The 115,343-nt window shown below is 40.6% G+C and carries 108 protein-coding genes, 4 pseudogenes and 2 other annotated features (1 of these 114 only partly in view); of the genes and pseudogenes, 15 read left to right on the forward strand and 97 right to left on the reverse strand.

What is annotated here, in order from left to right:
* Positions 1-10 precede the first annotated feature (10 nt).
* From MK409_RS03165 to glmU, 4 genes are read right to left on the reverse strand one after another with little or no spacing between them, the layout of a single operon-like run.
* On the reverse strand, positions 11-703 hold the full coding sequence (locus tag MK409_RS03165; protein ID WP_268705312.1) for a 5'-methylthioadenosine/adenosylhomocysteine nucleosidase: 693 nt from the start codon (positions 701-703) through the stop codon (positions 11-13).
* Positions 704-718: 15 nt separating this feature from the next.
* Positions 719-1,030, reverse strand: a complete 312-nt coding sequence (gene macP, locus MK409_RS03170; protein WP_000517868.1) for a cell wall synthase accessory phosphoprotein MacP — start codon at positions 1,028-1,030, stop codon at positions 719-721.
* 11 nt (positions 1,031-1,041) lie between these two features.
* Entirely contained in the window at positions 1,042-1,587 is a 546-nt protein-coding gene (locus tag MK409_RS03175) for an NUDIX hydrolase (RefSeq protein ID WP_061416773.1), read from the reverse strand.
* A 9-nt stretch (positions 1,588-1,596) separates the two neighbouring features.
* The gene (gene glmU / locus MK409_RS03180; protein ID WP_268705313.1) at positions 1,597-2,976 is read right to left on the reverse strand and encodes a bifunctional UDP-N-acetylglucosamine diphosphorylase/glucosamine-1-phosphate N-acetyltransferase GlmU; all 1,380 of its coding nucleotides are present in this window, start codon (positions 2,974-2,976) and stop codon (positions 1,597-1,599) included.
* A 155-nt stretch (positions 2,977-3,131) separates the two neighbouring features.
* Here glmU and MK409_RS03185 point away from each other — a divergent pair, with 155 nt between their 5' ends.
* From MK409_RS03185 to lysS, 5 genes are all read left to right on the forward strand, one after another.
* A complete protein-coding gene (locus MK409_RS03185) occupies positions 3,132-3,932 on the forward strand; it encodes a glycoside hydrolase family 25 protein (RefSeq protein ID WP_268705314.1) in 801 nt (266 codons plus the stop codon).
* Positions 3,933-4,036: 104 nt separating this feature from the next.
* Positions 4,037-4,879: a DUF368 domain-containing protein gene (locus tag MK409_RS03190; protein ID WP_268705315.1), complete on the forward strand. Its 843-nt coding sequence runs from the start codon at positions 4,037-4,039 to the stop codon at positions 4,877-4,879.
* The gene (locus tag MK409_RS03195) at positions 4,879-5,361 is read left to right on the forward strand and encodes an aminoacyl-tRNA deacylase (protein ID WP_268705316.1); all 483 of its coding nucleotides are present in this window, start codon (positions 4,879-4,881) and stop codon (positions 5,359-5,361) included. The genes MK409_RS03190 and MK409_RS03195 overlap by 1 nt, the downstream gene beginning before the upstream one ends.
* Positions 5,361-5,984, forward strand: a complete 624-nt coding sequence (locus MK409_RS03200) for a histidine phosphatase family protein (RefSeq protein WP_268705317.1) — start codon at positions 5,361-5,363, stop codon at positions 5,982-5,984. Before MK409_RS03195 ends, MK409_RS03200 begins: the two co-directional genes overlap by 1 nt.
* 138 nt (positions 5,985-6,122) lie before the next feature.
* Positions 6,123-7,613 (forward strand): lysine--tRNA ligase, encoded by a 1,491-nt coding sequence (gene lysS / locus MK409_RS03205; RefSeq protein WP_268705318.1) that lies wholly within the window; start codon positions 6,123-6,125, stop codon positions 7,611-7,613.
* 74 nt (positions 7,614-7,687) lie between these two features.
* Here the strand turns inward: lysS and MK409_RS03210 are convergent.
* The 5 genes and pseudogenes from MK409_RS03210 to MK409_RS03230 form a co-directional block, all read right to left on the reverse strand.
* A pseudogene (locus MK409_RS03210) lies at positions 7,688-8,526 on the reverse strand (amino acid ABC transporter substrate-binding protein).
* A gap of 15 nt (positions 8,527-8,541) precedes the next feature.
* The gene (locus tag MK409_RS03215) at positions 8,542-9,171 is read right to left on the reverse strand and encodes an amino acid ABC transporter ATP-binding protein (RefSeq protein WP_268705319.1); all 630 of its coding nucleotides are present in this window, start codon (positions 9,169-9,171) and stop codon (positions 8,542-8,544) included.
* A 10-nt stretch (positions 9,172-9,181) separates the two neighbouring features.
* On the reverse strand, positions 9,182-9,823 hold the full coding sequence (locus MK409_RS03220) for an amino acid ABC transporter permease (protein ID WP_268705320.1): 642 nt from the start codon (positions 9,821-9,823) through the stop codon (positions 9,182-9,184).
* Positions 9,824-9,961: 138 nt separating this feature from the next.
* Entirely contained in the window at positions 9,962-11,191 is a 1,230-nt protein-coding gene (locus MK409_RS03225) for a tetratricopeptide repeat protein (RefSeq protein WP_268705321.1), read from the reverse strand.
* Entirely contained in the window at positions 11,181-12,347 is a 1,167-nt protein-coding gene (locus MK409_RS03230; protein WP_268705322.1) for an AI-2E family transporter, read from the reverse strand. Before MK409_RS03230 ends, MK409_RS03225 begins: the two co-directional genes overlap by 11 nt.
* Before the next feature lie 144 nt (positions 12,348-12,491).
* Between MK409_RS03230 and MK409_RS03235 the strand changes: the two genes are divergently transcribed.
* Positions 12,492-13,505, forward strand: a complete 1,014-nt coding sequence (locus MK409_RS03235; RefSeq protein ID WP_268705323.1) for a lactonase family protein — start codon at positions 12,492-12,494, stop codon at positions 13,503-13,505.
* Between the two features lie 34 nt (positions 13,506-13,539).
* Here the strand turns inward: MK409_RS03235 and MK409_RS03240 are convergent, their stop codons facing one another.
* From MK409_RS03240 to MK409_RS03290, 11 genes are all read right to left on the reverse strand, one after another.
* Positions 13,540-13,959 carry a F0F1 ATP synthase subunit epsilon gene (locus MK409_RS03240; RefSeq protein ID WP_000068035.1) on the reverse strand — a complete coding sequence of 140 codons (420 nt, stop codon included), beginning with the start codon at positions 13,957-13,959 and terminating at the stop codon, positions 13,540-13,542.
* 10 nt (positions 13,960-13,969) lie between these two features.
* Positions 13,970-15,376, reverse strand: coding sequence for a F0F1 ATP synthase subunit beta (gene atpD / locus MK409_RS03245; RefSeq protein WP_096407408.1), 1,407 nt, complete (start codon positions 15,374-15,376; stop codon positions 13,970-13,972).
* A gap of 192 nt (positions 15,377-15,568) precedes the next feature.
* A complete protein-coding gene (locus MK409_RS03250; protein WP_000301235.1) occupies positions 15,569-16,447 on the reverse strand; it encodes a F0F1 ATP synthase subunit gamma in 879 nt (292 codons plus the stop codon).
* 15 nt (positions 16,448-16,462) lie between these two features.
* The gene (gene atpA, locus MK409_RS03255) at positions 16,463-17,968 is read right to left on the reverse strand and encodes a F0F1 ATP synthase subunit alpha (RefSeq protein ID WP_268705324.1); all 1,506 of its coding nucleotides are present in this window, start codon (positions 17,966-17,968) and stop codon (positions 16,463-16,465) included.
* 14 nt (positions 17,969-17,982) lie between these two features.
* A complete protein-coding gene (locus MK409_RS03260) occupies positions 17,983-18,519 on the reverse strand; it encodes a F0F1 ATP synthase subunit delta (protein WP_268705325.1) in 537 nt (178 codons plus the stop codon).
* Complete coding sequence (atpF, locus tag MK409_RS03265; RefSeq protein WP_000366311.1) at positions 18,519-19,013, reverse strand: F0F1 ATP synthase subunit B; 495 nt, start codon at positions 19,011-19,013, stop codon at positions 18,519-18,521. Before atpF ends, MK409_RS03260 begins: the two co-directional genes overlap by 1 nt.
* A gap of 18 nt (positions 19,014-19,031) precedes the next feature.
* Positions 19,032-19,748 carry a F0F1 ATP synthase subunit A gene (atpB, locus tag MK409_RS03270; protein WP_268705326.1) on the reverse strand — a complete coding sequence of 239 codons (717 nt, stop codon included), beginning with the start codon at positions 19,746-19,748 and terminating at the stop codon, positions 19,032-19,034.
* 32 nt (positions 19,749-19,780) lie between these two features.
* Positions 19,781-19,981 (reverse strand): F0F1 ATP synthase subunit C, encoded by a 201-nt coding sequence (locus MK409_RS03275; RefSeq protein ID WP_061409186.1) that lies wholly within the window; start codon positions 19,979-19,981, stop codon positions 19,781-19,783.
* A 231-nt stretch (positions 19,982-20,212) separates the two neighbouring features.
* Entirely contained in the window at positions 20,213-20,524 is a 312-nt protein-coding gene (locus MK409_RS03280) for a CHY zinc finger protein (RefSeq protein WP_268705327.1), read from the reverse strand.
* A 14-nt stretch (positions 20,525-20,538) separates the two neighbouring features.
* A complete protein-coding gene (locus MK409_RS03285; protein ID WP_268705328.1) occupies positions 20,539-21,825 on the reverse strand; it encodes a peptidase U32 family protein in 1,287 nt (428 codons plus the stop codon).
* Between the two features lie 136 nt (positions 21,826-21,961).
* Positions 21,962-22,660, reverse strand: coding sequence for a GntR family transcriptional regulator (locus MK409_RS03290; RefSeq protein WP_247925475.1), 699 nt, complete (start codon positions 22,658-22,660; stop codon positions 21,962-21,964).
* Positions 22,661-22,800: 140 nt separating this feature from the next.
* Here MK409_RS03290 and guaA point away from each other — a divergent pair, with 140 nt between their 5' ends.
* Positions 22,801-24,363, forward strand: a complete 1,563-nt coding sequence (guaA, locus tag MK409_RS03295; protein ID WP_247925476.1) for a glutamine-hydrolyzing GMP synthase — start codon at positions 22,801-22,803, stop codon at positions 24,361-24,363.
* 123 nt (positions 24,364-24,486) lie between these two features.
* On the opposite strand, the pseudogene MK409_RS03300 reads toward guaA, so the two are convergent.
* Positions 24,487-25,423 (reverse strand): annotated as a pseudogene (locus tag MK409_RS03300) (IS30 family transposase).
* A 196-nt stretch (positions 25,424-25,619) separates the two neighbouring features.
* Here MK409_RS03300 and MK409_RS03305 point away from each other — a divergent pair.
* Genes MK409_RS03305 through MK409_RS03315 form a run of 3 tightly spaced genes read left to right on the forward strand, consistent with a single transcriptional unit; the run spans position 25,620 to position 28,101 of the window.
* On the forward strand, positions 25,620-25,799 hold the full coding sequence (locus MK409_RS03305) for a helix-turn-helix domain-containing protein (protein WP_247925477.1): 180 nt from the start codon (positions 25,620-25,622) through the stop codon (positions 25,797-25,799).
* Positions 25,789-26,448: a hypothetical protein gene (locus MK409_RS03310; RefSeq protein ID WP_247925478.1), complete on the forward strand. Its 660-nt coding sequence runs from the start codon at positions 25,789-25,791 to the stop codon at positions 26,446-26,448. The genes MK409_RS03305 and MK409_RS03310 overlap by 11 nt, the downstream gene beginning before the upstream one ends.
* A complete protein-coding gene (locus tag MK409_RS03315) occupies positions 26,449-28,101 on the forward strand; it encodes a hypothetical protein (RefSeq protein WP_247925479.1) in 1,653 nt (550 codons plus the stop codon). It begins immediately after the preceding gene.
* Positions 28,102-28,708: 607 nt separating this feature from the next.
* Here MK409_RS03315 and MK409_RS03320 read toward each other — a convergent pair.
* From MK409_RS03320 to MK409_RS03345, 6 genes are all read right to left on the reverse strand, one after another.
* Complete coding sequence (locus tag MK409_RS03320) at positions 28,709-30,430, reverse strand: Ig-like domain-containing protein (RefSeq protein WP_247925480.1); 1,722 nt, start codon at positions 30,428-30,430, stop codon at positions 28,709-28,711.
* A gap of 289 nt (positions 30,431-30,719) precedes the next feature.
* On the reverse strand, positions 30,720-32,291 hold the full coding sequence (gene ffh, locus MK409_RS03325; RefSeq protein ID WP_268705329.1) for a signal recognition particle protein: 1,572 nt from the start codon (positions 32,289-32,291) through the stop codon (positions 30,720-30,722).
* A gap of 17 nt (positions 32,292-32,308) precedes the next feature.
* Positions 32,309-32,524: a hypothetical protein gene (locus MK409_RS03330; RefSeq protein WP_000535219.1), complete on the reverse strand. Its 216-nt coding sequence runs from the start codon at positions 32,522-32,524 to the stop codon at positions 32,309-32,311.
* 2 nt (positions 32,525-32,526) lie between these two features.
* Positions 32,527-32,859: a putative DNA-binding protein gene (locus MK409_RS03335; protein WP_061409159.1), complete on the reverse strand. Its 333-nt coding sequence runs from the start codon at positions 32,857-32,859 to the stop codon at positions 32,527-32,529.
* A gap of 141 nt (positions 32,860-33,000) precedes the next feature.
* Positions 33,001-34,197, reverse strand: a complete 1,197-nt coding sequence (gene tuf, locus MK409_RS03340; protein WP_061409157.1) for an elongation factor Tu — start codon at positions 34,195-34,197, stop codon at positions 33,001-33,003.
* 238 nt (positions 34,198-34,435) lie between these two features.
* Positions 34,436-35,545: an AI-2E family transporter gene (locus MK409_RS03345; protein ID WP_000489820.1), complete on the reverse strand. Its 1,110-nt coding sequence runs from the start codon at positions 35,543-35,545 to the stop codon at positions 34,436-34,438.
* Between the two features lie 104 nt (positions 35,546-35,649).
* Between MK409_RS03345 and pbp3 the strand changes: the two genes are divergently transcribed.
* Positions 35,650-36,891, forward strand: coding sequence for a D-alanyl-D-alanine carboxypeptidase PBP3 (pbp3, locus tag MK409_RS03350; RefSeq protein ID WP_268705330.1), 1,242 nt, complete (start codon positions 35,650-35,652; stop codon positions 36,889-36,891).
* A gap of 41 nt (positions 36,892-36,932) precedes the next feature.
* Here pbp3 and sdbB read toward each other — a convergent pair whose 3' ends face one another.
* The 9 genes from sdbB to MK409_RS03395 all read right to left on the reverse strand — a co-directional run bounded on the left by sdbB (position 36,933) and on the right by MK409_RS03395 (position 48,233).
* Positions 36,933-37,478: a thiol-disulfide oxidoreductase-associated lipoprotein SdbB gene (sdbB, locus tag MK409_RS03355; RefSeq protein ID WP_125418020.1), complete on the reverse strand. Its 546-nt coding sequence runs from the start codon at positions 37,476-37,478 to the stop codon at positions 36,933-36,935.
* Positions 37,479-37,490: 12 nt separating this feature from the next.
* On the reverse strand, positions 37,491-38,198 hold the full coding sequence (gene ccdA2, locus MK409_RS03360) for a thiol-disulfide oxidoreductase-associated membrane protein CcdA2 (protein ID WP_268705331.1): 708 nt from the start codon (positions 38,196-38,198) through the stop codon (positions 37,491-37,493).
* Positions 38,199-38,324: 126 nt separating this feature from the next.
* A complete protein-coding gene (locus tag MK409_RS03365; RefSeq protein WP_000631560.1) occupies positions 38,325-39,185 on the reverse strand; it encodes a methionyl aminopeptidase in 861 nt (286 codons plus the stop codon).
* Positions 39,186-39,200: 15 nt separating this feature from the next.
* Positions 39,201-40,478, reverse strand: a complete 1,278-nt coding sequence (gene spxR, locus MK409_RS03370; RefSeq protein ID WP_268705332.1) for a CBS-HotDog domain-containing transcription factor SpxR — start codon at positions 40,476-40,478, stop codon at positions 39,201-39,203.
* A complete protein-coding gene (locus MK409_RS03375) occupies positions 40,471-40,998 on the reverse strand; it encodes a GNAT family N-acetyltransferase (RefSeq protein WP_268705333.1) in 528 nt (175 codons plus the stop codon). The genes spxR and MK409_RS03375 overlap by 8 nt, the downstream gene beginning before the upstream one ends.
* A 39-nt stretch (positions 40,999-41,037) precedes the next feature.
* On the reverse strand, positions 41,038-42,297 hold the full coding sequence (locus MK409_RS03380; RefSeq protein WP_268705334.1) for a UDP-N-acetylglucosamine 1-carboxyvinyltransferase: 1,260 nt from the start codon (positions 42,295-42,297) through the stop codon (positions 41,038-41,040).
* Between the two features lie 173 nt (positions 42,298-42,470).
* Positions 42,471-43,976 (reverse strand): pyruvate kinase, encoded by a 1,506-nt coding sequence (pyk, locus tag MK409_RS03385; protein WP_268705335.1) that lies wholly within the window; start codon positions 43,974-43,976, stop codon positions 42,471-42,473.
* Positions 43,977-44,043: 67 nt separating this feature from the next.
* Positions 44,044-45,051: a 6-phosphofructokinase gene (gene pfkA, locus MK409_RS03390; RefSeq protein ID WP_096407467.1), complete on the reverse strand. Its 1,008-nt coding sequence runs from the start codon at positions 45,049-45,051 to the stop codon at positions 44,044-44,046.
* 80 nt (positions 45,052-45,131) lie between these two features.
* Entirely contained in the window at positions 45,132-48,233 is a 3,102-nt protein-coding gene (locus MK409_RS03395; RefSeq protein WP_268705336.1) for a DNA polymerase III subunit alpha, read from the reverse strand.
* A 410-nt stretch (positions 48,234-48,643) separates the two neighbouring features.
* Here MK409_RS03395 and MK409_RS03400 point away from each other — a divergent pair, with 410 nt between their 5' ends.
* Both MK409_RS03400 and MK409_RS03405 read left to right on the forward strand, forming a co-directional pair.
* Entirely contained in the window at positions 48,644-50,926 is a 2,283-nt protein-coding gene (locus tag MK409_RS03400; protein WP_268705337.1) for a Xaa-Pro dipeptidyl-peptidase, read from the forward strand.
* 521 nt (positions 50,927-51,447) lie between these two features.
* Positions 51,448-51,918, forward strand: a complete 471-nt coding sequence (locus tag MK409_RS03405; RefSeq protein ID WP_268705338.1) for an arginine repressor — start codon at positions 51,448-51,450, stop codon at positions 51,916-51,918.
* A gap of 34 nt (positions 51,919-51,952) precedes the next feature.
* Here the strand turns inward: MK409_RS03405 and MK409_RS03410 are convergent, their stop codons facing one another.
* The 33 genes from MK409_RS03410 to ybeY form a co-directional block, all read right to left on the reverse strand.
* Positions 51,953-52,117: a hypothetical protein gene (locus tag MK409_RS03410; RefSeq protein ID WP_000502575.1), complete on the reverse strand. Its 165-nt coding sequence runs from the start codon at positions 52,115-52,117 to the stop codon at positions 51,953-51,955.
* Between the two features lie 9 nt (positions 52,118-52,126).
* Entirely contained in the window at positions 52,127-53,437 is a 1,311-nt protein-coding gene (obgE, locus tag MK409_RS03415) for a GTPase ObgE (protein ID WP_268705339.1), read from the reverse strand.
* 70 nt (positions 53,438-53,507) lie between these two features.
* Complete coding sequence (locus MK409_RS03420) at positions 53,508-53,642, reverse strand: DUF4044 domain-containing protein (RefSeq protein WP_000863864.1); 135 nt, start codon at positions 53,640-53,642, stop codon at positions 53,508-53,510.
* Between the two features lie 30 nt (positions 53,643-53,672).
* Positions 53,673-53,864, reverse strand: a complete 192-nt coding sequence (locus MK409_RS03425) for a PspC domain-containing protein (protein WP_162284807.1) — start codon at positions 53,862-53,864, stop codon at positions 53,673-53,675.
* A 27-nt stretch (positions 53,865-53,891) separates the two neighbouring features.
* A complete protein-coding gene (locus MK409_RS03430; RefSeq protein WP_268705340.1) occupies positions 53,892-55,208 on the reverse strand; it encodes a glycosyltransferase family 4 protein in 1,317 nt (438 codons plus the stop codon).
* Between the two features lie 8 nt (positions 55,209-55,216).
* Positions 55,217-56,260 (reverse strand): glycosyltransferase family 4 protein, encoded by a 1,044-nt coding sequence (locus MK409_RS03435; RefSeq protein WP_268705341.1) that lies wholly within the window; start codon positions 56,258-56,260, stop codon positions 55,217-55,219.
* A 113-nt stretch (positions 56,261-56,373) separates the two neighbouring features.
* Positions 56,374-56,703 (reverse strand): metal-sulfur cluster assembly factor, encoded by a 330-nt coding sequence (locus MK409_RS03440; protein WP_000331930.1) that lies wholly within the window; start codon positions 56,701-56,703, stop codon positions 56,374-56,376.
* A 14-nt stretch (positions 56,704-56,717) separates the two neighbouring features.
* Positions 56,718-57,827, reverse strand: a complete 1,110-nt coding sequence (gene rpoD, locus MK409_RS03445) for an RNA polymerase sigma factor RpoD (protein ID WP_268705342.1) — start codon at positions 57,825-57,827, stop codon at positions 56,718-56,720.
* A 2-nt stretch (positions 57,828-57,829) separates the two neighbouring features.
* Positions 57,830-59,590 (reverse strand): DNA primase, encoded by a 1,761-nt coding sequence (gene dnaG, locus MK409_RS03450; RefSeq protein ID WP_268705624.1) that lies wholly within the window; start codon positions 59,588-59,590, stop codon positions 57,830-57,832.
* Positions 59,591-59,786: 196 nt separating this feature from the next.
* Complete coding sequence (locus tag MK409_RS03455; protein ID WP_268705343.1) at positions 59,787-60,545, reverse strand: ABC transporter ATP-binding protein; 759 nt, start codon at positions 60,543-60,545, stop codon at positions 59,787-59,789.
* Positions 60,542-61,408, reverse strand: coding sequence for an ABC transporter permease (locus tag MK409_RS03460; protein WP_268705344.1), 867 nt, complete (start codon positions 61,406-61,408; stop codon positions 60,542-60,544). Before MK409_RS03460 ends, MK409_RS03455 begins: the two co-directional genes overlap by 4 nt.
* A 65-nt stretch (positions 61,409-61,473) precedes the next feature.
* Positions 61,474-62,469: a tryptophan ABC transporter substrate-binding protein gene (gene trpX, locus MK409_RS03465; RefSeq protein WP_000792183.1), complete on the reverse strand. Its 996-nt coding sequence runs from the start codon at positions 62,467-62,469 to the stop codon at positions 61,474-61,476.
* A gap of 118 nt (positions 62,470-62,587) precedes the next feature.
* Positions 62,588-62,803 (reverse strand) — a binding site (T-box leader).
* Between the two features lie 96 nt (positions 62,804-62,899).
* On the reverse strand, positions 62,900-65,596 hold the full coding sequence (ppc, locus tag MK409_RS03470; protein WP_268705345.1) for a phosphoenolpyruvate carboxylase: 2,697 nt from the start codon (positions 65,594-65,596) through the stop codon (positions 62,900-62,902).
* Positions 65,597-65,619: 23 nt separating this feature from the next.
* Positions 65,620-66,843: a cell division peptidoglycan polymerase FtsW gene (gene ftsW, locus MK409_RS03475; protein ID WP_268705346.1), complete on the reverse strand. Its 1,224-nt coding sequence runs from the start codon at positions 66,841-66,843 to the stop codon at positions 65,620-65,622.
* A 188-nt stretch (positions 66,844-67,031) separates the two neighbouring features.
* The gene (gene prsA / locus MK409_RS03480) at positions 67,032-67,973 is read right to left on the reverse strand and encodes a peptidylprolyl isomerase PrsA (protein ID WP_268705347.1); all 942 of its coding nucleotides are present in this window, start codon (positions 67,971-67,973) and stop codon (positions 67,032-67,034) included.
* Positions 67,974-68,163: 190 nt separating this feature from the next.
* Positions 68,164-70,014 carry an LPXTG cell wall anchor domain-containing protein gene (locus MK409_RS03485; RefSeq protein WP_185756260.1) on the reverse strand — a complete coding sequence of 617 codons (1,851 nt, stop codon included), beginning with the start codon at positions 70,012-70,014 and terminating at the stop codon, positions 68,164-68,166.
* Positions 70,015-70,318: 304 nt separating this feature from the next.
* Positions 70,319-70,594, reverse strand: coding sequence for a hypothetical protein (locus MK409_RS08995; RefSeq protein ID WP_376738648.1), 276 nt, complete (start codon positions 70,592-70,594; stop codon positions 70,319-70,321).
* Between the two features lie 21 nt (positions 70,595-70,615).
* The gene (locus MK409_RS09000; protein WP_376738647.1) at positions 70,616-70,942 is read right to left on the reverse strand and encodes a recombinase family protein; all 327 of its coding nucleotides are present in this window, start codon (positions 70,940-70,942) and stop codon (positions 70,616-70,618) included.
* Positions 70,943-70,989: 47 nt separating this feature from the next.
* Positions 70,990-71,703, reverse strand: a complete 714-nt coding sequence (locus MK409_RS03495) for an O-methyltransferase (protein ID WP_125390994.1) — start codon at positions 71,701-71,703, stop codon at positions 70,990-70,992.
* Between the two features lies 1 nt (position 71,704).
* A complete protein-coding gene (pepF, locus tag MK409_RS03500) occupies positions 71,705-73,507 on the reverse strand; it encodes an oligoendopeptidase F (RefSeq protein WP_268705348.1) in 1,803 nt (600 codons plus the stop codon).
* An 18-nt stretch (positions 73,508-73,525) separates the two neighbouring features.
* Entirely contained in the window at positions 73,526-74,482 is a 957-nt protein-coding gene (locus tag MK409_RS03505) for a competence protein CoiA (RefSeq protein WP_268705349.1), read from the reverse strand.
* 76 nt (positions 74,483-74,558) lie between these two features.
* Complete coding sequence (locus MK409_RS03510) at positions 74,559-75,707, reverse strand: hypothetical protein (protein ID WP_268705350.1); 1,149 nt, start codon at positions 75,705-75,707, stop codon at positions 74,559-74,561.
* A gap of 177 nt (positions 75,708-75,884) precedes the next feature.
* Positions 75,885-76,745, reverse strand: a complete 861-nt coding sequence (gene tehB / locus MK409_RS03515; RefSeq protein WP_268705351.1) for an SAM-dependent methyltransferase TehB — start codon at positions 76,743-76,745, stop codon at positions 75,885-75,887.
* 14 nt (positions 76,746-76,759) lie between these two features.
* Positions 76,760-77,227: an SsrA-binding protein SmpB gene (gene smpB, locus MK409_RS03520; protein ID WP_001051743.1), complete on the reverse strand. Its 468-nt coding sequence runs from the start codon at positions 77,225-77,227 to the stop codon at positions 76,760-76,762.
* The gene (gene rnr / locus MK409_RS03525; protein WP_268705352.1) at positions 77,190-79,544 is read right to left on the reverse strand and encodes a ribonuclease R; all 2,355 of its coding nucleotides are present in this window, start codon (positions 79,542-79,544) and stop codon (positions 77,190-77,192) included. Before rnr ends, smpB begins: the two co-directional genes overlap by 38 nt.
* 94 nt (positions 79,545-79,638) lie before the next feature.
* The gene (gene secG, locus MK409_RS03530) at positions 79,639-79,872 is read right to left on the reverse strand and encodes a preprotein translocase subunit SecG (protein WP_000282514.1); all 234 of its coding nucleotides are present in this window, start codon (positions 79,870-79,872) and stop codon (positions 79,639-79,641) included.
* Positions 79,873-79,911: 39 nt separating this feature from the next.
* Positions 79,912-80,061 (reverse strand): 50S ribosomal protein L33, encoded by a 150-nt coding sequence (rpmG, locus tag MK409_RS03535; protein ID WP_007519517.1) that lies wholly within the window; start codon positions 80,059-80,061, stop codon positions 79,912-79,914.
* The gene (locus MK409_RS03540) at positions 80,052-81,260 is read right to left on the reverse strand and encodes a multidrug efflux MFS transporter (RefSeq protein WP_268705353.1); all 1,209 of its coding nucleotides are present in this window, start codon (positions 81,258-81,260) and stop codon (positions 80,052-80,054) included. The genes rpmG and MK409_RS03540 overlap by 10 nt, the downstream gene beginning before the upstream one ends.
* Positions 81,247-81,852 carry a dephospho-CoA kinase gene (coaE, locus tag MK409_RS03545; RefSeq protein WP_268705354.1) on the reverse strand — a complete coding sequence of 202 codons (606 nt, stop codon included), beginning with the start codon at positions 81,850-81,852 and terminating at the stop codon, positions 81,247-81,249. Before coaE ends, MK409_RS03540 begins: the two co-directional genes overlap by 14 nt.
* The gene (mutM, locus tag MK409_RS03550) at positions 81,852-82,676 is read right to left on the reverse strand and encodes a DNA-formamidopyrimidine glycosylase (RefSeq protein WP_268705355.1); all 825 of its coding nucleotides are present in this window, start codon (positions 82,674-82,676) and stop codon (positions 81,852-81,854) included. Before mutM ends, coaE begins: the two co-directional genes overlap by 1 nt.
* A gap of 48 nt (positions 82,677-82,724) precedes the next feature.
* Positions 82,725-83,624: a GTPase Era gene (gene era / locus MK409_RS03555; protein WP_000143280.1), complete on the reverse strand. Its 900-nt coding sequence runs from the start codon at positions 83,622-83,624 to the stop codon at positions 82,725-82,727.
* A gap of 16 nt (positions 83,625-83,640) precedes the next feature.
* Entirely contained in the window at positions 83,641-84,036 is a 396-nt protein-coding gene (locus MK409_RS03560) for a diacylglycerol kinase family protein (RefSeq protein WP_268705356.1), read from the reverse strand.
* Positions 84,017-84,514: an rRNA maturation RNase YbeY gene (gene ybeY, locus MK409_RS03565; RefSeq protein ID WP_000275172.1), complete on the reverse strand. Its 498-nt coding sequence runs from the start codon at positions 84,512-84,514 to the stop codon at positions 84,017-84,019. The genes MK409_RS03560 and ybeY overlap by 20 nt, the downstream gene beginning before the upstream one ends.
* A 104-nt stretch (positions 84,515-84,618) precedes the next feature.
* On the opposite strand from ybeY, the gene pavA reads away from it, so the two are divergent.
* Positions 84,619-86,274: an Rqc2 family fibronectin-binding protein PavA gene (gene pavA, locus MK409_RS03570; RefSeq protein ID WP_247940795.1), complete on the forward strand. Its 1,656-nt coding sequence runs from the start codon at positions 84,619-84,621 to the stop codon at positions 86,272-86,274.
* Between the two features lie 199 nt (positions 86,275-86,473).
* Here pavA and MK409_RS03575 read toward each other — a convergent pair.
* The 9 genes and pseudogenes from MK409_RS03575 to MK409_RS03615 all read right to left on the reverse strand — a co-directional run bounded on the left by MK409_RS03575 (position 86,474) and on the right by MK409_RS03615 (position 95,029).
* Positions 86,474-87,195, reverse strand: a pseudogene (locus MK409_RS03575) (NAD-dependent protein deacylase).
* A gap of 144 nt (positions 87,196-87,339) precedes the next feature.
* Positions 87,340-88,050 (reverse strand): purine-nucleoside phosphorylase, encoded by a 711-nt coding sequence (gene deoD / locus MK409_RS03580; protein ID WP_268705357.1) that lies wholly within the window; start codon positions 88,048-88,050, stop codon positions 87,340-87,342.
* 783 nt (positions 88,051-88,833) lie between these two features.
* Positions 88,834-89,643 carry a purine-nucleoside phosphorylase gene (locus MK409_RS03585; protein ID WP_268705358.1) on the reverse strand — a complete coding sequence of 270 codons (810 nt, stop codon included), beginning with the start codon at positions 89,641-89,643 and terminating at the stop codon, positions 88,834-88,836.
* Positions 89,644-90,199: pseudogene (locus MK409_RS03590) on the reverse strand (DUF1697 domain-containing protein); the annotation flags it as partial.
* Position 90,200: 1 nt separating this feature from the next.
* The gene (locus tag MK409_RS03595) at positions 90,201-91,412 is read right to left on the reverse strand and encodes a phosphopentomutase (RefSeq protein WP_138100443.1); all 1,212 of its coding nucleotides are present in this window, start codon (positions 91,410-91,412) and stop codon (positions 90,201-90,203) included.
* Between the two features lie 23 nt (positions 91,413-91,435).
* The gene (gene rpiA, locus MK409_RS03600; RefSeq protein ID WP_049505712.1) at positions 91,436-92,119 is read right to left on the reverse strand and encodes a ribose-5-phosphate isomerase RpiA; all 684 of its coding nucleotides are present in this window, start codon (positions 92,117-92,119) and stop codon (positions 91,436-91,438) included.
* 105 nt (positions 92,120-92,224) lie between these two features.
* A complete protein-coding gene (locus tag MK409_RS03605) occupies positions 92,225-93,154 on the reverse strand; it encodes a peptidase U32 family protein (RefSeq protein ID WP_268705360.1) in 930 nt (309 codons plus the stop codon).
* A gap of 125 nt (positions 93,155-93,279) precedes the next feature.
* On the reverse strand, positions 93,280-93,960 hold the full coding sequence (locus tag MK409_RS03610; RefSeq protein WP_268705361.1) for an ABC transporter ATP-binding protein: 681 nt from the start codon (positions 93,958-93,960) through the stop codon (positions 93,280-93,282).
* A gap of 13 nt (positions 93,961-93,973) precedes the next feature.
* Positions 93,974-95,029 (reverse strand): ABC transporter permease, encoded by a 1,056-nt coding sequence (locus MK409_RS03615; RefSeq protein ID WP_268705362.1) that lies wholly within the window; start codon positions 95,027-95,029, stop codon positions 93,974-93,976.
* A 384-nt stretch (positions 95,030-95,413) separates the two neighbouring features.
* Here MK409_RS03615 and MK409_RS03620 point away from each other — a divergent pair, with 384 nt between their 5' ends.
* Positions 95,414-95,698: a DUF3270 domain-containing protein gene (locus MK409_RS03620; RefSeq protein ID WP_001276161.1), complete on the forward strand. Its 285-nt coding sequence runs from the start codon at positions 95,414-95,416 to the stop codon at positions 95,696-95,698.
* Positions 95,699-95,762: 64 nt separating this feature from the next.
* Here the strand turns inward: MK409_RS03620 and MK409_RS03625 are convergent, their stop codons facing one another.
* The 19 genes from MK409_RS03625 to MK409_RS03715 form a co-directional block, all read right to left on the reverse strand.
* The gene (locus MK409_RS03625; protein WP_268705363.1) at positions 95,763-97,100 is read right to left on the reverse strand and encodes a sensor histidine kinase; all 1,338 of its coding nucleotides are present in this window, start codon (positions 97,098-97,100) and stop codon (positions 95,763-95,765) included.
* Positions 97,090-97,764, reverse strand: coding sequence for a two-component system response regulator CiaR (gene ciaR / locus MK409_RS03630; protein WP_000590630.1), 675 nt, complete (start codon positions 97,762-97,764; stop codon positions 97,090-97,092). Before ciaR ends, MK409_RS03625 begins: the two co-directional genes overlap by 11 nt.
* A gap of 110 nt (positions 97,765-97,874) precedes the next feature.
* Positions 97,875-100,421: a M1 family metallopeptidase gene (locus MK409_RS03635; RefSeq protein ID WP_268705364.1), complete on the reverse strand. Its 2,547-nt coding sequence runs from the start codon at positions 100,419-100,421 to the stop codon at positions 97,875-97,877.
* Positions 100,422-100,541: 120 nt separating this feature from the next.
* Positions 100,542-100,982, reverse strand: coding sequence for an ASCH domain-containing protein (locus tag MK409_RS03640; RefSeq protein WP_268705365.1), 441 nt, complete (start codon positions 100,980-100,982; stop codon positions 100,542-100,544).
* Positions 100,979-101,827 carry a putative PEP-binding protein gene (locus MK409_RS03645; protein WP_268705366.1) on the reverse strand — a complete coding sequence of 283 codons (849 nt, stop codon included), beginning with the start codon at positions 101,825-101,827 and terminating at the stop codon, positions 100,979-100,981. Before MK409_RS03645 ends, MK409_RS03640 begins: the two co-directional genes overlap by 4 nt.
* Positions 101,805-102,305, reverse strand: a complete 501-nt coding sequence (locus MK409_RS03650; RefSeq protein ID WP_268705367.1) for an NUDIX hydrolase — start codon at positions 102,303-102,305, stop codon at positions 101,805-101,807. The genes MK409_RS03645 and MK409_RS03650 overlap by 23 nt, the downstream gene beginning before the upstream one ends.
* 10 nt (positions 102,306-102,315) lie before the next feature.
* Positions 102,316-103,014: a 3-oxoacyl-ACP reductase gene (locus MK409_RS03655; RefSeq protein ID WP_268705368.1), complete on the reverse strand. Its 699-nt coding sequence runs from the start codon at positions 103,012-103,014 to the stop codon at positions 102,316-102,318.
* On the reverse strand, positions 103,007-103,243 hold the full coding sequence (locus tag MK409_RS03660; RefSeq protein WP_033684947.1) for a DUF2829 domain-containing protein: 237 nt from the start codon (positions 103,241-103,243) through the stop codon (positions 103,007-103,009). The genes MK409_RS03655 and MK409_RS03660 overlap by 8 nt, the downstream gene beginning before the upstream one ends.
* A 91-nt stretch (positions 103,244-103,334) precedes the next feature.
* On the reverse strand, positions 103,335-104,378 hold the full coding sequence (locus MK409_RS03665) for a DNA/RNA non-specific endonuclease (protein ID WP_268705369.1): 1,044 nt from the start codon (positions 104,376-104,378) through the stop codon (positions 103,335-103,337).
* Positions 104,379-104,545: 167 nt separating this feature from the next.
* Positions 104,546-106,798 (reverse strand): glucosaminidase domain-containing protein, encoded by a 2,253-nt coding sequence (locus tag MK409_RS03670; RefSeq protein ID WP_268705370.1) that lies wholly within the window; start codon positions 106,796-106,798, stop codon positions 104,546-104,548.
* 110 nt (positions 106,799-106,908) lie between these two features.
* The gene (locus tag MK409_RS03675; protein ID WP_268705371.1) at positions 106,909-107,895 is read right to left on the reverse strand and encodes a dihydroorotate dehydrogenase; all 987 of its coding nucleotides are present in this window, start codon (positions 107,893-107,895) and stop codon (positions 106,909-106,911) included.
* Complete coding sequence (locus MK409_RS03680) at positions 107,858-108,658, reverse strand: dihydroorotate dehydrogenase electron transfer subunit (protein ID WP_268705372.1); 801 nt, start codon at positions 108,656-108,658, stop codon at positions 107,858-107,860. Before MK409_RS03680 ends, MK409_RS03675 begins: the two co-directional genes overlap by 38 nt.
* Before the next feature lie 247 nt (positions 108,659-108,905).
* Positions 108,906-109,286, reverse strand: a complete 381-nt coding sequence (locus MK409_RS03685) for a VOC family protein (protein WP_000157141.1) — start codon at positions 109,284-109,286, stop codon at positions 108,906-108,908.
* A 97-nt stretch (positions 109,287-109,383) separates the two neighbouring features.
* Entirely contained in the window at positions 109,384-112,023 is a 2,640-nt protein-coding gene (locus MK409_RS03690; protein ID WP_268705373.1) for a J domain-containing protein, read from the reverse strand.
* 13 nt (positions 112,024-112,036) lie between these two features.
* Positions 112,037-113,701 carry a molecular chaperone HscC gene (locus MK409_RS03695; protein ID WP_268705374.1) on the reverse strand — a complete coding sequence of 555 codons (1,665 nt, stop codon included), beginning with the start codon at positions 113,699-113,701 and terminating at the stop codon, positions 112,037-112,039.
* 174 nt (positions 113,702-113,875) lie between these two features.
* Complete coding sequence (gene rplT / locus MK409_RS03700) at positions 113,876-114,235, reverse strand: 50S ribosomal protein L20 (RefSeq protein WP_000124834.1); 360 nt, start codon at positions 114,233-114,235, stop codon at positions 113,876-113,878.
* A gap of 51 nt (positions 114,236-114,286) precedes the next feature.
* On the reverse strand, positions 114,287-114,487 hold the full coding sequence (gene rpmI, locus MK409_RS03705) for a 50S ribosomal protein L35 (RefSeq protein ID WP_001125942.1): 201 nt from the start codon (positions 114,485-114,487) through the stop codon (positions 114,287-114,289).
* Between the two features lie 32 nt (positions 114,488-114,519).
* Positions 114,520-115,050, reverse strand: a complete 531-nt coding sequence (infC, locus tag MK409_RS03710; RefSeq protein ID WP_000848184.1) for a translation initiation factor IF-3 — start codon at positions 115,048-115,050, stop codon at positions 114,520-114,522.
* A 15-nt stretch (positions 115,051-115,065) separates the two neighbouring features.
* Positions 115,066-115,197, reverse strand: a sequence feature (ribosomal protein L20 leader region).
* Positions 115,198-115,269: 72 nt separating this feature from the next.
* Positions 115,270-115,343, reverse strand: the 3' end of a protein-coding gene (locus tag MK409_RS03715) for a DNA internalization-related competence protein ComEC/Rec2 (protein ID WP_268705375.1). It continues 2,167 nt past the right edge of the window; 74 of the gene's 2,241 nt are visible here — the last part of the coding sequence; the start codon falls outside the window, past its right edge — the gene reads right to left on this strand; it ends in the stop codon at positions 115,270-115,272.

Genomic DNA, 115,343 nt, shown 5'->3' on the forward strand with positions numbered 1-115,343 from the left:
AAATTTCCGCTTAATCCAAAGCCTTTAAAAAGGCTAGTAAGACTTGGGCAGAACGACGTCCAGCTTCAATGATAAACTCATCGAATGAGATAGAGGCCTCGTGATTGGCATTGTCACTCATAGCTCGAATGACTAGGAAAGGTAAGCCAAGAGCCTGAGCTGCCTGAGCAATGGCTGCACCCTCCATCTCAACAGCTAGAACATCTGGAAAGTGGGATTTGATACTAGCAATCTTATCATCTCCAGCTATAAAACTGTCTCCTGTAGCAATCAAGCCTAGGTGCCAGGTCTGTTCTAACTGAGATAAGTTTTCTTTAATCCTAGCGATAAATTTCTTATCTGATTCAAAGTAAAGAGGTTGACCAGCCATTTGGCCATAAGCATAGCCAAAGGCAGTCACATCCACATCATGGTATGCTAGTCTATCTGCAATCACGACATCACCAACAGCAATCCCTTCGGCAAGAGCACCTGCTGATCCTGTATTGATGATAGCTTCTACCTGAAAATGGTCAGCTAGAATAGCTACACTCGTAGCCGACATGACCTTCCCAATCCCACTCTGAACTAGGACAACTTCTGTCTTGCCAATAGTGCCAGTATAGTAGGTGTTTCCCAAGACCTGAACTTCTTGAGCTTTGTCCAAATTCTGAGTCAAATATAGGAGCTCTTCTGGCATGGCAGCAATGATTCCAATTTTCATTTCATGTCCTTTCAATTACAAGAGTTTCATCGCCAAAATTAATAAAATCAAGAGTAGGATGACTGCAAATAAGATGCGATTGAGTTTCGAATTAAAAACATTTCTCTTCGTGTTCTCAATACGACGGCTCTTATGAATCGTTGGTTCTACTTCAATTGTAAGTGTATCTTGACTAAAACCGTGGTCTCTAGAACGTGAATAACCAAAATGTTGTGATGCAGTAGGCAGGATTTTGGTTTCCTCATCATCTTGAAGAGGTGGTCCTGAGATTTTCTCACCACGATTGGCACGTTCAATCATTTCATCTGTTAATAAAGGTTTTCCCATGGGTTGCTCCTCTATTTCTTTTGTAGTTCCCAGTACTGGATTGCCATGATAGTCTTGGCATCACAGATATGACCTGACTGGATCAGGTTCTTGGCTTCCTCTAGACTTACTTCTAGGACTTCCAAGGTTTCATCATCATCTTGTGGGCGAGGATTTTCCACCTTGACCAAATCACTAGCGAGGTAGAGTTTTAGTTTTTCATTACAAAATCCAATCGCAGAATAGAAGTCGTACAACAGTTCTAACTTAGCCGTGTAGGCAACTTCTTCTTCCAATTCACGAAGGGCCGCTGCCATTGGATCCGCATTTTCACCAGTTTCCAGTTTTCCTGCGGGAATCTCATAAGAAACAGCCTCAATGGCCTTTCGATATTGCTTAACGAGTACAATTTTATCCTCAGCTGTCACAGCTAGTACACAAACAGCTCCATTGTGAAAAATCAAATCACGTTGGGCAGTACCTTTGCCTTCTGGCAGTTCTACCTGATCTTGCACCAGTTTAAAGATAGGGCCTTGATAGATTTCTTTTCGACTAAGCGTTTTTTCTTCAAATTCCATAATCGACTCCTACTGGTTCTTAGGATGATGAGGCAAGCGCCTTGCGTACTCATCCTTGTTAACTTGTCGTCCACGTCCAACTGCGATAGCATCCGCAGGTACATTCTTGGTAATGGTTGAACCAGCTCCAACAAGAGAATTATCTCCAAGTTCTACAGGGGCGATGATGGTTGAATTTGATCCAACAAAGACATTGTTGCCAATCACGGTCTTATATTTGTTTTTACCGTCATAGTTTACTGTAATCGTACCAGCACCAAAGTTAACATGGCTGCCTACTTCACAGTTTCCGATATAGGTTAAATGACCTGCCTTGGTATTTTCACCGATTGAAGAACCTTTGACTTCTACGAAGTTTCCAATATGAACCTGAGAAGCTAGGCTTGAACCTGGTCGGATATGGGCATAAGGACCTACAGTCACGCCATCTGAAACTGCACTTTCCACTATCATGGAATTCGTAATCACAGCCCCAGCTCCAATATTACTATCCACAATATAAGTTCCATTTGTTAAAATAGTCTCCGCACCAATCTTCGTTTGACCTTTCAAGGTAACGTTGGCTTCGATTTGGACCTCAGGAGCAATCTCAACATCAATGTCGATGTAGGTTGCTTCTGGATTGACAAAGCTAACGCCGTTAACCATGTGCTTTTGATTGATACGGCGTCGCATCACTGCTTCTGCAGTCGCAAGAGCTACACGGTCATTTACCCCGAGACTTTCATCAAAATCCTTGAGAGTATAGGCCCCAACCTTCTCACCCGCATTACGGAAGATGCCAATCACATCAGTAATATAGTACTCACCTTGGGCATTGTTGGTGTTGATGTTTTTAAGAGCTTCAAAAAGACGTTCATTGTCAAATACATAAGTTCCTGTATTGATTTCCTTGATTTGTTTTTCAAAATCAGTCGCATCCTTCTGCTCAACAATACGAAGAACTTCTGCATTATCGTTACGGACAATTCGACCGTATCCAAAAGGATTTGCCGCTTCAGCTGTCAAGATCGTCGCAACATTTTTGTGATTGATATGGAAATCCAAGAGATTTTTCAAGCTTTCACCCGTAATCAGAGGCGTATCCCCAGCGATAACCAAAGTATGACCAGAGCAATTTTTCAAAATTGGCTCTGCCATCATGACAGCATGCCCAGTTCCTAGTTGTTCTGATTGGGTAACAAAGTCTGTCTGACCAGCCAATACTTGCTCAACTAGCTCAGCCTTGTGACCCACTACAGTAACTGTTTTTTCAGGTTGAATAGCACCAACACTACGAAAAACATGTTCCAACATCGAAATTCCAGCTACTTTGTGAAGTACCTTTGGAAGATCTGATTTCATGCGAGTACCTTTACCCGCTGCTAAAATAATGGCATAATTTGACATAATCTTCTCTTTTCTCTAGAAATTCCCTTATATTATACCATAATTTAGTTTCTTAGGAGTAAACAAACAGAGAAATAGGGAAAAGACGCCCATATATTCACTTTTTCCGATGTTTTCTTTGATTTTTTTATCTATTTACGTTAAACTAAATAGATATGAGAAAAAAGATTAATCCAGCTATTATTTTTACTATATTTACTATATTTATAGCTATTTTGATCCTCAATAAACCAACTTATGAAGACCATCCTGTCAAGTCAAAACCCAATGCAGTCCAGGTTGAAAATCAGGCCTTGCATAATCTTGACAAACCTATTATTGATGTTTCTGGTTGGCAAAGACCTGAGGAAATCAACTACGATACCTTATCTCAAAATATTTCAGGTGTTATTGTTCGCGTCCACAATGGGGCTCAACATACTGAAAAAAATGATGCGGCTTATGCCAATGGTATCGATAAAGCCTATAAAAGTCATATTACAGAATTTCAAAAGCGTAATGTCCCAGTTGGAGTCTATGCCTATCTAGCTAGCCCCAGCAAGGAAGAAATGGAAAAAGCCGCTGAAGTTTTCTATAATGCTGCTTCACCTTACAACCCTAGTTACTATTGGTTGGACGTGGAAGAAAAAACAATGTCTGATATGAACGAAGGGGTTGAAGCCTTTCGTGCTAAACTGGAATCTTTAGGTGCTAAAAATATCGGCATCTATATTGGAGTTTACTTCATGCAAGAACACAGTATCAATACAGATAAATTCACTGCTATTTGGATTCCTTCTTACGGGACAGACTCTGGTTACTTTGAAACAACACCCAATACCAGTTTAGACTATGACCTCCATCAATACACTTCAAAAGGAAGCATTGCTGGATTTGAACATCATTTAGATATTAACCTGATTTCTACTTTGAAGGAAAAAGAAGAAACCTTTAGAAAGCTATTTTTAAGACCATAAAACAAGTGAAAATCGTAACTTTTTCACTTGTTTTTTCATTTTTTTGCTGTCTGTGTTATAATTGTTAGAATAGAGAAGAATTTTATGAAATTGAGGATTATATTATGTTTTCATGGATTACACGAGTTATTAAAGGAATTGTCATTGCCCTTGGATTTATCTTGCCCGGAATTTCTGGAGGAGTTCTGGCCGCAATTTTGGGTATCTACGAGCGAATGATTTCTTTTCTGGCTCATCCTTTTAAGGATTTTAAAGAGAATGTCCTATACTTTATCCCAGTAGCAATCGGGATGTTACTCGGAATTGGGCTATTTTCATATCCAATCGAGTATTTGTTAGAAAATTACCAAGTCTATGTTTTATGGAGCTTTGCTGGGGCTATCATTGGTACAGTTCCTAGCCTCCTTAAAGAGTCTACTCGAGAGTCTGATCGTGATAAGATTGACCTAGTCTGGTTCTGGACTACCTTTATCCTTTCAGGAGTCGGGCTCTACGCGCTAAACTTTGTTGTTGGTTCACTTAGTGCCAGTTTCGCTAGCTTCATCCTAGCGGGAGCTCTGTTGGCACTTGGTATCTTGGTGCCTGGTTTAAGTCCGTCAAATCTACTCTTGATTTTGGGACTGTACGCTCCAATGCTCACTGGTTTTAAGAGCTTTGATTTATTTGGAACCTTCCTTCCTATCGGAATTGGTGCAGGTGCAACCCTCGTTATCTTTTCAAAATTGATGGACCATGCCTTGAACAACTACCACTCCCGTGTTTATCACTTTATCATCGGCATTGTTCTTTCAAGTACTCTTTTAATTTTGATTCCAAATGCTGGAAATGCTGAAAGTATCCAATACTCTGGACTTTCCATTGTGAGCTATGTTCTCGTTGCCTTCTTCTTTGCGCTTGGTATCTGGCTTGGTATCTGGATGAGTCAGTTGGAGGATAAGTATAAATAATGGCAAAAAAAGTCAAGATTAAAAAAACCTTGGTCGAACAAATCTTGACCAAGGCAGGTATTGACCATACTGGTATTCAAATCAATGCGCTTGAAGGAGAACTTCCTCCTGAATACTTCAGAAACCAAATCTTTAAAACCTTGGCTCTTATGGGAGACAAGACAGGACCAATTATTGGAATTGTTCCCATAACAGAACACCTCGCCGAGAAAAAACTAGCAAAAGTTTCTGGCAATAAAAAAGTGAGCATGATTCCACAAAAAGACCTAGAAAAAACGACAGGCTATATTCATGGGGCTAATAACCCCGTCGGCATTCGCCAAAAACACAATTATCCTATTTTTATTGATCAGACTGCTTTGGATTTGGAAAAAATGATCGTCTCTGCTGGAGAAGTCGGGCATAGTATCATCATCCGACCTCAAGACTTAACCAGCTTTGTAAAAGCAGACTTTGCTGATATCTTGGAGGAAAACAACTGATGAAACTCTATTTTGTCCGTCATGGTCGGACTGTCTGGAATCTTGAAGGACGTTTTCAAGGTGCTAGCGGCGACTCTCCCCTTCTTTCAGAGTCCATTGACATCCTAAAACAACTGGGCCAGTATCTCAAGGAAATACCTTTTGATAAGATTTATTCTAGTGATTTACCCAGAGCAGTTAAATCTGCTGAAATTATCCAAAGTCAACTCCAGCCCCCTTGTCCTTTAAAGAGCATTCCTGACCTACGTGAATGGCAACTTGGCAAACTAGAGGGATTAAAAATTGCTACGCTCAATGCCATTTACCCACAACAAATCAAGGCCTTTCGCTCTAATCTAGCTCAGTTTGATACGAAGATGTTTGAAGCTGAGTCCCTCTACAGTACTACTCAGCGAACCATTCAGTTTATCAAATCTCTGAAAGAAAGTCCGGATGAAAGAATTTTGATTGTCGGGCATGGGGCCAATCTCACTGCTAGCCTTCGTACACTTTTAGGCTATAAAGAAACTCACCTCCGCAAAGATGGAGGCTTGGCCAATGCTAGTCTGACAATTTTGGACACTGAGGATTTTGAAACCTTCGCTCTGGAAAGATGGAATGACACTTCCTATCAAAGAAAATAATGGAACTTGATCTTAATGGTCAAGTTCTTTTTAGTTTTCAAAGAATATCCGTGAATTTCTCTGCTATTTATGATAAAATGGGAGTATCGCAAAAAATGACTCATCGTATCAAATTTTGAGTAAAATTAGGAGGAACCCATGTCTACAGAACATATGGAAGAACTAAATGACCAGCAGATCGTTCGCCGTGAAAAAATGGCTGCGCTCCGTGAACAAGGAATCGATCCCTTCGGAAAACGTTTTGAACGTACTGCTAACTCTCAAGAACTAAAAGACAAATTTGCAGAACTTGATAAAGAACAATTACATGAATTAAATGAAACTGCTACTATCGCTGGACGCTTAGTAACTAAACGTGGTAAAGGAAAAGTTGGCTTTGCCCATCTTCAAGACCGAGAAGGTCAAATCCAAATCTACGTTCGTAAAGATGAAGTCGGTGAAGAAAACTACGAAATCTTCAAAAAGGCTGACCTTGGTGACTTCCTTGGTGTCGAAGGTGAAGTCATGCGTACAGATATGGGAGAACTTTCTATCAAGGCAACTCACATCACACACTTGTCTAAAGCACTTCGCCCTCTTCCTGAGAAATTCCACGGTTTGACTGACGTTGAAACAATTTATCGTAAACGTTACCTTGACTTGATTTCTAACCGTGAAAGCTTTGAACGCTTTGTCACTCGTTCAAAAATCATCTCTGAAATCCGTCGTTATCTAGACCAAAAAGGTTTCCTTGAAGTGGAAACACCTGTTCTTCATAATGAAGCTGGTGGTGCTGCTGCTCGTCCATTTATCACACACCACAATGCACAGAACATTGACATGGTGCTTCGTATCGCGACGGAACTTCACTTAAAACGTCTTATCGTTGGTGGTATGGAACGTGTCTATGAAATTGGCCGTATCTTCCGTAACGAAGGAATGGACGCCACTCACAACCCTGAGTTCACTTCCATTGAAGTCTACCAAGCTTATGCGGACTTCCAAGATATCATGGACTTGACGGAAGGTATTATCCAACACGTTGCTAAATCAGTTAAGGGTGATGGTCCAGTAAACTATCAAGGAACTGAAATCAAAATCAACGAACCATTCAAACGCGTTCACATGGTGGATGCTATCAAGGAAATTACTGGTGTTGATTTCTGGCAAGACATGACTTTCGAGGAAGCTAAAGCTATCGCTACTGAGAAGAAAGTTCCAGTTGAGAAACACTACACTGAAGTTGGTCACGTTATCAATGCCTTCTTTGAAGAATTTGTTGAAGAAACCTTGATCCAACCAACCTTTGTCTACGGTCATCCAGTAGCTGTCTCTCCACTCGCGAAGAAAAATCCTGAGGACGAACGCTTTACTGACCGTTTTGAGCTCTTTATCATGACTAAGGAGTACGGTAATGCCTTTACTGAGTTGAACGACCCGATCGACCAGCTTAGCCGTTTCGAAGCCCAAGCTAAAGCTAAAGAGCTTGGTGATGATGAAGCAACAGGTATCGACTACGACTACATTGAAGCCCTTGAATACGGTATGCCACCAACAGGTGGTTTGGGTATCGGTATCGACCGTCTCTGCATGCTCCTCACGGATACAACTACTATCCGTGATGTATTGCTCTTCCCAACAATGAAATAAACTCTTATCCTCTGGTACTTTCCAGAGGATTTTTCGATGTAAAAAGAGACTGAGGAAAAACTCAATCTCTTTTCTTATTCTTGATTTTTAACTTGACTGGTAGCTACATCTTCCCCAAACCATTTTTGGCTGATTTCCTGGAATTTTCCTTCTTGGTATAGTGATACAAAGGCTTGATTTAGAGCAGCTAGCAAAGTTTTATCAGCAGGTCTAACACCCACTGCAAAAGCTTCACTTTCAAATCCTGCTGAAAAGACATTGTAGTCATTTAATATTCCTTCAGACTGAAGGTAGTAATTGGCATAAACACGGTCAATCAATAAGGCATCAATCCGATCATTTTTCAAATCAATTAAGGCTTCATTGAAACTTTGGTATTGATTTGCCTTCTGGTCTTTCACTCGATTCTTGAGTAATTCTGGTTGGCCTTCAAAATTCAAATAGCCAGAAGAACCAGCCTGGACCCTAAAACTTTGTCAGTCATATCCTTAATTGAGTGGATATTTTGAGACTTTTTAGAGACCAAAACTTGTTGATTTTCCATGTAAGGAATGGTAAAAGCAATCTTCTCTTTCCGTTCATCTGTAGCTGTATAGCCATTCCAGATGGCATCAATAGTACCGTTTTGTAGTTCGGTTTCTTTCATATCCCAGTCGATGGGTTGAAATTTAATCTGAATTCCTAGCTTTTCAGAAACAGCTTGAGCTAAGTCAATATCAAAACCTGCATACTGGCCATTCTTTTCCTCAAATCCCATGGGAACAAAGGTATTGTCAAAGCCAATGGTAATGCTTCCCTGCTTTTGATAATTGGCCCAATTATCCTGATTTGGATCACTTGCCTTCTGAGTACAAGCCGTCAGGAAGAAACTAAAGAACAGTGCAATTACAAGGGCAATTTTCTTTCTCTTCATAGGCACCTCCTACTCCTACTTTGGATCAACCTTAAGGATCTGATCAGCAATGTTTTCAGCAAACTGAAGATCGTGGGTTACAACAATCTGGGTCATGCCACGCTCTTTATTTTGAAGGATAAGTTTTTCCACCTCTAACCGTAACTCTGGGTCTAAAGCTGATGTAGGCTCATCATATCCGATAACTTCTGGGTTTATCATCATGGCACGCGCTAAGGCGACACGCTGCTTTTGTCCACCAGATAAGGAAAACGGAAAGGCTTCAGCATGACCTGATAACCCAAGTTGTTCTAACAAACCACGCGCCTTCTTCTCAGCAACTTCCTTCTCCATATTCATTGTTTTTATAGGAGACAGAGTTAAGTTATCTAAAACTGACAAATGCGGAAAGAGTTGAAAATCTTGGAAAACAAATCCCAGAAGATTGCGCTTTTCTAGTTCGTCTATAGCTAGCGATTCGCCGTTATAGTAGATTTCCCCAGAATCGATGGTTTCCAATCCAGCTAGCATACGTAACAAGGTGGTCTTTCCGCCTCCTGATGGACCTACGATTGCAAGGATTTGCTTTTCAGGAATTGATAGGCTAAAATTGGTTAAGATTTGTTTGCCACCAAAGGCCTTGTTGATGTTTCGTAATTCTAACATAGCAATCCTCCTATCTGTAATAACTGTACTTCTTCTCAAGTTTTTTCGCTACAATGGTAACAAGACCAATCATGATCAAATATATCGCTCCAGCCAAAAACATAGGAACTAGACTAGCATCCCGATTGGCTGCTGTTCGACTAGCCAAGATCAAATCTGAAATCCCCAAGGCATAGACCAAAGAGGTATCCTTGACTAAACTCATAATCTCATTAAAGACACTCGGTAAGACGATTTTTGTCACTTGAGGAAGGATAATATAGCGAACCGTAGCAAAGGGGCTAAATTTTAACACTTTTGCAGCCTCGTACTGTCCTTTCGGAATGGTTTCAATCCCACCACGAAAGATTTCAGCAAAGTAGGCTGCATAGTTTAATACAAAAGCGATCACAGCAGCAGGAAGACGATCCAAACGTATCCCAATGCTAGGGAGAACATAGTAAATAAAGATTAATTGCAAGAGCAAGGGAGTTCCTCGCATCACCCATATATAGAGATTAATCAGATAATGGAGGGGTTTCCAATGGATTTGCAAGGCAAAAGCGATGATAATCCCTAAAGGAATTGAAAAGATTAAGACCAGAGCAAAGACTTGAAGAGTCATACTTGCACCGTTCAATAAACTTGGTAATATCTCAAACATATAAGACATACTGCACCTCCTAAAAATTATTGTTCCTATTATAGCATAAATAAACAATTTAGCAAGGATTTTTGTAAAAAAATTCTATTTGTTTCAAAAAAACGTATCTGTCAAATTGACGGATACGTTTTTTTAGAGAGATAACTTTTAAAGTGTTTCTAAGAGTTCTTGCATCTGAACATCATCTGGAATCAGTTTTAAATATGCTTCAGCTTGCACTTTGGCTTCTTCAAAATACCCCAATTCACGCAGGAGATAAGTATACTGCTCCAGAAATTCAGGATTATCCTTGAGATCAAGCGATAGTTCCTGATAAAGCTCATAAGCCTTATCTAAATCCTCGATTTCCTGGTAAGAACGGGCAATCATCCACTTAGTAAGGAGATTTTCAGGTTCTTGACTTTGGAGAGCAATAATATCCTCAAATCGCTCTTGTTCCATATAAATGGTTGCGAGTCGAAGGAAAATCTCCTCAAGATCTTCTGCATCTTCTTTTGCAGTAAGGAGAAAGTCCTCCGCTGCCTTAGCATCATGCAATTCATAAGAAAACTGAGAAGCCTCTAACAAGAGCCGAGTTTCAAATGGATTTTTCTCCAAACCCTGTTTAACGATACGAAAGGCTTCTTCCACCTGATGTTCCTTGTGCAAGGCTTGACTATAACCATACTCATATCCTTCAAAATCAGGTGAAATGGTATCAATCTGCTTAAAGCAAAGAACAGATTTTTGATACTCTTCTTGGTCAAAGTAAAGACTAGCCAGTTCAAAAGCAGCTTGATCATCGTATTCTAGTTCTAAGGCTTTTTCTAGGAATTCAGTTGCAGCTTCAAACTTGCCTAACTGAGCATATGCATAGCCTATTCGTTGGTAGGTTGATACGCCCGTTTGTTCGTAAATATAGCGGTTGTCCAACTGAGCGTAGCCTTGAATGGCTTCCTGATAGTTTCCTAACTCACTATCCAACTCAGCCAAACCAAAAACTAATAAGGCATCATCTGAGTAATTTAAGGCTTCCAGTAACTTTTCGCGTGCTACATCCGTCAAACCTTCCAGCTGATAGAGATCTGCTTTCAATACCAAAGCCGATACATACCAATCACTATCTGGTGTGATATCTTCCAGATAGGCAAAGGCTTCCTCAACATTTCCATCCTCGCTAGCAATGGTTGCCAGGTTCAGATTCACTTCTGGAAATTCTGTCACAATTTTTAGATAGATTTCCTTGGCCTGAGGATAAAAGCCAATTCCCTCAAGATAATTTGCTAGTTCGTAGAGAACTTCGGTCGAATCAGTTTCAAGTGCTTTGCGAAAATACTGATCTGCTTTGTTTAGATCTTGTTCATCCAAAGCCTGGAGCATGCGTTGACTATTGTTCACTCTTGCTTTCCTCCCCTTCTTCTTCATACAAACCGCTGACCTTTTTGTACCAGTTAAAGACAGCAGAAATAACTACCTTAGCGGAGGCATAGACAGGGATTCCCAGCAAGACTCCCCAAATACCAAACATAGAACCTGAAGTTAGGAGAACAAAGAGGACATTGATGGGATGAATATTGAGCTGACTCCCTAGAATAAGAGGTGAAACGAAGCGTCCTTCAATCGTTTGTTCTACGATAAAGACAATCACAACTTTCAATAGCATGACAGGTCCTGCTATTAAGCCCAAAACCAGAGCAGGTAACATCGCTAGAAAACTACCCAAGTAAGGTACTAGATTGAGGATACCAGCCGTAATACCAAGAGTCACAGCATATCTGAGACCAATAATCTTAAAGAAGATAATAAACATAATTGCCACAATAATAGCAACTGTAACCTGCCCTCTAACATAGTTTGACAACTGTTTATTAACATCTGACAAAACTTGTCCGACAGGTTCTTTTAACTTGTTTGGGATGAATTTAGTCAGGTAATCTCGCAAGCCTTTCCCATCTCTCAAAAGATAAAAGAGCATGAAGGGTACGATAATAACCGCAACAATGACCTGGGAAACGCTACTGATAAAGGCGCTAACCCAGTTAACAGCTTGAGAAGAGATTTTGCTGGCCCACATGGTCGCCTCACTAGAAACATTGGAAAGAACCTGCTCCAACTGTGGTCTAAAATCATCTGGCAAGCGTTTGGTTACAAGGTCATTGATCACCTTATCAGCATCTTCCAGGTATGTCGGCACATTCTTCGCAAAATTTAAGACTTGACGTTGCAGATTAGGAATTGCGACTGCCAGACCCCAAATGATAAAAATTCCAATAATGACAAAAACAATACTGATTGCAAGCACACGATTGATTTTGTGTTTCTCCATCCAGTCAACAATCGGATTGAGGAGGTAATAAAGTAAACCAGATAAAATAACTGGCAACATGACAACCCCTAAAAAGTCTAAAACGGGTAAAAAAATAAAACTAATCTTACTTAGAATGAAAATGTTTAACCCCAGTAACAAGGTTACTAAAAATACAGTGATAGCTTTGTTATCTAAAACCCACTTGAAGAACCAAGATAGGCTAAAATGTTTCTCTTTATGTTCCATAAATACATCCTTTCTGTCATTCTCTCATTATACCATTTTTAATCTAAAATAACTCTTTTTTAAAGTGCTTACATAAATAAGACTGATGCATCATGGCAGTTATTTTGTGGTATAATGAACTTATCATTATTAAGAGGTGTGGACATGAAAGAAACTGTTTATTTTGGAACTTATACTCGTCGCTTATCTAAAGGGATTTATAAGGCAGATTTTGATACAGAAACAGGCCAGCTTGCAAACCTTGAACTTTTTGCTGCTGAACCCAGTCCGACCTACCTTGCCTTTGACCAGAAACAATACTTATACACCGTAGGAAGTCAGGATGGCTTAGGTGGCATCGCTGCTTACAAGACCGATGGCACTTTGTTAAACCATGTAGTTGAAGATGGCGCTCCTCATTGTTATGTGGCAGTGGATGAAAAGCGTAGTCTCGTGTACGGTGCCAACTACCATAAAGGTCAGGTTCTAGTTTATAAACGTCAAGCGGATGGTAGCCTCATCCAAACGGATCTAGATCAGCATAGTGGACAAGGTCCTCATGAAAACCAAACTTCCCCACATGTACACTTTACGGATCTAACACCTGACCAGTATCTCGTCACCTGTGATCTAGGTACAGATGAAGTAACGACCTACGATGTTACTCTAGAAGGCAAACTAAGTAAACTAAATACTTATCAAAGCCAGCCTGGAGCAGGTGCTCGTCACATCGTTTTTCATCACCACTATAAGATTGCCTATCTCATCTGCGAACTGAATAGCACCATAGAGGTCTTGATTTATGATGGTGTTGGTGAGTTTGAACGCATGCAAGTTATTTCGACCTTGCCGGACGGGTATACGGGCTTTAACGGTACTGCTGCTATACGTCTTTCAAAAGATGGTAACTACCTCTATGCTTCCAACCGAGGCCATGATTCCATTGCAGTCTATACAATCCTAGCTGATGGTAGTTTGGAATTATTAGAGATTGTTCCAAGTCACGGTAAAACACCACGTGATTTTGATATCACACCTGATCAGGAATTTTTGATTGCTGTTCACCAAGATTCTGATAATACAACGGTCTTTAAGCGCAATCCTGAAAGTGGTCGTCTTGCAGAGCTTTCTAACGACTTCCATGTCCCAGAAGCAGTTTGCATCAGTTTTTCTAACTAAGAAAAAAAATGAACTTGAGTTTCAAGTTCATTTTTTATAGTTTATTTCTAACATTAATACGGTTAATGGCACGTTGAAGAGCAATCTTAGCACGTCGTTCTTGGTCTATTAAATGCTTTTCATGGGCTTCTTCGATTTCTCGTTCGGCGCGAAGTTTGGCACGTTCCGCACGACTGATATCAATATCACGAGCACGCTCTGCTGAGTCGGCTACAATGGTAATGATGTCATTGGCAATCTCGATAATCCCCCCGTTCACTGCAATCCAGTTTACATGAGTATCATCATCGATTCGCTTTACCTTTACTTCATCAACCGCTAAAACCGCAATCATATTTTCATGTCGTGGCAAGATCCCCATCTCACCATCCAGAGTTCGAACCGATACAAAGCTGGCATGGTGATCATAGACGAGGCCATCTGGTGTCACGATCTGGACAGTTAACTGAGCCATAGGTCACCTCTTAAAATCCCATTTTCTCTGCCTTAGCAATGACGTCTTCGATTGAACCGACACCACGGAAGGCATCTTCTGGTAGCTGGTCATATTTCCCTTCAAGGATTTCCTTAAAGCCACGAACCGTTTCCGCTACTGGTACATACGAACCAGGTTGGCCAGTAAATTGCTCCGCAACGTTGAAGTTTTGTGACAAGAAGAACTGGATGCGGCGGGCACGCGCAACCAAGGTTTTTTCTTCATCAGAGAGTTCATCCATACCAAGGATAGCAATGATATCTTGCAATTCATGGTAACGTTGAAGAACACGTTTAACTTCCGCAGCTACAGCATAGTGCTCCTCACCAACAATCTCAGGTGCCAAGGCACGAGAGCTTGAAGCAAGTGGGTCAACGGCTGGGTAAATCCCCAACTGTACCAACTTACGTTCCAAGTTAGTCGTTGAATCCAAGTGAGCGAAGGCTGTTGCTGGCGCTGGGTCAGTATAGTCATCCGCAGGCACATAGATGGCTTGGATAGAGGTTACAGAACCCTTCTTGGTTGATGTGATACGTTCTTGCAATTGACCCATCTCCGTTGCAAGTGTTGGTTGGTAACCAACGGCTGATGGCATCCGACCCAAAAGGGCAGATACTTCTGAACCAGCCTGAGTGAAACGGAAAATATTGTCAATAAAGAGAAGCACATCTTGGCCTTCTACATCACGGAAGTATTCGGCGATGGTCAAACCAGTAAGGGCAACACGCATACGGGCTCCTGGTGGTTCATTCATCTGACCAAATACCATGGCTGTTTTCTCGATAACGCCTGATTCTTTCATTTCCCAGTAAAGGTCGTTCCCTTCACGAGTACGTTCCCCAACACCGGTAAATACTGAAATACCACCATGTTCTTGGGCAATGTTGTGAATCAATTCTTGGATCAAGACGGTTTTACCAACTCCGGCACCACCAAAGAGTCCAACTTTCCCACCTTTAAGGTAAGGGGCAAGAAGGTCGATAACCTTAATCCCAGTTTCGAGAATTTCAGAAGAGGTAGACAACTCATCAAAAGTTGGAGCTTTTTTATGAATTGGCTGACGCTCAGCGTCTTCAGCAAAAGGAGCATCCAAGTCAATGGTATCTCCCAAAACATTGAAGACACGTCCCAAAGTTTCTTTACCTACTGGAACCGAGATTGGACGACCTGTGTCCAAAACTTCCATTCCACGAGTCAAACCATCTGTTGATTCCATGGCGATCGTACGGACCATACCATCTCCCAACTCCAAGGCTACTTCAAGGACGATTTTTGTTTTTCTTTCGTCATTCTTGTAGACGACAAGTGCATTATTAATCTCAGGAAGTGGTTCCCCTGCTGCAAACAAGACGTCTACAACGGGTCCGATAACCTGAGCAATTTTACCTGAACTCATCTCCTTCTCCTATTCTATATAAGATACTGTCGGTTCCTAGCTCAACTAGGTCCTAATACTCTTCGAAAATCAAATTCAAACCACGTCAGCGTCGCCTTACCGTACTCAAGTACAGCCTACAGCTAGCTTCCTAGTTTGCTCTTTGATCTTCATTGAGTATAAGTTCATTTTCATACGAGCTGGACTAAAGCCTTATTCTAAGGCGCTAGCACCTGCTACAATTTCTGTAATTTCTTGTGTAATCGCCGCCTGTCTGGCACGGTTATACTGGATTGTCAAATCATTGATAACTTTCTTGGCATTATCAGTCGCTGTCTGCATAGCTGTCATACCTGCGGCATTTTCAGCTGTCTTGGCATCGATAATAGCCCCGTAAATCATACTTTCAGCATACTGTGGCAACAATTGCTCCAAAATTTCTTCTCGGCTTGTTTCCAACTCAAATGTCAAGCTATACTCCTCGTCTGCTTCGTTCGGATCGAGGTCTACAATCGGAAGCATTTGCTCCACACGCATTTGACTTGTGAGCGTATTAACGTGGTGATTGTAGCAGACATAGAGTTCGTCAAAAAGTTCATTTTGATACATTTCAATCGTTTTTGAAATAATTTTTCGAACTTCATCAAAACTTGGTTGGTCGGCCAAGCCCCGCAATTCATAGATTGGTTGAATGCCACGAGCCTTAAAGAAATCAGCCCCCATACCACCAATACAGATAACTTCAAAGTCATCACCATTTGGATGATATTCTTCTTTCAGCTCCATCACAGCTTTAAGGATGGAGGCATTATAACCTCCAACCAAGCCACGGTCTGAAGTAATAACGATATAGCCTGTTTTCTTAACTGGACGACTAATGAGCATTGGATTGGTAGAGCCACCAGATCCGTTACCATGTAGAATATCCGTCAAAAGCTTACGAACCTTCTGAGCATAAACTTGAAAATTGCGTGCTGCTTCTTCAGAGCGACCTAACTTAGCAGCCGATACCATTTGCATGGCATTAGTGATTTGACTAGTATTCTTGGTTGAGGCGATTTTTGTTTTAATATCATTTAGAGATACTGCCATCTGACACCTCTATTCTTATTGGAAGCTGGATTGATTGAGAAACTCGGTAATCGCAGCATCCAAGACTGCTTCTTCTGGCAAGTCTTTTGTTTCACGAATGGTTTCCAAAATTTCTGGATGTTGTGCATCAAAGAAGATATGGAACTCTTCCTCAAAGCGAACAATGTCATTCACTGGAACTGTATCCAAGAATCCGTGTGTCAAAGCATACAGGATTGTCACTTGTTTCTCAACAGGCAAAGGCTTGTGAACAGGTTGTTTCAATACTTCTACCGTACGACGACCACGATTCAACTTAGCTTGAGTAGCCGCATCCAAGTCAGAACCAAACTTAGTGAAGGCTTCCAACTCACGGTATGAAGCAAGGTCGATACGAAGAGTACCAGCAACCTTCTTCATGGCTTTAATCTGAGCAGAACCACCTACACGAGATACAGATGAACCCGCATCAATAGCTGGGCGAATACCTGCGTTAAAGAGTCCATCTCCAAGGAAGATTTGTCCATCTGTGATTGAAATCACGTTGGTTGCGATATAGGCTGAGATATCTCCTGCTTGCGTCTCAATAAATGGTAGGGCTGTGATTGATCCACCACCAAGCTCGTCAGAAACTTTAGCTGAGCGCTCAAGCAAACGGCTGTGTAGGTAGAAAACATCCCCTGGGAAGGCTTCACGACCTGGTGGACGACGAAGCAAGAGAGAAAGTTCACGGTAAGCTACCGCTTGTTTTGAAAGATCATCATATACAATCAAAACATGCTTGCCTTGGTACATAAACTCTTCCGCCATAGCAACACCAGCATAAGGAGCTAGGAAGAGCAATGGAGAGGGTTGTGAAGCAGAAGCTGTCACAACGATTGTGTAGTCCAAGGCACCGTACTGACGTAGTGTTTCTACTTGCGTACGAACGGTTGATTCTTTTTGACCAATGGCTACATAGATACAAATCATATCTTGACCTTTTTGGTTCAAGATGGTATCGATTGCAATGGTGGTTTTCCCTGTCTGACGGTCACCGATGATCAGCTCACGCTGACCACGACCAATCGGTACAAGGGCGTCAATAGCTTTCAAACCTGTTTGCAATGGTTCTGATACAGACTTACGCTCCATAACACCAGGAGCTGGTGCTTCTACTGGACGAGTCTTGTTCGTGTGGATTTCTCCGAGACCATCAACGGGACGACCAAGTGGGTCCACAACACGTCCAATCAAGTTATCACCGACAGGAACTTCCATGATTTTACCCGTGCGACGGATAGTGTCTCCTTCACGGATATCCGTGAAGTCACCGAGAATGATGATCCCAACGTCTGTTGATTCCAAGTTTTGCGCCATACCATAAGAGCCGTTTTCAAAAATCAAGAGCTCTCCGCTCATGGCATTTTCAAGGCCGTGGGCACGCGCAATACCGTCCCCAATATAGGTTACAACACCAGTTTCAGTCACATCAAAATTGGGTTTGAAATTTTCAATTTGTTGCTTAATTAAAGCGCTGATTTCTTGTGCGTTAATTGCCAAAAGAACACCACTTTCTATTTCAAATTTTCTTTAACAACACGAAGTTGCTGTTTAATACTCACATCAATTGTCTTGTGATTGGCAAAAATGACAAAACCACCAATGAGACTTTCATCGATTTGTTCTTTGATAGTCCGAACTTTCAGAGACATTTTTTTCTCAATCAAAGGAAGCAATCGCGCCTTCTGGTCATCTGTTAATGGATGAGCGGAGGCAATCGTTACTTCAAATCGATTCGTTTCTTTTTCAAGTCGACTCAAACAATCTACAATTACTTCATAAAATAAATTTGCTCTGTGATTGTATAACAGGACCTGAATAAAGTTTTGCATTAATGGTGACACTGAGTCTTGGAAGAAACGAACGGTTTTTTCCTTATCTGACTCATCTACTGCCACTTGAGCTAAAAAAGAAGGCAAGTCTGTTTCTTCTGCGACTTGCTTGATTTGAGCTAAGTCAGAAAAGATACGGTCTTCTTCTCCCTTTTCAATCACCAATTGGACAAAAGGCATGCTGTATTTTTCAATTACCTTTATTGTCTTTTTGTCCATTAAGCTTCTCCTAGCTGATCGATGTACTGATCAATGAGTTCTTTATGGGCTTGTCCGTCAAGGTTTTGTGAGATGATTTTACCAGCGAGACTAATCGTCAAATCTGCTACCTCACCCTTAACGCTTTGTAAAGCTTCCGCTTTATTTTGAGCAATTTCTTGGTTAGCTTTTTCTTTCAAGCGTCCTGCTTCCAGTTTCGCCTCAGCCAAGATGTCAGCTCTACTTTTCTCAGCTGTTTCCTTTGCATTCTCGATAATTGTCTTAGCTTCCGAACGGCTACCTGCCAACTCAGCTTCACGTTTGCTAGCGAGTTCTTCGGCCTTCTTACGGGCAGCTTCTGCTCCGTCAATATCTGAAGAAATTTTTTCAGCACGTTCATCTAAAATATTGGTAAGATTTCCCCAGGCATATTTTTTCACTAAAAAAATTAATAAAAGGAAGGAACCAGCGATAAGAATAAAGTCACCAATAATGGTACTAATAGTTAAATCCATCTTCTAATCCTCCTCTACTTACTCTTCCCCAGCATTTATCTTCTTACCAATGTACATCGATGACAACATGGTAAAGACATAGGCTTGAATACATGAAATGAAAATCGAAAAGGCTGTCCATAACATGTTTGCGATAAAGGCCAAAGGATACCAATAAAAGGCATTTTGTGCTAAGGCTAGTAACAAGCCTGCCAAGACTTCACCGGCAAAAATATTTCCGTATATCCGAATTGCCAAAGAGGCAAAATTGGTGAACTCTTCTAAAAGGTTCATCGGAGTCATAAAGCCAGGTGTAACAAATGCTCTCAAATATTCTTTAACGCCTCTACGACGAACTCCTTCTACATGGGCAATCAAGGTGATTAATAATGAGAGGGATAAGTCGTATCCAAGGTTAGCTGTTGGGGAAGTCCACAAGTTGTAACCGTTTGTTGTTTGTACTTTTGCCATTAAACCAATATTATTGGCTACCAAGATAAACAAAAATAGAGAAAACAGGAACAAGGAATAATCCTTCATATAAGTTTCCCCAATGTTTCCCTTGGAAAAGCTAATCACAAAATCATAAATCATCTCAAGAGCATTTTGTTTACCCTTTGGACGGATTGTCATTTTACGACTAGTCCAGTAAACAAAAGCAAAGACCATCAAAACAGTTACAAGAGACATGGCAAGTAGGGTCAAATCAAAGGATATAGGTCCAATATTTAAGGTTGGATTCACACTTTCTTCCATGGTTTGACACCTCTTTTTCTAAATAGAGTGGTCTATTTGATAACGAATGACATCGCCAAGGTTACAAAGAAGGTACCTTCAACAAAAGCAACCCCAAGAATCAACAGACTACGTAATTGATCGATAATTTCAGGTTGGCGTGCAGCAGATTTGAAAAGACTACTCATAATCATTCCTTCAGCGATTGAGACACCAAAGCAGGCAAAACAAAGACCCAAAAATGTTAAATTCATAATGAATTCTCCTTTTTATTTAAATTTACTTCCTTAGTTTAGTCCTAAAATTTGTTTTTGTCAACTTTTTACTAACATTGAAAGCGTTTAAGATAATTAATTTCTAATTTTACTATTTTTAATACTATTATATGGAAAAGTTTTCTTTTTAAGGTGAGAAATTCCGTATTTTTTCTAATTTTTCTGAAACATAATGAAAGACCCAAGCTTAAAGCATGGATCTATTTTTGTCTATTTAAAATAAAATGAATGATGTAGTTTGCAAGCTGGATTAAATGGACATGAGCAGAATGGACAAGCTATCTGCTTTTGATATTCTTGAAATGTCATAATCCTCTTACAAGCTCCACATAAAATTGGTTTATCCTTAGAAAGTTTTAGGGGATAGGGAGAAAATACATGTTTCTCCATCGCATTGTGACACTGATAGCATGCGTAGTATTTCTTGCATTCATAACACTGGAGTGAAACAATATCCTTTTCACTATGATAATGAACACATCTGCTTTCATCATCTACCAATAAACCTTGAGCTTGAATCATTCCCTTTTCCTTATCTAGGCACGAACTGTAACACTTGTCCCGTCTTCCTTATAGAGGTTGATGAGCCCTTCTTTCAGAGCACGAACCATGTCACCTGCTTGTACAGGTTGTGGAACCTTGATTGTCAAGAGTTCCATTGGATTTGGAGCACGATCGATTTTATTTCCCTTTGCATCGTGAAGATCCTCAATATAGGTTTCAAAATGTCGGAAACCTGGTCCGTAAAACTCAACTTGGTCGCCTTCATTGATTACATTCCGTTGACGAATGGTTACCGTTTGAGTCGCATCATCATACGCAACCACTTCAGCGACAAACTTGTATTCAGGGATTTTACGACGTGCGCCAAATAACTGTTCATTTTCAGACGGCGTACCGTAGTAGAAACCTGTTGCCAATTCACGCTGGGCAACCTTCCACATCTCATCCACCAAGTCCTGTTTGATGGCTTCAAATTTCTCAGGACTTTCGAGATAAGCATCTACAGCCGCCTTGTAACAGTTGGTCACCGTTGAAACATAGTGAATTGATTTCATCCGGCCTTCAATCTTTAGACTGTCTACACCATTTTCAATCATATCTGGGATATGGTCAATCATAGACATGTCAACGGCTGACATCGAAAATTCTTCTGGGATTTCACCCTTAAGACTCTTACGTTCTTGACCAAAAGGCATGTCATAGAGATCATATTTCCAACGGCAAGACTGAGAACAGCCCCCGCGGTTAGCATCACGCATACTCATGTGGTTTGAAAGCGTACAGCGACCTGAGTAAGAAATACACATGGCTCCATGGACAAAAGCCTCAATCTCAACATCTGTACGTTTGCGAATCTCTGCCAATTCTTCCATTGAAACTTCACGAGCCAAAACCACACGAGTTAGACCAAGTTCTTTCCAGAACTCTAGAGTTTCATAGTTGGTTGCACTGGCTTGAGTTGAAAGATGGATTTCAAGTCCTGGTGCTTCGGTTGCTGCAATCATAATCAAGGCCGGATCTGACACGATAACTGCCGCAATTCCGATGTCACGCAACTTACGGAACCATTCGCCTGCACCAGCTTCATTTCCTTCGTGCATAACCATGTTAGCAGCCACATAGACCTTGGCACCGTACTTAGCAGCGAACTGAACACCTTCTTCCATCTGCTCAAAGGTAAAGTTTCCAGCACGGCTACGAAGACCATAGGCCTGTCCACCGATGAAGACTGCGTCCGCACCATATTGAACAGCTACTTTCAGCTTCTCTAAAGTCCCTGCAGGTGATAAAACCTCAGGACGTTTTAATGTTTTTGTCATTTTTTCTCCTATTTGCAATATAAAAGTTTGACGTTTTTCCTTCTCATTTTATAGTAAATAATGAATAAAATCAAGCCTAGGCAGATTGTTTTGACAATTCTAATCTTCTTAAAAACGAAAAACTAGTCTTCTAAGACTAGTTGTTTTCAAGATAAAATTCAAAACGTTCACCCACATACTGACTCTTAACATATTCAAAAGCCGTCCCATCATCGAGATAGGAAACCTGAGTCAAGGCTAAAATGGCATGCCCTTTCTCGACTTCTAAGTAATGGGCAATCTTTTCCTTAGCCAATCTCGCATAAATGGTCTGTTGGGATTTTCCAATTCGGTAACCATGTTGCTGCAAGGTTTGGAAGAAATGACTGGTGATTTCTTCTTTTTTGAAATCCTTGATAAATTTCTCAGGAATGGATGCGACTTCATAGACTAGTGGAACTTGATCGGCATACCGAACCCGCTCCATACGGATGATATTCTCAGTTGGTGAAATACCTAGCTTTGCCACTTCCTGCTCATTGGGAATGGTTCTCCTATAGGAAATCAGCTGACTAGAAGGAACTTTCCCTTGGGATTTGACAATCTCCGTAAAACTAGTGGTGCCCCGCATTTTTTCTTGAACTCGAGTGCTAGAAACAAAGGTTCCGCTTCCAACACGACGCTCCAAAACCCCCTCCTCAACCAAGAGAGAAATGGCTTGTCGCAAGGTCATCCGACTGACTTGAAACTGATCTGCCAGATCCCGTTCACTTGGCAGTCTTTCTCCTATCATCCAACGATGCTCGTCGATATCTTTTTTTATCTGATCGTGGATTTTCATATAAGCTGGTAACATGCTTTTCACTTCTTTTCTTTGTTTTCTCTATTGTACCGTATTTAATTAGAAAAAGTCAATCTTTGCCTTGTTTAGTTGGTAATTCGCCCTCATTTGTGATAAAATATTGAAAAAGATATTTCTTTTGAGAAAGGAAAAAGATGAGCAAGATTTCAACTGATTTGCAAGATGTCGAAAAAATCATCGTACTGGACTATGGTAGCCAATACAACCAGCTAATTTCACGCCGTATCCGTGAAATTGGTGTTTTTTCAGAGCTAAAAAGCCATAAGATTTCAGCTACAGAGGTTCGTGCGATTAACCCTGTAGGAATCATTCTCTCAGGTGGACCAAATTCTGTTTATGAAGAGGGATCATTTGATATTGACCCAGAAATTTTTGAACTTGGTATTCCAATTTTGGGAATCTGCTATGGTATGCAACTTCTTAACCACAAACTTGGAGGTAAGGTTGTCCCAGCAGGTGATGCTGGAAACCGCGAGTATGGTCAATCCCCACTTACTCACACTCCTTCTGCCCTCTTTGAAGGTACACCAGAAGAACAGATTGTTTTGATGAGCCATGGCGATGCTGTAACAGAAATTCCTGCTGATTTTGTTCGTACTGGAACTTCTGCTGACTGTCCTTATGCAGCTATTGAAAACCCAGAAAAGCACATCTATGGTATTCAATTCCACCCAGAGGTTCGCCATTCTGTCTATGGAAATGATATCCTTCGCAACTTTGCCCTTAATATCTGTAAGGCTAAAGGCGACTGGTCAATGGATAACTTTATCGAGATGCAGATTCAAAAAATCCGTGAAACTGTTGGAGACAAACGTGTCCTTCTCGGTCTATCTGGTGGTGTTGACTCTTCTGTCGTTGGCGTTCTTCTCCAGAAAGCAATCGGCGATCAATTAATCTGTATCTTTGTAGACCACGGTCTTCTTCGTAAAGGGGAAGCAGACCAAGTTATGGAGATGCTTGGTGGTAAGTTTGGTTTGAATATCGTCAAAGCAGACGCTGCAAAACGCTTCCTTGACAAACTTGCTGGCATTTCTGACCCTGAACAAAAACGGAAGATCATCGGTAATGAGTTTGTTTATGTCTTTGATGACGAAGCAAGTAAGCTAAAAGATGTAAAATTCCTTGCTCAAGGAACTCTTTATACTGACGTGATTGAGTCTGGTACAGATACTGCTCAAACCATCAAATCACACCACAACGTGGGTGGTCTTCCAGAAGACATGCAGTTTGAACTGATTGAACCATTGAACACTCTTTATAAAGACGAAGTTCGTGCCCTCGGTACAGAGCTTGGTATGCCAGACCACATCGTATGGCGCCAACCATTCCCAGGACCAGGACTTGCGATCCGTGTCATGGGTGAAATCACTGAAGAAAAACTTGAAACAGTCCGTGAATCAGACGCAATCCTTCGTGAAGAAATTGCCAAAGCTGGTCTTGACCGCGATATCTGGCAATATTTCACTGTCAACACAGGCGTTCGTTCAGTAGGTGTTATGGGTGATGGTCGTACTTATGATTACACAATCGCCATTCGTGCAATCACTTCTATCGATGGTATGACAGCTGACTTTGCCAAAATTCCTTGGGATGTCCTTCAAAAGATTTCTGTACGTATTGTAAATGAAGTGGATCACGTTAACCGTATCGTCTACGATATCACAAGTAAACCACCTGCAACCGTTGAGTGGGAGTAACGGTAACGAATATGTTTCTGCTATAGAACCGTTGAAAACGCAGGGTTTTAGCGATTTAAAAGCGTAAAAACTGTCTTAGTGATACTATTTTGATACGATAAATTGCAAGAATAAGTGCAACATTTACTCAAACTCATCCACTAGAGCTTCACAAGCTGTTCTGTAAGCTAAACATTTTCGTGGTCTGTGATTGATATCATATAAGGCTTTGTTCAAAGCCTCATCAGAGATAGCAGCTAAATCTGTTTTCTTTGGGAAATATTCTCTTAGTAAGCCATTTGCGTTTTCATTGCTTCCTCTCTGCCAGGATGAATAGGCGTCCGCAAAGAAAAAGGAAATTCCTAAATTCTCTACCAGAGGATAGCAGGCAAACTCTTTTCCCCTATCTGAGGTGAAGCTTTTAAGAGCCTCTTTTGGAAATAGCCTACAAAGTTGTTCGATGGCTGAAAACATGGATTTGGCTGTTCTATCTGGTATCTTGAAAGCTAAGTAAAAGCGTGTTTTTCGTTCTAGAAAAGTCGCTAAACACCCCTTGCTTTTGCCTCTGGAAGACACCACAGTATCGAGCTCCCAGTGACCGAAAGTTTTACGATTGCCGAACCTCTTTAGGACGTTTGGCAATCGACGTACCAATCCTAAATGTCCCACGTGTTTCTTTGGGTTGTCGAGTTTTGCCCTTTCGGCGAAGAATGCTTAAATCCAGATCAATCAAACCAGCATAGAGCCAGTTATATATGGTTTTAAAAGCGACCATTGGCTTTTGTTCAAGCTGATAGCGACCCCAAATCTGTTCAGGCGACCAGGAGGATTTTAAACCGTCCTCAATTTCCTTTTTCAACTTTGGTGTCAAACAAGGCTTCCGACCTTTTTGCTTAGCCCTATGGTTGTACTGTTCCTGTGCTAAGGCTGCAGAATAAGCATTTTGGCATCGTCTTAACTCTCTTGAAATGGTAGACTTATGGACGCCAAGTTTACTTGCAATTTGGCAAGGTTTCAAACCTAATTCCAAGTAGGATTCTATCTTTATTCGGTCAGTTATGGTAAGATGGGAGTAGCTCATAGTTTTTCCTCGGGTTCTGTTTGTGTGGTTACTTACAGTTTACACCAATGAAACGCTATGAGTTTTTTTTGAAACACTATGAGTTTTTTTGTTGCACTATATTTTACAATTTATCATACTAAAAAGTCCCAAGAGTAGGTTCAAAAGGGAGTTGTAGAATTTAGGTGAATTGTTTATTGGAGGAGAATTTATTTATATGAAGAAGAAGAAAGAATTGGCAGAACTTGCAGGTGTCAGTACATACACGATAAATAAGCTTAATAAAAATGAGAATGTTACTGTGGAAGTCCTTGGGAAGAACTGCAAGGTATTGGATTGTAGCTTAGATGATATTATGGAATTTGATGGTAAAGAATGGAGGGGTTATGGGAATTGAAATTAAAGAAAGTTTGTTGATACAAAAAAGTCAAATAGATGAAAATTTTTTGTGTGCTATTGACGAAAATATAAATATTATTTCGGAAGTATACTTATTAATTAATTGTTATCAAAAACGAGGGGAAGATTTTGGATTTGATGAATTATTAAAGGAGATAACACATGATGCGTTTGCATCAATATATTTTTGTTTGCAAGGTTTTTATAGACAGAGTTATATTAGCTTAAGATGTATCTTAGAAATGGGGATTTCTCTTTTTAAATTTAAGGATAATAATTATGCGTATTTACTTTGGAAAAACAATAAAAGAGATATTATTTGGAGTGAATTTAATAAAGAAAATGACGGTATATTAATTAATCAGTATTGGGAATTATTTTTAAAAGGTGATTTCAGAACTTTTAATTCCGCTATAAATAGTTGTTACAGAGAATGTTCAGAATATGTTCATGGAAAAGATGAATACTTGAAACAATTAAAAGATTTTCAAGTTAAATATAATAAAGACATATGCGACAATATTTTAAAAATGTGTAAAGAGATACTTTCATTACTTATTGTTGGAACAAGTATTAGATTTGGAAACCATCCTGATGAGTTTACTAACAGAGTGGATGCTTTATTAACGGAATATGAGGTAATTTAAATGAGTACAAATTTCATTATAAGAACAGAAGATATTAAGTTAAGTGAAATAAAAAAAATATATGTTGAAACAAAATCAGACAGAAATATTATAAATAATTTAAAGTCTAGTTCTCAATTATTGCTTATAGGGAGTAGAGGAATTGGAAAGACTATGCTGATTAAAGTGGCTGAGAGTGAGTTGAATAGCGAATATTCTGCTAAAAAAGTATTGCCGGTATATTTGAGTTTTAGCAAAAGTATGCTTGTTAATAATCCTTTTGACAATAAAAATTTTCAGTATTGGATGTATGCGAAACTATTGAATGAATTTAGAAATGCAATCCTTGAAAAGGGTATTATTACGGCAAATAGTGATCCATTTAAAATGTTATTTAACCGCGAAAAATCAAGCGAAAGCAATCTTGATAAGTTTATAACAGTTTTGGAAAGATCATGGAGAGATCAGAAAAAAATTTCGAAAACGGAAATTGTGGAAATATTAGGGATAGATGAATTAAACTTTAGAGTAGTAGATGACATCGATTTTATAAAAGAAATTATAAAAAATTTTTGTGTTAAGTTTTCGGTTGAAAAAGTCATATTCTTTTTTGATGAGGCTTGTCATAATTTTATACCTAGGCAACAAAGAGAATTTTTTAGCATGTTTAGAGATTTGAGAAGTCCGTATATTTGTTGTAAGGCGGCTGTTTACCCAGGAATAAGCTATTATTCTACACTTCAGTTATTTCATGATGTTAATAGTGTGGTAGTTGAAAGAAACATTAATGATAAGAATTACATTAATAGTATGAGAGAGATGGTTAAGTGTCAAATAGATGATGTTAAGTTTATAGAAAAACTAGAAAGTCAGGGGCAATGTTTTGATGCGTTAATCATGTGTTGTGATGGAAATCCAAGGCTTTTACTTAAGAGTATAGAACAAGCTAGTGAAGGATTTAAAAGTTTTAAAAAAAATAACGTTAGTTCAACAATAAAAGATTTTTATCGTGTTCAAATTTGGCAAGAACACACTAAATTGTCATCATTTTATTCAGGGCACAAAGAAATGATAGATTGGGGAAGGACATTTATAGAAAGGGATGTTTTAGAAGAAACAAAGAATAAAAATGAAAAGAATAATAAGAAAACAATTTTTTTTGCTATACACAAAGATGCTCCAGAATCAGTAAAATCTTCTGTTAGAATTCTTGAGTATTCAGGAATTATTAGGTTACATACAGAAGGAACAAAGGTACGTGGAGAAGTTTATGATAGATATCAATTGAATCTAGGAGTTGTGGTTGCTAGTGAAGGGACAACTTCTGTGGTTGAACGAAGTAAGGAAATATTTGATAATCTATCCATTAAAATTTATACAGAGTATGGTAAAAATTCGCCAGCTTTTAATGATATAAATAAGAGTATTAGTTTAGAAAATGCATCAGAAGATATGTTTTTGGTATTAAATAATATATTGAAAAGACCATTGGACATATTAGATTTAACTCAACATAAAAAAGATGAGCTTCAAAAAATTGGAATTAAAACTATAGAAGATATTCTTAAATCAACCGAAGAGGATTTACAAAGAGCTAATTATATAGGTCCATTTTATTCTAGAAAAATATATAATATTGCATATAATGCTGCACTTGAATACATCTCGGGTTAGGTAATAAAATTTAATGTCAGAATATGAATAACTACAACAGCTTGTCGAAATCTTAACAAATCTTTCAGTATCACTCTTGATACTGATATGATACTAAATAATTCAAAAACTACGAAAAATAGGTATAAAAACAACTAAAAATAGGAGCTAAAGAAATACTGATATAGAAAAAGAGAAACAAATATGCTATGGAAATTATCGAGTGGGAGTAGAGTAAGTTATTCAAAAGAAAACGCTTGAAATCAATAATTTCAGCGTTTTTATTTTCTTAATAGCACCAATTTAGCACCAAAAACTATTTTTCACTCTTTAAAACTATTATCTTTTTAACAGTTTGGTATTATCTATAGACATGCCTCTCTTTGATTCACTAATAATTCTCACATTATCGTTAGATAACTCATAAACATGGTAAAAACATTATTATATTCAAACTCACCTATCACCTCTTCTTTCCTCATTATCATTCACCCTTGAATATGAATTATCACTCACCGCTACTTTTCCAGTCATTATAAAACCTATTGAAATATAAGTTTCAATAGGTTTTTCTATATCTAAAAAAGGATTTTTACAATACTATTTTATATGAATTAAGATTTGTCAATTAGTCACGTTTCTGAAATAATAAGAATTTAGCAATTACAAGACTAATAAGACCTACAAAAACAAGGATTCTAGTGTCATTCGTACCTGTTTTAGGCAACTCTTCCTTTCCACCAGGAGGAGTGCTCGGTGGAGTATAAGTATTTTTAAAAGTATTCTTTCCACCTTCATACGAAACTGAAGCAACCAATTTACCATTGTTTTCGACTACTGTGATCGTTGCTTTGATTTCACTTGGATCATAAGTGATATTTTTCTCATCGCCTTTTACTTCACGAATAGTGTAGTTATAAATGCCTGCTTTATTAAAGTTTAGAGCAGTAAAGTCGATGTTCCCATTTGCCTTATTCTTAATAGTTTCTATCACTGTCCCATTTGCGTCACTTAAAGAAAATGAAAACTCACCATCTTTTAAATTTCGACCAACTAACAGTTTCTTTGCTGTTAATTGAGCTTGTGCAGGGACTGTTTTCTTATCTACAATTGTTTTAGTAGCTAATCTATAAGTAGTATCAAAGTCTTCTGGCTTGACCTTAACATCTTCAGCTAAATCATAACCAGTTGGAGCCTTTGTTTCTTTTAGAGTATAGGTATCCTTCAAGAGATTTCCTACTTCAGCAATACCTTGCTCGTTTGTTTCAATTTTTGCAACAACTTGACCAGAACGATCACGAATCACATCGAACTGAGCGCCTTTCAAGGCAGAACCATCTTCAGAAACCTTCTTAATCTGAACCTTAAAGGTATAACCTTCAGCTTTACCATTTCCAGAATAGATGATATAGACAGATTTATAAGTTTCTTCTATACCATTTGTTGTAGTTAAAGTGGCATCATTAGAGAATTGTTCTCCTTCAACTGGAACATAAGGCAATTGAACAGCGTAACTGATCCAAATACCTTCGTTCGCAGACAAGTCAGGCAACTGGACTGAGAAGTTGTCTGCATTAAATGTTATCGGAGTCTGTGCAGTAATATCAACGGAATTGTCTAAGAACCAATCTCCATTACGGAACACCCAATTTCCTTTATAGACTTTAAAAGTTTCTTGTTTGTAGCTAGCATTTGGTATTTTAAGTACATCTACCACTTTAATACCCGTCATTGGTTTACCACTGCGATTGACAGAGATGGAATAACGACCGATAGTTGGTTCAGTTGCATCTTGCCAACCAACCTTATTTAGGTTATCCTTTATAGGTTGTCCAATGCCTTTGAAATTAACCTTACCTGCAGGATAAATTTTCCCACTAACTGTAATATCGATCTGAATTTCCTTTGCAGTTTTTACAAGATCGTGATTGACACGTACATAAAAATAAAAAGTTCCTTTGACATCTGAATGCGTTTCAACATAAGGTTCATATGTAATAGTCGCAGTTTTTGTTTCTCGATCGACTACAGCTTTAGCAACTAAATGTCCATCCTGATCTTTTATATCGTAGTTACTTGTTACAGGCAAATAAAGTACATCTGGTAATTTTACAACAGTAGTATCTCCCGCCATTACTTTATTATTGTGTAAATTGAAATCAACTGTTAGACGAAATTGTTGCCATTGGTCTATGTTTGGAGAGTTTAGTTCATTGCCCTTCTCATCTGCTAAATACGCGCGGGTAATAACATCCGCATGTTCTGTAGCAGATACTTTGGATTCCATATTAAAAAAGAAACCAAACAGTATCGTTAATGTGAGAAAAGCCATCATCAAAACTTTTTTCATCTTCCTACTCCTTAAAATTCCTATTTATATAATGTTAAGTTATACAGTACTATTATACCTTTATTATTTATAAAACTCAAATAATATCCGGTTAAAATAAATTTTTATTATTTCAGTTTTCAAACTATTTGTTTAGGTATAGAAATAACGAACTTCTTTTGTTAGCATGAAATTTCTATTATATAAACATTATATTTCTTGAAACTTTAGTAAAAAAAGGGAACCAAAGTTCCCTCTCTTGTCTACATAAGTTTATGAATTGTGAAGAACTAGCAATTCTTTGCATAGACTATTTACGCTTCTTCTTCGCTTTTTTCATTTTGTTAGCCATGCGTTTCATTGACTGTTTCATAGCAAATTCACCGATTTTACCTTTAAGTCCTCCACCAAACATCTGGCTCATATCTGGCATTCCAGCTCCTCCAAGAGCTGACATATCTGGCATGCCGCCTTGTCCCATCATGCCTTCAAGGGCAGACATATCCATTCCTCCCATATTTGGCATATTTTTAGGAAGGTTATTTGGATTGATTCCCATTTGCTTCATCATCTTGTTCATATCACCAGACATGACACCTTGCATGAGCTGTTTAGCCTGGTTAAAGTCCTTGATAAATTTATTGACTTCAACAAAGGTGTTTCCAGAACCAGCAGCGATACGACGGCGACGACTTGGATTTAACAAATCAGGATTTTCACGTTCTTCAGGAGTCATAGAAGACACGATGGCACGTTTACGCGCAATCTGGCGCTCATCCACCTTCATATTTTGAAGAGCTGGATTGTTAGCCATACCTGGAATCATCTTGAGCAAGTCTTCCATCGGCCCCATGTTTTGCACCTGATCCAATTGATCGATGAAATCATTGAAATCAAAGGTGTTTTCACGCATCTTCTCAGCCATTTCAAGAGCTTTTTGCTCATCGTATTCCTGAGAAGCTTTCTCGATCAAGGTCAGCATATCCCCCATACCAAGGATACGGCTTGACATACGATCTGGGTGGAAGGTTTCGATATCTGTAATCTTTTCACCCGTACCAGTGAACTTGATTGGTTTTCCAGTGATGTGACGAACAGATAGGGCCGCACCACCACGAGTATCCCCATCAATCTTGGTAAGGATGACACCAGTTACTTCCAATTGAGCATTGAATTCACGAGCGACATTGGCCGCTTCCTGACCGATCATGGCATCAATGACGAGCAGGATTTCATTTGGTTGAGCCAAGGCCTTAACATCACGAAGCTCATTCATCAAGAGCTCATCAATCTGCAAACGCCCTGCCGTATCAATCAAAACATAGTCGTTGTGGTTGGCCTGCGCTTGCGCCAAACCTTGGCGAACAATCTCAACAGCTGGTACTTCTGTTCCAAGAGCGAAAACAGGAACATCAATCTGTTGTCCAAGTGTTTTTAACTGGTCGATGGCAGCTGGACGATAAATATCCGCCGCAATCATCAAAGGACGTGCATTTTCTTCCTTCTTGAGTTTGTTAGCCAGCTTACCAGCAAAAGTCGTTTTACCAGCCCCTTGCAAACCGACCATCATGATAATCGTAGGAATCTTAGATGACTTGATAATCTCAGCAGTATCAGAACCTAAAATGGCTGTCAATTCCTCATCAACGATTTTGATAATCTGTTGTGCTGGATTAAGGGTATCAATGACCTCGTGTCCGACTGCGCGTTCACGAACCTTCTTGATAAAGTCCTTTACAACAGGCAAAGCAACGTCGGCTTCCAGCAAGGCCAAACGAATTTCTTTGGTTGCTTCTTGGACATCAGCCTCAGAGATTCTTCCTTTTTTACGTAGATTTTTAAAGACGTTCTGCAAACGTTCTGTTAAACTTTCAAATGCCATTTTTTTCTCCTATTTACTCAATTCAGTGGAAATCGTCCGAAATGTTGCAAACACTCAAGTTCTTCGGGTGTGATTTCTTTCATGATTTCATTTGGATATCCCCAACAGCTAAAACCTATTTGCATAGCTTTAGAGATATCATTGGGCGAGATAATCTGTAGTCGAGTAGGAAATGGTTCCTCTGCGGCTAATAGTTTGCAAGGTAATCCTTGATAAATAACTAGACTACCCATGATTACTCCCGATTATCAATGCTTGTTAAAATTTCTATCTGCTCCTGAAGAAACTCATCCTTAGGATAGCGCTCCAAGATCTGATCAAAAATCTGACTGCGGACAATGTAGTCTGAATACATGTGCAATTTCATCTCATAGTCTTCTAAAATCTTTTCTGTCCGCTTGATATTGTCATAAACAGCTTGGCGACTAACACCGAACTCTTCAGCAATCTCCGCAAGACTGTAATCATCTGCATAGTAGAGTTCAATATAATTCATCTGCTTATCTGTCAAAAGCGCAGCATAAAATTCAAAAAGCGCATTCATGCGATTGGTTTTTTCGATTTCCATAACCTTTATTATACCAAAAAATCTATCATATCGCTATACTAGAAGACCTTCTAAGATAATTTGAATAAAAAAAGAACCTTGCAAAGCAAGATTCTTTTAGTGTCTGACTTAAATAATTGTTCTTCTGGGAACTAAATCGAATTAAGCTTCGATTTCTGTAACCATACCTGAACCAACAGTACGTCCACCCTCACGGATAGAGAATGTAGTACCTTGTTCTACGGCGATTGGGTGGATCAACTCAACGTCGATAGTCACGTTATCACCAGGCATTACCATTTCAGTACCTGCTGGAAGTTCGATTGAACCTGTAACGTCAGTAGTACGGAAGTAGAATTGTGGGCGGTAGTTGTTGAAGAATGGAGTGTGACGTCCACCTTCTTCTTTAGTAAGGATGTAGACTTCACCTTTGAATTTAGTGTGTGGGTTGATTGAACCTGGTTTAGCGATAACTTGTCCACGTTCGATTTCGTCACGTTGAACACCACGAAGAAGGACACCTACGTTATCTCCTGCAAGACCTTCGTCAAGTTGTTTACGGAACATTTCAACACCAGTAACAACTGCTTTTGAAGTTTCTTCTTTGATACCAACGATTTCGATTTCGTCGTTGACACGAACAGTACCACGGTCGATACGTCCTGAAGCAACTGTACCACGTCCAGTGATTGAGAATACGTCCTCGACTGGAAGAAGCAATGGTTTGTCAGTGTCACGTTCTGGTTCTGGGATGTACTCATCAACTGTGTTCATCAATTCCATAACGATGTCTTCATACTTAGTGTCACCTTCAAGAGCTTTAAGAGCTGAACCTTGGATAACTGGAAGGTCATCACCTGGGAAATCGTATTCTGAAAGAAGGTCACGGATTTCCATTTCAACCAACTCAAGCAACTCTTCGTCGTCAACCAAGTCAACTTTGTTCATGAAGACGATCAAGTGTTTAACACCAACCTGACGTGAAAGAAGGATGTGCTCACGAGTTTGTGGCATTGGTCCGTCAGTTGAAGCTACTACAAGGATAGCTCCGTCCATTTGAGCGGCACCAGTGATCATGTTTTTAACGTAGTCCGCGTGTCCTGGAGCGTCGATGTGAGCGTAGTGACGTTTTTCAGTTTCGTACTCAACGTGCGCAGTGTTGATGGTGATACCGCGTTCGCGTTCTTCTGGAGCAGCATCGATAGACGCATAGTCTTTAGGTTGGTTAACTGATGAAGGCAAGCGACGTGCCAAAACAGTTGTGATAGCTGCAGTTAGGGTAGTTTTACCGTGGTCAACGTGTCCGATAGTACCAATGTTAACGTGTGGTTTACTACGATCGTATTTTTCTTTTGCCATTTGAGTAAAAGCCTCCAATAAAATATATTTTATAGATAGACAGTAGGCAATACAGTCTAACTTTCCTTACTATTTTATCAAATTTCAGCTAAATTGCAAGTGTTTTACACATATTTTGTTAATTAATCTAAATCTTATGGGATCCCTTTCTTACGCTTCTTATCAAGATCCTCTTTTCTATGATATTTTAGTTTTAAAGCTTATTTATATAAGTAAAAAAACCAGGTTTCCCTGATTTTTAAACTGATTCTGTTTTTTCTTGTTCTTTGGCTTCCTTATGATTTTCATACAATTTCGCAAAGAACTTAGTAATTTCTTTTAAGATAGAATAGCTAGGTACTGCTACTACCATGCCAATCACACCGTAGATATTACTTGATAGTAAGAGAAGGACTAAAATGGTGATTGGATGAACTTTCATAACCCCTCCAACGATACGAGGGTAGAGAATATTGCCATCAACCTGTTGAATAATCAGCATATAGACAACTGCAATTAACATCCGTTGAGGATCGGTGAATACATTTGCAATAATCATCGGAATCAAACCAATACTTGGACCAACATATGGAATCAGATTGGCAATTCCAGAAAAAATAGCAAAGACTAAGGCATACTTTAAACCAATAACACTGTAACCCACATAGGCCAAACATCCGATTATGACAGCATCAATCGCAATTCCACTGATATATCTTGCTACAGTTGCGTTCAAGTTTTTCAAGAGACTGGTTAGGTTCAGCTTGTCATGTTTGAGAACTGTTCGTTCCAACATCGGTAAAAATTTGTTGCCATCCAGTAGGAAATAGATCAAGAAGACCGGAGTCATAATTAGAATGAGGATCGTACTAAATAAAGCAGAAAGGACACTTCCTAAGCTATTGCTGACGCTATTAAGGATATTTTGGAGAATATCAACATAGGATAGATTTAACTGTTGAATGGTTTTTTGGATATCAATATTTTGGAAAATAGGATTCATCGATAAATCAATAACCAAGTCCTGCAGTCTGCTGTAGATATTTTGGCTAGAGATAATCAAACTTGTCAGCTGGTTGATCAAAATAGGTAAGAGATAAACTACACCAACCACGATGGCTCCAATCAAGGCGCAAAGAGTGACCAAGACACCAATCAAACGATTGATCTTACATCTTTTCTCCAAGAAGGTTACGATTGGATTTGTCAGGTAGTAGAAAAATCCCCCCAATAAGAATGGAATCATAATCGTATTGATAACTGTGACAAAGGGAGTAATGATGGACCCCATCTCTCTCCAAAGATAAAAAATAATGGTTAATAGTAAGATTTCGGCTGTCCAAAAAAATAATTTGTTTCTACGGAACATAACTATCCTCCTTCTATCTATTTTACCATATTTCTGAAAAAGATAAGTTGGCTTTAGTAAAAAAGCGAGAATATTTTTTTGCTTTATGATAAAATAAAGCTAATATGAAAAAAATAATTATATCCTTACTAACACTTCTTACTTTTGGCACTATCTCTACTGTTTCAGCTCAAAGTTTTGATGTTGCTGCTAAACATGCCATTGCTGTCGAGGCTACAACTGGAAAAATCCTCTATGAGAAAGATGCAAATCAGCCCGTAGAAATTGCTTCTATTACCAAACTGGTTACAGTTTATTTGGTTTATGAGGCCTTGGAACAAGGAACCATCAGCCTATCTACACCTGTTGATATTTCGGACTATCCTTACAAACTTACAACTAATTCTGAGGCGAGTAACGTCCCAATGGAAGCTCGAAATTATACTGTTGAACAACTATTAGAGGCTACAATGGTATCCAGTGCAAACAGTGCTGCAATTGCGCTAGCAGAAAAGATTGCCGGTTCTGAGAAAGACTTCGTTGACAAAATGAGGGCGAAACTTTTGGAATGGGGAATCCAAGATGCAACTATTGTAAACACAACTGGATTAAACAACGAGACTCTTGGAGATAACATCTATCCAGGTTCTAAGAAAGACGAAGAAAATAAACTTAGTGCTTACGATGTTGCCATCGTTGCTCGTAACCTCATCCGAGATTATCCTCAAGTTTTGGAGATCACCAAAAAACCAACTTCTACCTTTGCAGGACTTGAAATCCACTCAACCAACTATATGTTGGAGGGAATGCCAGCCTATCGTGGTGGTATTGATGGACTAAAGACAGGTACTACTGATAAAGCTGGCGCTTCATTCGTTGGAACCACTGTCGAAAAAGGGATGCGTATTATTACGGTTGTTTTGAATGCAGATCAACAAGATACCAACCCTTATGCGCGTTTTACTGCAACTTCTGCACTTTTAGATTATATTTCTGCAAACTTTGCCTTAAAAACTGTTGTTCAGAAAGGTGAAGCATACAATGATAGTAAGGTTACTGTCCTTGATGGAAAAGAAGACAGCGTGCCTGCAGTCGCTAAGTCAGATATTGCAGTTGTCCAACGAGTTGGAAGCGGAACTACATCAGCTCTTCAATTCACACCAAAATCAACATCAGAAACTGCTCCTTTGGAAGAAGGAAAGGTTGTCGGTACTCTAACCTATGATGACCAGGATTTAATCGGTCAAGGCTACCTCACTTCTAAAAAACCATCTTTTGAAATGGTTTCTGAAAAAAAAGTTGAAAAAGCCTTCTTCTTAAAAGTTTGGTGGAACCAATTCATCCGCTTTATCAATGAAAAACTATAAAAAAATCGCGATTCTTCGCGATTTTTTTCGTATTCTTTAATTTATTTCATCTCTTTAAAAGCTGCTTCTGCATCAGCATTGCTAATAGCACCAAATTGGATTTTTCCGATTTTACCTTGACTGTCAATCAAGTATTCTGTTGGAATACTACGAATTTGGTAGGCTTGGAAGGTAGTTGCTTGCGTATCATATAGAACTGGAATATCCTTGTAGCCTTGTTCTTGGTACCATTTTGGAAAGTCTTGAACTGTTTTTTCACCTTGCAGACCAGGTGCAATGACACTCAAGATTTCAAAGTCTCGATCTTGTTTGGCAGCTAATTCCATCAACTCAGGCATGCTTTTTTTACATGGTCCACACCAAGAGGCCCAGAATTTCAAATAGACTTTTTTGCCCTTATAGTCTGATAACTTGACTTCTTTGCCATCCATAGACTGCAGAGTGAAGTCTGGCGCATCCTTTCCTACTGCGATTTGTTGTACAGCGGGCTGTTTGGGACTTTCCGTTTGTTTGGTTTCTTTTTCGCCACAGGCAATCAACAACAATAAAGACATGAGGCTCAATCCCGCAAAAATAACTTTTTTCATCTTTTTCTCCTTTTATCCAAGAATTCCTGACAAGGCATTTAACTGCCCTAGCATCAATAACAAGCCCATCAAAATAATCAAAGCTCCCCCGATTTTCTTTAGTAGGATCATATGGGGTTTTAATTTACTAAAATAGGGCATGATCCAGCCCGAAGCCAAGGCCAAAACGATGAAAGGTAGGGCCATTCCCAATGTATACACTAAGGTTAGTATAGCTCCTTGCCAAGCACCATTCCCTCCTGAAGCTGCAAGAGCCAAGACCGAACTTAAAACCGGTCCGATACAAGGGGTCCAACCAAAACTAAAGGTTATCCCAAGCAAGAAGGCTGACAGATAGTGATTCGACTGTGATTGTTTGAAGGTGACTGTTTTTTGCACTTCCAGTTTATTGAAATGCAAAATTTCCATCTGGTGAAGGCCCAAGAGAATAATGACTGCCCCCATAAGATAACGAAACCAATCAGCATAGAGCATATGCCCTAGGAATCCAGCTCCAAATCCCAAAATAAAGAAAATGAGGGAGATTCCTGCAATAAAGCACAAGGTTCGAATTAAACCAGACCATGCAACGTCTCTTCCAAAAAAGCGAAAGCTTTTCGAATTTCCCTGATTATCCAGTAAAATACCAGCATAGACTGGTAGCAAAGGGAAGATGCAGGGTGAAAAGAAAGACAGAATGCCGGCTAAAAAAACCGATACTAAAAATATAATAGATTCCAATGAATTACCTACTTTCAAAAAATTCTAATCTTATTTTACTACAAAAGAAAAAATTTGTGACAACTTTGCTACGCTTGTCTATTTTATCTAAACTAAATATAAAAAAGGAGCTATGCTCCTTTCGTTTTAATACGTTCCTTCTTCACCTTGACTTGTCAAGATAACAGGACCGTCTTTTGTAATCACAAACTGGTGTTCATATTGACAAGATAGGCCACCATCGATGGTTTTATGAGCCCAGCCAGTTTTCATATCTGTATCAATTTCCCAATCCCCAGTATTGATCATGGGTTCGATGGTCAACACCATTCCTTCACGGAGGCGGAGTCCACGGCCTGCAATACCGTAGTTAGGGACCATTGGTTCCTCGTGCATAGTTGGACCAACTCCATGACCAACCAAATCACGTACGACACCATAACCGCGACTTTCAGCGTATTCTTGAATGGCCGCACCGATATCACCGATACGATTGCCGACAACTGCTTGCTTAATCCCTATATACATAGCTTCCTTGGTCACGTCCATCAGGTTTTTCACTTCTTCAGACGGTGTACCAACCGCATAAGCCCAACATGAGTCTGCTAAACCACCAGTATAGCTTTGGGTGTATTTTTTCATTTGCTCAACATTGTTAAAGTTGAGTTTAGATACATTGAGGTCTGATTTGGAAATCGGACCACCAAGTACCATGTCTACCTTGAGCAAATCGCCATCTTTCAAGATGTAATGACGTGGAAAAGCATGAGCTACTTCGTCGTTGAGAGAGCAACAGGTGGCATAGGGGTAATCCATGACTGCCCCATCCACGCCAATCTGTAAAGGAAGGAAATTCTCCTCTTTACAACGACGACGAACATACTCTTCTACTTCCCACATATCCACGCCTGGCTTAATCAAATCACGTAAGCCGATATGGATACTAGCTAGGAAATCACCAGCCTTGTCCATGGCTTCGATTTCACGTGCTGATTTTAAAGTTATCATTTTTTCTCCTAGATTCTAATTGATTTTTACTGTAACATTTGCTTTTGAAACAATCTGATGACCATGATAAATATCATAATCAATAATAGCTGAGCGTCTCGTGTGGTGAATAATCCGAGCCTGAATCCGCAAAGTATCATCTATCTGCACAGCCTGCAAGAAATAAATCAACATCTGCTCTATGATGAGATTGCGCCCACTATTGACAACAAGGTCTTGGGTCATATGGTTGAGGATTTCAGCCAAGACTCCATTAGCAAGGACACCATTTTTCTCCAACATGAAGGGCTCAACAGTAATGATGACTTCATCATGATGATAAGAAAGTTTTTGCCCGATTTGCTCTGAAAAAGTCGGCAAAGCTGAAACCTGAGAACGGCTCATTTTTTCCATGACATCTCTTCGAGTTACGACCCCAAGTAGAGTCTGGTTACTTCGAACAACGGGAACCATCTCAAAGTCTTCAGCTATCATTCGTTGGCTGACATTGGCAATATTAGTTGCCAAACCCGTTACGAAGATACTTCGCGTCATCACCTTGTCAATCGTCGTACTAGGTGACTTATCTCCCGCGTCACGCATGGTAACAACTCCAACAACCACTTGGTGTTGGTTAATGACTGGGAAACGGCTACTTCTATTCTTACGTACCAAATCTAGATAGTCTTTGACTGTATCCGTTTCTCTCAAAAAGCCATACTCATGACTCGGACGATAGAGTTTTTCGACTGTTAAAATGTCAGTTTTAATCTGAACATTTGAGAGAGCTTTGTTAATCATGGTTGCAACTGTAAAGGTATCATGCTTACTTCTCAGAACAGGGATACCTTTTTTATTGGCAAGAGTCAATACATCATCTTGGACATGGAAACCTCCAGTCACAAGGACTGCATTTTCATTTTCCAGCGCTAAAAGTTGAATGCGAGTACGGTCACCTACAATCAAAAGGCCTCCATCATGGAGATAAGAGAGGATATTCTGCTCAGTCATGGCGCCAATAGAAAATTTACTAAATTCTCTCTCTAACCCTTCCTGACCTGCTAAAACCTCAGAGCTAGTCACTTCTGCGATTTCTGCATAGGTTAGCCGTTCGATAGCTACTTTCTTTGACTTGACACGTATGGTTCCACTGCGGGGGCGAGTCTCAACGATGCCACGATTTTCAGCTTCTTTGATAGCCCGATAGGCTGTTCCATCACTAACACCTAGGTGATTTGAAATACTACGAACACTAACTCTCTTCCCAATTGGTAACTCTTCCAGATAAGACAAAATTTCCTGGTGTTTACTCATTGAAATCTCCTTTTACGTAACGAAATTCAAGATAGTCCCTCATTTTTCGTGTATAGCGATCGCTCCCCTTAAACTGTCGGAAGAGACTAAATCCCGATTTTAAGGCTACTTTTTGGCTAGCTTGATTCTCCAGATGAGTGATGATGGATAATTGTTTTAAACCAAATTCTTCAAAGGAAAGTTGACAGAGTTTGCTAACAGCCTCTGTCATAAAACCTTGCGACCAAGCATCTTTTTTTAAGAAATAACCGATTTCTGCTTCTTTCTTGATTTCGTCGATTTTTTCAAATTTGATGGAACCAATCATTTCCTGATTGTCTTGATTACAAATTGCCCAGACACCTAGAGGAGCCTTCATAAAATAGTTGGCAAGAGCATATTGACTCTCCTCTAAACTTGCTTGGCTGGGAAAAATAAATTGCAGATTTTCTGGATCAGAAGCAATCTCATAAAAGGCTTTACTGTCACTAAAAAAGAAAGGACGCAAATACAAGCGCTCCGTTTCAAAGAAAGAAAACATTGCTAATTTGGTTCAAATATTCATAATCACCTCAATGGTTTAGTCTTCGACGAGTGTAATATCTGCTCCAAGACTACGTAATTTTTCAATAATATCTGAGTAGCCACGAAGGATAAACTCGATATTTGTAATTTCAGTCTGGCCTTGAGCCATCAAGCCAGCGATGACAAGTGCAGCACCAGCTCGCAAATCAGTAGCTTTAACACTTGCTCCATGCAAGGTACGACCACCTTTATAGATAATGTGATCATTCGTAGTCGTAATATCCGCATCCATTTTTGCTAACTCAAAGACATGGTTGACACGTTTTTCGTAAATGGTATCAATAATCGTTCCACGGCCTTGAGCTGTTAATAAAAGTGGCGTGATAGGCTGTTGCAAATCAGTTGCAAAACCAGGATAAGGAGCAGTTTTAATATTGATTGCCTTCAAGTCTGACTGCTCTTCAACAAAGATACTATCCTCAGAGACCGTCATACGAACGCCCATTTCCTCTAGTTTGGCGATAAAGCCTTCAAGATGCTCATAAAGAACGTTGTTAATACGAATACCTTTACCAACCGCGGCAGCAAGTGAAATATAAGTTCCAGCTTCAATACGGTCTGGAATGACTTGGTGACGAGTCCCATGAAGCGTCTCAACACCATCAATAATGATAATATCAGTACCGGCACCACGAATATGGGCCCCCATGTTGTTCAAAAGGGTAGCCACATCAATGATTTCTGGTTCACGGGCCGCATTTTCAATGACAGTACGTCCCTTTGCTTTGACCGCGGCAATCATGGTGTTAATCGTTGCACCAACGCTAACGGTGTCCATGTAAATACTTGCTCCATGAAGACCCTTACCTTGGGCAGATAAATTCATATTATCTCCCTCGTAGCTCACCTTAGCCCCCATAGCTTCAAAGGCTTTTAAGTGAAGGTCAATCGGGCGAGGACCCAGATCACATCCACCAGGAAGTCCAACCGTAGCTTCGCCAAAGCGCCCTAAAAGACTTCCGTAGAAATAATAAGAAGCACGCAAGCTATTAATCTTGCCATACGGCATTGGAATGTTTTGAACGCCTCTTGGATCAATCTCCAAGACATCGTCATAACGCTTAACAGATGCCCCCATGATCTCCATGATTTCGACAAGACTAGCAACGTCTGAAATATCTGGAACACAATCTAAAGTGACAATATCATCTGCTAAGATAATAGCTGGAATAAGTGCAACGACACTATTTTTAGCACCACTAATGGTGATCTCACCTTGCAATGGACGTCCACCATTGATGACAATTTTTCTCATGTTATACTCTTTCAAAATTTACTAAAAAGGTCTTTTCATTCTATTATACCATAATTTTCAATTTTTTCCCATTACTCTTGATTATTTCCTGCCTCTTTTTTTATTTTTGTTCACAAAAAAAAGACCCATCACACAAGCTTTGGAGCTTGATATGATAGGCTTTAAAAGTTAGATTAACGTACTGTACGGATACGCATTGTGTTTGTACGTACAGCTTCTCCAAGTGGTACACCAGCTACGATAATGATATCGTCGCCAGATTCAACCAAACCTTGTTCAACTGCGATCTTTTCAGCAAGATCAAACATATCGTCAGTATTTGAAGGACGTTCAGTTGTTACTGGAATTACACCCCAGTTCAACATCAATCCACGTTCAGTCAATTCATCGAAAGTGATTGCCAAAATGTCAGCATTTGGACGGTATTTAGAAATCAAACGTGCTGTGTGACCAGTCTTAGTAAGTGTAACAACCAATTTGATGTTCATTGAGTTAGTAGCATCTTTAACTGCTGAAGCCATAACTTCTGTCTTAGAGTTACGCTCGAATGTATCTGAGTTCAAACGACCATATTCATTAAGAAGAGTTTGAGCGTTCTTGTCGATTGTAGCCATTGTTGTTACTGATTCAAGTGGGTATTTACCGTTTGCAGACTCTCCTGAAAGCATTGTTGCGTCAGTTCCGTCGATAACAGCGTTGAATACGTCTGATACTTCTGAACGAGTTGCACGTGGTTTTTCAGTCATTGTTTCAAGCATGTTTGTTGCAGTGATAACAACTTTACCAGCAGCATTCACTTTAGTAATGATCATTTTTTGGTAAACTGGAACCATTTCGAATGGTACTTCGATACCCATGTCACCACGAGCGATCATGATACCATCAGCAGCTTCGATGATCTCATCCAAGTTATCGATACCTTGTTGGTTTTCGATTTTCGCGAACAATTGAACATGTCCGTTTCCAGTTTCTTCACAGATTGCACGAACTTCATTCACGTCTTTAGCAGTACGTACGAATGAGATCGCGATGAAGTTGATACCTTGCTCAAGACCAAAGCGGATGTCGTCGTTATCACGTTCTGCAAGAGCTGGGAAAGGAATTTTAGTGTTAGGGATGTTTACACCTTTTTGTTTTGCAACAACGCCATCATTTTCAACTACAACTTCAAATTCGCGAGTTTCATCATCTTTTGAGAAAACACGAAGACCAAGTTTACCATCGTCAACCAAAACTTGACGACCAACTTCAACGTCATCATAGATATCAAGAGCGCCAGCAACGTTCAAAGCAATCACATCGCGAGTTGATTTGATACCTTGCTTAGTTGCAACACGGATTTTTTCACCAGTTTTATAAGAGTACTCTTTTGCATCACCTTCGAACAATTCAGTACGGATTTCAGGACCTTTTGTATCAAGAAGGAAACCAACTTTTTTACCTGCAAGTTTTTCAGCAAGTTTAACAGTTGCCATACGGTCACCTTGTTCTTGGTGGTCACCGTGTGAGAAGTTGAAACGGAAAGTATTTGCACCAGCTTCAATCAGCTGAGCAATATTTTTAGCTGAAGCTTCAACGTCAAGTTTTTCTCCCCAGTATCCGTCATCACCGAATTTTTTACCACCACGGATTTCTACCGCAGGACCCAAGGTTGCAACGATTTTTACACGTTTGTTCATGATTTTTTGTGACTCCTTTATATAATTCGACCTTTTAAGGTCATGTTACCAAATTAATGAAAGTTGATTAGGACAAGCTCTTGTTCAAAGCAGAAAGTTCAAGATCAGCTTTATGTGGGTTGTTAACAACGATCTTACCATCAGCTGTTAGGCTAAACAAAGCTCCTTCTTCTGCTGTTCCAAGAATTGGGTTTTCAACCATTTTCTCGTTACGGATACCAACAGCGACACCACCGATTCCTTGTTTAAGAAGTTTAACAGCGTGTGCACCCATGCGTGATGCTAATACACGGTCACGAGCGGTTGGTGATCCACCACGTTGGATGTGTCCAAGTTCAGTTACACGAAGGTCACTAGTGTCTCCAGCTTCCTTGAGTTTTTTACCAAACTCATCGGCAGACATAACTCCCTCAGCCAAAACAATGATGTTGTGTTTCTTACCACATTCATAACCAGCTTTGATGCTTGCAACGATATCTTCCATCTTGAAGTCTTCTTCAGGGATGATGATTTCGTCAGCACCAGTTGCGATACCTGCCCAAAGAGCGATATCACCAGCGTTACGTCCCATTACCTCAATAACAAAGGTACGACGGTGACTTGATGAAGTATCGCGAATCTTGTCGATCGCGTCCATAGCAGTTGTAACTGCTGTATCAAATCCGATTGTGAAGTCCGTACCAACGATATCATTATCAATTGTTCCTGGAAGACCAATAGCAGGGAATCCATGCTCAGTCAAGCGCATAGCTCCGTGATAAGAACCGTCACCACCGATAACTACGACACCTTCGATACCGTGTTTTTTCAATTGCTCAATCCCTTTAAGTTGACCTTCGAGTTGTGCAAACTCAGGGTAACGAGCAGAGTGAAGGAAAGTACCACCACGTGAAATGATGTCTCCTACTGAAGCAGCATCAAGTGGATAGATTTCACCGGCAACCATACCTGCGTATCCATCATAGATACCAAATACTTCCATTCCTTCTGAGATTGCTTGACGAACTACCGCACGGATGGCAGCATTCATACCAGGGGCGTCTCCACCACTGGTTAAAACAGCAATACGTTTCATTTGGTTATGCTCCTTTTTCTTTTAACATTCTTACTGATTATACCACATTTAATTGGAAAATTCTTCTATTTTCCGTATTTTTAGCGATAAATCGTTTTCATAACAATTCCCTCTAATTTTTCCAGTAAAACTGGATCTTTTTTTACAAAATGTTGGGAGGAAACAATTGTTTTCTCCTCCTCAACATACCTGATAATTACAGGAATAGAGCCTTTATGTTGATCTAAGATAGTTGAAATTTCTTTATCGTTGTCGTGGTTTTTAACTTGAATCCAGAATCGTTCCGCCACTGCTTCTTTCAAATCTTGTGCAATCATTTGCAGACGACCATCTCGGGATTGAACTTTGCCATTGATGTAGTAGAATTTCCCTTCAGATAAAATGGAAGCGAATTTTCGATACTGATCTGAAAATACAGTCACATCCAGTTTAGACTTACTGTCGTGAACCTGTAGAAAGGCCATACTCTCTCCTTTCTTAGTTCGAATGACTTTTATTTTTTGCACTTCAACTAGAAGTGTTGCTTGACACCCCTCAGTGAGAGTAGCAATGGGTGCCGTTGGATAAAGGGCTTGTTTGGCAAGTGTTTGCAAAGGATGAGCACTGATACCAACCCCGATTAGTTCCTGCTCCTTGTAAAATTTCTCTGCTTCCGTAAAATCATCCGTCTCAGTCCAGCTATAGCTTGCATCTGCAAAGAGACCACCCAACTCCTCAACAAAAACAAATAGGTTGGGAAGGTTCACTAGGATTTTCTGGCGATTTTTGTCAAAGTCATCAAAGAGCCCTAGTTCAACCAAAGGAGTCAAAAGCGACAGTTTCTTGTAATTCTTGGGAAGACGTGTGACAAAATCTTCAATGCTTGAGAAAGGACGATTTTCAATAATCCAGTAAGACAAATCTCTTGGCATTCCCTTAATGGCTTTCAAACCAAGATAGATTGTCTTCTGGGTGATTTTATCATGATAGGGAATGCTGTTGATTGCTAAAGGCGCTACATCAAATCCCATCTGAAGAGCATCTACAATATAATCACTGCTCGAATAATTCAACATGACTTGAAAGAAAATAGCAGGATAATGGGTTTTAAAATAAGCAAGTTGGAATGCCAGGGCTGAGTAGGCATAGGCATGGGATCGATTAAATCCATAACCTGCAAACTTTTCCATCACGGCAAAAACTTGGTTGGCTTTCTCTTCTGAATGATCGAGTTTTACTGCACCAGCGATAAAATCTTCCTTCATCAGATGCATCTCTTTGGCATTTTTCTTACCCATGGCACGTCTGAGAATGTCTGCTTTGCCAAGACTGAATCCTCCAAAGCGTTGAGCTACCTGCATGACTTGCTCTTGATAGAGCATAATACCGTAGGTTGATGACAGGATGTCTTCCAATGTAGGATCCAGCACTGTCACCTTTTCTTTGCCATGCTTTCGAGCTACAAAGTTATCGATATAATCACTTGCACCTGGTCTATTGAGAGATGTTGTTGCTACCACTTCTTCGAAGACTTGTGGTTTCACCCGTTTCAAGAGTCGAATGGCTCCTGGTTGTTCAAATTGGAAAATACCTTTCGTATTTCCAGCTGCAAAGAGGGCTAAAGTTTCACTGTCTTCCAGATCAATCTCTTCGATTTTTAGATGAACACCCTCTGACTCCGCAAGCAATTCCTGCATTTTTTGGACGAAAGTCAGGTTACGTAAACCGAGGAAATCCATTTTTAGAAGTCCATTGGCTTCAACACCATGAGCATCATACTGAGTGATGAGCATATCCTCACCATATTTTAGCGGAATGTAGTCCGTCAAGTCTTGGTCACTCATAACGACTCCAGCCGCATGGATAGAGGTTTGACGAGGATAACCTTCGATCTTACGAGCAATCTCAAAAGCTTTTTGGTATTCAATCTTGCTATTGATGACCTGCCTAAATTGCAAATTCTTTTCATAGGCCGTCGTTAGCGTATCTCGGAAACTGATTTTTTTCGTAATATTTGTTAATTCGTACTCTGGAACACCATAGCGTTTAAAAACATCACGAATTGCTTGTTTGGCTCCAAAGGTCGAATAAGTGACAATCTGTGCCACATGTTGACTTCCATAGCGATCACGAACATAACGAATGAACTCTGGTCTATAAAGGTCTGGAATGTCGATATCGATATCGGGCATGGTGTAACGCTCACGATTTAAAAAGCGCTCGAAAATCAGGTTCTTCTCAACTGGATCAATCCCTGTGATGTCAAGTGAGTAGGCGACCAAACTACCCACAGCAGAACCACGCCCCATTCCCATATAGTAGCCTTGGGAACGTCCAAAACGCAACAAATCCCAAACAACTAGGAAATAGTCATCAAAGCCCATATCATGAATAACAGCCAACTCTTCATTCAGTCGCTCATGATAGATAACTGAAGTTAGCCCCTTGGCTATCAAGCCTTGTTCAGCCCTCTCTCTAAGTTCTTCTACTGCAAGCATTTCAGGATTAAAGCGAGGGAGTTTTAAGCTTGGATCAAGTTGGTAGCTAACATTCTCTATCAAATCTTGAAGATTGGCAAGTGCCTGAGGAAAGCGATTTTTAAATCTTGCTTCTAAGTCTGAGGCTGGTAGAAAGATCCCTTGCTGTGAATGCACATCCACTTCTCTCAGACTGACATTATCCTTAATTGCCGACAAGATTTGTAAAACCTGTAGGTCTTCTTTGTCAAAGGAGTTGACCTGATACAGTGGAAGAATGGGTTTGGTAAAGACTTCTTGGTGACTATCGGGACTAACCCCAATAAAATAATCATGACCTAAATCCAGCTGATCGATTCCATCAAAATAAGGAACAATAACAGCAACATCCTCAAGGTGACTGGAAAAGTCAGACCAATTTTTCCGTCCAGTCATTTTTAAAGTGGATAACTTCATCAACTCTTGGTAACCTTTAGTAGATAGAGCTAGAAAACGGAAAGAAATCGCCTTCTCATCTATAATTAAGGTCATTTCAAGACCAATTAAAGGTTGGATTCCATATTTTCGAGTCACCTCTAAAAAGTGATAAGCTCCATAGAGATTATCCACATCCATGAGAGCAAGGTGAGAATAGCCATAATCTTTAGCTGTATGTACATATTTTTCAATCGAAACCACACTTTCCATAAAACTGTAAACAGTCTTGGTATCGAGCTGTGCAATCATTCCATCTCCTCCTTGCTTTAAATATAGTACTATTATACCATTTTAAGTTCCATAATGAACTGGCTCAGACTCTTTCTTTCAAAACCTTGTTGAAATTTTTTCAACTGTTCATCCTTTATGTTTCTTGAAAATGAAAATTAAGAATAATAAAATATCTATATCTTATAATAGTTTTAATGGTAATTTTGGACATTTTTATGCTAAGTGACGAATATTGAAATAAAATCCCTTATGCAAATTTACATATAAATATCTTTAAGGTGGCTTTTAATTAGAAGATTTATTCAATATTTTATAATAACTTGCTTAAAGTTCATTCCTATTTTTAAAATTTATTTCATTTGAGTTTATTTATTCCATTTTTCCTCTTTTTTTGATATAATAAATTTATCACTTCAAAGGAGAGCGCCATGCGTTTTAATCAATTCAGCTACTTGCCCACTCCTCGTTCTCAACTATTAGATGAATTAGAGAGTCTTGGCTTAAAGCTATCATCTAAACTGCCTATAAAGAGACAGTTTGAAGACTTCATTCGTTGGAGTTTCTTCACCTATACTAATACCGATTACGCTCTATCTACCCTAGCTGCAGATAGAGAAACGGATCTACTGACCTTCTTTCAGTCTGATAAAGAGCTGACAGCTGATATTTTCTATACCGTAGTTTTTCAACTTTTAGGCTTTAACTATCTTATTGATTTTGAGGATGCTGAGAAGTTTCGTAAAGAAACTAGATTTCCTGTTATTTATGGAGATTTGATTGAAAATCTCTACCATTTGCTCAATACTCGAACCAAAAAGGGAAATACGCTCATCGACCAACTTGTTAGTGATGGACTTATTGCAGAAGACAATCACTACCACTACTTTAACGGCAAGAGCTTGGCAACCTTCTCTAGTCATGATGTCATTCGTGAAGTTGTTTATGTAGAGAGTCGTGTGGATACTGATAAAGACGGTCTCCCTGATTTAGTCAAGGTCAGCATTATTCGTCCTCGCTATGATGGACAAATCCCTGCAGTTATGACAGCAAGTCCTTATCACCAAGGGACCAACGACAAAGCCAGCGACAAGGCTCTCTACAAGATGGAAGGAGACTTGGAGGTCAAACCTGCCCATATTATTGAACTTGAGAAGCCTGAGGTTGATTTTGTCGAGCCTCTTGGTCAAGCCGAACTCGTCTCTGAGTCTGAAGAAAAGCTAACTCACATCAATAGTTCTTACACTCTCAACGATTACTTCCTCCCTCGAGGATTTGCCAATCTTTATGTGTCTGGTGTTGGCACCAAGGATTCCCAAGGTTTGATGACTAACGGTGACTACCAGCAGATTGAAGCCTATAAAAATATCATTGATTGGCTTAACGGTCGTTGTCGTGCCTTTACGGATCACACGCGCAAGCGTGAGGTCAAGGCTGATTGGTCCAATGGCAAAGTTGCCACAACTGGCCTTTCTTATCTAGGTACCATGTCCAATGGTCTTGCGACCACTGGAGTTGATGGCTTGGAAGTGATTATCGCAGAAGCAGGTATTTCCTCTTGGTACAACTACTATCGTGAAAATGGCCTGGTAACCAGCCCTGGAGGTTATCCAGGTGAGGATTTTGACTCACTTGCTGAATTGACCTACTCCCGCAATCTCTTAGCCGGTGACTATATCCGTGCTAATGAAGCCCACAAAGCAGATTTAGAAAAGGTAAAAGAACAATTAGATCGCAAGACTGGTGACTACAATCAGTTTTGGCATGACCGCAACTATCTACTTAATGCTCACAAGGTTAAAGCTGAGGTCGTCTTTACACATGGTTCCCAGGACTGGAATGTCAAACCACTTCATGTTTACCAGATGTTTCATGCTCTTCCAGCTCATATCAATAAGCACCTCTTTTTCCATCATGGTGCCCATGTTTATATGAATAACTGGCAGTCCATAGACTTCCGCGAATCCATGAATGCCTTGTTAAGTAAGAAATTGTTAGGACTTGCAACAGACTATCAGCTTCCTACTGTTATCTGGCAAGACAATACCGCACCGCAAACATGGCAGAGTCTTGATGACTTTGGCAAGCAAGATAAATTGCATACTTTCTCACTTGGAACTGAAGAAAAAGTGATTCAGAACCACTATGAACAAGAAGATTTTGAGCGTTATGGCAATACTTACCAGACTTTCAACACAGAACTTTACCAAGGAAAAGCCAATCAGATCACCATTGACCTTCCAGTAAGTCAAGACATTCATTTAAATGGTCGAGTTGAGCTGAAACTTCGTCTCAAATCAAGTACAAACAAGGGGCTCTTATCAGCCCAACTGTTAGAACTTGGACAAAAGAAATATCTACAGCCTTATCCATCGGTTTTAAGTGCTAGAACCATTGATAATGGCCGTTACCACATGTTAGAAAATCTCTGTGAACTACCATTCAACCCAAGTGCCCAACGTGTCATCACCAAAGGCTACCTTAATCTTCAAAATCGAACCAATCTCTTGACGATTGAAGAAATCCAACCCAATGAATGGATGGACTTCAAGCTAGATCTTCAACCAACTATCTACAAACTTAAAGAAGGAGATACTCTCCGTTTGGTTCTCTACACCACAGACTTTGAGATTACAATTCGAGATAATACAGACTATCAGTTGACTGTTGATTTAGCACAGTCTAGTCTTATCCTACCTTGTCAAAAGGTATAATGTACCAGATTTTCAATATGGAAATATTCCAAGGAAAAGTCAATGAATATGACCATTGAACTTCCTATAACCAAAGTTTTCCACTTGAACAGTCCAACTAAACATAAACTTCGTATCAAATCCAGTTCAAATAAGAGATTTTAATAAGCCTCTAGATGAACCTTGGACAAAAGATACTCCCCCCAACCAACATGTGTCACAATTTATCATACACGCTACCACACCACATGTTGGAAAATCTCTGTGAATTGACATTTAGAGGAAATTCACAACAAGCCGTGACAAAAGCTACCCTAATTGGATGATACACTGTCATTAAAGAACATCAATGGTGATGAACGAACAGATATCTCATTCATCTGCACCATACTAGTGACAAGTTAAAAGAAGGAAATTCTCTCCCTCTAGTTCTTTATACTACTGACTTTGACATCATCATACGTGACAATACCGCCTACCACCCGACTGACGTTTTCGTTCAGTCCACGCTTACTGTACCTTTTAAAAGGAGTACTTACTTTATGAACAAATCAGAACATCGACACCAACTTATCCGCGCCCTCGTTTCAAAAAATAAAATTCATACCCAAGCAGAATTACAAGCCTTACTAGCTGAGAATGATATCCAAGTCACACAAGCAACTTTATCTCGTGATATCAAGACTATGAACCTTTCAAAAGTTCGGGAAGAAGATCAGTCTTACTATGTACTAAATACTGGTTCTATTTCTAAATGGGAGAAACGCTTGGAAAACTATATGGAAGATGCTCTTGTCATGTTACGTCCTGTCCAACACCAAGTCATTCTAAAGACTCTTCCAGGTTTGGCTCAGTCATTTGGAGCTGTCATTGATGCCCTTGATTTCAAAGATGTTGTTGCTACACTATGCGGAGACGATGTCTGCATGATCATCTGCGAAGATGCTACAAAAGCACAAACATGTTTTGAAAATCTTAAAAAATATGCCCCGCCATTTTTCTTTAGCGAATAGAACAAATCCCGTGATTTAAAATCACGGGATTCTTTTATTCATTTGAAAGTGTTTCTTCTTTCTTCATACGTGCCAATCTAAGAGCACGTTTGGGATTGAGACGATTAAACAATTCTTCTAGTTTCTTTTCATTCCATACGTCTGCTGCAGAAACAAAATTTCCATCTGCGTCTCGGAATGATATCGGTTTATCTCCCATATCAATCTCCTAGTCTACAAATTCAAACTCAAATTTGCCGATGCGGACCAAGTCGCCATCTTTGGCACCACGTGCACGAAGGGCTTCGTCAACTCCCATACCACGTAACTGACGAGCAAACTTCATGACTGACTCATCACGGTCAAAGTTGGTCATGTTAAAGAGTTTCATGAGTTTTTCACCAGTAAGTACCCAAGTTGCATCATCATCACGGCTAATTTCAAAGGCTTTTTCTTCCTCATCAAAGCCATAGTAAGTTTCTTCTTCCATATCGGATTCATCATAGAGCAAGAACTCAGGAGTTTTATCCAACAATTCAGCTGTCGCATCCAAAAGAGTTGCCAAACCTTGCTTGGTCAATCCAGAAATTGGGAAGATGGCTGGAAGTTCCTCAAACTCGTCGTAGTTTGCTGCCAACTTTTCCTTGAAAGTTTTAAGATTTTCCTGACTTTCAGGCATATCCATCTTGTTGGCTACAATGATCTGCGGACGTTCCATGAGACGAAGGTTGTAGGATTCTAATTCCTTATTGATAGCAAGGTAGTCCTCATAAGGATCACGTCCTTCACTAGCCGACATATCGATGATATGGAGGATAACTCGAGTACGTTCGATATGACGAAGAAACTGAGTTCCCAAACCAACACCCTGACTAGCTCCCTCAATCAAACCTGGAAGGTCCGCCACGGCAAAGGACTCACCTGACTGCGTACGAACCATACCCAAATTAGGAACAATGGTCGTAAAGTGGTAGGCACCAATCTTTGGTTTGGCTGAAGTAATGACACTAAGCAAAGTTGACTTTCCGACAGATGGAAAACCTACTAAGCCGACATCCGCCAAGATCTTTAATTCCAGTTGCAACTCACGTTCCTGACCCGGCTCTCCATTCTCAGAGATTTCAGGTGCAGGATTTTTTGGTGTTGCAAAGCGGATATTTCCACGACCGCCACGACCGCCATGAGCCACGATAAATTCTTGACCATGTTCAATCAAGTCTGTAATGACTTTTCCTGTTTCCGCATCACGTACAGTAGTTCCCTGTGGTACGCGAACACGAAGATCTTCTGCACCACGTCCGTGCATTCCTTTGGTCATTCCTTTTTCACCGGAATCAGCCTTGAAATGACGGTTATAACGGAAATCCATCAAGGTACGCAAGCCTTCGTCTACCACGAAAACAACGTTACCTCCACGTCCACCATCACCACCCCAAGGACCTCCATTAGGGACATATTTTTCACGGCGAAAGGCAACCATGCCATCACCACCATTACCAGCCTTGACTTTAATCTTGGCTGTATCTAAAAACATACTCATATTTTCTTCTCACTTTAAAAAGGCTGGGAAATCCCAGTCATTAGTTATTGTTTCTGTCTAAACAACTTGCTTAGAATCTGCTAAAAGCTCCAAGCGCCGTTGCAAAGATACCAGCAAGGGTCACAAACAACATGATGAGCACGACAACAAGTGTCACCTTTTCAAACATTGTTTTTTTACGGTTACCATTATCTCCAAAAGCCATAGTTTCTCCTTTTCACTCTATAATTTTAATTTAATATTCTGTAGAAACAGGTGCAATTGCCCACAAAATCAAGTAAGCAAGAACCCCTGCTCCATAACAAAAGGCTAGAACTCCCCAAATCACACGGACAATCGTCGGATCAATATCAAAATAGTGGGCAACACCTGCGCAAACGCCTCCAATTTTCTGATCTTTCCCACTTCTCATAAATTTTTTCGCCATCTTTTATTCCTCCTTTTTTACTTTTTGTTAATCTTTCCAGTAGTCTCGCATACTGGACAACTGTTTTTTAGACGCTTTCAGAATGCGTTTAGATTCTTTTACCGGGACGCTGACTGCTTGTTGAGGGAGATATAAAATAGTTTTTAGAAAACGTTGACTCATAGGTTCTCCATCGAGCAATTCTTGTTCAAAATTATTTGAAATAATCGCATCAAGGTAAAACTCATGAACTCGTTTCCCAAAATTCTCAGCCGAAATCTCATACAACTTGTCAGCCAACTTTTGCTCATCCATATCTGGAGTGGCAATCAAGGCCTCCAAAATAGCACCTGCAAGATCATGTTCTCCATAGTAGAGCGTTCCAAACATCCTGTCACTGATCAGATTATCCAGATAAGGATTGCCATGAGCGATGACAGGCGTTCCACTAGCTAGACTCTCTAGATAAGTCAACCCTTGGGTTTCACTAGTGGATGCAGAGATAAAGAAGTCTGCCGCCTTATAGTACAAGGCTGTTTCACTTGGGGCGATCATACCAGTAAAAATCACCTGATCTTGAATTTGTAACTGGACGGCTTGTTCTTTCAGACTGTCCAAATAAGGACCGTCACCAGCAACAACCAGTTTCACCTTGTCTTCTTCTTTCAAAACCTGCGCAAAGGAAACCAGTACCGCTTGGATATTCTTCTCATAGGAGATACGAGAAAGACTCAGTAACATTTTCTCGTCTTCTTTTATTCCAAGTTTAGATCGAAGGGAAGCTAAATTCTCTTCCTTAATCTCAGGGCGTTCAAATTTAGCTAACTCAATACCAGTTGGAATAACCCGCTTTTCAACCTTGACCTTGTACTTAGAGAGAAGGTCCCGAACGATCTCACTAGGACAAATCACTCCATCAACATCGTGAAGAAAGCCCCGTACCAGATATTTTACCATACTTGGACGAATCAGCATACCCTTCGCAATATAATGCACATAATCTTCGTACTGGGTGTGGTAGGTATGGATAACAGGAATTTTTAACTCTCTTGCAATCCAAATCCCTAACAAACCTAGTGAAAACTCTGTTTGCGTATGAATGATATCGAGTTGATACTGCTTGGCGATTTCAAGCGCCTTTGTAAAACCTCGGTAGGCAAATCGTCGATCCTTAAATGCAAAGAAGGGAACACTCGGTATTCGGATAATTTGCCAATCCTCATAGCGATTCACATCTTTATCTGTTGTTGTAAAGATAAAAACTGCATGTCCTTGCTTCTCAAGCTCTGTCTTTAAGGTTCGAATACTGGTCGCAACCCCAGAAACCTGAGGGAAATAGGTGTCAGTAAATAAACCAATTCGCATAAATTACCTCACTTTTTGCCCAAAGCCGCCTGCTCCCGATAGAACTTCAACCAGATTTCCAGCAAATGCTCCTCGGAATACTCTTTAGAAATCTCTCTAGCTTTTTCTTTCAAGTCTTTCAACTTTTCAGGATGATTTTTGTATTCGAGAAGAGCTTCTCTCATCTCTGAAACATCACTGGTAGCACGATAATTTCCTTCCAGAATGACCTTGTATAGATCTAAATTCCTTAGCATAATCGGTGCTTCACAACTAGCTGCCTCTAAGATGGTCATTGGGAATAGTTCATTGTAACTTGGTAGCAAGAATAGATCCGCCATAGCGTAAAGTTCCCGCATCCGTTCCGGTGACACAATTCCAGGGAAAATAAGATTTTTGGGTGGATTGTCCATTATCTTCTTGTAGCGTTCATAACCATCTGTCATCCCACCAAATGAAAAACCACCTGCCCAGATAAAGGTAATTTCTGGCAATTCCTCAGCAAGACGGATAAAATCATCAATTCCTTTACGTTTCTGAACCTGACCCGCACCGATTACGACAAACTGATCCTCCGCAAGTTCCATTTCCTTCCGGAGTTGTGCAACCTGTTCAGCTGGTAATGGATGCCATTTTTCTTTGTTTACAAAATTTGGAATATAAGTTACTTTTTCACGCGGAATACCAGCAGCCACTAAATCCTCGATAAACATGGGATTGACCACCACCAAGTGTTCCATTCGGTTGTAAAAGGAAAAAACATAGCGTTTGACAATTCCTTTTAGGAAAAATGGAATCTTCAAACTCCCCTCAAGCGTATCAGGCAAAAAATGCACATAGCCAATTTTTCTCCCAGAGCGTTTCTTTTGGAAAGTAGATAAATAATAAGGGAAATCAATGGTGTGAAAATGAGTTACATCTGCCTCTACAGGAAGATTCTCCGTAACAATCAACTGGTCTTTGGCATCGCGGTGAAGGAGACTAACCAATTCTCTATAAGCTCCTGACACTCCTTGACCAGCTACTTTTTCACTTGAACTTAGCATATTAATACGCAATTTTTCGTTTTCCATACCTTTCATTATACCATTTTATTTCCAGAAAATCAGCAAAAGAAAGAAGAGACCAAAGGAAAAAGGATAAAATTACCTTATTTTCCAATCGTCTCTCACATTTTTCTTAGTCTTTATTTAATTCCTAGGGCGATCCGCGCATAGCGACTCATTTTTTCAACCGTCCAAGCTGGATACCAGACCAATTTAACTTCGGTATTGGTTACCTCAGGCACATCTGTCATCGCATCATGTATCTGGTCTGTCAAAAGGTCAGCCAGTGGGCAGCCCATAGTTGTCAAGGTCATATCAATTTCAGTGTGACCTGTCTCACCATCAAAACGAATTTCATAAATCAAACCTAGGTTGACAATATCAATCCCCAACTCAGGGTCGATGACTTCTTCCAAAGCATTTAAAATGCGTGTTTTGATCGTTTCAATTTGCTCTTCTGTATAAGCCATGCTATTCCTCACTCTTAGTCTTCAATAAAATCACGAAGGGGTTTGCTGCGACTTGGTTGACGTAGTTTTCTCAAAGCCTTGGCTTCGATCTGACGGATACGTTCACGAGTTACGTTAAAGACTTTACCAACATCTTCAAGGGTACGCATTTTTCCATCGTCCAAACCGAAACGCAAGCGCAAGACATTTTCTTCACGGTCTGTGAGAGTATCCAAGACTTCATCCAACTGCTCACGCAAAACGATACGAGTTGTGTAGTCTACGGGATTTTCAATCACTTCGTCTTCGATAAAGTCCCCAAGATGACTATCGTCCTCTTCACCAATCGGTGTTTCAAGCGATACTGGTTCTTGAGCGATTTTTAGGATTTCACGTACCTTGTCAGGTGTCATATCCATTTTCTCAGCGATTTGTTCAGGAGTTGGTTCTTGCCCATATTCTTGAAGGAGATTCCGCTGTTCACGAACTAATTTATTAATGGTTTCCACCATATGAACAGGAATACGAATGGTGCGGGCTTGGTCAGCGATGGCACGAGTGATTGCCTGACGAATCCACCAAGTTGCATACGTAGAAAACTTAAATCCTTTTGAATAGTCAAACTTGTCAACAGCCTTCATCAAGCCCATGTTTCCTTCTTGGATCAAGTCAAGAAACTGCATGCCACGACCTACGTAGCGCTTAGCAATCGAAACCACCAAACGAAGGTTGGCTTCTGCAAGACGCTGTTTGGCTTCGATATCACCAGCTTCAACAGCTAGAGCCAATTCTTTTTCTTCTTCGTTGGTCAAGAGAGGAACAACCCCAATTTCCTTCAAATACATACGGACTGGGTCATTAACCTTAGCAGAAGTTGAACCAATCAAATCCTCATCACTGAGTTCTGGTTCTTCTTCTGTACTAAGGACACGTGCACTTGGATTCCCTTCGTTATCCGTGATAGAAATTCCAGCATCCTGAATCCGTTGCAAAAGGTCTTCAATGCCGTCTGCATCTAAAGTAAAAGGAATAACCAGACTTGAGTTGATTTCATCGTCTGTTGCTGTTCCTGTTTTTTTGTGGTTACGGATAAAGTCTGCTACTTGCACATCAAATGTGGTTACTTCTTTTTGTTTTGTTGCCATTATTACTCCATTCTTCTCTTTTGGGAAATCAATCGTTGCAATTCTTCCAAGGCTGTGTCTGTATCTCCTACATGACTAGCCTCCTGCACTTTCTTTTTAATCCTTAAATTGTCCTTGCTGAGGAGGGCACGGTTACGAGTCGCTTCGACTTCAGAAAGTTCTTGAGGCGACATCTCAGCTGGCAAATCCAAGCTAAGCACGTGGTACCAGGCATTTTCAACCTCAGGAGTCTGATGAGACAGTTCCTCTGATCCGATTTCTCCCTCTGCACTTAATAATTCGTAAAGAATTTGAAATTCTGGGGTATCAAAGAAAAAATCTTCTCTTAATCGGTAGTCATTTAGAACAACTGGATTCTCAGCCATCCTATAAAGGAGATGAGCCTCTGCTCCCATGACTGCTGTTAGTTGCCGCGTTACATGTAAACTAATCGCTGCTGGAGGTTGCTCCTCTTTGACTCTTTCCTGCCTTTGAACAATGCGACTTTCATTTACAATCTGCTCCACCTGCTGGTAATCAAAAGAAGGTAGATTATCCGCCAGAATGTGGATATAAGAATTCTGGGCAGTGATAGACTTTTCTTTGGCGATTAGGGGGGCAATCTTTTCAATGAACTCGATTTGCGCCTGTAAGTTATCACTATTTTCCGGCTTGAGCTGGTGAATATAGAACTCTATGGGACTAATCCGAGTCTTGGTTAAAAGGTAAGCCAGGTCTTCAGCAGAATTCTTTTGCAAATACTCATCTGGGTCCATGGCATCAGGTACTCGGACAACTTCCACTGAGAAATTTTTTAATTCTTCCAGAGCTTTGGCTGTTGCTGCCTGCCCTGCCTTGTCGCCATCATAGCTGAGAACAATTTTTTTGGTAAAGCGTTTGAGGTGGTCAACATGCTCCTTGCTTAAGGCTGTTCCCATGGAAGCTACAGCATTTTCTATACCAGCACGGTAGGCTGCAATCACATCCATGAAGCCTTCCATCAGATAGAGCTCTGTAATCTTACCTGTTCCCTTTTTTGCCTTGTCCAGATGATACAATTCGTAGCTCTTGTTAAAAATTGCAGTCGAGCGGCTATTTTTATATTTGGCAGTCTGACTATCCGTTTCTTGCCAGATACGACCTGAAAATGCAATAACCTGCCCCTTGTCATTGATCAAAGGAAAGATGATCCGTCCAAAAAAAGTATCATAAAATTGATTACCATCTGACAGATAAAACAAGCCCGAATCCAATAAATCCTTTTCCTCAAACTTGTCAGCCAAACGTTGATAGAGATAAGTTCTCTCTGCTGGAGCTAGTCCAATCTGGAAGTGCTTCAGAACATCATCTGTCAATCCGCGTTTGTAGAGATAAGCCCTTGCTTCTTCTCCCATCTTGGTCGTCATGAGGATGGCATGGTAAAAACGGGCCGCTTCTTCATGCATATCGTATAGAGCTTGATGAGGGGAAGTTTGTTGAGGACGAGACTGTACCGGCGTAGCCAGTTGAATACCGACGCGCTCTCCTAAGAGCTGAACGGCTTCCATGAAGGACACACCTTGGTATTCTTCGATGAACTTAAAAACATCTCCTGAGCGCCCACAACCGAAACAATGGTAAAATTGCTTGTCTTCAACAACGTTGAAAGAGGGGGTCTTTTCACCATGAAAAGGACAGAGCCCTAAATAGTTCCGTCCAGCCTTTTGTAAAGAAATCACGTCACCTATGACTTCCACAATGTTGGCATTGTTTTTGATTTCTTCAATGACTTGCTTGTCAACCATACACAATACCTCCATCTTATCATAGTTTCACGTTAACTAGTATAGCTTATTTCTGAAAAAAAGTAAACCATTTCATACACTTTCCGTAATTCTCTTTGCCTTATTTTTCTTGATAGAATGGGAAGATAAAAAACTCAGAAACACTTCCATATTTCTAAGTTTTTCTTCTCTATTTTTTGACGAAAAATTCTCTACTTTATTCAAATAATTGATAGTAGTCTGAAATCTTCATTTTTGCTTTTTCTTCTTTGTTCAAATCTTGGATGATACGACCTTCCTTCATGACAATCAGACGATTGCCATACTTCAGTGCATCTTCCATATGGTGGGTAATCATCAAAGCTGTCAGATGATCCTTACTAACAAAGTCATCTGTTAACTCCATCAAAGCAACACTGGTCTTTGGGTCAAGAGCTGCTGTGTGTTCATCCAACAAGAGCAACTCTGGTCGCTTTAAGGTTGCCATCAAAAGACTTAGGGCCTGACGTTGACCACCTGATAGAAATTCAATCGGAGTGTCCAAATGTTTTTCAAGCCCATTTCCCACTTTTTCAATGGTAGTCTGAAACTCTTCCCTATGGCTTGAAAGCCTTCTAGGCAGGAGTCCTCTCTTCTCACCACGAAACTTGGCAATCAAGAGATTTTCCGCCACTGTCATACGGGGAGCCGTCCCCATCTTAGGATCCTGAAAGACACGAGACAAGTACTTAGCCCGCTTTTCAGGTGAAAAATGCGTCACATCCTCGCCCATGATACGAATACTTCCACTTGTCAAAGGTAAGGTACCTGCAATCGTGTTAAAAAGCGTTGACTTCCCTGCTCCATTTCCACCTAGGATAGTAATGAAATCATGTTCGAAAATTTCAAGAGAAACATCATTCAGAATGATTTTTTCCTCATTAAAGCCATTCGTGATGACTTTGGTGGCATTTTTTAATTCTACAATTGCTGTCATTTGCTAAACTTGACTCCTTTCAGGTATTTGCTTTTGAAGGTTGGAATCATAAGGCAAACTGCCAAAATCAAGGCGCTGTACAAACGAAGATAACTTGTATTAAACCCAAGAGCAATCACTCCCCAAACGAGGAACTGATAAGCGATAGAGCCTACGACAATGGTCATGAGACGCTCTGCCAAGGTTAAACTCTTGAACAAAACCTCACCAATAATCAAGCTAGCAAGTCCTACGACAATCACGCCGATTCCTCGAGAAACATCCGCATATCCTTCTTGTTGAGCAATTAAGGCCCCTGCAAGCGCGATAATCCCATTTGATAGAACCAAACCCATGAGTTCCATACGACCCGTATTGATACCAAAGCTACGAGCCATATCAGGATTGTCACCTGTAGCGATGTAGGCTTGACCTAGTTTGGTATCAAGGAAAAAGAGCATGAGACCAATAACAAGAGTTACAAAGATTAATCCAGTCAGGAGTTGGTTAAGGTCTGAATCAAAAGGCAAGACATCCTGAATTTGCTTGGTTCCAAGAAGTCCTAGATTGGCACGTCCCATAATCATGAGCATGATGGAATGGCAGGAAGTCATGACCAGAATCCCTGATAAGAGAGTTGGAATTTTTCCTTTGGTATATAAGAGACCTGTCGCCATACCAGCTAGACAACCTGCTCCTACTGCAGCTAAGGTCGCTAAAAATGGACTGACTCCCTGTGTTATCAAGGTTACAGCTACTGCTCCCCCAAGAGGAAAAGAACCTTCAGTAGTCATATCAGGGAAATTCAAAATTCGAAAAGTCATAAAGATTCCCAAACCTAAAATCGCCCAGACCATCCCCTGAGAAATAATGGATACTATCATAATCTTTCACTCATTTCTTTCTTTAGTAAAAATGGGAGGAGATGTGTCCAGCTCCTCCTTTATCTTTATTCAATCACTTGTCCTGCTTCTTTTAGAACGGACTCAGGAATGGTGATACCAAGTTCCTGCGCTAGTTTTTTATTAATCACTGACTTACCAGTTGAAAAGACATTAACTGGCGTATCAGCTGGTTTTTCACCTTTCAAAACTTTGGCAATCATTTTACCAGTAGCCACTCCAAGATCGTGTTGGTCAACTACTACAGATGCTAATCCACCTGCTTCTACCATGGCAGTAGCACTTGGGTAGATTGGCTTTTTAGCTGTTTGGTTGCTTGAAACAACTGTTGAGAATGCGGATGCGATGGTGTTGTCAATGGGAACCCAAATCGCATCGACCTTGCTTGTCATGACATTAACTGTTGAAGCAATTTCATTGGTTGATGGCACAGCAAATGTTTCGACTGTCAAACCTGCTTTTTCAGCATAAGCCTTGAATTCTTCTACCTGTGTTTTTGAGTTATCTTCGCTACTTGAGTAAAGAGCGCCGATTGTTTTGACATTTGGTGTCAAAGTTTTAATCAATTCCACTTGCTGTTCAGCTGGGTTATGATCTGACACCCCTGTAATGTTGCCACCTGGTTTTTTCAAATCTTTGACCAAGTTAGCACCGATTGGGTCTGTAATAGCAGCCATGATAACAGGTAGGTCTTTTGTAGCACTAGCAAGTCCTTGAGCAGCTGGTGTCGCAATCCCAACAACAACGTCGTTTCCATTTGCTACCAATTGTTTACTCATGGTTGCAACCTTGCTCTGATCACCTTCTGAGTTCATAAAGTCGATTTTTACTTGGTCGTCCTTATAGCCTTCTTCAGCTAGTCCATCTTGAATCCCTTGGTAAATTAAGTCCAAGGATGGGTGACTAACAAATTGAAGGACACCAACCTTAGCGACCTTTTGCTCTTCTTTAGCTGCTGGCTTGTTCATTGATGAATAAATCAAGCTAGCCACCACCAATACTGCTAATCCAGCGACAATTCCAATCAAACGTTTATTTTTCATTTTTCTTTCTCCTTAATTCTTTTACCTTAACTTTTTAAATCACATCATCAAGCGATGCCATCGTTTAAATTCCAATATCTTTCCTCCCTATAGAAAAAGTCCTCACACAAAAAACTTGTGTGAGGACGTCGATGCGCGGTGCCACCTCAATTATAGGGAATATCCCTATCGCTCTTTCTCGCAATAACGAGTTGCACTGTAAGGTGTGCTCACCGAATTTTTATGATTTCAAATTCTTAAGTACATTCAGCCCAATTTCATCAATTTCATCTATCTGCTTTCACCAACCACAGACTCTCTAAAAAATGAGCAAGATTACTTTCTGAATGTTTAAATTATATCATTTTTCAACTACTTGTCAAGCTTATTTTTAGAATTTTTTAAACAATTCAAAAACTTCCCCTTGAAAAAAGAGGAAGTTTGTAGAATATCAGCCTGAATTACGCAAACCAGTTGCAATTCCGTTAATGGTTGTATGAATCAATCTTTCTTCGTCTGTTGACAATTCACCTCGACGTTGACGTTTGATCAACTCCAACTGGATGTAGTTAAGGATATTAAAGTAAGGCATACGATAGTTTAGACTGTCTTTTAGGTAAGAGTTTTCTGCCAAGAGTTCATCATAACCTTCAATAGCTAAAATAACATCCTTGGTCAATTGCCATTCATCTAAAATAGTGTAAAAGATAGCTTGCACTTTTTCATCTTCACAGAGCTTGGCATATTCAAAGGCAATGTTCATGTTAGACTTTGACAAGACCATATCTACATTGGAAAGCAAAGATTGGAAGAAAGGCCAGTTTTGGTACATGTCACGAAGAAACTCGATATTCTTCGGATCTTGATCAATAAACTCTTTAAAGCTTGATCCCACTCCGTACCAACCAGGGAACATGACACGGCTTTGTGACCATGAGAAGACCCAAGGAATGGCACGCAAACCGCCAATTTCAGTGATAGTCTTACGAGCTGCTGGACGCGAACCGATATTGAAGCTTGAAATAGCCTTAATCGGACTGGACTCAAAGAAATAGTCATAGAAATGTTCATTTCCAAAGACCAAGTCACGGTAGATATCGTAGCTACGATCCACTACTTGATCCATGATAGCTTCGTAACGATTTGATGTGTTGGTATCACTCTTCTTCTTGGTAATCATACGGTTAATGGCTGCAGAAACCAACATCTCAAGGTTGTAATATGCAGCGTCTTTGTTTCCGTATTTATTCCCAATCACTTCTCCTTGCTCAGTCAGACGGATACGGTCCTTGATAGACTTGAGTGGTTGAGATGTGATAGCTTCATAAGTCGGGCCACCACCACGACCCACAGTACCACCACGACCATGGAAGAAAGTGACCTTAACGCCAAATTCATCACCGATAGCAGTTAGTTGTTGTTGCGCCTTGTACAGGGTCCAACATGATGATAAATAACCACCGTCCTTGTTACTATCAGAGTAGCCCAGCATAATTTCCTGGTAGTTATCTTTTGAAGCAATCCATTTTTTAGCCAAAGGTAGAGAGAAATATTTTCTCATGGTTTCTTCCGAATGATCCAAGTCCTCAATCGTTTCAAAGAGGGGAACAATCTGAACGCGGGCTTTTTGAGCATCAACCAAGCCTACTTCCTTAAGCATAATGGCTAGTTCTAGCATATCGGAAACACTTGTTGCGTGAGAAATGATGGTTTGACGAATGACATTTTCACCCAGTTTATCCTTCAACTTGCGGGCAGCTTTAAAGATAGACAGTTCTTTCTCAAGTAGTTCTGACTTTTCAGCATGAGTTGCTGAGAGGATACGAGGGTCTTCTTCCAACTCTTTTAAGAGGAGAGCGCATTTTTCATCTTCAGAAAGGTCGCTATAATGATCGTTGATACCAGCTGATGCTAACAATTCAGCCACACAAGCTTCATGAACACTTGAATCTTGGCGCATATCGATAGAGGCGAGATAGAAGCCAAAGATTTCGACAGCTTGCATCAATTCGACAAATTCTCCTGAAATCAGATAGTCACCTTTGTTCTCTAATAGAGAATCTCGGATGGCCAACAAGTCTTGATAAAATTCATCTGCGGTAGCATATCTCGGATGAACATCCTTATCTTCGATAAGATAGGTCTTGGTTGCCTGCATCTTTGCTTGGATGTCAAAGAGGGCACGACGATAGAGTTCTTTTTCACGATAAATCGAGTTATCCTGTGACTTAAGAGCCATCTCACGAACCTTGTTACTGACATTCACAATACTGGTTGAGAGTGAGAATTCACGATAGAGGTTATAAATTTTCTCATCGTAGTAATTCATGATGACTTCACACTGGGTCAAGGCAGATTTGTTGAGGGTTTCAGCAGTTACGAAAGGATTGCCATCACGGTCTCCTCCAATCCACATTCCCATGGTAATCGGTTTTGGATGTTGGAGTTCGATACCTTGTTCCTTAGCTAGTTTCTTATACTCAGCCGTCAAACGTGGAACAGCATTCAAGAAAGAACTTTGATAGTACTCCATCACATTGGTGATTTCGTTGGTTACTTTCAACTTCTTCTCACGAATCATGTCCGTTTGCATAATAATCTCAATATAACGACGGAGATCCGTGTGCCATTTTTCTTTGTTAATCAAACCTAGTTTGACATCACGGTACTTACGCAAAAGATTATGGATGTGATTTGTCAAATCCAACATACTCTTGCGTTGTACTTGCGTTGGATGGGCGGTCAAGACAGGAACGACATTTAACTTTTCTAAAATATCGGCTGCATTTTCTTTTTCAGATACCATCTTAATTGTTGTAGATAGTTTCCCTAGATAGTCTTGGTCCACATTGTTTTGGTGATTGATTTCATAGGCCAAATCCACATCCTCAGAGATATTAATCAAAAGTGGAAGGATTGAGAAATAGCGAGAAATGTAAATCATTTCTTCATTCGAAAGACTAGTCACTAGGTCATTGAGCCCTTGATAATTCTCGCTAGTTGATAATTCCTTCAACTGGATAATCTTTTCAAAGGTTTCTGGCGCCAGCATATTTTTTGTGATATCTTCTAATAGCTCAGTCAGAATCAAGACTTCTTCTTGGACGACTGCTTTATTACTATAGTTTTCTAATTTTTGAAGAGACATATACTTTCCTTTCCATACAATCCTTACAGACTTTCATCAGTTTGATTCTCGTATTCGCTGATAAGCTTGGCACGTTTTTCGCTGGCATCAATGTTCAGTACAAGCGCGATGGCTACGGATAATACCAGTAGACTGTTCCCACCTTGTGAAAGGAAGGGGAAGGTTACCCCTGTAGAAGGAATCAAACCGGAAATCCCACCGATATTGACAAAGACCTGCACAAGAATCATGCCTCCGACACCGATAGCAACCATGGAGTTAAAGGGATCCTTTGCTCGAATACCAACCAAGATGATTCGCAAAATCAAGAAGAAGAGTAAAGCCAAAATCATACTGGCTCCAACGAATCCAAACTCCTCGATGACAATCGAAAAGACGAAATCTGTGTGGGCTTCTGGCAAATAACCTCGTTTCTCGATGGAATTTCCTAAACCTAATCCAAACCAGCCTCCATTTACCATTGCATAGTAGGAATTTGCGAGCTGGTGTCCTGCCCCCGCCAAGTCATTAAAGGGATTAAAGAAGGCACTAAAACGTTTAGCAACGTAGCCAAATACAGGAATTTGAGAGAACTTTTCAACCCCAACAAAGCGAATGACAGACAAGACTAACATTGAGCTCCCTGCCAAGAGAGCCAGAATGGTCGAGAACCAACGATAGGCGATCCCACTAACCGTATACATGATGAGCGCCACCAAGACCAAGATGGTCGCATTTCCCAAGTCTGGAAAAATTCCCAAGCTACCAATCAGAACCAGCAGAACAAATCGCCAGTCGTTAAAAGCTCGAGGCAGCCACTGATTCTGTGTCAAAACCTGGAAGTCATAAACCGCAATCTCATCTTGTTGTTTTGAAAATCGATGTGCCAGGTACCAGATGATGATAATCTTAAGGTACTCTGCAGGCTGAATCGTTACAGGTCCTACAGAGATCCATCCGTATGCTCCATTGACAGGTGTTCCGACCAGTCGCGCCAGAGCTAAAAGAACCATCTCCACAATCATTACGATAAAGATGAGACGACCGTTTCTTAGGAAACCTAATTTTAATTTATAGATTAAGGCAATCAGAATCAAACTAGCTATCCAGAAGATCCCCTGGTTACGCACCAATTGAAAGGCACTTTTTCCTTCTTCGATCAAGGTTGCACTCGTTGTCGAATATACCACAATCAGCCCCAAAATCGATAAAAGGAAGTAAGGAATCAAAATGGAATAGTTTAGTAGGTGCCTTTTACTAATTTTCATATTTCACCACTCTAATAGGAACAGACGCTTCTGTTCCCAATTCCGTTTTATTTTCTAGTTTTGATTGCTATTATACCACTTTTTCAGAAAGAAAAAAACTCTTATCCTTTAATCCTTCGAATTTTACTCATTTTCTAGTTTCAAGCATAAAAAATACAAACCTCTTTTGAGATTTGTATTTTAAGTTCTTAGTTAGATGAAGAGCTGCTGCTTGAGCTTGAGTCACCACCACCGATGTATTGGGTGAAGATGTTTTGGAAGGCTTGGTCTTTAACCTTGATGTTTGCTGCTTGCAATTCTTTACCAATTACTCCTTGAACAAAGGCAGAATCATTTTGTTTTTGAGTCAAGATGATTGTCTTCAATTTTTCTTTGTAATCATCCAAGTTAGAAGATTTTTCTGTCTTCTTCGTTACTTTGATGATGTAGAACTGATTGCTGTATGCTTGTGTTCCGGTAGCTGTAATCACATCAGAAATACCATTCACATCCAAGGCAAAGGCTGCTTTTTTGACTTGTTCTGGAAGTTCTGTAGAAGCAGAGTCAAAAGTGATTTCGCCACCATTTTCTTTTGTTTTATCGTCGTTAGAGTATTCTTTAGCAAGCTGGGCAAAATCCGCTCCTTCTGCTTTAGCTTTCTCAAGCACTTCTTTTGCCTTGTCTTCATTATCCAATCGGATGATTTGAGCCGTTACATCTGGTGTGTAAGACTCAAAAGCTTTTTGGTAGGCTTCGTCTGTCAACTCACTCTCAGCAGCCTTCTTAACTGCCAATTCAACCAATTTGCTGGTGCGAATTTGAGCTTTACGAGTTTCAGGAGTCATACCTGCACGTTGAAGGACGCTGTTGTAGCTATCACCGTATTTCTTTTGTTCTTCAGCAACGGCGTCATCCACATCTTTATCCGTTACCTCTGATCCATATTGTTGTTCAAATACTTTTTGGATGGTCATATTGAGCAAGACTTGTTGAGCAGTTGGATTGTTCTTTACTTCTTCAAAGAATTGATGTTCTGTAATCACATCGCCCTTCATGCTGATCAAATCTTTTCCTTCAGAACTGTTTGAACAAGCTGCAAGTGTTGCTACTGATAAAAGTGTGATGGCTCCTGCCATAAGTTTTTTCTTCATTTTTACTCCTTTTTCTAAAAACGGTCGAAAATTTCTCTAGACCGACTCAATCATTATACCATATTTTAAAGCAGATAACTTAAATAAGACTAAAAATACTAGCTTTTAAATTTTAAATGATTCCATTTTTTCTTATTCCAAAAAGAACCTGAACAACAGTTCAAGTTCTTTGTTTATCTTGTGTTATTTTTTAGTGACGTCCTTTGTAAGTCAAGCCTGCTAGACCAAGACTTGCAAGAAGGAAGCCTGCAAATCCAAGAATTGAATTTTGTTCGCCAGTGTTTGGCAGGGCTTTCGACCCATCTTCAGTCTTGTTATTTAGCGGTGTAGCTTGCGCTTTTGTGGTATCTGCTCCATTGCTATTTTGAGCTGTGGTTGTTGTATTTTCACCACCTACAACAGCAATAGGCATTTGTATGCTACTGTCATTGCGATTTGCAGCAACATTTTTGAATGTCATTGCATAGATACTAAAGTGGTTGGTTTCAAAAGTCACCTTATCTGCATCTTGCTTGAAATTAAGTGCTTGCAAAGCGCCATCTGGGGCAACATAGTAGACATTTTCAACTGGCTTATCAGCAGAAAGGGTCACTAAAACCATGCCATTTGGCTGAATAGCCTTGCCGTTTGCGTCATATAAATGAATGTCATAAGCCTTGTAGCTTTTCGTCTCAAGTGATTTAGCTTTGGTTTCTTCTACCTTGATGTAGCTAACATTTTTGAGTGTTGCCTCTGAGCCACGAACTTGAACACTTCCAGCTTCGTTTGAAAGGACTCGGCTTGTGCTTGGAGTAGCTGGATTTGTAGGAGTTACAGGAGTTGTTGGGACTGTTGGAACAACTGGTGTAACTGGTTTTGGTGTGTCAGGAACTACAGGTTTCTCGCTTGGCTTCTCTGCTGGTTTCTCCGGCTTAGCAGGTTGTGGTTGATCTGGAACAACTGGTGTAACAGGGCTTATAGGCTTCACAGGTGTGGTTGGTGATACAGGAACTACAGGTGTCACGCTTGGCTCTTCAGCTGGTTTCACTGGTTTAGTAGGCTGTGGTTGGTCAGAAGGCTTTTCAATAGGTTTATTACCACTTTGATTAGAACTACCTGACTGGACTTTTTCATATACATAACTAAAATACGGTCCACGGTCTAGGTCATCACCAGCATTATTTCTATAATGAATCACATCTCCAACCTTATAAGAAAGTTCATTTCCATCTGGTCCGGTATTAATAATCTTTTCAAGACGGTAGCCATCTATTTCTACATTTGGGAATGTATAGCTTTCTCCTGCAAGTAGCTCAATATATTTTTGGGGGAATTTATCGTCCAATTCATGATAGCCATCTTCACCAACTTTTGCACCTATTAAAATTGGGTCAATTTTTTGATCATTTGCATGTTCGGTTGCTTTACGGTAAAGATACGAAATATGATAACCATGACTAGATGCACCTGTTGAAGTAGGTGCGTTATCATAGTTTATTGTATCTCCTGGATTCATTCCTAACGTGGACATTCTTTCGAAAACATAACCTGCAATGGTAGGGGGAGCTGGCAAGGTGTAGCTTTCTCCAGGATGCAACTTAATAGTCGTGCTTGGATATTTTTCAGAACTACTATAGTCACGGGCCTCATCAGTCGGAGCATAATGCCATGCCCAACCACCACGGTAAGTAAATATACGGAATCTATATCCAATACGAACTTCCTTAACTTTATTCACATGGTTATTAAATGAGGTATTACTCCCATTCTCTTCTTCACTTGAAGTTTCTACTTCATTTGAGTTCGCATGTCCCTCAGGAGTATCAGATGGTTGAGACTCTGCTGGATTTGTTTCTGGATCAGATTCAGGACTAACTTCTTCTGCCGGTTTAACCTCAGGTTTTTCTGAATCACTTGGTTTAGCATTTTCTACTGGTTTTGAAGCTGTATTTGGCTGTTCTGCCACATTTGTGTCTGCCTGAGCTGTAAAAGCTGGCAATGCCCCCAACACCGCAACCGCAAAGGTTGCGATACCGAGTTTAACAATTTTATTCGTTTTCATCATTTCCTCCTTAGGAATGTAGAATTGCTTTTTAAGATATGTAAATACTACAAAAAGCCTAATTTTTTGATTTAGTATTTCGTAAAGTTCTCCTCAACCACTTGAGAGACAAGGTTTTTGGTGTATCGCGTAAGGACCGTTTGGCGAAACATTCAAAATAACAATGTGAATATTTCAGAAAATACGAATTTAACAAGGTTTTGAGCCTGTGTTGGATTTGTATTTTTTTGTTTTTTAAGTGTATCGTTTAACAGTCGTTAATCGAAACATATTTACGCCTTCATTGTAGCATTTTGTCTGGTTTTTAGCAAGAAATTTGCGAAACTTTTTTGCGATTATTGGCAATCTTGTTTCGTTCCAAGACTTTATAGATGGTTGAGGTCGAAATTCGTTCTGTTTTTGCTATTATTCTGATGCTTGCCACTCCTTCCAAGTGCTGCTCAATAATTCTCCCCTCCTTCTTTTTCGAAATTCGCTTAGCACCCAGTTTGACGCCTTTTTCCTTGGTTTTACGAAGTCCTTCACGGGTACGAAATCGCAAATTTTCCAGTTCACTTTCTGCCACAAATCCTAAAATCATACAAAGTAACCTACCAATGAGCTAGTCAGTTTCCAATTTTTCATGCAAACTGACTAGCTGAATATCCGAATCATTAAATTGTTCAATCAGTTCTAGCAATTTAAACATAGAGCGCGTAAGCCTATCAAGCTTGTAGATGGTGAAAGTGACTTGCGTTCCTTTTTTCGAAAGCGTTTGAGGCAATTTTAGAGCCTTTTCGAGCTCTGAGCGTGCATTGTTTGAACCAGATTCACTTTCGATAAAGAGCTGGACACAGTGCTTAAGAGCCTCGATTTGCACCTCCAAGCCCAAATCTTGCTTTTGGGTAGAAACGCGAGCATAGCCTATATTGATGGTGGTTTGAAACATAAAAATCCTCCTGTTTTTTATACAGAAAGATTATACGATTTTTAATATTATTCCATTTCAGGTAAACTTACATTTTTCACATTTTTTCGTAGCATGAGAATACCGTCTCCAAGTGGAACTAGAGTTGCTGTTAGACCTGGATTGTCCAAAGTTGCGTCGAAAAGCCTTTGCAAACCACGGTAAATGGTGCGTTGACCTCGGCGGACTTCCATGATGTCCTTGGCAACATCTCCTCCTTGGAAAATATCATCCAAGACCACTACTCCACCAACTTCCAAGTGCTTGAGGATTTCTGGTAGAAAGACAATGTACTTGGACTTGGCCGAATCCATAAAGACGAAATCATATGTTTCTGTCAAAGTAGATAAAACATCAACAGCATCACCTTCAAGTAAGGTGATTTGCTGACGACTGTCAAACTGGGCAAAGTTTTCCTTGGCAAAGCCTATCATCTCAGGATTACGGTCAATGGTTGTAATCTTAGCATCTGGCGCATGTTCCGCCATCAAGAGGGCTGAGAAACCGATAGCCGTCCCAATCTCTAGAATATTCTTAGGCTGTATAGTCTCCATGAGAAATCGAAAATACGCGACCGTTTCATGGGGAATAATGGGAATGTTTTCCTTGCGAGCGAAGGTCTCCAATTCTTTCAAAGAACCTGTCACCTGCTTTTGACGCTGGCGCATGAGTTCAACGATTTCTTCCTTGACGACAGGCCGGCGCATATTGTGATTGGCATTTTTACTATAAGACTCTACCATCTTAAGCTAGTCCCAATTTTTCAACAAGGGCTTCAAACTCGTTCAAGCGACGTTCAAAGACTGCAAAGGCATCGTTAAGATAGTCTTCTTTTTCCATATCAACACCCGCTTTTCTCATGACATAGAGTGGATAGTCTGATTTACCTGCTTTGAGGTAGTCGATATAGCGGTCACGGTCTTCTTGACTACCATGGACAATCTTCTCAGCCAAGGCTGAAGCAGCTGCAAAACCTGTTGAATACTGATAAACATAGTAGTTATAGTAGAAGTGAGGAATGCGTGCCCACTCGTATTGGATCTGAGGATTGTCTTCCTTGCTGAGTCCATAGTACTCTTGGTTCAAGTCAGCGTAGAGCTTATTGAGGAAATCACTTGTCAAGACTTCTCCATTTTGGTCTGCTTGGTGGATGGCATGTTCAAACTCAGCGAATTGAGTTTGACGGAAAACTGTTCCACGGAAACCATCTAGGAAGTTATTGAGAATAGCAAAGCGAGTTGCATCGTCTTCTACTTCTTCCAACAATTTCTCTGTCAAGATATTTTCGTTAGTCGTTGAGGCAATCTCAGCCAAGAAGATAGAATAATCTCCGTAAACATAAGGTTGGGTTTCACGAGTATAGCTAGAGTGCATACTGTGACCTGTTTCATGGACAAGAGTAAAGAGATTATCTAGATTGTCCTGCCAGTTGAGAAGCATAAAGGCATTGGTATCGTAAGAACCACCAGAGTAGGCACCAGAACGCTTGCCTTGGTTTTCATAGACATCAATCCAACGCTCACTGAAGGCACGTTTAACACGGCTCAAGTAGTCGTCACCCAAGACTGCTAAGGCTTCTTCAGCTTTTTTCAAGGCTTCTTCGTAGGTAAAGCTGTATTCTACTGAAGATAGCGGTGTGTAAACATCATACATCTTGAGATCAGAAATCCCCAAGATTTTAGAACGAAGCTCGAGGTAACGATGCAAAAGTGGCAAATGCTTGCGAACTGCTGCTACTAGATTGTCATAGACACTTTCTGGAACAAAGTTTGCTGCGAGAGCTGCATGGCGAGCACTCTTATAGTTGCGAACTTTTGCGCGGTAGTTTTGCACCTTAACATTCGTCTGCAGAGTCTTAGCATAAGTGTGTTGGAATTGCTCGTAAGTCGCATAGAGGGCTTCATAGGCACCACGGCGCACTTCACGGTTTTTAGACTCCATCAAACGGATGTAAGTACCGTGTGAGAGTTGCACTTCATTGCCTTCATCATCATGGACATATGGGAAGCTAATATCCGCATTGTCCAAAATAGCGAAAGTTTCACTAGCAGCGCCAAAAATCTCTCCTGCTCCTGCAAGCAATTCTTCCTCACGTTGCGAAAGAACATGGTCTTTCTTTTGCAAGAGCTTGTCAAAAAAGTGCTTGTAAACTTGGAGTTTTGGTTGAGCTTCTAGGAAGGCCGCATACTGCTCCTCACTAATCTCCATAAACTCAGGTTCATAGAATGAAAAGGCTTGTTCTAACTGACTGTATAAGGTCATAGCCTTGGCATAGTACTCCTGATACTTAGCTTCACGCGTGTCTTGGTCATTTTTCATATGTGCATAGACATAAAGCTTTTCAATTTGGCGTTCCAAGTCAAGTGAAAATTCTGTAATCTCAAGCAAACTGTCGGCGCTGTCCAAGAGATGTCCCTCATACTGGGACGCTGTTTGTACTTTTTCAGTTAAGTCTTTCAAGGCTTCTTCCCAAGCTTGGTTTGTTGGGTAGATCGTTGAAAGATCCCATGTATCTTTTTCATTTATTTCATGTCGTTGTAATACCATAAGATTCCTCCATCCTTTCTATTTTACCACATTTTTTGAGAAATATAAGTGATAAAAGGCTGGTGGATAGAGCTTTTGGAAATTATTTTTCGGATTTTTTTGATAGTAAGAGAAAAATTCTTTATAATAGCTACTTAAATCTTGATTAATTTGACAAAAATCTCCTGATTCTATTGGTCTGACTTGGGGATACCAGTCGTCCAGTTGACGGTTTAATAAATTGTCCCCTTTTTGATAAGCCTCCTCCTGCTTCTTCATCCAGTAAGGGGTTTGGTAGTATAACTGCTGACGAATGTAGTGACAGATAGTGGTATCTTGCACGACTGCAAAACGAGGCAGTTTTTGTTTTTGATAAGGAAAGCGTAAAATTTCCAAGAGATTTCCTTTTCCATAGGGAAACTCCTTGACCTGAAAATGAAGCTTGCCACGTAGGTCCTGATGCAGAAGATATTTGAGTCTCAAAACTTGCTTTTTGAGATCTAGTTCCCAAACATAGAAACCCATATTTTGACTAAAATAGAGGAATCCCCTTTGCAGTTGTGTAAGTCTCTCTTTTAACCAGAGTTTTTCTCCCAGTAGCCAGATAACCTGATAGCCCTGACTGCGGTAGCCTTGACTTCTGTCGCCTAAAAGCTTTTGAGACAAGGGGCTGCACTGAACCTCCAGAGCTAGTTTCTCATTGACGAGAACATCCGCTATCTGCTGGATCTCGGGCAGACTATATTCTACGGCAACCTGATTGTCCTTCTTGGCCCAGTGATAGAGAGCCTCTTTGTTGCCTAAGTGTTCTGGACTTTCATTCTCAAAAATAGCCATACAATCTCTTAAAGATTCATGGGCAAAGTGCGTTCGAATGCTCTGTCCTTGGCGTAATCGTAGTCTGCCCCCACAGGCTGGACAAGTATAATATTGCCTAGTCACGTCTTTTTCGAGTGCATTTACCAAATTTCCATTGGCATCTCTAGCAACGAACATGGTCTACCTCCTTTTCTCATTTATTCGAAAAAGAAGTAAAAAAGACTGGAATTCCAGCCTTTCATGATATTATTTCTTATCTTTTTTGTCTCTTAGAATATTTTTTTAGCATGGGAATGAGATTGGAAATCTGCTCACTTCTAATGACGAGCACACCATATTCCTGGCAACGATTGGCATAAGCTGGATTGATTTTTCCCGTACAAACAATCAACTTGAGGCAACTCTCCCCAGCAAAATGATTGGCATAGACTTCTAGCTCATTGATGGCTTCAACTGATAAATCTGTCATTTTGCAAGAGATAAAGGTAATCGAGCGTCCCTTTCTCAGAATGACATCAATCTCATTTTGAACATTGTCCGCCTCTGGAAAGATGCCATTCCAATCAATCTCACCGCCTATCATGCACTCATCAAACAGCTGAGATTCGAGCGCCAAGAGATAAAGATACAACTCTAAAATGTGCCCCTTGTTGCGGCAAAAGACTTGAGCTTCTTGACTTGGAAAGCTGTAGCTTACTCGCTCCTTGTCCTCGCCTTCAATACGAAGCATCCCCGCTTCTACTAGTAAGGGGATCAGGGATTCTGGATAGAGGTAATACTTGCCGTTGTTTTCCAGTATTTTTTCGGTTTCCGCATGGAGGTCATTGGTCTTAGCTAGAGAGAAAAATTGGGTCACTTGATACCAGTGGGAAGGATTGGCAATGGCAGAGCTGGCTAGCTTTTTGATGGCTGCAATTTGCTGAGCTGAGTGGATAGGGCGTTTTGATTTGAGCATTTTTCCACCACGCAAGACTATCAACTGTTGGATGCTTAGGGTTGGAATGTCCAAATCTTCTTTTTCTAACTGACCAGCCACCCACTTGTATTGTTTTCCTCGTTCGACATCCATGGCAACAATCGGGAGGTCCCGATCAAAGCCATATTGATAGAGAGATAAGGCTAGTAGTGAATCCCCGCCAAAAACATCGATAATAACTTGGTCATAGCCTGCAAGGCAATAATCTAACTGGTCTGTTAATTGTTCTAAAGATAGCTGACGAAAGGCCACTCGTTGGATATGGGGGACTTCTTCCATGATAAACTGACGGAGAGAGACTTTCTCTTCATTGCTTATTTTTGTCAAAGAAAGGAAGAGAATCTCGTCACAATCACTGACAAAGGCTTGGTAGACATTCTTTTCCAATACATGCCGATCATACAATTCCACCAAAAGACTCGCCATTGGACCACCTCCATCATAAAGTCTTTCTCTCGCTGAGAGTGTCAGCAATATAGTTCTACTGCTCTGATTTCCTACTTCTAGTATAGCATAAAATTAAGCTTGTCCCATTCTGCTGCCACAAATAAAAACGAACAGAAACCTTGCAAAGTGGTTTCTATTCGTTTGTAAAGACTTGATTTACTTGATTTTCTTGGCTAACATGGTCGCAAATCGGAGTTGAATGCGATTGCCATTTTCATCACGACGGTGCAGATGTCCTGGGTTTTCATTATACTTGATCAATTCCCAATCCTTGTAATAGTCCGCCAACTCTCCTTCTTTAAAGGTAAATGGGAAGTTGACTGAGCAAGGATAATCCTCTGTATCCATAGCACAGACGATAAGGTTATAGCCACCAACCGTGGTGTGCTCCTGCATATTTTGGATGATAGCTGGAATGCGGTCCGCTTGTAGGAACATCAGAACAACTGTTGAAACGATGAAATCATAGTCTTGGCTAATGCTGGCTGAATTGATATCATAAAGTCCAACAGGCATGTCTAGATCCTCTTGTTCCACAATGCTTTGCAAGATTTCAAGGGACAATTCATTTTGATCAACAGCTGTCACATCAAAACCATTCTGCGCGAGAAAGAGAGAGTTACGGCCTTGACCACAACCCAAATCCAAGGCTCTTCCAGGTTTCACCGTTTGCATAGCCTCTAGGACCTCTGAATGGACTGGATTGGTATTGTATTTCTTAGGGAAATAATCCTCAGGTTTACAATAAAATTCCAAGTACCATTCTACATCATCAGTGGCAGCTTCCACTCGGTGCCAGGCTTGCGGTTGCGCCATAGGGTTGTCTGCACCTGCCTCAAAGAGGTGCTCAGCTAGAACCTCACCATCTTCAGTCAACTCAATAAACTTGAGTGCCCCCTTCAAGACAGTAATTTTTCCCCAAGTACCGACTTTAGTATTGTGCTTTTGCTGAACTGCTTCAGGCATGGTCTGTTTATTCCACAAGGGCATCCGTTTATAGGCAATTAATTTTTCCATTTTACTTCCTCTTCTTAACGCTGGTTGACAGCTTTCATCACACGCGCGATGTCGCGGTTTTGTTCACGTCGCTTGATCGACTCCCGTTTGTCATAGTCATGTTTCCCTTTAGCAAGTCCTAAAAGAAGCTTGGCATAGCCATCTTTGAGATAGACTTTGAGGGGAACAAGGGTCATTCCTGTCCCTTTGGTCTCTTGTTCCAATTTTTGAATTTGCTTCTTATGGAGCAGGAGTTTGCGACGGCGTTCAGGTTCCTGGTTCCAGATATTGCCCTCTTCGTAAGGAGCGATATGAACATTGCTCAGCCAGACTTCCCCATTTTTTACTTGGGCAAAGCCGTCCTTGAGATTGATTCGAGCCGCTCGTACACTCTTGATCTCCGTTCCTGTCAGGACCATTCCTGCTTCAAGCGTATCTACGATTGTATAGTCGTGGTGCGCCTTTTTATTTTGTGCGACGACCTTTCCCTCGCCCTTTGCCATGCTTGGCTCCTTTCTTAGCTACTTCCTTATAAAAAGGTTTCTTGCCTTTTTTCTTTTTATCTTTTTGTGAATGCTTGTGCTTATCATTTAAGCGTCCTGATTTTCTCTTGTCTTCCTTCTTATCTGAACGACGACTTGAACCACGACCCCTGTCTCTGCGACCAGCTTGTTTCAAGCCTTTTTCAATGACATCAAACTCACTTGGGATATAAGAGAAGTCAATCTCCCCTGTCATCTTATCGGCTCTTTCTACACGAATACGAATCTGCTGTCCCACACGGAAAGTTATTCCTGATTTCTCCCCACGGAGAGTCAAATCCCGCTCATTGAAATGATAAAATTCAGGCAAATTGGTGATGTGAATCAGGCCCTCAACTGTATTTGGCAATTCAACAAAGAGACCGAACTTGACGATGCTGGATACAACTGCATCGTATTCTTCGCCCACGTGTTCTTCCATGTACTCAGCCTTTTTCATAGCTTCGACTTCACGCTCAGCCTCGATGGCACGACGCTCACGGTTGGAAGACTGGGTCGCAATCTCTGGAATCACTTGTTCAAAATGCTCTGCTATTTCCTTGGAACGCCCATAGTCGCGAATCATCCGATGGACTAGTAGGTCAGGATAACGGCGAATCGGACTCGTAAAGTGAGTGTAATAGTCAGCTGCTAGCCCATAGTGGCCGTGATTATGCTCTGAATAACGAGCCTGTTGCATAGAACGGAGAAGCATCATGGACAATACATCCGCATAAGTCTCTCCCTCAACAGCACGCATGATGTCTTGGAGGGCTTCCTGACTAATCTCACTGGCAGTCCCATAAATGCGAATACCAAAACTGGAAGCATAATCAATAAACTTCTGAACTTTCTCGGCCTTGGGCTCCTCGTGAATCCGATAGATAAAAGGCAACTCTAGTTTGCTGAAGTGCTCGGCAACCGTTTCATTGGCAATCAACATGAAAGACTCGATCATCCGCTCTGCAACGCCACGTTGACGGAGGACAATATCCACAGGTTTCCCTTTTTTATCCACCAAAATCTTAGCTTCGCTGGTATCAAAATTAAGGGCACCACGTTTCTCACGCATGCTTTCTAGCCTTTCATGAAGCTTGGCCATGAGTTCGATACCAGGAACAATTTTCTTAAACTCTTGTCTTTTTTCCTCGTCACCTGCTAAGATATCATTAACAGCGCTATAGGTCATACGAAAACTAGTCTTGATTACTGTTTGTGTGATGGTGTAGTTGACTACACGACCATGTTTATCAATTTCCATAATGGCAGACTGGGTCAAGCGATCGACTTGAGGATTAAGAGAGCAGATGCCATTTGACAAACGCTCTGGAAGCATTGGGACCACACGGTCTGTCACGTAGACAGAAGTCGCGCGGTTAAGGGCTTCCTTGTCAAGGGCAGAACCCTCAGTCACATAGTAGGAAACATCCGCGATGTGAACACCGAGTTCGATATTGCCATTTTTCAAAGGCTTAATGTGAACTGCGTCGTCCAAGTCCTTGGCATCCGCACCGTCAATGGTAAAGGTGATCTCATCTCTCAGGTCCAGACGACCTTCCATATCCTTTTGAGACGGAGCTTCTGGTACACTTTCTGCTTCCTTGAGAACAGCTTCTGGAAATTCTGAAACAATATCCATGGATTCCAAGACTTCAAGAACGTCAATCCCATCATCAGTCGAGTGCCCCACCACGTCCAGCACACTAGCGACAAAGAAATCATGTTTCTTACTTGGATATTTGTCGATAAAGACCTTGAGAACTTCAGTACCTTCCAACTTGATAGCCGGTTTCTTCACATAAATCGGTTGGCTGATTTTTTGATTTTTGGAACGAATATAGCCAGCATACTTGGGCTTTTCCTGATCTAGAACGATTTGGCCGACAACGGTTGTCAGGCTATGTTCTAGGATATCAATAATTTTGGCTTCTGCAGCTGTTCCCTTGTTGCGGTCAGCAACTTTCTTAATGACCACCTCAACGGTATCGCCATCAATGGCATAGTTGACATCGTTTTTTCCTACAAAAAGGTCGTCCTCTTCCCCTTCTAGACTAACAAAGCCAAAGCCGTTTTTATGGGCATGAAAAATCCCTTTGAGGGTAATTTCATGTTTCTTCTTTTGGTCCAAGGTAAGGCTTCCATCTTCTCCAAATCGAATCTGGTGCTTTCTTTCCATCAGAGACAGGTTTTTAATCAACTCACGGAAATCCTTGGATCCATCTTTTCCGAGAGCCTGAGCTAGGTCATTTACCGTCACTCGCCCCTTCTCTTGCAAATATTCTTTAATTTTATCTTTCATGTTTTCTTTCTAGATTTTTAAAATTTTTTTGACTGATAACTTTCTAAGTGTCGTTAAAAATAAAAATAGGCTAAGACCTAGTCTCGCCCATTTCTTATCTACTTGATAATACCGTCAATGCTAAGGCAATGGCTAGCCAGAAAAAGACTAAAATACCTGTCAAACGTTGCATCACAGCTTCAAAACCACGAGCTTTACTACGTTCAAACAAATCGCCTGCGCTGGCATCAAATACATTGCTGGATTGGTTCTTGGTTGGTTGCATGAAAATCGCAATCACAATCACAACAGATAATACTAATAAAATGGTTAATAATAGGTTATACATATCAAACTCCTTAAAATCCCTATTATTTTACCATAAATTCTACTTAGATTCAAGATGTAAAGTTACTTTTCTTTCCTTTGGACAATATTTTAGAACTTCAATCTTGTCTGGATGGGTTTTTGAGTTCTTACTAGTTAGATAATTCATGCTACCACAAGAGGAGCATTTGAGATTAATTTTTACTCGCACGAGATTTCCTTTACTTTTAATAATGATCTAAATTGAACTAAGTTACATAAACAGCTGAAAGCCACACAGGCAGCCGTCGCATAAAAAACAGAGTGGTTGCCATATTGCCCCGCGACTGCTGAACCAGTCATAGGGCCAACAACACCTCCAAGGTAGAAAAAAACTTGGTTAAAGGCAAAAATCCTTGAAATGCCAGCTTTGGGAGTCATTTTACTAAGCAAGGCATTGATACCTGGTATCAGAGCACCCGTTCCTAAACCAAAGAGAAAACGATACAAACCGAGTTCAAGAGGACTGGTCGCACTGGCACACAGAAGGTAGATGATGACTGAATACATCTGAGCCAGAATCAGAAGTCGATGATTCCCTAGCTTATCACCAAGCTTTCCCATCACTCCAGCGCTCATCATACTAGAAAATCCCATACTAGATACAATCAAGCCTGAGACGAAGAGGAGATTTTCGTTCTGCCCTAAGTCCCGCACATAGAGAGCCAGAATGGGTCCAATGGATTGAGCTGAAAATTGTATGACAAAGGTAGTCAAAAATAAACTAATCAAAAGATGAGAGTGCTTGATTGAAGCAAATAATTCCTTTGTTGGTATTGCTTTCTCCTTAGCTATTGGCTGAAAATCCTCCTTGATAAAGAAAATGGTTAAGAGTGCAGCTAAAAACAAGAAGCCACCAATCAACAGAAAAACATTTCGAATACCAAAAATTTCAGCAACCAGGCCCCCAACAAAGGGGCCCATTAGAGTTCCAGCTACTACTCCCGTTGATAAAGTCCCCAAAGCATAGCCAGACTTATCCTTAGGAACTTGACTGGCTATTAAAGCCGTCGCATTTGGTACGAAACCTGTAAATACACCATTTAGTAATCTAAGAAAGATTAGCCAATAGATATTCGGAACAAAGGCCAAACCTCCCATAGTAATGGTCATGGCAAGGCCTGCTCGAATCATCATGGGTTTTCGACCGTACTTGTCAGCAAGAATGCCCCAGATGGGAGAAACTAGAGCTGCTGAAACAGCCGAAACTGAGATGGCTAATCCAGCATAGAAAGCAACTTGGTCCCCTTCAATTCCCAGCTGCTCCACAAAGATAGGCATAAAAGGGACGACTAAGGATATACTGGCCCCAGTTAGAAAACTACCAAACCAGGCGACACGAAGATTCTCTTTCCAACTAATCTCTTGCACAGCTATCGCCTCCTTCAAGTAACTTCACTACTTGACTCACAAGCTGATCACGACTGCCATTATTATCTAGTATACGACTCGCTAATTTTTTCTTTTCTTCTAAAGACCACTGGGCGGAAAGACGCGACTCTGCTACTTCCTTAGAAAGATGATCCCGTTTCATGAAACGTTCTAATTGGATATCATAGTCTACATAGACCAGCCACGTTTCATCAAACCAGTTGGCATATCCCTGTTCAAAAAGCAGGGGGATATCCATGAAAAAAATTGCTTCTGTCTGGGCTAACTGATCTCGCAATGCTGCCAGTTCCTCACGAATTATCTCTCCTTGGGTTCGCTTAGACCATTCCCGCTCTTCAGGATTTGAAAATATGAGACTAGCTAGGAGAGGACGATTGAGTTCTCCATTTTCTAAGATAATTTTCTGACCAAAATGCTGGACTAAGACCTGATAAAGACGTCCACCAGGTTTTTGTAGCTGATGGACGACTGCGTCGGCATCCACCACTTGAAAACCTTTCTGTCTCAAAAAATTTGTCACAGTTGATTTACCTGAAGCAATGCTTCCTGTGATTCCGATGATTTTTCCCATCAATCCCTCCTTTGACACCGAGGACAAAAATGAGTTCCTCGTCCACCGAGCTGGAATTTCTCAATGAGGGTGCCACAGCGTGAACATGCTTGACCAGTCTTATCATAGACCTGATGAAAATCCTGCATGGTTCCATCTTCTCCAAAGGCATTGGTATAGGTCCGAATGGTTGACCCCCCTTTTTCAACAGCCTGACCCAAAACAGCAATAGTCTGGTCATGAATAGCTGACGCTTCTTCTGCCGTCAAAGTCTGGGAAAGTCTAGCTGGATGAATCTGAGCTCGCCAAAGAACCTCATCCACATATATATTACCAAGGCCAGCTACCAAGGTTTGGTCTAAAAGGTGAGATTTGATAGGCTTTTTAGACTTGGCTAGAGCAGCTTGGAAGGACTGCAAATCAAAGTCCTGCTCTCTTGGCTCCGGCCCTAGTTTCTTAGAAATAAAGTAGGCTTCCAATAGGTTGGGTGCCAACAGTTCCATGGTACCAAACTTGCGTACATCCTCATACACAAGAGTACCACCATCTTCAAACTCAATGAAAACATGGGCATGCTTGCGTTCAGGAACCTGGTCTGGATAGTAAAAATACTTGCCTTCCATCCGCAAATGGGAAATCAAGACCTTGTCTGTCAGGTAGAAAAGCAGATACTTGCCACGGCGCCCCATGGACTCAATTACTTGTCCAGGCAATTCCTTTTGAAACTCGTCCAAATCTGTCTTGATCATCTTGGGATAAGCAATCTCTATATTAGAAATCTTCTTTCCCAAAATCAATTTTTCTAAGCCACGACGAACCGTTTCAACCTCAGGTAATTCAGGCATAAATCCTCCTTCTGTAAAAACAAGAAGCAGGCATGAGCCCACCTCTACTTAGTATTCTTTTTCATTATAGCCAAAATCAGCCAAATCTAGCTTTTTATCACGCCAGTTTTTCTTGACCTTGACCCAAGTTTCTAGGAAAACCTTGTCCCCTAGCATGAGTTCGATATCACGACGGGCCATGGTCCCAATTTTCTTAAGCATGGCGCCACCTTTACCGATGATAATACCTTTTTGACTATCACGCTCAACCATGATGGTTGCCCGGATATGAACCTTGTCTGTCTCTTCGTCACGCTTCATGGAGTCAACTACCACTGCAACTGAGTGAGGAATCTCTTCACGAGTTAGGTGCAAGACTTTCTCACGAATCATCTCTGAAACCAAGAAACGCTCTGGATGGTCTGTGATTTGATCAGCTGGAAAATACTGGAACCCTTCCTCTAGATTTTCACTAAGGATGTCAATTAAACGAGAAACATTATTTCCCTGAAGGGCTGAGATCGGAACAATTTCCTTAAAGTCCATCTGATTACGAAAGTCATCAATCTGAGACAAAAGCTGGTCTGGATGGACCTTGTCAATCTTATTGACCACCAGAATCACAGGAACCTTGGCAGCTTTCAGACGCTCGATAATCATATCGTCGCCCTTACCACGTGGCTCATCAGCTGGCACCATGAATAGAACAGTATCCACTTCACGCAGAGTACTGTAGGCAGATTCCACCATGAAATCTCCAAGAGCCGTCTTAGGCTTGTGAATCCCAGGTGTGTCGATAAAGACGATTTGCTCCTTATCCGTGGTGTAAATCCCCATGATTTTATTGCGCGTTGTTTGCGCCTTGTCACTCATGATAGCAATCTTTTGCCCCATAACGTGATTTAAAAAGGTTGACTTCCCAACATTGGGACGTCCTAAAATGGCTACAAAGCCTGATTTAAATGTCATAATTTCCTCTTAATCTTTAAAATAATATATCCCAAATGCGTGGGAGAAAGATAAGTGCACCAATCACCGCGGCAAGAAGAGAAACCACAAGTACGGCACCAGCCGCCATGTCCTTGGCTTTCTTTGCCAACATAGAAAAGTGATAGTGACTGGCTAAATCCACCACATTTTCAATAGCAGAATTAATAATCTCAAAGGCTACTACCAAGAAAATGCTCACCAGGAGAAAGAGCCATTCGATTCGTGACACCTGAAAAACAAAACCTGCAAGGATGACTACTAGAGCCGTCACTGCATGCTTTCGCATATTGCGTTCTTCCTTGATAGCAGTCAGAATGCCTGTCAGGGCAAATTCTAAACTAGAAATCAGGTCACGATTTTTCCATTTTCGTTTATTGTCTTGTGAGTCCATAGGCTGTCAAAATTTCTTCTTGTAAACCGAACATCTCCGCTTCTTCTTCCGGAGTGTAGTGATCATAGCCGTTAATGTGTAAAAAGCCGTGTACTGCCAAGAAGCCCATCTCACGCTCAAAGCTGTGACCGTATTCCTCAGCCTGCTCATGCGCTTTATCGATAGAGATGAACAGTTCCCCAATGTAGGCATCAAACTCGGACATCATCTCTGCTAATTCAGGGTTTTCAAGCAAATCTTCCTCATCAAAGGAGATGTCCAATTCCGGTTTATATTCAAGGCTGATGACATCTGTCGGGCGATCTGTATCACGATACTCGAGGTTGAGTTCGTGACTACGCTCATTGGTCACAAAAGTAACTGCCATCTCCTTGTCTTCTTTTCCTATTTTTTGGGCTGCAAATTCCAAAATTTCTTGGGTTTGTTGCAAGATTTCTTGTGAAACTTGACCAGTTTCATCTACCATTTCAATATACATGTACTTCTCGATTCTCTTTACTTGGCTTTATTATACCATATTTCCATGATTTTATTCTACCTTTTTGATATAATACTATGGAATACAATCACAAGGAGAGAACGATGTCATTTGACGGATTTTTTTTACACCACATGGTTGAGGAATTGCGAAGCGAGTTGGTCAATGGTCGCATTCAGAAGATCAATCAACCTTTTGAACAAGAGTTGGTCTTGCAAATCCGTAGCAATCGCCAAAGCCATCGCCTGCTCCTCTCTGCTCATCCCGTTTTTGGTCGCATCCAGCTGACCCAAACGACCTTTGAAAATCCAGCCCAACCTTCTACTTTTATCATGGTTTTGAGAAAGTATTTGCAGGGTGCTATGATTGAGTCAATTGAGCAGGTGGAAAATGACCGTATCGTAGAGATCACCGTTTCCAATAAAAACGAGATTGGGGATCACATCCAGGCGACTCTGATTATCGAGATCATGGGCAAACACAGTAATATTCTCCTCGTGGATAAAAGTAGCCATAAAATCCTCGAAGTCATTAAACACGTTGGCTTTTCACAAAATAGCTACCGCACCCTGCTTCCTGGATCGACCTATATCGCTCCGCCAAGTACCGAATCTCTCAATCCTTTTACAGTCAAGGATGAAAAGCTCTTTGAAATCCTGCAAACACGGGAATTAACAGCTAAAAATCTTCAAAGTCTCTTTCAAGGTCTAGGACGCGATACGGCAAATGAATTGGAAAGCATACTGGTTAGTGAAAAACTTTCCACTTTCCGTAACTTTTTTGGTCAAGAAACCAAGCCTTACCTAACGGAGACCTCCTTCAGTCCAGTTCCTTTTGCCAATCGTGTAGGAGAGCCTTTTGCCAGCCTTTCAGAGCTCTTGGATACCTACTATAAGGACAAGGCAGAGCGCGATCGCGTCAAACAGCAGGCCAGTGAACTCATTCGCCGTGTTGAAAATGAACTTCAGAAAAATCGCCACAAACTCAAAAAACAAGAAAAAGAATTACTGGCGACAGACAACGCTGAGGATTTTCGCCAAAAAGGGGAATTGTTGACAACCTTCCTTCACCAAGTACCTAATGACCAAGATCAGGTTACCTTGGACAACTACTACACCAATCAACCTATCACTATTGCGCTTGATAAGGCTCTAACACCCAGTCAGAATGCCCAACGCTATTTTAAACGCTACCAGAAACTCAAAGAAGCTGTCAAATATCTGACTGAACTGATTGAAGAAACCAAGGCAACCATTCTCTATCTAGAAAGTGTTGAGACTGTTCTCAATCAAGCTGGGCTGGAGGAAATCGCTGAAATCCGTGAAGAATTGATCCAAACAGGCTTCATTAGAAGACGCCAACGCGAGAAAATCCAGAAACGCAAAAAACCAGAACAGTATCTGGCGAGCGATGGCAAGACCATCATCTATGTCGGACGAAACAATCTGCAAAACGAGGAATTGACCTTTAAAATGGCCCGCAAAGAAGAACTCTGGTTCCATGCCAAGGACATCCCTGGAAGCCACGTCGTCATCTCAGGAAATCTTGACCCTTCTGACGAAGTTAAGACAGATGCAGCGGAGCTAGCTGCCTACTTCTCCAAAGGGCGCTTGTCAAATCTCGTGCAAGTAGATATGATTGAAGTGAAAAAACTCAACAAACCAACAGGTGGAAAACCTGGCTTTGTAACCTACACTGGACAAAAGACCCTTCGCGTTACACCAGACCCAGAAAAAATCGCATCCATGAAAAAATCCTGATTTCACTTGAAATCAGGATTTTTTATTAGATTTTAGTCTGCAATCAAGTTTTCCAAGCCGACCTTCATCATATCAGTGAAGGTGTTTTGATTTTCTCAGCCAGTTTTTAATAACTCTTAAAGAGCGAGATAGTGGTCAGTAAATGAGATAGTTTTCTCTTTCAAGTAACAAGATTTTGTTGCTATCTTCTAAAATTCTTTTATTGTCTCAATTTCGAAAAGACTTCCCCAATCTTGCCTTCAATGACCAATGTAGCTTGGCTGTCTTGTGGAATACTGGTTTTATTGATAAGGACCAGATTTGTCCCAGAAAAATAGTTTACTAGGCTAGCTCAACCAAGGAAGTCCCACCAATAATCAGCAAGTCTGCTTGCCGAATAGCTTGTGCAGCTTGGCTAAAGACATCCATGTCAAGTGATTCTTCATACAAGGTCACGTCAGGCTTGACCACCTTACCACAGTCTAAGCAGTGGGGAACAGGTCCCTCGAGGGCCAGAAAGGCAGTTAAATCATAGAAACGATGACAACCTAGGCAGTAGTTGCGGTCCGCACTCCCATGCAATTTAAAGACCTTTTGGGAGCCTGCCATTTCATGAAGACTATCGATATTTTGTGTCACAACAGCCTTTAGCTTGCCAATTTTTTCCAAAGCAGCTAGGTAGTAATGAGCAGCATTAGGCTTGGCTTCTGGATAAATCAGGTATTTCTTATAGAAGTCAAAAAAATCTTCTGGGTAGCGCTCAAACATGGTCCGAGAAACAAGTTCTTCTGCCGTAAAATGACGGCCTAACTGATGACTATAAACACCATCTGAACTACGAAAATCTGGGATATTAGACTCGGTTGACACTCCTGCCCCTCCAAAGAAAACAATCCGTTGGCTTTGATCTATCAAGTCTTGTAATTGTTCAATTTTATCCATCACATTTCTCCTTAAGCTGGGTTCTAAAAAAGTTGAAAATCAATAGTTGGATTTTCAACTCTTTCTTTATCATTTCTAAGATATTGAAAATAAATCACTTACAACAGTTCTTGTAACTAATGTAATTGAAAATCTATTCTCAGATTACTCTGCAATCAAGGTTTCCAAGCCGACCTTCATCATATCGGTGAAAGTGTTTTGGCGTTCTTCTGCAGTAGTGTCTTCATCTGGATTGACCAAGCTATCAGAAATGGTCATGATAGCAAGTGCATCGACGTGGTGTTGGACAGCTAGATAGTAAAGAGCTGCTGCTTCCATTTCCACAGCCTTAACTCCCCATTTACCAAGCTCAATGTTCTTTTCAAAGTAGTTTGAGTAAAAGACATCTGATGACAAAACGTTCCCAACGTGGGTAGTCATTCCGAGTTCTTTGGCAATATGGTAGGCCTTGTCCAGCAAATCAAAGCTAGCGATTTGTGGGAAATCGTACTGTGGCCAGTCGTTGCGGATGATGTTTGAATTGGTTGCAGCTGCTTGCGCCAAGACCAATTCACGAACGTGAACATCCTCATTCAAGGAACCAGCAGTTCCGACACGGATCAATTTTTTCACTCCGTAGTCTACAATCAATTCACGTGCATAGATCGAAATGGATGGCATTCCCATCCCAGTTCCCATGACAGATACACGGTGACCCTTGTAAGTACCAGTGTAGCCAAACATGTTACGCACTTCGTTAAAACAAACAGCATCTTCAAGGAAGTTCTCCGCAATAAACTTAGCACGAAGAGGATCCCCAGGAAGAAGAATTTTATCAGCAATTTCACCCTGCTGAGCAGCAATATGGATAGACATAATATAAGATACCAAACCCGTCAAAAAGCGAAGGGAAAATAGGAGTTGGGTGCAGTGAGCGATGCTCGCTAGACCAACTGTCTTTTTCCCACTGCTTTTAGGGTGGGTTCAATTCCTTTCTTTCTTAATTTTTATGATTTTATGATATAGAAGAGAACAGTCCGAATCAATTCAAACCTGAACTACCCTTCCTTTCTGAGTTTCTAGAAAAGCTTTCCGCTCGTGTTCAAATTAGAACACCTTGCTCTACCTTTCTTTATTGTATATTTAGGATAGCGACAGAGAACAAAGTAAAAATAGGAAACTGACGACACATCGCAGATGTTAGACAGTTTATCTTTTTTACACAGTTCTCCGCCCGTATTCAGTTCAGCGAATACGGTAACCCCATCCTTTCTTTAATTTATATTTGATATTTAGAAAGATACCAAACCCGTCAAAAAGCGAAGGGAAAATAGGAGTTGGGTGCAGCGAGCGATACTCGCTAGACCAACTGTCTTTTCCCCACTGCTTTTAGGATGGGTTCAATTCCTTTCTTAATTTTTTGATATAGAAGAGAACAGCTCAGATTCAATTCAAATCCGAACTTCCCTTCCTTTCTGAGTTTCTAGAAAAGTTTTCCGCTCGTGTTCAAATTAGAACACCTCGCTCTACCTTTCTTTTTATAAACTTTAAAGAGGGAGTAGCATTTAAACACCTACTCCGCCTTTTTCATTTACTATTTTATAGCAAGGTGAACTCAAGAAAAAACTTGAATCCACCCTTTCTATGATTGATTATTAATTACAATTCTGCAATAATCGCTTTAAGCAAGCCTTTGAAGTCACCTTTAACACGTTCAGTCACTTCTACAACTTCTTCGTGGTTGAGTTCTTCTTGGAAACCAGCAGCATGGTTAGTAATACATGAAATACCGAGAACTTTCAAGCCAGAGTGGGCTGCCACAATAACTTCAGGAACAGTAGACATACCAACTGCATCTGCTCCCAATGTCTTATAGGCACGAATTTCTGCTGGGGTTTCATAAGTCGGACCTGTTACACCAATATAGACACCTTCATCTAGCTTGATACCAAGTTTCTTAGCCACTTCATGGGCAGTAGCACGATATTCTGGAGTGTAGGCTTTAGACATATCTGGGAAACGTGGACCAAAATCATCCAAGTTTTCACCCATCAATGGGTTCTGCCCCGTCATATTGATATGGTCTGAGATAGCCATCAAGGTACCAGGACCAAATCCAATACCTCCAGCTGCATTGGTAACAATGACACCTTCACATCCGAGGACTTTCATCACACGAACTGGGAAAGTCACGACTTCAAGAGGATTGCCTTCGTAAAAATGGAAGCGACCTTGAAGAGCCAAGACCTTGCGCCCTGAAAGTTCACCATATACCAATTTACCAGCGTGTCCAACTACTGTCGAACGGCCCCAGTTTGGTATATCTGCATAATCTACGACAACTGGATTTTCAATTTCTTCTGCAAGTTCTCCCAGACCTGATCCAAGGATTAGACCAAACTCGGGAGCTTGGATTCCCTTGTCTTTCAGGAAGGCAGCTGTTTCCTTGATCTTATTTAAAAACGCCATTGTGTCTCCTTTATTATTTTTTTAGCATTTGACCGATTTTGTCAAAAGTTTTAGCATTGCGAATGGTGATGTTGCGATAAAAAGGCATCTTGAGCAAGTACTTATGATAGGCAGTTGCATAGTAGGATTCCTCAGAGAATTTCCCCCAGAAAATCCCAAGTCTTCCAAAATGAACCACTTCATCTTTCAGTTCCAAACTGTCCACTTTCTCGAGCACTTGATCCACATCCAAGCTCTCCGTGTAGAAGAGCACATCTTTTCGAGCCAGGTCTTTAGTCCACCAATCTGGCAGATTCTCCAGCTCTGCTTCATAGTCTTCCTGACTCAGCAAAGAAAAGCTCTGAATAAATGGATAATGGACTGCAAAGAATACCTCTAACTTTTCAACTAATTGGGCTTTGGGAGCTGTCGAAGTAAAGAAAATATTGCCACTGTTGATGTAGGTTTCAACCTTTTCCAGTCCCAACTCTGTCAGTTCTTGACGAAGTTGCGCCATAATAACTTTATTTTTCCCACCTACATTAATGCCCCGAACAAGTAAAGCATATCGCGTCATCTTATACCAATTTATCTAAGAAACTTTCCCCAATCATGGCAGTTTCAACACCAAAGTTATCCGCAACTGTCGCTGAGATATCTGCAAAATGTCCAACTGGAATGACACCATTTCCCTTAAAGCTAGGGCTATAAGCTAAAAGTGGAATATATTCACGAGTATGGTCAGTTCCTGCATAGGTTGGGTCATTTCCATGGTCCGCAGTAATCAAGAGAAGGTCGTTCTCTCTCATGGCTGCGATAATTTCAGGCAAGCGTTCATCAAACTCATGCAAGCAATCACGATAACCGTGAGCATTACGACGGTGTCCGTAAAGAGCATCAAAGTCCACCAAGTTTGTGAAGGAGAATCCTTTTTCAAACTCAGCAAGTCCCATGGTCTTCAATAATGTATCAATTCCGTGGCTGTTTGACTTGTTGTGACCCATGTCGTGGTTGATACCCGCACCGTTAAAAATGTCGTTGATTTTACCAACAGCATACGTATCGATGCCAGCTTCGTTCAATTTATCCAAAACAGTTGGTGCAAATGGGGATACAGCCAAGTCACGACGATTTGCTGTACGAGTGAAGTTTCCTGGTTCACCAACATATGGACGGGCAATGATACGACCTAGAAGGGCAGGACGTTCAAGTGTAATTGAACGAGCGTATTCACAGATACGGTACAATTCATCCAAAGGAATGATGTCTTCGTGGGCAGCAATTTGCAAAACAGGGTCAGCTGAAGTATAGATAATCAACTCCCCGGTTTCCATCTGACGTGGTCCAAAATCGTCGATAACAGCTGTTCCTGAGTAAGGTTTGTTGGCTTCACGAATGACCTTACGTCCTGAGAATTCTTCAATTTTCGTCAAAATTTCTTCTGGGAATCCGTTCCAGAAAGTATCGAAAGGCTCTGTAATGTTGAGTCCCATGATTTCCCAGTGTCCAGTCATAGTATCCTTACCAAGAGATACTTCTTCCAATTTTGTCACATATCCTGTTGGATTACTTTCAGCTGGTACAGTCTTCAGCGGTGTTTCGCGAGGAATATTTCCTAGGCCGATTTTAGCCATGTTTGGCACATTCAAACCAACTGTTTTTGAAATGTGTCCCAGTGTGTCAGAAGCTCCATCTGGAACTCCTGCATTGACAAAGTTATTAGCATCTGGTGCTGCACCGATTCCCACGGAATCCAGTACCACCAAGTGAATCCGATTAAATTTTGACATAGTGTATCTCCTTATTATGTTGATTAGTTTGCTTTTGTTGAAGTTAAAATCTGAACTCCGTCTCGTCCAGCAACGATGACCTTATCCACCATTTGGTTGAACAAGCCATGCTCTACGACACCAACGACATGGTCCAATTCTTGCCCGAAGGCAATTGGATCTTCAATGACATCCAAGGCTAGGTCAATGATAAAGTTCTGCATATCGGTCACAAAACGTTGGCCGTCTTTTTCACGGAAACTTGGTTTATAGCCAGCTCGCTCAAACCGACGAAAGACCTGTTCTGCACCATACTGAACCACTTCTACAGGCAATTTAAAAGCACCTAGTTTCTCTACCAGTTTGCTTTCGTCAACCACCCAAATGTATTCTTTTGAGGGCGTTGCGACAACCTTCTCCATCAGAAGGGCCCCACCACCGCCTTTGATCCCGTTGAACTGGCTATCTACTTCATCCGCCCCGTCAACCGTCACATCGACAAAGTCTACTTGATCAATCGACTTGAGCGGGATATTAAGCCCTTCAGCCTGTTTACTGGTCACACTGGAAGTCGTTACAGCAGTAATCTGCAAACCTTCTTCCTTAATCCGACGACCGATTTCTTCTACGAAATAGTAGGCAGTAGAGCCCGTTCCAAGTCCGACTACCATGCCATCCTTGACAAACTCAGCAGCCTTGATACCTGCCATTTTCTTCAGATTTTCCACTCAAACACCTCCATTAAAGAGCTATTTTTATTATAACATGTATCCGTTTTTATTTCATGGATACACTGGAAAAACCCGAACATTTTTATTTCGGGTTTTGGTGTCCTATTTAACCATATCAGGATCGTAATCATAGAATCCAGTATCGAGAAAACGGTTTTTAGGGTGTAACTTGCGCACTTCCTCATCTAACAAGAAGGCTTGGTCATGGCTAAAGTTGCCCTCTCGAATCAAGCCACGCGCTTGAATAAAGAGTTTGGCAATTTCTACAAAGTTCTGACCGGGTGTGTAGAGCCCCTCTAGCTTCCAGTGAGTGAAACCATGTTCTACTAATTCTGTCAATTTAGTCATCAAATCAAGATCGTTATTTGCAAAGATGTGGGTACCATGATTGTCTTCAAAGATAGAGTAATGGCTCTCTGGATCACTCGGTTCTGCCAAGAAGAGGTCACGTTTACGCGTTTTTTCATCATCGATATGCGTGAAGTTATAGTAGTTTTGCAAGAGCGGACGCTTAGAATGGTGAATGACACTAGCCCCATAAACCAATACTTCAGCAGGAATTTCCAAAATCTCAGGCATCTTGAAGAGTTCAGCAGATGGAATTTCACGCGCCAAAACCGCCTCAGATGCGCCAGCCTTTTGACCCCAGAAGTTAATTTGACGACTACTTGTTACCATGGTTGAAGCATCGTAAATGGTTTTAAAGGAATAGCCATCACGGTTTACCACGTAAAAGACACCTGCATCCCCAACAGTAATATAGTCTGTCTTGATTTCTTCCAAGAAGTCTAGGAAAGGCTTGATACGGTCCATCATATCTTGGTGCATGAGGGCATTAACCGCAACAATCAATTCTTTGCCTGCTTCATGAACGAGATTAGCGATGGTGCGTAACTCTTCATAACTAAAGGTCGTTGGCAGACGAAGACCAAAATCTTTTTCACCGACGTAGATACGGTCTACGCCAGCTTCGAGTAGTTGTTCAACTTGTTCAATACTTTCAGCAGTTGCTGTAATGATAATCTTTTCCATAAGAAAAATTATACCACATTTCTCAAAAATCAGCTATGGTTACTGAGAGTTTCACAAAAAGTTAAACTTGTTTCTATCTTTCCCAATCAAAAAAGTGAACAGTAACTTGTACCATTCACTCTATTTTATGCATGTGTTTCTTCAACTAGGTGGCCATCGTTCATGACATAAATACGATCAACCTTATCAAGAAGACGAGTGTCATGCGTAATCATAACAACTCCTCTACCTTGTTCATGGGCAATGGCAGCCAGCATCTCCGTTACTTGGTAGGCACGCTCAGTGTCAAGACTGGCTGTCGGCTCATCTGCAAGCACAATGCTTGGATTGTTATAGAGCGCTCTAGCAATCGCGGCACGCTGACGTTCGCCACCCGATAGAGCTTTGGGATAATGATTTTGAACTTTTTCCAAATCCAACAAGTCAAACAGCTCTTTTCGCTCACTTTTACTATTTTTTCCCTTATCTAGTCTGTCTATCAAATCCAGCTGTTCCTTGACCGTTAGAAAAGGAATTAAGTTTGAAGTCTGGAGAATGAAACCAAACTCTCTAAAACGGAGATCTGTTTTTTCCTTCTCCGTCAAACTGCCTGTTTCCTTCCCTTTGACTAGAATCTTTCCACTCGATGCTTCCTGAAGTTGTCCTAGAGTTGTTAGAAAGGTCGTCTTTCCAGAGCCAGAGGGCCCAACGATAGCTACGAACTCTCCCGCATTTAGCTGAAAATTCGTCTCATGCAGGGCTACGACTTTCATCTTTCCTTCCCCGTAAGTTTTTGTCACTTGATTCATTTCTATCAATGTTGTCATACTATTCTCCTTATCACTCTGCAATCGCAGTAATCGGGTCCACCTTTAGCAAGCGTGGAAGTGAAATGACACCACCTAGAAGGGCCATCAAGGAAATTACCAAACTTAGGACAGAATAGGCTATCCAACTTGGATAGAAAAAGAAGGTAGCTGGTAAGACTAAAATCACTCCTCCGATTGCCAGCAAGGCTAAAGCAATCCCCATACCAGCTAGGAGGAAGATTTGACAGAACAGAGACCATACAATGGTTTTGATCTGTATCCCTTGAGCTCGCATTATTCCATAAAGACCTAGTTTTTGGATGGTAATGATATAAACAAAAATCCCCACAATCAAGCCTGTGATAACAATCATAGCGAGAATCATTCCTGAAAATACATTAACCTGAGGTGTGTAACCAGGAATTTTCGAAATCATTTTTGGAATGGAAATCTGTTTCAGTCCGTCGCCAGTCACTTCTATGTCATTTTTCAATACCAAGGCAGAGATGGAACGATTGGCTTTCAAGGTTCCTTGTAAGGTCCAATAAGTTGTCAGACTCGTAAAGACAACAGGCTCGGTAAAAAATTTATTTCCTTGAGTCAGGCCTACGATCTTGTAACTTGTCTCACTTCCATTGAGCTGAATGGCATCACCTAGCTTCATCCCATAGTTCTCAAAAGACTGATCCACGACAACCTCATCATCCCCTTCTGGGTACCTTCCCTCCGTCAAACTAGGAGAGATAAAAGAGTCCCAGTTTTGAGCAAAGATGGAAACGTTAATCTTTTCACTACCATCGACTAGATTGGTCACAGCGAACATATAACCCAATGGAGCAGCCTCTTCAGAACTCTTTTCCTTGTAGTCTTTTTCAGGAATAAAAGATGCCGTCAAATTATCATTTGCGTAGTCGGATAAAACGACACCCGTCGCTTGCCAATTATCAATAGCGGCCCGGTTGTTTCGCACAAGACCAAGAGCTAGACTGGTCATAAAAAAGACCATAAAAGCGATAAGAAAAATGGTCGTTAAGATCAAACTATATCGAAGTTTGTTTCGTAATATCTCTTTGATAGCAAGATACATGCTTATCTCCTTTTACTTTTCCCAGAGGTAGCAAGAATGCCACCCAGTCCAATAGACAGAATCTCTGTCCTTCCATCCATTCAAAACAACTCCTACCAATACTCTTCAAAAGTATCTAGGTAGCAACTTAACAAATCATCTTAGGAAAAAGCCTCAGCTTGCTATCAATTTATATAAGTTATCCTTTCCTTTCTCAGTATATTTATAAAAGAGAAGGTCAGGTCATCTGTTTTAAGTGTAACATCCATGCTACCATTTTCCCTTGTAGGTGTCAAGAGAGCGACTTAGAGGATGATAAGAGACTTTAGTAGTTTTGTAACAATCCTGTAATAATTCTCTGCATAAAAAATGATAAAATAGTTATGTACTGTTAAGGAGAGAATCATGTCCGCAAGAAAACTAGAAGCTTATGAGTTTGAACAAGCTCCCGAATCGAAACAAACTCCGCTTTACCAAGATTACACACCAGAAGCCCCAGTCGGCCCTAACCTAAAAGAGATTTTATTTTTTGTAAATATCGCTTGTTTCTGTATTTTTATGGCACTTTTTAGTTTTATCTTTTTAGCCTTAAAATTAAATACAGCTTTGTCCTTTATCGCTGCTATGGCAACAAGCTTCGCACTTTTACAACTTCAACGAAAGATAATGAAACGAAAATTTTCAAAATAAAGGTTGGTACTTCTACCAACCTCTTTTCTAGTTATCAAAAAAGACAGTTCTATAACTGTCTTTTTTATTTATTCTTACGTTTCGAAGGAGATTGAATAGCGATCTTAACTTCAAAAATTGTTCCTCTAGGTTTGTTATCTTTTACGCTAATCGTTCCTCGTAAGGCATCTACGATTTGCTTGGCTAAAGATAGTCCAAGACCAAAGCCACCTTTCTGACGGGTTCTCGCCTTGTCTACACGGTAAAATCGGTCAAAGATTTTCTTCTTGTCAGCAGCTGAGATTCCAATTCCATTATCCGTTACTGTAAGATAGAGGTGGCGATCTGTAGCATAGACTACAAACTCAATTTTCCCATCTTCTTCAGTATACTTGATAGCATTATCAAACAAGATGGTCATGAGCTGTTTTAGGAGCAACTGATCGGTCATGAAGGGACGATAAATTCGATTTTCATAGCCAAAAACACGATCATTTTCAGAAGCAATCAACTCATAGTTGGCAAAGGTTGTTTTAAAGAATTGTGGAGAAACTTCTGCTATTTCTGGTTTGATTCCATCATCTCGACGTGCAAGGTTGAGAAGATTGGTCGTAAGGAAGCGCATGTTGCGAACTTCTTCAAGACTAGAAGCGATGCTTTCGCTGGATTCCATGATTGTTGCCTCTGGTTTTCGAAAGAGATTCTCTAAACGATTTTGTAAAACAGCCAAAGGCGTTCTCAGTTCGTGACTCGCATTTTCAACAAAAGACTTCTGCTTTTGCATGCTTTCCAGTAAGGGTTTGACACTGACGCGGGCCAGGTAAACACTGGCAATTAAAGACAGGAGCCAGAAACTAGCCATAACTACAACAATTAAATGCTCGTGGTTTTGGCTGATTTGCTCAAGCTGGCTGGTATTGATTAAAACTGCCGCATATTTGACATTGCTTGATACGGAGGAAGAGTTGGTTTCCATCAAGACCATTCGATAGGTTTCTTCCTGACCATAGCTATTGACAACTTGGATTTGGCGAATATGATTTAACTCTTTCTTGTCCAGCTTGATTTTGTCCAAGCCTAAAAAGCGATTGCCCAGTAAGAGTTGGTTAAAATCCTTGTCAAAGAGCAAGACTTCCGTATTGGAGCTGACATTGGGCTTGATTTCAGCCTTGCTGGCATCCGCAGTTGCGGGTTGAATATCCTTGACCTCTTCGGTGGCCCGATTCAAGGCTAGCTGGATAACCGCTTGGGGACTGCTACTAAGGGCTTGGAGTTTTTCATCTACAGAAGTGTAGAGACTGGAGTGCATGACCTGAAGGATAATCAAGGTCATAGCAGAGAAAATCAGTGTGAACACTCCGAAATTTCGAATAAAATAGCTGAAATCATCCGCATACCATGTTTTTTTTAGTTTATTGAACATCTTTTAAAATATACCCGACACTACGCAAGGTTTGAAGATTCTCAGCAAAGGCTGTTCCCTTCAATTTCTTACGAACTTTTGAGACATAGACTTCTACAACGGAAATCGTTGTATCGCTATCAAACCCCCATAGACGGTCAAAAATTTGCGTCTTGGGAAGAATAACATTTTGATTTTGAAGGAAGTAAACCAATAACTCAAACTCTTTTCCGAGTAGTTCCACAGGAGTATCTTCCACCTTCACTTCATTCGTTGAAAGGTTGACGACAATATCCCCATAGGTCAAGGTATTTTCGTTAAACTTGCCTGAACGTTTGAGAAGGGCTTGGATCCGCATTTTGAGTTCTTCTAGGTAGAAAGGTTTGGTGAGATAGTCATCCGCTCCCAACTCAAAACCATGTCCCTTGTCATCCAAACTCTCTTTTGCAGTCATGATAAGGACTGGTGTCGTAATTCCTTTTTCACGCAACTCTTTCAAGACTTGGAAGCCATTTTTTTCAGGCAACATCAGGTCAAGCAGAATCAAGTCATAAACGCCACTTTCTGCTTCGTAGAGACCTTCTTCTCCATCAAAAACCTGCATGACATCTGCAAAATCATCTAAAAAGTCAAATACTGAGTTTGACAGACCTAGGTCATCTTCTACTAATAAGATTTTTATCATCAGAAACTCCTCCTTGTTATGATTATTATACCAAAATTGCCTTAAAAAAAACTCAACTCTCTCTTGTTTTTAGAGAGAAAGTTGAGTTTTTTATTTACATTTCGAATGAATTAAGCTTTAGCATATTGGGCTACAACAGCTTCTACTGCTGCTTTCTCACGTTTAATCAAGTCAACACGCGCTGCGATATCCTTGATCCCCATGCGAATGTTGCGGCTAAGCGCAAGGTCAGAGAGTTGTGGTTCAAAGAAGGCCTTGTACTCTGCCAAGCGTTGCTCTGTTTTAAAGATATGCGATGGGAAGATGACAAAGCTATCAAAGCTCATATCTCCACCAAGGGCTGCCTTGATCCAGTCCCAATTTTCACGCGCCCATACCCAAACAGTTTCTTGGGTAGCTTGGTGTCCGAGGAATTGGAGGTACCATGAAGAAAGGTCTTGTGGTTTCACCACAAATTTGTCCTTCCATGAACGAATCAAGGTTTGGATATTGTCAGCATCTGTACTGTAGGCTAGAGCAGCTGCCAACTGGCGTTTGAAGACCGCATCCGTCGCATGAGTGTAGAGGTCCAGATAAGTTGCGACCAAGTCCTTGGTCTCATAGTGTTTCATTTCATTGATAAGAACTTGTGCACGGATGGCTGCTGGAAGTCCTGCAAGGTTCTCCTTGTGAGCTGCAAAGATTTGGCTAGCGACTTGACTAGCTTCTGCATCATTGGAGCGAATCATCATAGAAATGGTCAACTGACGAACCAATTCATCCTCATCTGATTCTCCGTCTTTGGCTTCAAAGCCAAGACGGTCATAGTTGTGGCGAGCTAATTTAGCAACCAGTGATTTGAAGGCTGTTTCAACATCTGTTCCTTCATCGATAAAGCGCTCAAGGGCAGAAATCACTTGAGAAACAGCTGAAACAACAAGGTAAGACTCTTCCTTAGCAAGTTTATCAAGGACTGGGAGCAAGTCAGCATAAGAAATGTGCCCTGCTTCAGCAAGCAGACGGCGTTCTTGAACGGTTTGCAGTTTGCTTGTATTATCAAGTGTCTCTAACTCAGAAAGAACAGCTTCTAACAAATCTCCTTGATAGTCTGTAATGTAGTGGGCAGTATTTTCAGTATTGAGGCGAAGTGCTCCTTTGTTTTCAGCAAGAAGAGCGGCGTAGCCAGGGATTTCGATACTTTCAGTTTCGAGTGTATCTGGCAAACCTTTCCAGTTGCTGTTGAGTGGCACCACCCAGAGACGGTTCTTGTCTTCGTGCTCACCGATGAAGAATTGTTTTTGTGAAATCTTCAAGACATCATTTTCAACTTTGACAGTGAGAACTGGGTAACCAGGTTGTTCCAACCAAGAATCCATGAAGGCTGCAACATCACGACCTGATGCTTGTCCAAGTGCATTCCAAAGGTCACGACCGATGGTATTGCTGTACTGGTGTTTTTCAAAGTAGGCATGCAAGCCTTTAGCGAAATCCGCATCACCTAGCCAACGACGAAGCATGTGCATGAGACGGCTTCCTTTGGCATAGACGATAGCTCCGTCAAAGAGGGTATTGATTTCGTCTGGGTGTTTAACCTCGACATGGACAGACTGAACGCCATCAGTCGCATCACGTTTAAGTGCTCCCGGCACACCACCTGTTTGGAAATCTTCAAAGATATTCCAGCTTGGCTCAATGGCATCCACACAGACATATTCCATCATGTTAGCGAAGCTTTCATTAAGCCAAAGATCATCCCACCATTTCATAGTCACGAGGTTACCAAACCATTGGTGGGCAAGCTCGTGGGCGATAACAAGGGCAACTTGCTGACGGCTAGCGAAGGTTGAGTTCTCATCCACAACCAAGTAAACTTCACGATAAGTCACTAGACCCCAGTTTTCCATGGCACCTGCTGAGAAGTCAGGAAGGGCGATATGGAGAGATTGAGGGATTGGGTATTTAACTCCGTAGTAATCTTCGTAAAACTCAATCGAACGAACAGCGATATCCAATGAGAAATCAAGGTTAGATAATGGGTGAGCTTTGGTTGAATAGACACCTACGAGGGTACCATTCTTGGTTTTAGCGGTTACCCCTTGCAAATCACCAGCTACAAAGGCCAACAAGTAAGATGACATACGAGGTGTTGTCTCAAACTTCCAGATACCCGTTTCCTTGCGGTTTTCAACGTCAATCTCAGGCATGTTTGACAAGGCAATTTCGCCTGCTGCTTGGTCAAAACGAAGAGCGAGATCAAAGGTTGCTTTGGCTTCTGGCTCATCTACACACGGAAAGGCTTCACGCGCAAAATGGCTCTCGAACTGAGTAGACAAGACTTCCTTCTTGACACCATCCACTGTGTAGTAAGAAGGATAAATCCCTGTCATGTTGTCTGTGATTTTTCCTGAAAATGCGATAACCAATTCAACTTGACCTGGCTCAGCCAGCTCGATATGCAGTGCTTCATTTTCATGATCAACTGTAAATGGGCGAGCTTGACCCACAACTTCTACAGAAGTGATTTCCAAGTCTTTTTGGTGAAGGGAAATACGGTCACTTTGTGCTTGACCAGTAATAGTCACCTTCCCAGAAAAGGTCTTGGTCTCACGACTCAAGTCTAAAAATAAATCATAGTGTTCAGGAACAAATTGGGTAATAAAATGTTCAACTGCTTGCATAGTTTTCTCCTATTCTAAGTTTAAGAGTTTTACTCTTCTTCAAACAAACTTATTATATCATGTTTTGCTTAAGAAAAAAGGATTGGACGGTGATTTCCAAAACTTTCTTCCTTCTGCAGTCTAGAGTGGGTAGACTTTGCGAAATTCTTCTAAAACAACCTTGCTGTCAGGAGTAAAAGTCAGTCCGGTTTCCCTCATCCACTCGGTGAAAAAATCCTCATGAACCTGACGCCAATAGGCTAAAGATTTATCCCCCTCCCCTTCCTTGTAGGCATGGTCAGCAGAAACTTGATGAAAAGGCTGAACGGAGACCTTTGTAATTTCGACAATACAGACAGCCTGATTTTGACTGTCTAAAATGACATCGAAGGTCCCTTCTTGTGGAAGAGGTTCGTCTTCTAGTGCGTAGAGGTCATAGGCCGAGGCAGTTGCTGTCTTTTCGCCTCTTAGAACCAAGTCAGCTAAGAGATCTGCCTCTACTCCAAAAGCCCAGGCATCTATCTCATCTCCAATCGAGGGGTTAATTTGTTTATATGCATTCCACATTTCTTGAGGTGTCATGGCTTTCTCCTTTGTAATTTTTTACTTACTTCTTTTACACGTTTGAGGTGGTCTGGATGGTCAATCTCTAAATTAAAAATCTCTGGAATAGAACTGTAGTGGATAATACACTTGATACCCGTCTGATTCATTTTTTGTATGAAAGAAGCATTCAGATAGCCTGCTACAGCAAAGTCAATCTTTTTCATCCTTGCTTTATCCTGCATATCTCTCAGCATATCTAACATTATTGGACTTTCCATATCATGCCATTGACTATTTCTCACAGTCGCAAAAACAAAAGAAGTCAAATCATTCATTCCAACTACAATCTTTGAAATACCAGTTTCCAGTATCCTGTCCAAGTCAAAATAAGCTGACGGTAATTCAATCATTGTGCCGACTTTTCCAGTAAAACCATGCTCACGCAATACTCTAATAGCTTGCTTTAACTGCTCAGAATTATTGACAAAAGGAAAAATAACAGACAAATTGGGATTTGTTTGATAAACTTCTGTAACGACATGTGCCTCAGCCTGAAATTCATCAGGACACGCCAGCAAACGCCTAGTTCCTCTATATCCAAACAAGGGATGATTTTCATCAAAATGCTCTTTAGTTCCCTCTAAACAATTAGCTTCTGTATTTGTTAACTCTGAAAAACGATACCAAACCTCTTCATCTGAGTACAAGGAGCAAATGGTGTCTAGATAATCTTTTACAAATTGCTGACAACGTGCTAATAGGATGTTCTGATTAAGCTCTCTCAACAAATATTCCCCACGAATCATACCAACATGATGCAATAATTGAGGGTAAACTTTTTCAACAATTTGTTCGCCACTAAGAGCAAGTTGGTTTCTCATCTCTCACCTTCCAATTCATATACAAGGTCTTGTCCAGCTCTGGAAATCCTAATAATTCAGACATGACCTTCAAGACTAATGGTGATGCATTTTCTTCTGTGATTTTTTGAATATCCATCCAAATATAACCAAGTGAATCATTCCCACCATCAGGCACAGCTTCCGAAATCGTAACTTGAGGTACAATCTCATTCATTTCAACATCATACAAGGCCATGATATGGTGAACCATAAAATTTTTTAACTCTTCCCTGACGAAAACATCGTAGATTCGAGGATTAGAGTAGCTTCTAACAGTATATCCCGTCTCTTCCATAACTTCTCTAATCAGCGTTTCCGTCAATCCTTCCCCAAGTTGCTGACTACCACCGGGTAAATCATAACGATGTTGATAAGGGCCCCTCGTTTTTTCAATGCAGAGTAACTTCCCATTTTCAAAGCAAACAGCATAGACTCCAAAGTGTTTTTTGATTTCCATCCAACTCCTCCTACTTCAAAGACCAGCCACCATCAATGGTCAGGATTTGTCCTTGCATGGCGCTCGCTTTTCCACTTGCTAAGAAAAGGCTAATCTCTGCTACTTCCTCTGGCTCAATCCAGCGTTTGATGGGTGTTTCACTAGCCACCCAGTCAGCCAACCCACCTGGCTCAAAGTCGGCAGCGGTCATAGCTGTCTTAACAGCTCCTGGAGCGATACCAAAGACCTGAATTCCAGCTTCAGCATAGTCTAGGGCCAACTGCTTGGTAAATCCTGCCAAGGCATGCTTAGAGGAAGTATAGGCATGACCACCTCCGCCAGCTAGACTTGAGGCAATCGAACACATATTGATAATGATTCCTTTTTTATTTTCCAACATTTGTGTCAAATAATAGCGAGTCAACTCAACAGGAGTCACATAGTTGATTTCAAAAATCTCTTGAATTTCCTGGGCAGACTGTTCCAAAAGTGATTTGAAATCATCCAAAACTCCAGCAGTATTGCACAAGACATCCACCTGAGGACACCAGTCAAAAATTGGCTCCAAGTCCAAGGTCAAATCTCTCTGTAAAAAGTGGAAATCACCCTGTAAGAGTGGATTTTCACCTTGGTCAACTCCATAAACTTGATAGCCATTCTCTAAAAAGAGTCGTGCTTGAGCTAGACCAATCCCTGAACTTACTCCCGTAATCAATACTCGTCTAGTCATACACTTCTACCCAATCCGTCGCCAAAACATCACAAGGTGTCGGGCTCCACATGGAAAAACCTTCCCCTTCTCCTGACACGTTGATGAGGAAATAAGGCGTCACTTCAAGTGCAACCCCGTTTTGCTCGATAGTGTCAAAGAGTTGGACATAGTTTTCAGCCCCTCCCCAACCAGTTCGTACATATTTTTTCTTAGCTTTTAATCCAGGCAGGATTTCTTCAAAAGTCATGATATTCTCCTTTAATTCTACATTCTTCATTTAATTATAACAAAAAACCGTTTTCCAACGGCTTTTTGACTGTGTATCTGCTAAATTCTCACTACCACTGCAATCCGGCTTCTCTAATTTCTTTCTTAGAAGCGAATTTACCATTTGGTCTGTGCCATCTTCCGTTTCTATCTCTAAAGTAACCACCTGAATTTGTTGATTGCGAGTTTGATTCCTGGCTTTCTTCTTGTTCTTGTGCGGCTTGACGAGCTTTTTCCTGTTCTTCTTCTTTTGCTTTCTTTTCAGTTACTTCTTTTTCTTCAGCCTCTTTCTTGGCTTTTTCCTCAGCTTCCTTCTTAGCCTTTTCTTCAGCTTCTTTTTTAGCTTTTTCTTCTTTGTTTTCAACTGTATTTTTAGCCGTACCATCCAAATAATTGATTTCCGCATTAGCTGAAACATTGTCTAAAATAACATGTGTCACTGAATACTGATCAACCTTTTCTTTACTACCACCCAATTTGATTTCCAAGAGTTTGCCGTTTTCATCTATTCCCACATACTGCAATTCAATTTGTCTCGGAATCAATTCATCTTTCTGATAGATTGGGGTCACCTTGTAATCAAGATAGTAGTTTGGGTGATTGGCCAACCAAGAGTCCAATCGATTTTCATAATAAAGCATACTTTCTTGATTAGTATTATCTGTACCATAATAAGTTCCAGCATTGAGCCAGTTAGTCATAGGGACCAAGTTTTTCTTTTCATCATTCAATCCACTAAATTGGTACCCAATCAAATGGCCTCGATTCATTAACCAAGCCTTTTTAGAACCATCTCCATAGTAAAAATTATAGTTATGCCAACCAACTGGGTTATAACTTATCTTAGGCTCTCTCTTCTCAGTTGGCTCATCGCTGTCCTTAAGTTGAATATGAGCACCCGTTGCGCGTGATTTAGAATCCAATTCCCCAAGTTCTAGTTGTTTCTCATTTTTAAAAGGCAAGAGTCCAGCTTCTTTAAACAACTTCTCATCAAACTTGAGTTGCTTCTGTTCAATTTTTTCTTCTGGGACCTTTGATTCCGCCTTATGTCCAGAACAAGCAACTAGTGTTGTGATTGAAAGTAAGGCAATTGAGAAGGATAGTAGCTTTTTCATAAAATTCTCCTATTTATATAGTAATTAGATTAATATCTCCTATTACATTTTACTATCATTTTGTTAATTGTTCAAGAATAAAGAGACTGTTATTATACTATTTCTCCTCCAATGTTCAAAACAAAAACGATAACCACTTCTCAGTAGTTACCGTTGATTTCTTTTGATTAGTCTTTCCCACCAAGTTTGCTGTTGATGGTCATCATGATGCTGGCTATCTTCTCACCCCAGTACGGATCGGAAGCATAGCGAACATTCATTCCTGTTGCCTTGTTTCCAAGGTGGTCTCTACCATAGTCAATGTAATTTTCACGAATCCACTTGGCCGCTCCAAGAATTCCTTTGTCCACATTATCAAAGCTCTTGGCTGAGAGATATGGGCTAGTATCATAAGCAGCAATACCAAAGAAGTTGTTCTTATCTCTGGCAATTTGACTACGTCCCCACGCACTTTCAAGAGCGCTATGTGCCATCAAGTAAAGGGCATTGACACCGTAGCGTTCCTCAGCTTCTTTGAAAGTCGCTCCTTTACCTGCTAGAGGACTATCCTGCAAGTTCATCATCGAATACAGTTTATCCAATTCAGCTGCACTATAATTACTTGGTTCTCTTAAGTTTTTATAGAGGAAAGGATTTTTAATGGTAAAGCCATCAAAGTGCTCTCCATCAGTTGAGTAGTACTTCTTACCAATAACCATAGCAGAGGTGTGTGGAGCTACTTTGATACTCGTATATGGAGAGAGTTCATGGTAGAGGAATTTCCCATCACTAGTATAATGAGGGATAAACTCGCTACCTTCATCTACTGCTGTCAAATCACTTTGATTCATATAGCCAGACAAGCCAGAAATCGAAACTGCAAGTCGGCCGCCTTTTCGCGTCGAGCTATCCAGTGAAACAATGCTTCCTTGGTTAATGTAACTCAAGATTTCTCCAGATGCACTATAGACATAGGCAGTGATTGGTTTAACTTTGTAATATTTGGTTTTATCCGCAACATGCCATCTACCAGAAGCATCCAAGGTATGACCATCCACAGTTTCATTTTTTGCCATATAACCGCCTGATTTAAGGTAGTACCATGATTGGTCGGATGAATCGTAGATTAATTCTTTCTCAGCCATCTTTCCATTTGACTTGAGGTAGAACCAGTTATTCTTGTACCATACCCACTCACTCGCAGCCATATAACCACCAGATTTGAGATAGTAGTAACCATTATCCCAGAGCCATTCTTTATTGGCATAATTTCCATCAGAGTTGATATAGAACCATGAGTTATAATTCTTATCAAAGAGCCATCCTTTACCAGCTTTTGATCCACTACTTGTCACATAATTACGGTCAATCCAAGTTTCCGTAGAGAGGTAGCCACCAGATTTGAAATGGTAATCCTTTCCTTTGATGGTTTGCCAACCTTTTTCAGCATAGGTTCCGTCAGCTTTCAAGTAAAACCAAGAGTTATAATTCTTGTCAAAGAGCCATTCCGATTTCAATTTAGCTCCACTCTTCGCAACATAGAAACGATCTATCCAGCGCTCGGTAGAAAGATAGCCGCCTGATTTGAAATGGTAATCTTTTTCTTTAATCGTTTCCCAGCCTTTTTCGGCATAGGTTCCGTCAGCTTTCAAGTAAAACCAAGCATCATAATTCTTATCAAAGAGCCATTCCGATTTCAATTTAGCTCCACTCTTCGCAACATAGAAGCGATCAATCCAACGTTCAGTAGAAAGATAACCGCCTGATTTAAAATGGTAGTCCTTCCCATCTATAGTTAACCACCTATTTTCAGCATAGGTACCATCTTGTTGAAGGTAGAACCAACTGCTATAGTTGTCATCATAAATCCAGGCTTGTTTAACCTTATTACCATTTTCTGATATATAGCTTTTACCAAGCCAAGCATTTTTCAGCATTTTACCTTGTGAATTGATGTAGTACTGGTTCTCACCTTGAGTGATCCACTCATCTTTGGCCATTTTCCCGTCTTCTTTAAGGTAATATTTTTCTTGACCTTGTTGAATCCATTCTTTTTGAGCTTTCTGACCATCAGACTTTAGATAATACCAGGATTCTTTTTCCTGATTAAATACCCACTGTTCCTTTGCTTTAGCACCACTTTCAGTCACATAGTACTGGCCAACCCACGTTTTCGTAGCTAATTTTCCAGCTTCGTTAAAATAGTAATCTTTACCACCAACTGTCAACCAGCCATTTTCTGCACGTTGACCATTATCTTTAAGATAAAACCAGTTCTGATGCGTTTGGTCAAAAAGCCATTGCTTGGTTGCTGGTTTCCCGTCTGCTTTGAGGTAGGTCTTTCCTTGCCAAGTCCCCTCTTCTGCTTTTGCTGTCTCCACTACAGTAAAAAAACACCCCAATAAGCTAGCACTTACTAGGGCCACTTTCCATCGTTTCATTTAAATGCTCCAATAACGTTTTCTAAACCCTATTGTAACATAGTTAATCGACGGAAATATTACAAATTGATGAAGATTCTATTTCTTGTTGACGATAAGGAAAGACTAGCTTATCTCAGACTGGCTTTGACTTCCTTGCGTAATTCTTCCAAACTGCTAATGCCATACTTATCCATGACTTTTGGTAGATGTTCGATGATATCAGGACAAGCGTAAGGATTGGTAAAGTTGGCTGTTCCAACTCCGATGGCAGATGCACCAGCTAGATACATTTCTATCGCTGCTTCAGCCGAATCCACTCCTCCCATTCCAATAATGGGAAGGTCGGTTGTTTGGGCGACTTGGCGGATGAGTTTGAGGGCTACTGGAAAGACTGCTGGTCCAGACATTCCACCTGTTCCATTGGCTAGGATTGGTTTTCTGGTTTTAAGGTCAAAGCGCATACCAACAAGGGTATTGATCATGGTTAGGCCACTTGCCCCTGCATCTTCTGCGGCTTTGGCGATGGTGACAACATCCGTTACACTAGGGGTTAATTTAACATAAACTGGCACATCAGAGGCTTCCACAGCTGCCTTTACCACTTCATAAGCCAAGTCAGGATCTTGCCCAATCAAAAGTCCATGATTGCCGTGATCCACATTAGGACAAGAGATATTGAGCTCGATAGCTTTTACATTTGCAGCCTTGGAAATTCCTCGAGAAACGGCAGCGTACTCTTGTTTTGAAAAGCCTGCAACATTTGCGATGATAGGAAGCGTAGGATACTCTCTTTCCAGCCAAGGCAATTTCTCAGCTAAAACAGCTTCTAAACCCGGATTTTGCAAACCGATTGCATTGAGCATACCAGCAGGTGTCTCAGCTACTCTGGGAGTTGGATTGCCAAAACGGGGTTCAAGTGTCGTCGCCTTGATCATAATGGAGCCTAAAAGATCTAAATCATAGTACTTGGCATACTCTTGACCAAAACCAAAACAGCCTGATGCTGGAATGATGGGATTTTTCAAATCCAAGCCTGGTAGAGAAACTTGTAAACGTTTGTTAGTCATAACCCTCTCCTTATAATACAACTGTTCCTGTGCGGAAAACAGGACCATCTTCACAGACGCGTTGACTGACAGTCTCACTATCTGGCACTTTTAGAACGCAGGCATAGCAGGCCCCCATCCCGCAAGCCATACGAGATTCCAGAGATAGGTAGGCTCTTGGGTGGTCATAAAACCTTTGATTAATGTACTTCATCATTCCTGGAGCTCCACATGAGTAAACCGCATCAAATTGACTGTCTAAGTCATTGATGACGACTGACACATTTCCCTTAATGCCATAAGAACCATCATCTGTCGTAACAAAAACCTGACCATATTGGGCCAATTCCTTTTCGAGTATGACAGCATCTTTATTAGCAAAACCGAGGACTGTCACTACTTTCACCCCACCCGCATGCAATTCCTTAGCCACCTCGAGCAAGGGTGGAACACCAATCCCACCACCAACGAGGAGAACTTGGCTCTGGTCATCTAAATCAGACAAGTCAAAACCATTTCCCTGAGGCCCCATCACATCAAGAGTATCTCCCTGACGTAAGGTTGAAAAAATAGATGTCCCAGCACCTTCAATCCGATAAATGAGGTGGCACTGCTTGTTTGCCTTGTCAATAGACGAAATTGAAATAGGGCGACGCAAGAGATGGGAATCATCAGGCACGCGCAGATGGAGAAATTGGCCTGCTCGCATAGTTTCAACCATTTCCCCTTCTAGGACTAATTCAAAAATTGCTGGAGCGATTTCCTCCTGTGCAACCACTTTCATGGTTTCCAAACGAATCGCACCCATACGCTTCTTACATGTGGGATTCATGATCTTCCTCCTTAAATTTTAAGGGGACCAGATAAAGAAAAGACCTTGCTATTGCAAGGTCTCAGTCGAGATAGGATAGAACTCATGCGCACGCTTAAAAAGTCTCCACAGAGAGTCCCCTTATCCCTTTTATCTGACACCTTGTGAGTCTCTCTGGACTCCCCTTAAAGGTTAAACTTGTATTAGTATACTCTTTCAAAGTAAAAAAGTCAAGTAGAAAACGAACATTCTACTTGACTGTACTGGATTATTTTTCACGAATCACTTCGACCTTGTAACCATCAGGATCCTTGACAAAGTAATAGTTTGGTGGGTTTCCAGGTAGGCCTTTTGGCTCTGTAACCTCATAGCCTTTCGCGCTATGTTCTTGATGAAGTGCCTCAAGGTCAGGTGTACTGAGGGCGATATGGGCAAAGCCGTCTCCTACCACATAAGGGCCGTGGTCATAGTTATAGGTCAATTCCAACTCGTAGTCATCACCATCAAGTCCTAGATAGACAATCGTGAAGGCATAATCTGGGAAATCCTTACGACGCAACTCTTTAAAACCAAAAGCATCTTGATAGAATGCGATTGATTTTTCAAGATTTTCTACTCGCAAGCAAGTGTGTAGCATTTTTGAAGCCATTTTCATTACCTCTTTCATTTGAATAGTTCCATTATACCTTTATTCAGAAAAATTTACTAGGAACTTGAACTAGAGTCCTCTTCTCTGCGCTATCATTCTATGCAGAATTTTTCCGATTTTCCTTGCGTATATTGCCAATAAGGAAAAGCATGATAAGGACAAAGAGTCCCTCGAGGAAGTAGAAAGCAAATTCGCTATTCAAGATTAACAGGTCTTTTTCAAAATAAACTTTGCTAAAATCAGGTATAGGTGCAAATAGAATCCGGAACAGTCTTCTTAGGAAAATAAAGATCTGCAATCCATAAATCATAAAGACCTTCTTCACACCAATCATGAAGCCTTGTTCCTTTGTAAAATAAGACAAGGCAATTCCATTTAACAAGAGGATAACCGTCAAGGCCAGAGTCTCATTTCTTAAGATATTTGGGTTAAAGATCTCTAAACGACTGTGAACGAAAGGCAATAATTGAAAGAGTAGGATCCCCAAGATTGCTGGAAGGAGAATTTTTTTCAGAGATGGTGGAAATCCAGGACTAAATCGTGTAAAAGACAAACAAATCACAAGGATTACAAAAATATGGAAGTACATCATTGCAACTCCGGAAATGATCTGGCTTCGATTTACCAAAGCGGATAAGAAGCCAGCAGAAAGAAAGATACCGATAGGAATCAGCTTATCCAAAGAATAATCCCACTTCAGCCCTTGACTCACCTGGAAGCCATCGATAAGACAGAAAAATGTAATGAAAATAAGGGCACCAATGAGACCAAACGGTAAGAATGGAAGGACGAGGAGCAATAACAAGATGAATAGGAACCATGGATGGGGACTATGGTAGAATTTTCGTTTTGATCCCCTAGCTGTCACTCCTTCCTCAATCGGTGTTTGCCTTAATTTTAGCATATAGACGTAAAAGAGAGAAAACATACCAGCATGAACCCAAGAATTATAAATAGGTTGCTCTAGAACACTGAGTATCAAACTCACAATCGTAAATAGGCTAAAGATAAACTGAAGGAACTTATTTTTTAAGACCTGTCTTTTTTTCCAATCCGAATAAGATAATTTGACCTTTGGATGACAAAGTTCATAGGCATAGGCTGTCATCTCTTCTAGTTTCTGGTCTGTCTCTTCCGTCATCATTTGGCTAGCCATTTTAGAGGTCGGAAAAGGAGTTAAAACATATCTCAATAGCTCCCCGTCTGTAAACCGATGGTACTCCTTATAGATCTGTTGAAGCAAAACCGTTAGAATGCGTGGTCTTCCTTTAAAGTAGCTTTTCCACTTCTCCCAATTATTGATATCTTCATCACTCTTGGTGAGCTTATCAATATAGAGATAACCTTCATTGTACCAGTAGTCAAAATTTTCTTTTTTATCTAGTGCGTACTCCTCTAACACTGAAGGATAAGATTGGACACTCTTCCAGAAATGAAGTTTTTTCAGATATGGACTTGCTTCCTCATCACTGTAACGCTCTACAAATTGAAGAACGAGAGCTAACACTTTCGCATTGGTTAAAGGATAGACGTCCACTTTTTCTAACAAATAAAGTAGGAGAGTATGATCTTTGACTGTTTCAAAAAGATATTGCCAATCACGTAAAAGTTTGTATTCGTCTTGATAGCGAGCATGGAGCAGTTCATAAAAGGCCGCCTCAACTTCATCTGGATTATCTAGAGCGTAGTGACTAAAGTCAACGTTTTCTCCCAGCTCCTCTTTTACTTGCTCTAAGTAATGAACCAAGTCATCCAAGAGTGGATAATCCTCTTCAAATATGACTTGTCGGTTTTTTTCAAGGATATAGGTTAAAACAGGAACGCTTTTGATTATTTGACGATTCTGATTTACTTGATCCAAGACCATAAAGGCCAAATAGGGGTGCTTGAAAAACTCTATCCAAGAACTTAATTGATTTGCTTTGTTAGAATCTTGAAGAATTTCTTGGCAAAGTTGATAGGAATAAGAGAATTGTTCAGTGGCTTCTTGTGCGCTTTCAAGTGAACTTCCTTCCTCTTCTGCTATATCTCTTTTAACTTGCCAGTACTTGAGTTTATAGTAATATCCCCAGTATCGAAAGTCAGGTACATAGTCTTCCAGCAAAGGAATGACGATAGAAAATTGCTCCGATTTGTTGAAAATATAAACATCCATTTCCTCTAAAACGGATTGAACAATGTCCATATCATACTGATACTGACTAAAGAACTGACGCCATAGATGTTCTTGCTCTTCTGGGCTGTAATCATCATTTTTAACAATACTTTCAACCGCATTTCGAATTAAATAGGCTGCTTCATTATAACTACTAAAGTCAAGGGTGGACTTTGGCTCATCCTCTTCTGCTTTAAAAGTTTCAAAATTAAAGGAATCGCTGGTTTTATCAGTTGATTGCTGATAATCACTGAAATCAAGGCTAGATGTTTCAGACTCTTCGTTCTCAGTCTTTGTTTCTTCAGTCAAGTTTTCAAAGTTGAAACTAGAGTTAGACTTTCCATTTGCCTCTTCTTCAAGTTCAGTAGCCTCTTGGGAGTCACTCGCTTTTCTTAGACTATTTTCTAGTCTCGTTTTTCTAGACCTCGCATAAGTCAAGGCCTCTTGGTATGCTTCAACAATTTCTTGGTAAATTTCTGGTTGGTCTTCTGGGTGATAGAGGCGGACCAGTTCAGCATAACGCCTTCTAATAAGCTTGACGTCAGTTGTTGGCTCTATCCCCAAAGTTTCCCATATATTCATATCGTCTCCTCTTCTACAGTCCTCGCTCTAAGAACTCTAGGTAGTTTGAAAATGATTGATAGAGTTTAGGTAGATGGTACATAGAAGCTTTGTTCACTTCTTCTTCAAATTGTCTAGTTGATGCCATCAGTTCTTCCCTTCTGCTTCCTAAAAGCATACTGTAAAGACGATTTGCTTTCTCCATCAAGAAGCGGTAAACCTCTGTTTCTTGAGCATTGATCTTATAGCGAGACAATTCTGCTTGCTTAACCTTGATTTCCTTTTCTGTCAGGGTAATGCTATCTTGGAGAATAACATGACTAAAGACTTCCTGTGTGGAATCAATTTTCACTTCGACATCCAAAATTCCATTTAAATCATAGGTGAAACGAACTGTTAAACTTTCTTTTTCGCGAGTATTCACAGGTACGGGAACTTCTAATTCACCTAAGAAGAGGTTTTGTGAAGCCTTCATCATCTCACCTTGATAAACCTTTATCTTGACTTGGCTCTGTCCCAATTCAGCAGTATAATACTGCTCAATGCGTGAAGCAGGTAGGGTGGAATTTCGCTCAATAATCGGAGAAAAGCGGTCGCCAACTATCTCTATCCCCAGTGTAAAAGGACAAATATCAGACAGTAATAAATCTCGTATCTCACCTTGACGTTCTTTTATTCCTGCTAAAAGGGCACAACCTCTCGCAATCATCCGATCAGGATCATCCGATACCTGAACCATTTGATTGATACAGTAGGATAAAAAGTCCTGAACCAAGCGGAGTTTCGAAGTCCCCCCAACAAGAACAAAGTTATCTGATGATACATAGCTATAGCGTGCATCCATCAAGGCACGATCCAAAACGGCCTTAACACGGGCTAGCAGAGGTTGACAAAGCTCATAAAAGCGTTGGTAGCTCAAGTCTAAAGTGTATTCCTGTTCTTGGTCCAGAACCGTCATCTTCACTTCTTCTTTATCATTGAGTTCTAGTTTTGTCTTTTCAGCCTGTACCAGAATTTTGCTATAAAATTCTCGGGAAATCGTATCCTTGGTTAATTGATTGGAAACTAAAAATTCCTCAGCAATAGCCGCAGTAAAGTCTTCTCCTCCCAAACGATTGTCCCCTGCGATCGACACGATTTCGACAATGTTATCAAAAAGCTCTACAACTGAAATATCAAGAGTCCCACCGCCAAAATCGACCACAATAAAAGATTGATCTTCTTGGTTTACCATAGATCTTTTAGCAAGAGCCGCTGCAGAGGGTTCATTGATAATCCGATCAATCTGAACGCCTGCAAATTTCCCTGCTAGTTTGGTCGCATAGCGTTGAGCATCGTTGAAATAGGCTGGTACACTGACAATCACTTCCTCGACCTTTTCTCCAAGATAGGTCTCTGCATCATCTACCAACTTTCGAATGATAAAGGAGCTTAATTCTTCAGCCTTATATGCTCGATTTCCTAGCGTCAACTCATGTTTGGTCCCCATAAAACGCTTAAACTGTGAAACCGTCTTATTTGGGTGTGTCACCAAGCGTTCCTTGGCAATTTTTCCAACTATAATCTCATCATTGTCATCCAAAGCCACAACAGAAGGCGTCAAATACTCACCAAAAGCATTGGGAATCAACTTAACCTGACCATCTTGATAAACCCCTACTAAAGAATTAGTCGTTCCTAAATCAATACCAACTATCATCTTCTTCTAACTCCAAATCTTTTTAGATATTCCTATTATACAAGAAATATCCTATTTTCTTTGAAAAAATCTGTGATTTGCTCTCTAAAATAGAAAATCATTTAAAGAAAACAAAAAAGTTTCACCTTACTCCTGCGATAAAAACCACAAGAGTAAGAATGAAACAGTTTGTCATTATTTACCAAGTTTTGCTTTCGCTGCATCTGCAAGAGCTGTGAAAGCTGCTGCATCGTTAACAGCCAAGTCAGCAAGCATTTTACGGTTTACTTCGATCTCAGCCAATTTCAAACCATGCATCAATTGTGAGTATGAAAGTCCGTTCATACGGGCTGCAGCGTTGATACGAGTGATCCACAATTTGCGGAAGTCACGTTTTTTCTGACGACGGTCACGGTATGCATAGTAGTAAGAGTTCATTACTTGTTCTTTTGCAGTACGGAACAAGATGTGTTTAGCTCCATAGTAACCTTTTGCTAATTTAAGAATACGTTTACGACGTTTGCGTGATACAACGCCACCTTTAACACGTGCCATGTTTTATTTCCTCCAAATATTTCCTAGAATTGTTTACTTACTGTTAGGCTATTATTTCAAGCGAGTAAGCATTGCTTTGATACGTTTGAAATCTCCTGAATGCACCATAGATGCTTTACGAAGATGACGACGTTGTTTCTTAGTTTTTCCGTGGAAACGGTGAGAAGTGTAAGCACGGAAACGTTTAAGTCCACCAGAACCTGTACGTTTGAAACGTTTAGCTGATGCGCGGTGTGTTTTTTGTTTTGGCATGATTTTTTCTCCTTTATTTAACTTTCTGACAATTATTTTTTGTCAGTTGCTGGCGCCAACTGCATGAACATTTGGCGTCCATCCATCTTAGCTCGTTGTTCGATGATCGCAATATCTTGTGTTGCTTCAGCAAACTCGGCTAAAACTTTTGCACCAATCTCTTTATGGGTGATCATACGCCCTTTAAAGCGAATGGATACCTTAACTTTATTTCCTTTTTCAAGGAACTTGCGTGCATTGCGAAGTTTTGTGTCAAAGTCACCCTTGTCAATAGTTGGACTCAGACGAACTTCTTTCACAGTAACAACACTTTGTTTTTTACGTTGTTCTTTTTGCTTTTTCTGGTACTCAAATTTGAACTTACCGTAGTCCATAATTTTAGCAACAGGCGGTTTTGCTTGGGGTTGAATCAATACTAAGTCAACATTTGCACTATCAGCCAATGCTTGCGCTTCGCTGAGTGGCTTGATGCCTAGCTGTTCTCCCTCAAGACCGATCAAGCGAACTTCACGTACACGAATTTCATCATTGATGAATAAGTCTTGCTTTGCTATGGTTTTCACCTCTTTTTTATTATTAGAGAAAAACAAGAGCGGGCTCGTAATGATACAAGCCCGCACGTTATGATAGCGTTTCTTAGAAACTTTTCATCCGTAGGGCCAGGCAACTTGATGTCACAAGGCGAGAAGCTCTCACTTCTGCTTTTCTCAACTTTTATATGATACCAAGTTTTCTATTCCTTGTCAAGATAAAAAGTCAATTTTTCGAAAAGTTTGTCTATTTTATCGAACCGTTTCAATTCGCCAACTATTCCATCCTTTAAAGCGAATGGCTCCTTGCTGATCGGTTCGGTAAA

The sequence above is a fragment of the Streptococcus oralis genome, from assembly GCF_026782375.1.
GTDB classification, from domain to species: domain Bacteria; phylum Bacillota; class Bacilli; order Lactobacillales; family Streptococcaceae; genus Streptococcus; species Streptococcus oralis_CL.

Excerpts from the sequence above, each read along its gene's own strand:
- MK409_RS03165 (WP_268705312.1), bottom strand. The coding sequence starts at position 703 with ATGAAAATTGGAATCATTGCTGCCATGCCAGAAGAGCTCCTATATTTG.
- macP (WP_000517868.1), bottom strand. The coding sequence starts at position 1,030 with ATGGGAAAACCTTTATTAACAGATGAAATGATTGAACGTGCCAATCGT.
- MK409_RS03175 (WP_061416773.1), bottom strand. The coding sequence starts at position 1,587 with ATGGAATTTGAAGAAAAAACGCTTAGTCGAAAAGAAATCTATCAAGGC.
- glmU (WP_268705313.1), bottom strand. The coding sequence starts at position 2,976 with ATGTCAAATTATGCCATTATTTTAGCAGCGGGTAAAGGTACTCGCATG.
- MK409_RS03185 (WP_268705314.1), top strand. The coding sequence starts at position 3,132 with ATGAGAAAAAAGATTAATCCAGCTATTATTTTTACTATATTTACTATA.
- MK409_RS03190 (WP_268705315.1), top strand. The coding sequence starts at position 4,037 with ATGTTTTCATGGATTACACGAGTTATTAAAGGAATTGTCATTGCCCTT.
- MK409_RS03195 (WP_268705316.1), top strand. The coding sequence starts at position 4,879 with ATGGCAAAAAAAGTCAAGATTAAAAAAACCTTGGTCGAACAAATCTTG.
- MK409_RS03200 (WP_268705317.1), top strand. The coding sequence starts at position 5,361 with ATGAAACTCTATTTTGTCCGTCATGGTCGGACTGTCTGGAATCTTGAA.
- lysS (WP_268705318.1), top strand. The coding sequence starts at position 6,123 with ATGTCTACAGAACATATGGAAGAACTAAATGACCAGCAGATCGTTCGC.
- MK409_RS03215 (WP_268705319.1), bottom strand. The coding sequence starts at position 9,171 with ATGTTAGAATTACGAAACATCAACAAGGCCTTTGGTGGCAAACAAATC.
- MK409_RS03220 (WP_268705320.1), bottom strand. The coding sequence starts at position 9,823 with ATGTCTTATATGTTTGAGATATTACCAAGTTTATTGAACGGTGCAAGT.
- MK409_RS03230 (WP_268705322.1), bottom strand. The coding sequence starts at position 12,347 with ATGGAACATAAAGAGAAACATTTTAGCCTATCTTGGTTCTTCAAGTGG.
- MK409_RS03235 (WP_268705323.1), top strand. The coding sequence starts at position 12,492 with ATGAAAGAAACTGTTTATTTTGGAACTTATACTCGTCGCTTATCTAAA.
- MK409_RS03240 (WP_000068035.1), bottom strand. The coding sequence starts at position 13,959 with ATGGCTCAGTTAACTGTCCAGATCGTGACACCAGATGGCCTCGTCTAT.
- atpD (WP_096407408.1), bottom strand. The coding sequence starts at position 15,376 with ATGAGTTCAGGTAAAATTGCTCAGGTTATCGGACCCGTTGTAGACGTC.
- MK409_RS03250 (WP_000301235.1), bottom strand. The coding sequence starts at position 16,447 with ATGGCAGTATCTCTAAATGATATTAAAACAAAAATCGCCTCAACCAAG.
- MK409_RS03260 (WP_268705325.1), bottom strand. The coding sequence starts at position 18,519 with ATGGACAAAAAGACAATAAAGGTAATTGAAAAATACAGCATGCCTTTT.
- atpF (WP_000366311.1), bottom strand. The coding sequence starts at position 19,013 with ATGGATTTAACTATTAGTACCATTATTGGTGACTTTATTCTTATCGCT.
- atpB (WP_268705326.1), bottom strand. The coding sequence starts at position 19,748 with ATGGAAGAAAGTGTGAATCCAACCTTAAATATTGGACCTATATCCTTT.
- MK409_RS03275 (WP_061409186.1), bottom strand. The coding sequence starts at position 19,981 with ATGAATTTAACATTTTTGGGTCTTTGTTTTGCCTGCTTTGGTGTCTCA.
- MK409_RS03280 (WP_268705327.1), bottom strand. The coding sequence starts at position 20,524 with ATGATTCAAGCTCAAGGTTTATTGGTAGATGATGAAAGCAGATGTGTT.
- MK409_RS03285 (WP_268705328.1), bottom strand. The coding sequence starts at position 21,825 with ATGACAAAAACATTAAAACGTCCTGAGGTTTTATCACCTGCAGGGACT.
- MK409_RS03290 (WP_247925475.1), bottom strand. The coding sequence starts at position 22,660 with ATGTTACCAGCTTATATGAAAATCCACGATCAGATAAAAAAAGATATC.
- guaA (WP_247925476.1), top strand. The coding sequence starts at position 22,801 with ATGAGCAAGATTTCAACTGATTTGCAAGATGTCGAAAAAATCATCGTA.
- MK409_RS03305 (WP_247925477.1), top strand. The coding sequence starts at position 25,620 with ATGAAGAAGAAGAAAGAATTGGCAGAACTTGCAGGTGTCAGTACATAC.
- MK409_RS03310 (WP_247925478.1), top strand. The coding sequence starts at position 25,789 with ATGGGAATTGAAATTAAAGAAAGTTTGTTGATACAAAAAAGTCAAATA.
- MK409_RS03315 (WP_247925479.1), top strand. The coding sequence starts at position 26,449 with ATGAGTACAAATTTCATTATAAGAACAGAAGATATTAAGTTAAGTGAA.
- MK409_RS03320 (WP_247925480.1), bottom strand. The coding sequence starts at position 30,430 with ATGAAAAAAGTTTTGATGATGGCTTTTCTCACATTAACGATACTGTTT.
- ffh (WP_268705329.1), bottom strand. The coding sequence starts at position 32,291 with ATGGCATTTGAAAGTTTAACAGAACGTTTGCAGAACGTCTTTAAAAAT.
- MK409_RS03330 (WP_000535219.1), bottom strand. The coding sequence starts at position 32,524 with ATGGGTAGTCTAGTTATTTATCAAGGATTACCTTGCAAACTATTAGCC.
- MK409_RS03335 (WP_061409159.1), bottom strand. The coding sequence starts at position 32,859 with ATGGAAATCGAAAAAACCAATCGCATGAATGCGCTTTTTGAATTTTAT.
- tuf (WP_061409157.1), bottom strand. The coding sequence starts at position 34,197 with ATGGCAAAAGAAAAATACGATCGTAGTAAACCACACGTTAACATTGGT.
- MK409_RS03345 (WP_000489820.1), bottom strand. The coding sequence starts at position 35,545 with ATGTTCCGTAGAAACAAATTATTTTTTTGGACAGCCGAAATCTTACTA.
- pbp3 (WP_268705330.1), top strand. The coding sequence starts at position 35,650 with ATGAAAAAAATAATTATATCCTTACTAACACTTCTTACTTTTGGCACT.
- sdbB (WP_125418020.1), bottom strand. The coding sequence starts at position 37,478 with ATGAAAAAAGTTATTTTTGCGGGATTGAGCCTCATGTCTTTATTGTTG.
- MK409_RS03365 (WP_000631560.1), bottom strand. The coding sequence starts at position 39,185 with ATGATAACTTTAAAATCAGCACGTGAAATCGAAGCCATGGACAAGGCT.
- spxR (WP_268705332.1), bottom strand. The coding sequence starts at position 40,478 with ATGAGTAAACACCAGGAAATTTTGTCTTATCTGGAAGAGTTACCAATT.
- MK409_RS03375 (WP_268705333.1), bottom strand. The coding sequence starts at position 40,998 with ATGTTTTCTTTCTTTGAAACGGAGCGCTTGTATTTGCGTCCTTTCTTT.
- MK409_RS03380 (WP_268705334.1), bottom strand. The coding sequence starts at position 42,297 with ATGAGAAAAATTGTCATCAATGGTGGACGTCCATTGCAAGGTGAGATC.
- pyk (WP_268705335.1), bottom strand. The coding sequence starts at position 43,976 with ATGAACAAACGTGTAAAAATCGTTGCAACCTTGGGTCCTGCGGTAGAA.
- pfkA (WP_096407467.1), bottom strand. The coding sequence starts at position 45,051 with ATGAAACGTATTGCTGTTTTAACCAGTGGTGGAGACGCCCCTGGTATG.
- MK409_RS03395 (WP_268705336.1), bottom strand. The coding sequence starts at position 48,233 with ATGATTGCACAGCTCGATACCAAGACTGTTTACAGTTTTATGGAAAGT.
- MK409_RS03400 (WP_268705337.1), top strand. The coding sequence starts at position 48,644 with ATGCGTTTTAATCAATTCAGCTACTTGCCCACTCCTCGTTCTCAACTA.
- MK409_RS03405 (WP_268705338.1), top strand. The coding sequence starts at position 51,448 with ATGAACAAATCAGAACATCGACACCAACTTATCCGCGCCCTCGTTTCA.
- MK409_RS03410 (WP_000502575.1), bottom strand. The coding sequence starts at position 52,117 with ATGGGAGATAAACCGATATCATTCCGAGACGCAGATGGAAATTTTGTT.
- obgE (WP_268705339.1), bottom strand. The coding sequence starts at position 53,437 with ATGAGTATGTTTTTAGATACAGCCAAGATTAAAGTCAAGGCTGGTAAT.
- MK409_RS03420 (WP_000863864.1), bottom strand. The coding sequence starts at position 53,642 with ATGGCTTTTGGAGATAATGGTAACCGTAAAAAAACAATGTTTGAAAAG.
- MK409_RS03425 (WP_162284807.1), bottom strand. The coding sequence starts at position 53,864 with ATGGCGAAAAAATTTATGAGAAGTGGGAAAGATCAGAAAATTGGAGGC.
- MK409_RS03430 (WP_268705340.1), bottom strand. The coding sequence starts at position 55,208 with ATGCGAATTGGTTTATTTACTGACACCTATTTCCCTCAGGTTTCTGGG.
- MK409_RS03435 (WP_268705341.1), bottom strand. The coding sequence starts at position 56,260 with ATGGAAAACGAAAAATTGCGTATTAATATGCTAAGTTCAAGTGAAAAA.
- MK409_RS03440 (WP_000331930.1), bottom strand. The coding sequence starts at position 56,703 with ATGGCTTATACAGAAGAGCAAATTGAAACGATCAAAACACGCATTTTA.
- rpoD (WP_268705342.1), bottom strand. The coding sequence starts at position 57,827 with ATGGCAACAAAACAAAAAGAAGTAACCACATTTGATGTGCAAGTAGCA.
- dnaG (WP_268705624.1), bottom strand. The coding sequence starts at position 59,590 with ATGGTTGACAAGCAAGTCATTGAAGAAATCAAAAACAATGCCAACATT.
- MK409_RS03455 (WP_268705343.1), bottom strand. The coding sequence starts at position 60,545 with ATGACAGCAATTGTAGAATTAAAAAATGCCACCAAAGTCATCACGAAT.
- MK409_RS03460 (WP_268705344.1), bottom strand. The coding sequence starts at position 61,408 with ATGATAGTATCCATTATTTCTCAGGGGATGGTCTGGGCGATTTTAGGT.
- trpX (WP_000792183.1), bottom strand. The coding sequence starts at position 62,469 with ATGAAAAATAAACGTTTGATTGGAATTGTCGCTGGATTAGCAGTATTG.
- ppc (WP_268705345.1), bottom strand. The coding sequence starts at position 65,596 with ATGTCTCTTCAAAAATTAGAAAACTATAGTAATAAAGCAGTCGTCCAA.
- ftsW (WP_268705346.1), bottom strand. The coding sequence starts at position 66,843 with ATGAAAATTAGTAAAAGGCACCTACTAAACTATTCCATTTTGATTCCT.
- prsA (WP_268705347.1), bottom strand. The coding sequence starts at position 67,973 with ATGAAGAAAAAACTTATGGCAGGAGCCATCACACTTTTATCAGTAGCA.
- MK409_RS03485 (WP_185756260.1), bottom strand. The coding sequence starts at position 70,014 with ATGAAAACGAATAAAATTGTTAAACTCGGTATCGCAACCTTTGCGGTT.
- MK409_RS08995 (WP_376738648.1), bottom strand. The coding sequence starts at position 70,594 with ATGATTTTAGGATTTGTGGCAGAAAGTGAACTGGAAAATTTGCGATTT.
- MK409_RS09000 (WP_376738647.1), bottom strand. The coding sequence starts at position 70,942 with ATGTTTCAAACCACCATCAATATAGGCTATGCTCGCGTTTCTACCCAA.
- MK409_RS03495 (WP_125390994.1), bottom strand. The coding sequence starts at position 71,703 with ATGGTAGAGTCTTATAGTAAAAATGCCAATCACAATATGCGCCGGCCT.
- pepF (WP_268705348.1), bottom strand. The coding sequence starts at position 73,507 with ATGGTATTACAACGACATGAAATAAATGAAAAAGATACATGGGATCTT.
- MK409_RS03505 (WP_268705349.1), bottom strand. The coding sequence starts at position 74,482 with ATGTTCGTTGCTAGAGATGCCAATGGAAATTTGGTAAATGCACTCGAA.
- MK409_RS03510 (WP_268705350.1), bottom strand. The coding sequence starts at position 75,707 with ATGGCGAGTCTTTTGGTGGAATTGTATGATCGGCATGTATTGGAAAAG.
- tehB (WP_268705351.1), bottom strand. The coding sequence starts at position 76,745 with ATGGAAAAATTAATTGCCTATAAACGGATGCCCTTGTGGAATAAACAG.
- smpB (WP_001051743.1), bottom strand. The coding sequence starts at position 77,227 with ATGGCAAAGGGCGAGGGAAAGGTCGTCGCACAAAATAAAAAGGCGCAC.
- rnr (WP_268705352.1), bottom strand. The coding sequence starts at position 79,544 with ATGAAAGATAAAATTAAAGAATATTTGCAAGAGAAGGGGCGAGTGACG.
- secG (WP_000282514.1), bottom strand. The coding sequence starts at position 79,872 with ATGTATAACCTATTATTAACCATTTTATTAGTATTATCTGTTGTGATT.
- coaE (WP_268705354.1), bottom strand. The coding sequence starts at position 81,852 with ATGGGAAAAATCATCGGAATCACAGGAAGCATTGCTTCAGGTAAATCA.
- mutM (WP_268705355.1), bottom strand. The coding sequence starts at position 82,676 with ATGCCTGAATTACCTGAGGTTGAAACGGTTCGTCGTGGCTTAGAAAAA.
- era (WP_000143280.1), bottom strand. The coding sequence starts at position 83,624 with ATGACATTTAAATCAGGCTTTGTAGCCATTTTAGGACGTCCCAATGTT.
- MK409_RS03560 (WP_268705356.1), bottom strand. The coding sequence starts at position 84,036 with ATGGACTCACAAGACAATAAACGAAAATGGAAAAATCGTGACCTGATT.
- ybeY (WP_000275172.1), bottom strand. The coding sequence starts at position 84,514 with ATGTATATTGAAATGGTAGATGAAACTGGTCAAGTTTCACAAGAAATC.
- pavA (WP_247940795.1), top strand. The coding sequence starts at position 84,619 with ATGTCATTTGACGGATTTTTTTTACACCACATGGTTGAGGAATTGCGA.
- deoD (WP_268705357.1), bottom strand. The coding sequence starts at position 88,050 with ATGTCTATCCATATTGCTGCTCAGCAGGGTGAAATTGCTGATAAAATT.
- MK409_RS03585 (WP_268705358.1), bottom strand. The coding sequence starts at position 89,643 with ATGGCGTTTTTAAATAAGATCAAGGAAACAGCTGCCTTCCTGAAAGAC.
- MK409_RS03595 (WP_138100443.1), bottom strand. The coding sequence starts at position 91,412 with ATGTCAAAATTTAATCGGATTCACTTGGTGGTACTGGATTCCGTGGGA.
- MK409_RS03605 (WP_268705360.1), bottom strand. The coding sequence starts at position 93,154 with ATGGAAAAGATTATCATTACAGCAACTGCTGAAAGTATTGAACAAGTT.
- MK409_RS03610 (WP_268705361.1), bottom strand. The coding sequence starts at position 93,960 with ATGACAACATTGATAGAAATGAATCAAGTGACAAAAACTTACGGGGAA.
- MK409_RS03615 (WP_268705362.1), bottom strand. The coding sequence starts at position 95,029 with ATGTATCTTGCTATCAAAGAGATATTACGAAACAAACTTCGATATAGT.
- MK409_RS03620 (WP_001276161.1), top strand. The coding sequence starts at position 95,414 with ATGTCCGCAAGAAAACTAGAAGCTTATGAGTTTGAACAAGCTCCCGAA.
- MK409_RS03625 (WP_268705363.1), bottom strand. The coding sequence starts at position 97,100 with ATGTTCAATAAACTAAAAAAAACATGGTATGCGGATGATTTCAGCTAT.
- ciaR (WP_000590630.1), bottom strand. The coding sequence starts at position 97,764 with ATGATAAAAATCTTATTAGTAGAAGATGACCTAGGTCTGTCAAACTCA.
- MK409_RS03635 (WP_268705364.1), bottom strand. The coding sequence starts at position 100,421 with ATGCAAGCAGTTGAACATTTTATTACCCAATTTGTTCCTGAACACTAT.
- MK409_RS03640 (WP_268705365.1), bottom strand. The coding sequence starts at position 100,982 with ATGACACCTCAAGAAATGTGGAATGCATATAAACAAATTAACCCCTCG.
- MK409_RS03645 (WP_268705366.1), bottom strand. The coding sequence starts at position 101,827 with ATGAGAAACCAACTTGCTCTTAGTGGCGAACAAATTGTTGAAAAAGTT.
- MK409_RS03650 (WP_268705367.1), bottom strand. The coding sequence starts at position 102,305 with ATGGAAATCAAAAAACACTTTGGAGTCTATGCTGTTTGCTTTGAAAAT.
- MK409_RS03655 (WP_268705368.1), bottom strand. The coding sequence starts at position 103,014 with ATGACTAGACGAGTATTGATTACGGGAGTAAGTTCAGGGATTGGTCTA.
- MK409_RS03660 (WP_033684947.1), bottom strand. The coding sequence starts at position 103,243 with ATGACTTTTGAAGAAATCCTGCCTGGATTAAAAGCTAAGAAAAAATAT.
- MK409_RS03665 (WP_268705369.1), bottom strand. The coding sequence starts at position 104,378 with ATGAAAAAGCTACTATCCTTCTCAATTGCCTTACTTTCAATCACAACA.
- MK409_RS03670 (WP_268705370.1), bottom strand. The coding sequence starts at position 106,798 with ATGAAACGATGGAAAGTGGCCCTAGTAAGTGCTAGCTTATTGGGGTGT.
- MK409_RS03675 (WP_268705371.1), bottom strand. The coding sequence starts at position 107,895 with ATGGTCCTGTTTTCCGCACAGGAACAGTTGTATTATAAGGAGAGGGTT.
- MK409_RS03680 (WP_268705372.1), bottom strand. The coding sequence starts at position 108,658 with ATGAATCCCACATGTAAGAAGCGTATGGGTGCGATTCGTTTGGAAACC.
- MK409_RS03685 (WP_000157141.1), bottom strand. The coding sequence starts at position 109,286 with ATGGCTTCAAAAATGCTACACACTTGCTTGCGAGTAGAAAATCTTGAA.
- MK409_RS03690 (WP_268705373.1), bottom strand. The coding sequence starts at position 112,023 with ATGAATATATGGGAAACTTTGGGGATAGAGCCAACAACTGACGTCAAG.
- MK409_RS03695 (WP_268705374.1), bottom strand. The coding sequence starts at position 113,701 with ATGATAGTTGGTATTGATTTAGGAACGACTAATTCTTTAGTAGGGGTT.
- rplT (WP_000124834.1), bottom strand. The coding sequence starts at position 114,235 with ATGGCACGTGTTAAAGGTGGCGTTGTATCACGCAAACGTCGTAAACGT.
- rpmI (WP_001125942.1), bottom strand. The coding sequence starts at position 114,487 with ATGCCAAAACAAAAAACACACCGCGCATCAGCTAAACGTTTCAAACGT.